This is a genomic window from Staphylococcus pseudintermedius, assembly GCF_034042775.1.
In the GTDB taxonomy this organism is placed as follows: domain Bacteria; phylum Bacillota; class Bacilli; order Staphylococcales; family Staphylococcaceae; genus Staphylococcus; species Staphylococcus pseudintermedius.
Window position 1 is genome coordinate 977649 of record NZ_CP120150.1, and the last position, 115343, is coordinate 1092991.

The following is a 115343-nucleotide window of genomic DNA, read 5'->3' on the forward strand; positions in this document are numbered from 1 at the left end:
AATCATTTTTTGAACAAACAGAGGGTCAATATTTTTTACTGACAAAGTTTGGGTCTAAAAATCATACGTCCCAAGATTTTTCGGATGTTGATCAAAATTATTACTTTATTTTTGGTAAAGAAACAACTGGATTACCAGACTGGGTGAAGGATAAGTATGATAATACAGCGTTACGCATTCCAATGAACGAAAATGTACGTGCACTGAATTTATCTAATACTGCAGCAATTCTAGTTTATGAGGCGTTAAGACAACAAAATTATCCAAATCTACAATAGATAGGGATGAATTTCATAGCATGGTTCATAGTTTGAGGTTGGGACAAGAACAAATGTGTAAAAAAAGGTTATAATAACGATAACGGAGACCCTTCCGAATGTTCCTCATTTTTTAATGTTTTAATTGATGTTTAAAATGGGTATGTAATTATTAATGTAAAAGACGAGTAGGACAATAGAGGAGTGTACGATAATGGCAATGAATTTTAAAGTATTTAAAGATGCAGAAACAGCAGCAACTTTCACAGCAGATATCTTAAGAAAACAGTTAAATAACAATCCGACATCGATTGTAGGTCTTCATTTAAATCAAGAAGAAGCACCTGTATTAGATGCATTAAAAAAAGATGTCGATCGTCATAGCGTTGATTTCAGTCAAATTCATGTATTGGATTATGACGCGCAACAATCATATTATCAAGCATTAGGTGTCCCAGAAAAACAAATTCATCACGTACCAGAAGATGAAAAAGTGGAATCATTTATTAAACATCACGCAAAAACAAAAGATAATAAAGGTAAATTGACGTTACAAGTCGTGACAATCGATACAAAAGGTCAAATCGGTATACCTATGAATGACGCATTGTTACAAGCGCGTGAAATTATTGTTGTCGTGACAGGTGCAGTGAAAGCAGAACAAGTGAAGAAATTATACGAAGAAAACGGTAATACGACATTTATTCCGTCAGCATTAAAATCACATCGTATGGTAACTGTTGTCCTTGATGAAGCAGCTGCACAAGGTTTACCTGAAGATGTGCGCAATTACTTTACTTCATTGTACGCATAAGAGAAGAGGTGAAGGGCATAATGAAAGACGAACAAAAGCATTATGATAATGAAATGGTTGATAGTTTTGATGATGTTGTGGAGCTCGGTAAAGAAATGGAACAAATTTCTGAAGCGAACGATGAAGAGAAACTCAATCAAGCACATGATTCCAAAGTGCGTTCTGATAAAAATACAAAATAAAAATTAATGAGAAGACTGGTTTACCATGGAGATGGTCCAGTCTTTTTATTTTCTTTCGTGTACCTCGAGATAAATGTGATAAAATGGGAGCATGTTAAAAAATGATGAAAGGTGACATACATGAAGTTACATCAGAAATGGGTTACATTAATTATAATTTCAACAATCATCAACTTATTATCGATTAAAGCCTTTCCATTGGCGTTAGGGACGTTATATTTACCGGTATTATTTAAAATTGTACAACTTCAACTAAACTTATCCAATGGGTTAGTCGATGATGCACAATCACACGTTCAAACTTTTGTGAAAACGAATCAAAAAGGCATCGTTATTAGTGTTATTTGTTGTATCGCGATAACTGTCGCGTTGACGATTTATTTAGATGATTTTTACAATCAGTTCAGTGGCATTTTAGGTGTATTCATTCAAATCAGTCCGGTCATGATGGTAATAGGCCTAGTTTTGTATATTTTGGCAGCTATTGCAGTCGTTCAAGCTGTGAAACACAAATTTATGCATACTGAAGCGGTAAAAGTTAAAGAAACAACTTCAAATGAATAAATGATGGATTGCTTTCATTGAATTATCACTTTGTAGAGGCGATGGATGTGATGTTTCAATATGCTACTTTCACGTATTGTTGAAATAAGGTCGGGAAATTAAATTTTCTCGGCCTTTTTTATTTGGAGAAAAAACGCAATTGCACGCCAATGTTCATTGAATGGCGATTTCGTTTAATGCTATAATTTAAGTGACAAGAATATTGAAAAATCAAAGGGGAGCGAGAGATATGTCAGTAAGAATTGAACATGATACATTTGGTCAAATTGAGGTGCCTGCAGATAAATATTGGGGCGCTCAAACACAAAGAAGTAAACAAAATTTTCCAGTCGGTAAAGAAAAAATGCCGATTGAGGTGGTTTATGGTTTCGCACAATTAAAACGTGCAGCTGCATTGGCAAATAATGAATTAGGAAAGCTAAGCGATGCGAAAAAAGATGCGATTGTATATGCTTGTGATCGTATTTTAGCAGGCGAATTAGATGAACATTTTCCATTAGTTGTGTGGCAAACAGGAAGCGGTACACAAAGTAATATGAATGTGAATGAAGTTGTGAGCTATGTGGCCAATGAATACTTAAAAGAAAAGGGGAGTGACGAAACAATCCACCCGAACGATGATGTCAACAAGTCACAAAGTTCTAATGACACATTCCCGACAGCAATGCACGTTGCACTGTATCATGAAGTGGAAAAACGTTTAGAACCTGCTTTGAAAGGCTTGCGTGAAACGTTCTATAAAAAAGAAAATGAGTTTAAAGACATCATTAAAATTGGACGTACACACCTTCAAGATGCGACACCGATTACATTAGGCCAAGAAATTAGTGGTTGGCGCTATATGCTAGACGTGTGTGAAAACTTATTGGCAGAATCTAAAAAGCATATTTTAAACTTAGCTATTGGTGGCACAGCAGTCGGTACTGGCATTAATGCACACCCTGAATTTGGTACAAAAGTTGCAGGATACATTGCGGAAAATACAGGTTATCCATTTGTATCATCTGAAAATAAATTCCATGCGTTAACTGCACATGACGAAGTGGTTCAATTACATGGTTCACTCAAAGCGCTTGCGGGTGACTTAATGAAGATTGCGAATGATGTAAGATGGTTAGCGTCAGGCCCTCGTGCAGGTTTAGCTGAGATTTCTATTCCTGAAAACGAGCCAGGTTCATCGATTATGCCAGGTAAAGTGAACCCAACACAATGTGAAATGTTAACAATGGTGGCTGTACAAGTCATGGGTAACGATACGGTAGTAGGGTTCTCAAGCGCTCAAGGGAATTTCGAATTAAACGTCTTTAAGCCTGTTATTTTGCATAATACGTTACAATCTATTTATTTATTAGCAGACGGTATGGAGACATTCAATCAAAACTGCGCAGTAGGTATTGAACCTATTCCTGAAAACATTGATAACTATTTGAACCGTTCATTGATGTTAGTGACTGCACTGAATCCACATATTGGTTACGAAAAAGCAGCAGCCATTGCGAAAAAAGCACATAAAGAAGGAATAACTTTAAAAGAATCTGCAATTCAGTCAGGCTATGTGACAGAAGAACAATTTGAGGAATGGATTAAGCCAGAAAACATGGTCCACCCGAAATAGTATGGAGGCAAGTTTTAAACATGGAACGTAACGGTTTAATAGATATTGGGTCAAACACAATCCGCTTAGTGATTTTTCGATACGATCCGAAAACAGGATTAAATGAAATTCAAAACATTAAAACACCGGCACGATTAAGTCAATATTTAGATGCTGAACAGAATATGACGCAAGAAGGGATCGATGTTTTAACCACAGCACTCAGAAGTTTTAAAAAGGTAGCGACAGATTTTGAAGTAGAACATTTGTATCCGATTGCGACAGCAGCGATGCGTCAATCTAAAAACCAAAAAGAAATTTTAAAACATATTCAACAAGAACTCGACCTTGAAATTATTATGATTCCTGAAGAAGATGAAGCTTTTTATGGCTCTTATGCAGTCACGCACACGACAAGTATTCGGAATGGCATCACTGTCGATATCGGTGGGGGCTCTACAGAGTTAACACTATTTAAAGAAAAAAAGATTAAAGAAGCCATCAGTTTTCCGTTCGGTGTTGTCACTTTAACACGGATGTTCTTTGAAGGAAAAGAGCATAATGATAAAGATGCGATTAAGAAAATGGAAAAGTTTTTGAAAAGTGAATTTGGCAAAGTGTCATGGATACAAAATCAGCATATTAATTTAGTCGGTATCGGTGGTTCTGCGCGTAACTGTGCGCGTATTCATCAGTCTTTACATCAGTATCCTATCGCGGGTGTCCATGGCTATACGATGGAACAAAGTGATTTAAAAGAAGTATTTCAAATGCTTAAAAAATCTTCACGTGACACGTTAACGACTTTAGATGGATTGAGTCGTGATCGTGTAGACATCATTTTACCTGCCGTATCGGTATTTAATGTGTTATTCGATATGATTGATGCGACAGCGTTCACTTTCTCAAGAAAAGGGATACGTGAAGGTTTCATTATGAATCAAATTGCTAAAAAGTATCCAAAAGAATTTAATAAAACCAATGTTCTGCAAGATGCGTTACGTCATTTAGCCAATGAGTATAAAATCGAGGAAAGTGGCGCCAATCAACGTGTGAAACTAGCCGAATCGCTCTTAGAACAGTTGACGAAAGAGAAAAAGCTTAAAATTGATGAAGATTTAAAGCAAGTTTTTCTTGAAGCGGCGTATATTTATTATTTAGGTCGATTTATTGATTCCGATTCGAGTTCACAACATACGTATTACATTATCGCAAATTCAGGGATTAACGGCTTATCACATAAAGAGCGTGTGCGATTGGCATTACTCGCAAGCTTTAAAAATAAAACGTTACTCAAATTGTATAGTGAAGAGACAAATTGGTTTTCTGATGATGAACTATCAGACATTCAAGCATTAGGGGGCATTATTAAGTTTGTAAACGCATTAAATATCTCTAATACGAACAGTGTCCAAGACGTGAAATTACAGTCAACAAAAGAAGGTTACGACTTGTTTGTCAATGATCAAGGTGAATCGATTGCCGAATCTTATCAATCTAATCGACAAAAGAAACATATCGAAAAAGTACTTAAAACAAAGGTTAATATTATTTTTACAAATGCTTAAATTATAGCCCATTCATTTTATGTTACGCTAAATAGGGACTTGCGCTATGTTTTGTAAAATATTAATGGGGTGACAATGAAAGTGACTATTGAAAAAGGAAGTTTGGACCTGAACCATCCAGATTATTATAACAATCGTGAAGTCAGCTGGTTAGACTTCAATTATAGAGTATTGCAAGAAGCCTGTGACGACCAAAACCCATTACTCGAGCAACTTAAGTTTATTGCGATTGGGAGCGCAAATTTAGATGAATTTTTTATGGTGCGTGTGGCAGGATTAAAAGACCAAGTCAAAATGGGATTTAATAAGCCTGAGAATAAAGCGCAATTAACGCCGCAACAACAGTTAAAGGCAATTGAACAGAAAAATCGTCAAAACGTTGCCTTTCAATACCAACGTTTCAATACTTTAGTTGAAACTTTGAAAACATATGATGTGTATTTATGCAAACCGGATGTTTTAAATGAAGATATGCGGAAGCAACTTGAACAAATCTTCTTAAATGATATTTTGCCGACATTAACACCGTTGGGCATTGATGCATATCGACCATTTCCAAAACTAAACAATAAAACATTAAATATTTTTGTCGATATTGATACTGGTGATGAAATTAATTCAGCAATCGTTCAAATCCCCACACTATTAAATCGTTTTATTACAATTAATGAAGGCAATCGTCAATATATTATTTTAATCGAGGATATGATTTCTTTTTTCATGGGTTATCTTTTCAAAGGATATGAAATTCTGAATACGTATACATTTAGAATTACAAGAAATGCCGATTTAACGATTCATGAAGATGGTGCCGAAGATTTGTTGATTGAAATTGAACGCTTTTTAAAAGAGCGTAAAAGTGGTGCAGCGGTGAGGTTAGAAATTGATCATCGTGAACAACAAGAGATGCAAATAGATTGGTTGATTGATACGTTAGAATTAGAACCTCAAGATGTGTATTATACGAATGGCCCACTTGATTTAACGATGGTATTTGAATTGGTGGATCATTTATCACATAAATTAAAGGACTTGAAATACGAGCGCTATACACCACAAGTGCCGCAATCTTTAGGCAATGACAATGTGTATGATTTGGCGTTGAAACGTGATATTTTCTTCCATCATCCGTATGAATCCTTTGATCCGATTGTTGACTTTATAACGGAAGCATCTGAGGACCCCGACACATTGGCAATTAAACAAACGTTATACCGTGTCAGCAGTGATTCACCGATTATTGAAGCACTTAAAAATGCTGCTGAAAATGGTAAACAAGTCACGGTATTAGTGGAATTAAAAGCGCGTTTCGATGAGGAAAATAATGTGCATTGGGCAAAAATGTTGGAAGAAGCGGGTTGTCACGTCATGTATGGTATGACGCATTTGAAAACCCACAGTAAAATTACATTGGTCGTCAAACGTGTCAATGGTAAACTCGTTCCTTTTGTGCATTTAGGTACAGGAAATTACAACGATAAAACGGCCAAATTGTATACAGATATGGGAATTATTACAACAAATCGAGAAATTGGAGAAGATGCGATGAATTTCTTCAATTATTTGAGTGGTTATTCCATGAAGCCGGATTATCAACAGTTAATCGTGGCACCATACGAAATACGTGACTTATTTATTGAACGTATTGATGAAGAAATCGAAAGCCATCGTCAACACGGAAACGGTAAAATGATGATGAAAATGAATTCATTGACGGATAAAGCATTAATTAAAAAATTGTATGAAGCGTCACAAGCAGGTGTACAAGTGAAATTAATTATTCGTGGGATTTGTTGTTTGAAACCGGGCATTCCTGGTATTAGCGATAATATTGAAGTCGTGAGTATCGTCGGACGTTTGTTAGAACATTCACGTATTTATTACTTCTATAACAATGGCAAAGAGAAAATATATCTATCTTCTGCAGATATGATGACGCGAAATATGATAAAACGTGTTGAAATTTTATTCCCAATTTTGGATAAACGCATTGCGAGACGATTGGTAGATTTTATGCACTTACAACTTTCTGACAATCAAAAAGGTCGTTATCAAGATGCTTCGGGTGTGTATCATTACGTTAAAAATGAGTTAGCACCGATCAACTCACAAGAATATTTAATGCGTGAAGCACAAGAATATGGGTTAGCATTGTCCAAGCAAAATATGATTGAGACAGGACAACCCGTACGCGCAAAAAGGAATTGGATGGACCGTGTGAAAGGGCATCTGAAGCGTAAATAATGAAGCGTATAAAAAAGGGGGGCTTGGACATGGTGTTGTCTAAGCCCTCAAATCTGCCTGTAATTAATTATTGTTTAATATCATCAATCGTCACAGAAATCGGTTGTTGCGTGATCGGATGCGTCATTTCAATTTGATAACTTTCAAGCTGTAATTGACGTAATTTCGAATCACTATATAATGGATCCCCCAGTACAGGATAACCAATTTCAGCGAGATGCACACGAATTTGGTGTGTACGACCAGTATCTAACTTTAACATCACTTCACAAACACCTTCTTCAATCATTTCAGAAGACAAAATATGTGTCACTGCACGTTGACCGGTAGGAGAGACACGACGTTTATTCGGATGGAATTTATCCTTGCCAATTGGTAAATCAATCGTTTGTGGCTTAATTGGCAATAAACTTTTCACTTGTGCTTTATAAATACGATGAATGTCATTATTTTCCAACATACGATCTAATATTTTTTTGATGATCGGATGCTTCGCCACAATAAGTAAGCCGACTGTCTCTTGGTCAAGACGATGAATAGGCTCAACATAAGGGTGGTTCAACGTATAAATGACATGGTTCATTAACGTATTACTTTCTTTTAAATCATTCGGATGTGTTTTCACGCCTTTCGGTTTGTAGACAATCGCTAAAAAGTCGTCTTCATAAGCGATTTGCGCATAACGATAGCTCGGTAAATATTGGCTTTTCGCGTCTTCATCAGGAATGTATATTTCGTCACCTGTATGGACGATAGTTTGTAAATTTGCAGCTTCATTATTCACTGTGATAGATTTTGACATATTCAATGTATGCAACTCTTTTTTGGGCAATTGTAATGTTTTAAATATGTCACGAATGGATTGTCCATTAAATGTATCGGCAACTTTAAATTTCATAAAATCCTCCTTAATTTCCTTTATCATAACACAAAACGAATCGTGATTGATGGTTTTATTCATTGAAACAACGTGTATAATAAAGTTAAATGTACATCCATGCACGAATAAAAATTGGATGATTGATGTGTAGCAAAGAGTGGAGTGACAATAATGGAAAAACCAACAAGATTGGCGTTATTAAAGGAAATTGCCGAATTCCTTAACGAAGAAACTGAATTACAATCCATGCTCGACGGTGCGTTAGACTCTTTAATTAAGGGAAGCGATTTTACAACAGGGTGGATATTTTTCATTGATGAAGAAGGCCACCATACATTAGAGTCACAGCACTCATTACCTTCAGCTTTAACCAATCGCCAATGCCATTATATGAAAGAAGGGACATGTTGGTGTGTCCAAGCATACCATAACCATAAATTGACCAAAGCCTCTAATATCATTAACTGTTCGCGCATTAATTTAGCCAGTAGAGAATTTGTGACAGAAACTGAAGATATTACCCATCATGCGACAGTACCTTTACGCTCTGGTAATGAACAATTTGGACTGTTAAATGTCGCGACGCCGTTTACGACGCATTACTCGGATGAAGACCTCGAATTGTTAGAATCTGTTGCATTTCAAATCGGTTCTGCGATAAAACGGATTGACTTGAACAATCAAGAGAAAGAAGCGGCACGAATTAATGAACGTAACCGCTTAGCTCGAGATTTACACGATTCGGTTAATCAAATGTTGTTTTCTTTAAAATTAACGGCACATGCGGCAGGTCAAATGACGCAAGAGGAAACGTCAAAACGTGCATTTATGCAGATAGAGCAAACGAGTCAAAACGCTGTGAATGAAATGCGTGCGTTAATTTGGCAGTTAAAACCGGTAGGCCTCGAAAAAGGGCTTGTTCATGCATTAAAAAATTACGCAAGTCTTATAGGTCTAGATATTGATGTGACGGTCAAAGGACTCATTGACTTAGAAAATAAAATTGAGACCCATCTGTACCGTGTCATGCAAGAAGCAATGAATAATACGAAAAAGCATGCGCAAACGAACCATATGGATATTGTGTTGAACCAAACAGACGACTATCTGATTGTTGAATTGAAGGATAACGGTATAGGATTTGACGTGACTCAAGTTGATTCGGCCGAAAAACACGGATTGTCGAATATGCGACAACGGATTAAATTTTTAAAAGGAACAATAAAAATGGCAAGTGATCAAGGAACAAAAATTACAATACAACTACCACTTCAACAGCCCAGGGAGGGACAATAATGCCTAAAATTGCACTTGTGGATGATCATTTTATAGTAAGGCAAGGCTTAGAATTTTTACTTTCGACACAACCACAGATAGAAGTTGTAGGAAGCTTTGGGGAAGGTCAAGCACTATTAGATGCTTTAGCAACCGATCAAATCGAACCAGAACTTATCCTTGTTGATTTGGTTATGCCTGAAATGAATGGGATTACATTAATTCAAAAATTGAAAGAACAACATGCAGGTATTAAAATATTAGTGCTTACAAGTTATGTAGATGAAGAGCATGTCATGTCAGCGATGCAAGCAGGTGCAGACGGTTATGAAATGAAGGATGTCGATCCGGAAGCATTAATGACCTCTATTGAAACGGTTTTACAAGGAGATAAAGTGATTCATAAGGATGCGCAACAGGTGATGGATACAGTCATAACGAAGCCGCATATGCTCAATAAATTGTCCAAACGGGAAACAGAAGTGCTGAAAGAAATGGCGAAAGGGAAGACGAATAAAGAAATTGCTGAAACATTGTTCGTATCGGAAAAGACGATTAAAACGCATGTGAGTCACATTTTCTCTAAATTGGAAGTGACCGATCGTACACAAGCCGCGATTTATGCCATGGAGAATCATTTGATTTAATTTGAAAGCATTAAATTATAAACAGGAGTATGGATAATCATCGTCCAATCTCCTGTTTTTTTGCATACTTATTCAACATTAGTGATTAAATAAGGTTCAATATGTACAATCGTTTCAACTTCACCTAGCCGTGCCTGTAATTTTGATTCAATATGATCAGATATCTCATGACTTTCGATGACATTTAATTTGGGGTTGACAGCTATAGTGACGTCGATAAATGAAATAACACCGTGACTTCTCGCTTTAATATCACGAATCTCTTTAATACCAGGAACAGATGAAATAATTTGTTGTATTTGTGTAAGCTCTTCCTCGTCATACCCATCAGTAAGTGTAACGGCCGTCTCTTTAAAAATATCAATACTTGCTTTCATAATGAGCAAACCAATCACAATGGCTGCAATAGTATCGAGCATCGGCACGCCCATATAAACGCCTAAAACGCCGATCACTGTACCAATCGACACAAGCGCATCCGAAAGGTTATCATAACTCGCTGCTCTTAAAGCACTGCTATTCACTTTTTTAGAAAGGTTACGATTGAAAATAAATACAGCAAACATAACAATACTTGAAATCATACCGACAATAATAGCAGATTGGTTTGGCTGAACGAATTCGCCTTGGTAAAAATGCTTCACGCCTGTAATAATCACTTGAATACTGACCGCAAACATAATGAATGAAGCAATGAGTGATGCGATAAATTCAGAACGATAATGCCCATAAGGATGATTGTTATCCACAGGTTTCATAGAGATTTGAAGTGCAATGAGTATGGCAATCGAACTAATGACATCTGTTGCATTGTTAATTCCGTCTGCCACTAGACCTTGACTGCTCGCCAACCATCCGTATGCAATTTTTAATAATGTTAAAAATGTATAAGTAATGATGCTTAGTGTTGCGCCTTTTTTAGCTTGAGAAATTTTATATTCTAATTGCAACGAAAACACCTCTTAAATGAATTGATAAGGTTTTGAGACTGTGATTATCTAACCTTTTTATAATAAAATACGTTTAGCTATACTATTATCCTACGAAAACGAATATAAATCTAGTTATAACTATAAAAATAAAGATTGCAAAATTGTTAATTTTCAGACTATAATGTTGTTATAACATTAAAGGGGATAGTCAGTATGAAATTTAAAGGGTTAACAGTGAAAATTATTATAGCATTAATCTTAGGGATTGCGTTAGGTTCGATTTTCAATTTCTATGTCGAATCTAAATTTGTTGGATTTATCGATCAATATGTTTTTAATGTCATTGGTCAAATCTTCTTAAATCTAATCTTTATGCTCGTAGTACCGGTTGTATTCGTGTCGATTGTACTCGGTGTAATTGGTGTTGGTGATCCAAAATTATTAGGCGGCATTGGCTTAAAAACACTCGTCTTTTTCTTATCGACAACAGCGATTGCGATAACGTTAGCGATGTGTTTAGCATTAATCGTTAAACCAGGTGCTGGCCATTCAGACTTATTAAAATCAGAAGAAGTTACCACATATCAAAAGAAATTAGATGATCAAAAGGCAACTGGGGCTTCTCCAATCAACCAGACATTTGATCAAACTTTAATTAATTTCTTTCCAAAAAACGCGATTCAATCAATGACAACAGGAAATATGCTTCAGATTATTACATTTGCGATTTTCGTCGGTATCGGTATTATGATGGTAGGCGAACGAGGAAGGATTGTACATCAATTTTTCGAACAGTTTAATGAAGTCCTGATGTATATTATATCAATGGTAATGAATGTATTTGCGCCAATCGGTACATTTGGACTTGTCGCACATGCATTTACAGGCGCAGGCTTTGGTGCAATCAGACAACTTGGTTTATACTTTATTGTTGTATTAGCCGCACTCTTTATTCATTTCTTTGTCGTCTATGGCGGTGCAGTGAAGTTTTTAGCGGGTCGTAGCCCAATTGAATTTTTCAAAGGTTTCTTCCCAGCGATTACAGTTGGTTTCGGGGGCTCAAGTTCTAACGCTGCACTTCCGGTTTCAATGGAATGTACGAAAAAAATGGGTGTCAAACCAGAAATTGCATCTTTCGTTCAACCTTTAGGGGCAACAATTAATATGGATGGTACTGCAATCATGCAAGGTGTCGCTACAATTTTCATTGCGCAATTATCTGGTGCGGATTTAACAGTTCTACAGCTCATTACCGTTGTCGCTGTAGCTGTTATTGCTTCTGTCGGAACAGCAGGCGTCCCTGGTGTAGGACTGATCATGTTGGCGATGGTATTAACTGCAGTCGATTTAAATCCAGCCGCTATTGGTATTATCTTAGGAATCGACCGTTTGTTAGATATGACACGTACAGCAGTAAACATTACTGGTGATGCCGCATGTGCATTGATTCTATCCGAACGTGAAGGACGAAAATTAAAAGGGAATATGCACGTAAAATAAAGTTAATAGTTGGCATTAGAATGTACTTTAGTAAAATTAAAAATGAATAAAAAGAGAGGACCCTATATACGACAAATAGTATGTAGGGTTCTTAATCCATTAAATTAAAAAGTGGCCTTGTCTATATTCTTTGATAAACAAACATAGCGATAATAGTTGGTTTTGGTGGCTCAAGTTCAAACGAAGTGCTCCCTGTTTCAATGGAAATTACGAAAAAATAGGTGTTAAACCAGAAATTACATCTTTCGTTCAACCTTTAGCCGCAACGATAAAGAGGTTTTACAATAAATAAGATTGCATAGTTTATTTTAACGAGGAAAATATTTTTGATATTGTAACAATGATTAGAAGTAAACGTGGTCAAACAATCCTATTAAAGAATACATCTGATTTTGATATTTACTTTGAAGAGAAGTTGTTGAGAACTCACATGGTTAAAAACTAGCTGAAAAAGAGAAAAATTTAATTGTAACTATTTTTTAGTACATGAGGCTAGGAGGAATTAAATTGAAAAAAATATATAGAAAACATCAATTTAAACATTATAAACTTAACCTGTATTTTGTATGCTTTAAAATTTAAAATACAGCAATATAATTTTGGTTTTTGCATTTGTGACTCTTGTTAGAATAAAGTAATCTGATTGATAAAGTTTTCAAATGCTTGCTTTTCTACAATTAGCTTATTGATAATCCAGAATCTAAGTTAACGTATATCCAAAGCTCATCAGTTTCATAATCAACGACTGCTACATGGAACGAATACTATAAGTTTTTTAGAAAATCAACGCCGAAGTCAAAAACAACTAATCTTGTTCCAGCTTTTTTATTTTCAAATTCAAGTATAGCGTCCAAATAATAAATCTTACTGTCTTCATCATTTTCTATTCTTTTAAGTTTTAAGGTTAATGGAGTATTACTTTATTCATAAGAAGAATCTTGTAGTTTTATATTTTTTGAAATCAAGTTAATGTCCCTTTCTCAACACTTTTTCTTAATTATCATAAGAGTGTTTGTCGTATGCGCACTAAATTTTCAATAACAAGGATGATGATTTGTGTTATAATATAATTCTTGAACTCATATTTACGGTACAAGACTGTTTAGTTAATCATGTTCATCTATCGTACAGGGATATACATATGAGTCATTGAAATCTAATAAAAATACATAAAACTATTTTAATATAGATTTGATTGTCTTATTAAAATAACATTGGTTATTGTAAATTGCGTTTAAGAAAAGAATTCAATGTGAGATAAAGTATTCTTGATTTTCAAAGCTTTATGGCGCATGGAAAGTCATTGATTTACAGTTTAAGCATTCTAATAAAATAAGTTGAATTTTTGTGACAATTGCGCATTTTCCAGGTTAGAGATTGTTTTTAAAAATGCCACTTTTCATTTGTCGCATTTTGTATTAATATGTAATTTGTGTTTCAAGAATTGTGTAGAATTGCAATGCTTGTGTGCGGATAAATTTTTATTTAAGAAAGGTAGTCATAATAAATGGATAGACAAAGTTTTACTGAATTAATTCAAAGCAAGTTCAAGATGGTACGTATTGAGGCAGGTTATACACAAGATACGATGGCTCAAACAATCGGCCTATCTAAAAAAACATTAGTACAAATTGAAAAAGAGCGTGTGTTACCAAATTGGACAACATGTGTATCTATTTGTGCATTATTTAGAGATTCTGAAGTATTGAACGGTACTTTCGGTTGCGATCCTTTAGAAATCGTTCAAACTATTTCAAGAAATCAAGCAGCTTACCCGAGATATTCAACAGTAAGTGATATTTATTGGGATACGCTTGCAAGCAAAAATGGTTACATCTTGCAATCAAACAAAGTCAGCGAACTTTACCGTATTCTAGATGCGGATAAACAACCGATTTTTGCATCACCAAAATTGAGAGAAGCAGAAACTTACTTCCAACGCAACGTGAAAGAAGAGCTTATTCGTGCATAATTTAAAATAAATGATAGAATGTGGGAGCATCAACAAACGAAATGTTGCGTGCTCCTTTTTTATAGGGAAATTGATGTTTAACACAGTAGTTTTTCGGTCATAAGGTTACATATGTATTTGACTGAGAATACAACATTACGTTTGTTTGTTAAACATGAGCAAGAATGAATGGATCGCTCTATTCATGTTTGATTCCAGTTGAAATTTAGAGGAGAGATGTAAATATGCAAGCGATTTTAGTCGTATTGTTTATGATCGTGATTGGCGCTGTGATTGGTGGTGTCACGAATATGATTGCTGTCAAAATGCTATTCCATCCATTTAAATCTTATTACATTTTTGGTAAGCGTGTACCTTTCACTCCGGGACTGATTCCGAAAAGAAGAGGAGAAATTGCTGAAAAAATCGGACAAGTTGTGGAAGACCATTTATTAACTGAGTCTTTAATGAGAGAAAAGTTAGAAACGCCGGATATGAGAGCGACTGTGCATCGTGCCGTTTCACAACAGGTGGCAGCATTAGAGGAAAATCATATGACGATGCAATCTTTGGTGGAGCGATTTGATATTGATGTCGTGAAGGATGGCGAAAGCTTTGTTGAACGTTATACGAAACAAAAGTTAAACGAGAAATATCAATTGCATCAAACAGATAAAATTGCAGAACTGATACCTGCCAAAGTGATGGCTGAGATAGATCATAAAGTGAGCACATTAGATACTTTGTTACTCGAAAGAGCACGTATTTATTTAGAATCTGACAAAGGTTATGACGATATTCTAGAAATGTTAGAGACGTTCTTTGTTGAAAAAGGAAAAATTGTGTCAATGCTTCAAATGTTTATGACTAAAGAAGCGATAGCAGAAAGGATTCAGAGAGAATTAATTCGTTTGACGACACATTCTAAGGCGCGAGGTATTCTGTCAGCACAAATTCACGCAGAATATGAAAAATTAAAGCATGCTACGTTACAAGATTGGATTAAACCAGAACAAATGGCTGATATTGAAGCACAAGTGAGTGCATTGGTATTAAAACAAATAGATCTAAAACAACGTGCGCATATGCCGCTTAAATCGCTTGTACCCCACTTATTTGAAATGTTACATGATAGAGGTATCGATCGCATTACAGACTTGATTCTCGATACATTAGCGCAACGTTTATCAACCATTTTGAAACAAGTGAATATTCGCGGCTTAATTGAAGAGCAAATCAATCGTTTTGACCTCGATTATATTGAACGTTTAATTTTTGAAATTGCGAATAAGGAATTAAAATTAATTATGTTGCTCGGCTTTATTTTGGGAGGAATTATCGGATTTTTCCAAGGATTAATAGCAATCTTTGTATAACACTATAAAATGTGGTATCGTAAGCTAGGAACGAGGTTGAAAGAGACAGAATTCAATCTTAAAATACACAACTCAAGGAGAGATTAAAATGGCTGTAAATTTATATGATTACGCAAACAAATTAGAGCAAGCTTTACGTGAAAGTGACGAGTACAATGCAATTAAAGATGCATACGCTAAAGTAGAGGCTGATGAAAATTCTAAAAAATTATTTGATGCGTTCCGTGAAACACAAATGAACTTCCAACAAAAACAAATGCAAGGTGAAGAAATTAGCGAAGAAGATTTACAAAAAGCGCAAGAACAAGCGCAACAAATTGAAAAAGACAGCAATATTTCTGAGTTAATGAATGCTGAGCAAAAAATGAGTCAAGTATTCCAAGAAATCAACCAAATTATCGTTAAACCTTTAGACGAAATTTACGCAGACTAATAAAGATAAACGATTGAACTAACGAGTTTGAGATGCGATGTCTCAAACTCGTTTTTTTAGTTAATAGCTCTTGTAATGGCTTACTCATGCTTTTTATCTCACTGATCGTCAAGTCAATTTTACGGTAAAAAAAATTAACCATTTCAATAATACTTAAATGAGACGCACTTTAATTAACGAAAATATGATAAAATAAATGAATACGAAACATGCATACATAGATGAAATTTGATGATAAAAGGAGAATGCTTGAATGGTTAAGTTTTTGCATTGTGCAGATTTGCATCTCGATAGTCCATTTGCATCCAAGCGCTATTTAAATCCGACAATTTTGAAGGATGTTGAAAATAGTGCTTACAAAAGTTTTGAAAACATTATTGACCTTGCATTGAGAGAAGAGGTCGATTTTGTCATAATTAGTGGAGATTTATTTGACCAACACAATCGTACTTTAAAGGCGGAAGTGTTTTTAAAATCTCAATTTGAACGTTTGCAGAAAGAACAAATTTTTGTCTACATTGTACATGGGAATCATGATCCTTTATCGGATGAAATTAAAACGAAATGGCCTGAGAATGTGACTGTATTTTCAAATCAGGTCGAAACATATCAAGCGATTACGAAAACGGGAGAAACAGTGCATCTTCATGGCTTCAGCTATGAAAAACGTGAAAGTTACGAAAATAAAATAGATGCTTATCCGACGAATGAAAATCGTAATGTTGTACATATTGGCGTATTGCACGGGACTTATAGTAAATCTGAAGCTTCGGATCGTTACACAGAGTTTCGATTGGAAGATTTAAACGCGAAATTATACCATTATTGGGCTTTGGGTCACATTCATTTGAGACAACAACTGAGTGATATGCCTGAAATTCATTATCCTGGCAATATTCAAGGCCGTCATTTTAAAGAACAAGGTGAAAAAGGTTGTTTAATTGTTGAAGGTGATCACGTTGCGTTAAAGACACGCTTTGTGCCGACACAATTCATCCGTTTTGAATCAGCAACGTTAGAGACGGAAGATATTAGCCAACAAGCGTTATTCGAACTGATTCAAGACTTTAAAGCACGTGTCAGACATCAAGGTCGTGCATTTTATCGATTACAGTTGAATATACGCGGCGATGAAATGATTTCACCACAAGTTTTAGAACAATTGAAAGTATTGTCCACAGAATATGAAGAAAATGAACGCCACTTTGTCTTAATTGATGAATGGGACATCCGTTATATTGATATTCGTCAAAAATCTATTATTCAAGAGTTTCCTGCAGAATTACTTGAGCAAGATGATGTGTATGAGCGTGCAGTGAAAGATTTGTATATGAATCCGAAAGCCTCAAAATATTTGGAGAGCTATCAACAACATGATCGTAAAGCGTTGGTTGCACGTGCAGAAGCCATCATTGAAGCTGAGTTAAAGGGGGGCAATTAACCGATGAAAATTAAATCAGTTGAAATTTATGGTTATGGTCAATTTGTCCAACGAAAAGTGGAATTTGATCAATATTTTACTGAGATTTTTGGACAAAATGAAGCAGGTAAATCGACACTTCAAGCGTTTATACATTCGATTTTATTTGGCTTCCCGACGAAAAAGGAAAACGAACCACGTCTTGAACCACGTATGGGCAATCATTACGGTGGTCGTGTGACATTGATTTTAGATGACGGTATGGAAGTGGATGTCGAACGTGTCAAAGGGAGTGCCCAAGGGGATGTCAAAGTTTACATGCCCAATGGATCGATTAAAGATGAAGCGTGGTTAAAAGCACAGTTAAATTACATCAATAAAAAGACGTATCAAGCGATTTTTTCTTTCAACGTGCTTGGCCTTCAAGACATTCATAAGCATATGAGTGAAGTACAATTACAAAACTTTTTAATGCAAGCAGGTGCGCTCGGTTCTACAGAATTTATCGGTATGCGTGAACTGATCAATCAAAAGAAGCAAGAACTTTATAAAAAGTCAGGTCAAAATCCTGAAATCAACCGTAAAATTGAAGAAGTTCGCAACTTGGAATATCAAATCCGTGAAGAATCAGCCAAAATGGAATCGTATCAACGTTTGACGGAAGAACATGAAAAAGCGTCACGACGTCTTGACACATTAAAGCAAAACCTGAGCCAATTAACAGCACTGTTTGAAGAAAAGCAAAAAGAAGTGGCTTTAATCGATCAAGTTCAAGAATGGAAAGGGTTAGAAGCGGATTTAAATATTGAACCGTTAGAGTTTCCAGAAAAAGGGATTGATCGTTATGAATTGGCGAAAGTTCAAGTGGATCATCTCGAACGTGACATTGGTTTACGTGTTGAAAAGCAACAACAATTGCAAAATGAGAATTCACAGTTGTATGTGCCTGAAAAATCACTTTATCAAAACTTTGAATCTATCGCGAAACAAGAAGACCGAGTGAAACAGCAAGACATGGAATTGAAACAGAATGAGCGAGAATTCAATCAACATGAGATGGAAATTAAAAGTTTGAAGTCTCATATCGGCTGGAAAGAGGTACATGATGATGTCGATTCGAGCGAAGCACAAAAAAGCTTTGCGAGTGAGACGTTAAAGCAAAAGCAAGAGCATCTACAAACGATTCAACAATTGAAAAAGACGCAAGATGACTATCAAATTGAAACGGTGTCTTTTGAGGAAGAATTGGAACATTTAAGTAGTCAGTTGGTTGATGATGAAAACTTCGAAAAGAAAAAAGTCTATGATCAACGATTGTTAGAATTAAAAGAAAAGCGCAATCTGTTTGATAAGATGAAGACTTCTTTTGAACAAGAAGCAGAACAAAAGGCACAGCAACAACGTCGTGTTAGAGGGGCATCATTCTTCCTTGCGATCATCTCTATTGCGTTTGCCATCTGGATGTTCGTCACAGAAGCGATGGTGGCAGGTATTGTGTTAACTGTCATGGCCATTGTGTTTATCATTGGGATGACATTATTCCGTTCTAAACCAGTCGGATATGATACGCAATTTTCTGAAGAACTTGCCCAACTCGAACAAGAAGTCGAACAGTTAGAAGCGGAATATGATTTAGACTTTGATTTATCGACACAATATCAGTTGCGTGATCAAATTGCGCAACGTCAACAACAATTGGCAATTTTAAAAACAAAAACGCAACATGCAAAGACACAATATGAAGATACACAGATGGCATGGGCAGATGCGACGAGCAAGTTACAACAATTGAAAGCATCACTTCACTTGTCTGAAAACTTGTCAGATGAACTGCTCGTCGATGCGATACAGACAATTCAAATGATCAAAGACCATCAACAATATATTGAAAAGTTGCATGAAGCCTACTTAAAATTAAGTGAATCATTAGAATCATTTTATACTGAAGTGTATGACAAAATTGGTTCAGTATTTCAAGAGATTGATAGAAACACTCTGTTCCATGATGTGCGAGAATGGTTAAAAACAACGAGTCGAGATATGACGCGTCATGAACATAATACGGAACAATTAAACTTGTTAGAAAATGAGCTGAAACATTTGAAGCATCGTTTAAATGAAAATCATCAAGAAATTCAAACATTATTCGGTGCGATTGGCGCGTTAGATGAGGAAAGTTATTACAAACATCACGAACGCTATCAACGCTACCATGAACGTTTAGCACGTTTTAATGACCTAACACACTTCCTGGATAACCAGAACTACGGCTATGAAAAGAGTTCTAAATTAAGTGAGAAAACAACAGCTCAACTTGATGAAGAATATCAAAAGTTGTCTGAACAAATTGATACTTACAATGAGCGCTTTTTGGAATCACAAAGCGAAGTGAGCGACTTATTAGCGCAAATGAACCATATGGAAACGGATGATACTTTGAGACATTTACGCCATCAATATCAACTTTTAAGAAATCAATTGAATGAAAGTGCTGAAGATTGGGCGGCGTTAAGCTATCTCGAAGCATTAGTAGATGAACATATTAAACAAATTAAAGATAAACGATTGCCGCAAGTTGTAAATATTGCAACAGATATTTATAATGATTTAACGAGTGGTCAATATGTACAAGTAACTTATGCGAATGAGCAAGTGATGGTGCGTCACCAAGATGGCCAAATGTACCATCCCATTGAATTAAGCCAGTCGACAAAAGAGTTGCTTTACATTGCACTCCGCTTAAGCCTGATTCATACATTAAAGCCGTACTATTCGTTACCGATTATTATCGATGACGCTTTTGTACACTTTGATGCTGAACGCAGAGCGCAAATGATGAAATATTTAAGGGGCATGTCTGAAGAGTATCAAATTCTTTACTTTACATGTTCGCGTGATACCAATATTCCAGCAAAACAGCTTGTCACGCTAAATAAGATAGATAAATAGAATGGGAAGGCGTTAAAAATGAGAAATATTGAAAAGCTACAACCTGGAGACACGGTGGATCACTTTTTTCTCATCCATCGTGCGACTCAAGGCGTAACTGCGCAAGGTAAAGATTATATGACGCTTCACTTACAAGATAAAAGTGGAGAAGTAGAAGCGAAAGTTTGGACCATTACAAAAGAAGGTATGAACCAATTGAAGCCTGAACGTATTGTGCACATTAAAGGCGATATGATCAATTACCGTGGTCGCAAACAAATGAAAGTGAATCAATTTCGAGTTGCGACTGAAGAAGACGGGTTACGTACACAAGATTTTATCGATGGGGCACCGATGTCTCCTGAAGAAATCAAGGATGCGATGCAAGATTACATTTTCGAAATTGACAATGCACCGCTACAACGTGTAACGCGTTATTTATTGAATAAACATGAAGAGAGTTATTTCGTGTATCCAGCCGCAAGTACACATCACCACAACTTTGTCAGTGGTTTAAGTTATCACGTATTGACAATGTTAGAAATTGCTCGTCAATTATGTATCATTTATCCAGAATTGAACAAAAGTTTATTGTACAGCGGTATTATTTTACATGACATGGGTAAGGTGAGAGAACTGTCTGGTCCGATTGCGACATCATACACATTGGAAGGGAATTTACTCGGTCATATTTCAATCGCGAGTGATGAAGTGGCAGATGCAGCGCGTGAGTTGAATGTAGATGGGGAAGAGATTTTGTTACTCCGTCATCTCATTTTGTCACATCATGGTAAATTGGAATATGGCTCACCGAAATTACCTTATGTGAAAGAAGCGGAAATTTTAAACTTTATTGATAACATTGATGCACGTATGAATATGTTTGAAAAAGCGTTTAAGAAGATTGATAAAGGTCAATTTACAGAGCGCATTTTCGGTTTAGAAGGACGTCAATTTTATAAGCCTGAAAAGTTGGATTAATCAATGAATGTTTTGAAACATTTATGTATGGTGTTTCAATAACATTGCACTCGATTCTCGTTTGATTCGTTGTTTTTCCAAAGTAAAATCATGTGATAAAGCGATTTTCGGGTGAAAGTAACGCAAGTAAGTGTAAAGGGCATCAAAAAGGTGCGGGAACTGAAAGAGTTGTCCCGCACCTTTCCTTTTTTGACATTTGTTTCTCGCAATTACATGCCTAGTTGACCGTCTTGTGATGATTGTTTTTTCAACGCATCTGGATTTAAAATATTATCCTCGATGGCTTTCTTCACATCACGATCTTTATAATCAACGTTATATTCGTCAAGTAAATCTTTATAAGCATCTGTTAAGATTTTAGGGTCTTCTTGTAATTTGTTTTGAATAATTTTTTCTTTTAGTTTAGATTTCTCTTTATCAAAATCATCTTCTTTATCTGCACGAATGATATGGTAACCATATTCCGTTTTAACGACATCTGAGATTTGGCCTTCTTTCAATTTGAACAGTGCTTCTTCAAACGGTTTAACCATTTGTCCTTTAATGACATAACCTAAGCTACCATTTTTATCTTTTGTTGAATCCATTGACTCTTCTTTTGCGATTTTGTCGAAGTCTTTAGGATTTTTATCGAGTTTCTCTTTAATTTCATCAATTTTCTTCTTAGCATCTTTGTCAGATAAGCCTTCTTTATCGTCTTTATCTTGTTTCACTTTAATTAAAATATGAGAGGCTTTTTTCGTACTTTCTTTAATCTCTTTATCTGAAACTTTAACTTTTTCATTTAATAACTCTTTTTGGTAACTCACCAATTTACGTTGTTCTTTATAGTCGTCAATGGTCATGCCTTGTTGTTTCAATAAACTTTCAAATTGTTTTTTACCACCATATTTTTCAATTTCTTCGTCAGTTTCTTTATCGATTTGTTTTTGATCGACCTTATCGCCATATTTTTTCTCTAAAATTTTATTCAATAATACTTTAAATGATTGGCTAGCGATTTGTTCATTGCCAATTTCTTTTAAAACGTCTTCAACTTTTACGTCTCCTGCTTTAGAAGAAATTAAAGTTTGATCTTTTGAAGTTGGGGCATCATTTCCACATGCTCCGAGTAATACTGCACTTGCTGTTATAGGAATAAATAATCTTTGTATGCCTTTCTTCATCTTTTGAGCTCCTTTATATGTAATTAACACACATAAATATTACCATAATGTCTTGCAGTAACCAACGAAGAAGGGTATAAATACGACTAAAAGCTGAGCATGTGTCCACATTTATAACATTTTTAATGAATAATTATGTTATTACATGCTAATGATAGTGTAGGATCCACACCTTTTCTCAAATTATGAGGATTGTGCATGTGTTGATTTGCGTTGTTCTGTCAATAATAATGATACTGAAAAGCTTGCAAGTAGTAAAAATGCTGCAAGATAGAAACTGATTGCCTTGGAACCAGTCACATCTGTTAAATATCCCGTGATATAAGATGCGAGAATGGAGGTAGTCAAACCGATAAAGTTGTAAGCACTAAATGATGTCCCTAATGCATTCTTAAGTGCATTATCTACTTACGACTGCTATTAACCCCGGGTTAGTATTCATCTTTCTAACAATACCATAACCTATTAAGGCAATGCAGAGAATCGCTAAATTGTAAAAAATACTGTAGATGAAGTAAAAAGAAATGTAAGAGGTAACATGATGATCAATATCGGTTTATGCGTCATTTTTTAATCTTTTTAGCCAAATTTTGATATGACAGTATACAGCAAATTAGGGGGGGACATATTCATTGACGCAACATAAAAAAAGACTGATACATTTCAAAAGTGAAAATGTATCAGCTCATATTAATATGCTTTGAATGTTCATTGTGTACTAACAATAGGAAACCGTTTTGATGTTCTTCGACGTAATGCCCTTGACGAACTGAAAGGATTACTTTTAAGTAGAGTATGTCCATTACAGAATAACCAGCATTCAAAGCTAATAAAAACATAAAGTAATGACCATACTCAGGGTTTGCGCGTGCTACAAGGATACAAATGATGGTAATCACAATCAGTGGCATGATGAGACATATACAAAAATAAGACTTGCGTATGGGACGGTCAAGATAAATATTGTATAGTGGTAGCCAAGATTGACGTATTAACTTGTGAGCTTTTAAATATTTCAAGTAAGGTAGTACCGTCAGAATATGAATAAGTTTGTGAACGGGATATAAAAATAACATTAAGACAATAAACAATAGAAAGTTTTGATCTGTGAATGGTACATCAGAATAATAATGAAACATTTCAAAACTAACAAAAAATGTGATAACAACCGTTACAAAACTTATAAAAGCAATACGAGGTAAACCAAATCTTGAATGTACATCAATTGAACGCAAACAGTTTAACATTTACAAGCTCCTTTGCTATCAGTAATATAACGTATTATCTACCTCAAATTACTGTTCGTCAAGCAAATTTTCTCGAATATGACTTTGACATAAATTCACGTCATTAATAAAGTCTTTACCGTGCAATTTAGCAACGAGATAATGGACATCACTAAAGCTCGGAAGGTGGAACATTTCAGTTTGGAAATCTTTTGAAGCATTGTAGATTTTATTTTGTGTTTCATCATATTGTTCGAAAATTTCATCTACTAAAGCTTTACCTTTATCCGTTAAAGTAATGTACGTGTTCCTCTTATCATTGTGATCTTTTTCCATGTTAAGCAATGCTTGTTGTTCTAGGCGTTTGGCAAAATTGTATGCAGTTGAAACGTGCATCACACCGTATTTAGAAATATCTGAAATAGTTGCGCGACCAAAAGCGTAAAGTGTTAATAAAATCAGATGTTCATTCATGGCGATACCCGATTTTTTTAACCAACGCTGCCAATCACTTTCGGCATTTTTCCATAGAACTTTAGATAACATGGCAATTTTATGTGTGTAAAGCATTCCCTCAATTTGTGCTTGTCTGTCATTCATAATGCTAGACTCCTTTCTTAGACTATAAAAAAGCATGATACCGTATTGTACCATGCTTTAACGTCATTATATCGAATAATGGTCCTTCAAACACTAAAAAATTATTTTTTGGTTGGAAAATTTGTCATTTCTTCGCCACGATTTTGTAGATTTTCAATATGTGATTGAAGTTGTTTAATATTTGGATTGATGTCAGCTTTAAACTCACCAATCATTGTTTTCACTTCATCACCAATTGAGCCAGCAAAACTTTGGCTTTCATTTTTAATTTGAGCGATATAACGTTTAATATCATGGATACTATTTTTCATCGTATCGACTTCAAGTTCAAGTTCTGTCTTAGGTCGTGCCGCTTTTGGATTGGCGATACGTGTTTGACCATCTCTCGCAACTAAAGCCACACCTAAACCTGTTGCCACACCAGCAACAACGCCTAATGTCATTCGAACGATTTTCATAATTTTCCTCCTCGGACAATTTTCTTTTATATATACCCATTTGTTTATAAAATATGCGGTTTCAGTATAATTTAATCTTATTCGATGTTTGAAGCAATTTGAGCAGCAATCTCTGCCTTTTGAGCATCATCAATTCGAGATTCATTTGTTTCCCAATGATAACCGAAACCATCAATGTCATTTTTATAACGCGGAATTAAATGAAAATGAATATGGAAAACAGATTGTGATGCATATTCACCATTGTTTTGAATGATGTTCAAGCCGTCTGGGTTAAATGTCTTCTTAATTGCATTCGCCACAACCGGCAATGCTTCTCCGATATGTTTCATCGTTTCAGCATCTGTTTCATAAATGTTTGGTGACGGCGTTTTAGGAATGAGTAATGTATGGCCTTTAGAAACTTGAGAAATATCTAAAAATGCATAGACATAATCATTTTCGTAAACTTTAAAACTTGGAATGTCGCCGTCAATAATCTTTGAGAATATCGTTTCAGTCATATAGATTCCCTCATTTCTTCATTTAGTTTTATTATAGCACGTGTGACTGTTCATGTAACGATATTATCAAATGTCTATTAAATAGCAATAGCAACCGTATTTTTGATACAATAACAATTATGGAGGTGCAGATCAATGACTGTACAAATTAAAAATTTAACAGGCGGCTATGGTAAAAAGCCTATCATTAAAAATATAAATTTTGAACTCACAGATGGAGAAATTGTTGGTTTAATCGGCTTAAATGGTGCGGGTAAAAGTACAACAATTAAACATATTTTAGGATTGTTGACGCCGACTGAAGGTGACATGTCGATTTCAGGCATTAATATTAAAGAGGATATACATGCCTATCGACAACATTTATCCTATATTCCAGAAGCACCTGTCATTTATGATGCACTGACGTTAAAAGAACACATTGAAATGACAGCGATGGCGTATAGTATTGACTATGATACAGCGATGGCGCGCGCATTACCTTTATTGAAGACATTTCGTTTAGAAGACCAATTACATATTTTTCCGAGTCACTTTTCAAAAGGGATGAAGCAAAAAGTAATGATTATTTGCGCGTTTATTGTAGAACCGGATTTTTACATTATAGACGAGCCATTTTTAGGTCTTGATCCGATTGGCATACAGTCGATGCTTGATTTGATGGCGTCTAAAAAAGAAGAAGGCCGCACAGTGTTGATGAGTACACATATTTTAGCGACTGCTGAGCGCTATTGTGATCGTTTTATTATATTAGATCAAGGTGAAATCGTCGCGATGGGGAATTTGGAAGCGTTACGTCACCAAACAGCAATGCCACATGCGACGTTGGATGAAATTTACATTCATGTGACTAAAGGAGCACAATCCTCATGAAAACGGCGAGACAACTTTTTCGAGAGCGTTTAAATGCTGAGCGAAAGGAAAAAAATTACTACAACAAATTTATTTTCAACGGCCATTTTTCAGTGTTTCTCGTCATATTATTAGGTGCATTTATATTGGGTTATAGTCAATGGTTAAAAAATGTACCTGAAGGCATCAATTACGCGCTGTGGGTATCCATGGTGTTGTCTATTACATCCATCTTCCCATTAAAAACTTTGTTGGAAGATGCTGACCGTTTATTTTTACTACCATTCGAACGTCAAATGAAAGCGTATATGTGTGATAGTATTATATTTAGCTATTTATCAAGATTGCCACTACAAATTTTAATGCTGATCGTGTTTTATCCACTCATACACACAGTTTATCCTGAACGTATGGCCGCATTCATTGTGACGAGTGTGTTAGCCATCATTTTACCGTTAGTAGGTTTATGCTTAAAGTGGGAATGGTACCGCTACAGACTTGAAAATTGGTCTATTCAACTCGTGCTTTTCATTTTCAATCTTGGTGGCTACTATGTCATGTTGGAAACTTCTCACTTATCAGCTATCATTGCTGTCGTGGGTATCATCGCTTTATGTGTATTGCTGAACAGATTGAATGTGAATCAGCTGTTTCCATGGGAGTCCATGATTAAACACGCGCATCAACATCGCATTAACTATTACAAATTTGTGAACATGTTTACTGATGTTAAAGGAATGCAAGAACAAGCAGTTCGTCGTCGTTATCTTGATTTCTTGTTAAAAACACCAAAACCATTTGACTCGACACAACTCTATCCATTTTTATTTAAGCGTAACTTTTTACGTGGTAAAGACGCATTAAACATGACATTGCGTTTAGTGGTGATTTGTGCATTCATCATGATTTGGTTAAATCATCCATGGGTGAATGCGGTCATTGGAAGTTTGGCGATGTATATTATCGTGTTACAAATGTCCCAATTTTATACTCAAGAGGCGTATAGTTTATGGCCGCAAGTTTGGCCAGTGTCAGAATTGTATGTGATAGAAGGCTATCGAAAGTTTTTACAACAAACCGTACTGATCATAGGAATCTTATTCAGTATCGTTTATGTGTTACTCCATGTGGCACAGTTTTATTTCATCATCTTCTTTTTTATCGTCGGTTATTTCACTATCCGCAGTACAATCAAGAAATTGAAATATCAAGAAAGTTTATTGAAAGATTAAGAAACAGGCTGGGGCGACTTCCAGCCTGTTTTTTCATTCCTCTTCTGAAATTGGATAAAAGAATTGTTCTAAGTATGAAGCGTGTGCACTTGATGATCCTGCAAGTGGTCGCACAGCTTCTTTAGAAAAATGTTCACGGAATGCAGAAGATTTTTTGTAATCTTCATAGGCTTTACGTGATGAAAATCCTAAAAATACTTTATAAATATTGCTTTGTAAAGGTTTTAATAATCGGTAAGTATTGAAACCATCATATTCGTCTAAATGAGGAAGGTAACTCTCTAGTTTCTTTTCCAACTGATATTTATGATCTTCAGTCGTCGGTATTGATATTAATGCATGAAAATCATCACTTGAAATTGAACCAAAGCGAGTTAAGACGCGAAATTTTTTAGGTTGTTGAAAAATAGTCTCGTCGTCTGTCTCCTCAATCATGACAGATTGGTCGTTTCCAGAAAAAATAAATAAGTCATGGTTTTCGTTGTTGAGTTGGATTTGATTTAAATATCCGTAAGTACCATATGTGATATAAAATTTCATGGTGTTCTCCTCCTTGTTTTCATTCATTATAAGTTTTTCTCGCTTAAATCACCACTAAAATATACTTAATTCTCACTTAAATTAAGTGACTATTTTTGTACGATTAATTCATGTCGCACGATTGATAAAATACCCGCTAAATATGCATCGATTAAGATATGAAAACTATTTCAAAATAAAAAAGTTTCATGGTTGAAATCACTTAGTTAAATGTACATTTTAAATTTTTATGACATTTGAGCCAGATACTGATGTTAGAGGGGCTTGATATGATATATTAATGAAGAATGACGTTGTTTAAGGAGGAACATATGGGTACGACAAAAAACGATACAATTTTGCGTGCGATTAAAGGAGAAGTAGTCTCTCATACCCCTGTATGGTTTATGAGGCAGGCAGGACGTTCACAACCAGAATATCGCAAATTAAAAGAAAAATACTCACTATTCGACATTACACATCAACCAGAATTATGTGCTTATGTCACTGCATTACCGGTTGAACAATACGACACAGATGCAGCAGTATTATATAAAGATATTATGACACCATTAAAATCAATCGGTGTAGATGTTGATATTAAATCTGGCATTGGACCCGTCATTGCTAATCCGATTCGACAAATGTCTGATGTGGAAGCATTAGGTCAAATCGATCCAGAGCGCGATGTCCCTTATGTTTTAGACACAATCAAATTATTGACTGAAGAAAAATTAAATGTCCCATTGATTGGCTTTACAGGTGCACCATTTACTTTAGCCAGTTACATGATTGAAGGTGGCCCATCTAAAAACTATAATCAGACGAAAGCACTGATGTATAGTGATGAAGCGACATGGTTTAAATTAATGGACGTGTTGACAGACATGTCGATTCGATACGTTGGTGCTCAAGTGAAAGCAGGTGCACAGCTCATTCAAGTGTTTGATTCATGGGTAGGGGCTTTGAATCAACCGGACTATGATTACTATATTAAGCCATGTATGGAAAAATTGATCACAGGGATTAAAGCATACAACGTCCCTGTCATAATGTTTGGTGTGGGGGCAAGCCATTTAATAGAGTCATGGAATGCTTTACCTATCGATGTCTTAGGGCTAGATTGGCGTACATCGATTAATGAAGCACGTGCCAAAGGGGTTTCAAAAGCATTACAAGGCAATTTAGACCCAAGCATTTTATTGGCACCGTGGGAAGTGATTGAAGCACGCTTGAAACCGATTTTAGATCAAGGGGTGGCTCACGGACGACACATTTTCAATTTAGGTCACGGGGTCTTTCCTGAAGTGAAACCGGAAACGTTAAAACACGTGGCTCAATTTGTACATGACTATACAAAACGTTAAGTTGCAAGAATCGAGTATATAAAGGACGGATTAAAAGATGAAAAAACAAATAGGATTATTAGTGATGGCATACGGGACACCTTACCAAAAGAGTGACATCGAACCATATTATACCGATATTAGACACGGTAGAAAGCCATCCGAAGAAGAGTTGAATGATCTCATTTCACGCTATGAGGCGATTGGGGGGCTTTCGCCGTTAGCAGGAACGACTGAACGTCAAGCTGATGCAATTCAGAAGGCGCTAAATGAGACTTATGAAGATGTTGAATTCAAGTTGTATATCGGATTAAAACATATTCACCCATTTATTGAAGATGCTGTGACACAAATGAATGAAGATGGTATTAAAGAAGCAGTAACAGTCGTTTTAGCACCGCATTTTTCTAATTTCTCAATAGCTTCATATAATCGTCGTGCTAAAGACAAAGCCGACACGTTTGGCATTCAGTTGCATCATGTTCAACATTATTATCAACAGCAACAATTTATCGATTACTGGACGATGCGTGTGAATGAAACTTTAGAAAATATTCCACAAGAAGAACACGCAAAAACTGTCCTCGTCGTATCAGCACACAGCTTGCCTGAAAAAATGATTAAAGAAAGTAATGATCCATATCCATTTGAATTAGAAGACACAGCGCGTTTAATTCAAGAACAGTCAGCAATTGAACATGTTGCAGTGGGTTGGCAATCAGAGGGCAACACAGGTACACCGTGGTTAGGGCCTGATGTTCAAGATTTAACACGTGACTTATTCGAACAAGAAGGGTATCAACATTTCATTTATACACCAGTTGGTTTTGTTGCAGAACATTTAGAAGTGTTATACGACAATGATTACGAATGTAAAGTGGTTTGTGATGCAGTCGGCGCAACATATCATCGCCCACCTATGCCTGACACACATCCATTGTTTATCGGTGCAATTGTGAGCGAAATTACAAAAATTTTCCCGAAAGCGTGAGAAACATGACAAATGTAGCAATCATTGGTGCGGGTATTACAGGTTTATCAAGTGCATACTTTATTAAACAAAAGTATCCGCATGTGAATGTAACGATTTATGAAGCAACAGATCGACCTGGTGGCAAAATTAAAACGGTACACCATGATGGCTATACGATTGAACTTGGCCCCGAATCTTATTTAGGTCGCAAAACGATTATGACTGAAGTGGCTAAAGCAGTAGGGATGACAGATGATGATATCGTGACAAATGAAACGGGTCAATCGTATATTTTTGCCAATGATACATTATATCCGATTCCAGGCGGCGCAATTTTAGGTGTACCGACTGACATTAAACCATTTATGTCAACAAAACTCATCTCAATGAAAGGGAAATTGCGCGCATTAAAAGATTTGACGATTAAACCGATTGAGATGGAAAATGAAGACATGTCGGTAGGTGAATTTTTTAGGACACGTCTCGGTGACGAAGTACTTGAAAATTTAATTGAACCGTTACTGAGTGGTATTTATGGTACAGACATTGATGTGTTGAGTTTAATGAGTACGTTTCCGAACTTCAAAGCATTAGAGGAAGAGCACGGTAGTATCATTAAAGGGATGCAACATGTCAAAAAAGAGCGTCAACAACAAGCACAACATAATCAACAAGGCCCACAAGGACAATTTAAGCAATTCAGACATGGTTTGAATGACTTTGTGAACAAACTTGAACAATGGCTTAAAGCGCATGATGTGACATTTCATTATGAAACGCCCGTGCATGATTTAATTGGCACACAAAAGGGGTATTACGTTGAGTTAAATGACGAATCGCGTTCATTTTATGATGGTGTCATTGTCGCAACGCCACATCAAGTGTTTAGAGAGTGGTTTAGCACTGATCCGATGTTTGATTATTTTTCGAAACTAGAAGCATCATCTGTCGCTACGATTGTCTTTGCATTTGATGAAGCAAATATTGAAAATACGTCTGATGGTACAGGATTTGTGGTTGCGAGAACGAGTGCGACGGATATTACTGCGTGTACGTGGACAACCAAAAAATGGCCACATACGACACCAGAAGGCAAAGTCCTCATTCGTGCATATATCGGCAAACAAGGTGATAACATCGTTAATGAAAAGACAGATGAAGAACTGGTAGCAATCGCTAAAAATGACTTACAACAAATGATGACATTTCACGGCGAACCTGACTTTACAATCGTAAATAAAATGCCGTATGCGAGTCCTCAATATCACGTCGGTCATATTGCTCGAATTAAAGCGATACAACAACATATTTGTGACAATTATCAACATTTACAAATTACAGGTGCACCGTTTGAAGCGGTTGGATTGCCAGACTGTATTCGACAAGCAGAAACAGCAGTTAAACAATTGTTGTCACGAATTGGATAAATGATAAGAAAAAAGCTGCGAGATGTTGCAGCTTTTTTCATTTTCTTGCTGATTGTGACTAACCACATGATTTAATTATTTATAAAAACATTCAAAGGTCTTTCTGTGTCATTTAACTCAAATGCGAACTTAATTTGTAAAGTTTTGTGATAGCACTCTATTATTTGACGATTTTAAAAATTTATGTTTTCAAATGGATATGTTGATTTATGTTATGATAATAGTGTTGAATCTATAGAAAGAAGGCGTTTTGTATCATGACAAAGCTATATATTGTGCATGGTTACCAAGCCGATGCATCAAAGCATTGGTTTCCATGGTTAAAGCAATCACTTGAAATTGAAGGCCATGATGTAGAAGTACTCAACTTACCCAACTCGCATGAACCTCATGTCGAAGAATGGCTTACATATATGCGACAAACAATTCCAGAAGTTGATGCTGATACCATTTTCGTTGCACATAGTTTAGGTGTCATTACAACTTTGAAATTTTTAAACGATTTAGATGTGTCGAAAGTAGGTGGATTAGCTATTGTTTCAGGTTTCAAAGATAAGTTAGAAGGCATAGAAACTTTGGATGCCTTTATTGAACAAGAAATTGATTTCGACCAGCTTAAACATAAGATCATTAAACGTTTTGGGATTGCTTCTAAAACAGACGATATCGTGCCATATACGTTAACAGCTGAACTGTGTAAGGCACTTGATGCTAAATTTTATTTACAAGAAGAGGGAGGCCATTTTCTTGAAAAAGATGGCTATGATACATTTCTGTTCTTGAGAAATAAAATACTAAAGAATTTCGATTAAAATATGACAAATTCTTAAACGTATATCAATTCGCTTGCTTTTTTAGGCGAGCCTAAATATAATGTAGGTGTAGGATACAATTCTACATAATATTTGTATTCTCCTAATCATGTTTAAGATTCCATTTACTCTCAAGGTCCTCCTTTCGCCTTGAGAGTCTTTTTTTTGTTGTTTGAGTGCTGACTTTAACTTGTATAATGAAGCAAGGGAAGTTAATTCATCACTTTAAGTATGTTTTTGCCAAAAAGTATCTAAATTACACATATTTTTAATGGTAACATGTTGACGTTTTTAATGGTTAAATATATACTTAAAAAGTCCTTTACAGTTCTAATGGTTTGGCTCCTTGGTCAAGCGGTTAAGACACCGCCCTTTCACGGCGGTAACACGGGTTCGAGTCCCGTAGGAGTCATCACAATTTTTTAAATTTGAAATTTTTATTTTAAAAAAATTAAAAAATTGTTGACATTAGATTGATAGTTTGTTATGATAATTAAGTAAGTGATTTACAAATACTATTATCGCGGGATGGAGCAGTTCGGTAGCTCGTCGGGCTCATAACCCGAAGGTCGGTGGTTCAAATCCGCCTCCCGCAATTTTTATAAGTGGTCCCGTAGTGGAGCGGTTTAACACGCCTGCCTGTCACGCAGGAGATCGCGGGTTCGATTCCCGTCGGGACCGCCATTATTAAAATGGTTCAGTAGCTCAGTCGGTAGAGCAAAGGACTGAAAATCCTTGTGTCGGCGGTTCGATTCCGTCCTGAACCACTTCTTAAATCACGGCGGTTGTGGCGAAGTGGTTAACGCATCGGATTGTGGTTCCGACACTCGTGGGTTCGATTCCCATCAACCGCCTATATCGTTTATTTTTAATGCGGGTGTAGTTTAATGGCAAAACCTCAGCCTTCCAAGCTGATGTTGTGGGTTCGATTCCCATCACCCGCTCCATTGTTATTCCACAGTAGCTCAGTGGTAGAGCTATCGGCTGTTAACCGATCGGTCGTAGGTTCGAGTCCTACCTGTGGAGCCACGGCCCCTTGGTCAAGCGGTTAAGACACCGCCCTTTCACGGCGGTAACACGGGTTCGAGTCCCGTAGGGGTCATATAGTCAGAAGTGAAATATCGCTTCTGATTTTTTATATTTTATAAGGTGGAGAGTTGTCCGAGTTGGCCGAAGGAGCACGCCTGGAAAGTGTGTAGGCGCCACAAGCGTCTCGAGGGTTCGAATCCCTTGCTCTCCGTAAGGAGCCGAAAAAGTTTAAACTACTTTTTCGGCTCTCTTTTTACATATAAGCTCAAAACACTGTCATATCAAGGATTTGAGACTACTTCATTAAATACATAGAAAACAAAATTTAATTATACTTAACTTAGTTTTTAAAATTTTTGGTCACAATGTGGCTGATTGAAGGTGCCCAAAACACAAATTTAGTCACAAGATTTGAGTCGTTTAGCCACAATTGATCAATCATCTCATTTTTCTACAATATACATAAAAATAAAGCACTTAGTCCAATGAACAATATGGATTAGGTGCTTTTTTATTGGTAGACAGTGGAATTACTAATTGAGTAATAGTTTGTTATTGGCTTACTGAGCGCATTATCAATCGCTTATTTTATTTTTACATAACCGTAAACAATCAGTATTCATACCAGAAGTTATCATGTGGCAGCATGATAATTGCTTATGGCTTATCATGTAGATTTTGATTTAAATTTAATATACATAGACAAAATATTGTTGTCACTATAAAATGGGGTGGTGAGAGAGTTAGATAGATGGTGGCTATCTTAGTATAAAGTGAGGTGATGCCTATGAGTGCATCAACAAAATCTTTAGAAAGGAGAGCCTTTAATGATTAGTATTGCAGATGCACTAATGATTATGCTAGGGTTTGGTACATTTACTGTAGCCCTCATACATTTAGTTGTCTCAATCGATAAAAAATCAAAAAATAACCATCACTAGCTTTGGAGAATGTGATGGTTATTTAATAATCAAATAATAATCCACCGTCTTTTTAACGGTCTCATTAAGGCAATACACTTCATGTGTGTTACCTTTTATATTTATAAATTAACATATCAATTTCACTTTGTCTAATACATTAGATTCATCTATTGAAAACAGCTTTCTACAATATAAATAAAAAATAGAGCGCTTAGTCCAACAATAAGGAATAAGTGATTTTTTATATGAGTAACCGGATGGATGAGTAATGGTTTGTATTAAAGTTACTGGTTCATTAAAAGAATTTATGTAACGCTTGCAATTGATACAACTAATAATCATTGAAATAAAGGTATCGGTTAAATCAAAAAATGTCGAACTTGAGTGATTACTGGTTAGAGCGTGCTCAACAAGCGATACAATCTGAGACGCTTGAGGATGCAGCTAAAGTAGCTGAAATTGAGCGTATCGTTGCGATGATGATTGCGGACATCTACAAAAACTTATTAGCGTATTATGCCAAACTTGCGACGGCTGAAGGGATTGATTGGCGAGAAGCAAAGCAAATCGCGGATAAGTTTGATGTTGAAGCGTTCCAAATGCAAGCTAAGGCCTATGTAGAGAATAAAGATTTTAGTGATGAGGCGAATAAAGAGCTTAAACGCTACAATACAGCGATGTATGTAAACCGTGAGCAGTTGTTAAAGCATGAGCTCGGTTTGATTGTCACAAAAGGCTATGCAGAACAAGAGAATGTGGTGAATCATCATCTACAAGAGACTGTGACACGTACATTACGACATCAAGCGGGAATTTTAGGGGCTGATGTGCATGTGAAGACGACAGATGTGGAAGCAATTGTGTATTCTAACTTTGGCAAGCTGAATTGGTCTGAGCGACTTTGGAACAATCAAGATGAACTCAGAAAAGATGTTGAGCGGATGGCAAGCCATGTGATGTTACGTGGACGTCATCCATATGAGTTTGTGCCAGAGATACGCAAGAAACAGAAGCAGACAGTCGCTAATACGAAAAGGTTATTGATTACCGAAGCTGCACGTGTGCAAACGGAAGCGCAGAAATTGCACTATTTAGAGACGATAGGAAAAGATGCTGAATATGAGTTTGTGGCGAAACGTGATGAAAAGACATCTAAAATCTGTCGTCATTATGATAAGAAAGTGTTTAAAGTGAAAGACATGGTGCCTGGTGTCAATGCTCCGCCGATGCACCCCCATTGTCGAAGTACGACAGTACCTTATGTAGGTAACTGGCGTGACAAGTTCTTCAAAGATAGACAAGGGAAATACAGCGTTGAGTACGATAAAGTTTTACAAAAATCAGCTAAAGATGAAATGACGGATGCCCTGGATAGTGGTAGAATAAAAGTTGAATTAAACCCTAACAAACAGAATAGGCATCAGCTAGGTCATAAATTGTATGAAGATTATAAGAAAAAAAATATACAAAAAGGGCTTCCAATACCGAGTTATACAATATTGGACAATAGTGAATTGAATTCACTTGTACTACAAAAAGCTAGTAAAGGTCATTTGACAACTGATACTAATGGGAATTGGGATAACAAAGAAATTATTAACTTCGATAAAATTATCGGTAAAGCATACATTGATGGTAAATTTATCGCAACGAGATGGGGAAAGGTGCACTACTCAAAAACCGGAACCCATATTGTACCAAGATTGAAGGAGGATAAACAATGAAACTATGGACATATGTGGGGAAAAATGTATTGATAGAATTGAAGAATGGTCAACAATTTGTTGGTAAAGCTGATGATTATGACGATGAAATAGCTAATAATAGGGGAGAAGAATCTATATATTTAGATGACGGAATACAAATATACGACATATATAAAAGTCAAATTAAATCGATTGAAGTTTTAGATTAAGCACCGGATGAAGTGGTAAATCATTCATCTCGGTGCTCTTTTTATACCCAATTTTAAGCTACTGTATTGCAGTGGCTTTTTTTATTGCCCAAACCGTGCTTATGGCGTTAAAAGATGCAAGTGTAGTCCAAAACATGCAATGACATAAAACTTGCAAGAGTAGATTTAAAAGAGGTGCAAAATATGAAAGAACAATGGTTAAAGTTAAGCTTACAGTTTTTTAATGATGCAGGTACTGAGGAAGCCGTGAGTGATGAGAATGTTGAAACTGAACCGACACAAGAAGTTGAAGAACTGTCTGAGTCTCAAATGAAGTTAGTGAATGAGCGTGTGAATGAAGAAATGGCACGTCGTACGAAAGAGATGCGTCAACAGATTCAAGATGAATTGAATGAAAAGCAAAAAGAAGCTGATAAATTACGTAAGATGAATGCCGAACAAAAGCATCAATACGAGCTTGAAAAGGCTGAAAAAGAACGTGATGACTATAAACAACAACTTGAGTCATACAAGATGCGTCAAGAGGCGATGGCGATGTTTAATGATGCAGGTATGCAAGCCCCTGAATCTTTATTGAATATGGTTGTTCAGGATACAGCAGAAGCAACAAAAGAAGCTGTAGATAGCTTTGTTTCGATGGTGAATCAGGAAGTGCAGCGTCAATTAGAAAGTAAAGCGACACAAAACCATGTTGTTGGGAATCATGTGACGACACCGAATAATAATAAGAATACACCCCAAAAAGTAGAATTGAATTCTCCTTTTTAGGGCGTATTACAAAATATCACTTTGAAAATATTTGAATTATTGATATATCAACTTTAAATTATGATGGGTTTTTTTCATCAGAATGTGTTTTGATTAGTTTTACTGTATGCTGATCCCAATCAATTTCATAAAATGATGTAAATGTGGCATTGTTTTGATTTTTATAGTTTGTACCCATCCAATGAAAGCCATTCCAATAATTTGTATACTCATCCATTTCTCTTTGATACGTGACTTTAATTTTTGATGTTTTAGCGCCATTTGGTTTATGTGATAATACACTTAAAAATTCAGGATTAAAGTTACCTCTTGCTAAAAGTGGCATTTGACTCGTAGGTAAGAAGTTTTGTCCAGCGTTTAATTTACTTTGTCTACCACCTAAAAACAATTCATTTCCATATAGGTCATGGAAGCTATCTCGACCATATGGGCCCCAACCAGCATTCATGATTTTATGTGCTTCAACGCCCCAGCCAATAGTTTTATTATCTGTGTGTTTATCGATAGTTGTTCTATAACTTTCCTGTTTATAGTTTATTGTTTCTGAAAATGATTCTGAGCCGTTCAAACCGCCTGACAAACCTTTGGAGATACTAATGTCTCCTCCAAAAGAGTAGCCTAGAGTGTTTTGAACTTGAAACTCTTCATTTTGATTTTTTGGTGCATAATCAACTACGTTAACAGCACCTTTTGATTCTGCACTGATTGACACATTATACTTAGCCCCCCAATAAAAACTTGAATAGATATAGTCGTTAGGGTTAGGGCTTTTATAACCTGAGTTAATATTACCTGCAGCTTTAAGTACTAAGGTATCCTTATCATAGCTCTTATCCTTAATAAAATTAAAAGTTAAGAGTTGAGAAATATTTAACTTATCTGAATCTGCAGTAGCGGTAGTCTTATATAAAGTGATTTTATCGTCTACTTTTTTTTCAGATACAGGTGTAATTTGATTAGCGGCATAGACAGGATTAGAAAATAACATCAATGCCACGGATGTTGCAGTAGCAGCTTTGATAACTTTGCTTATTTTCATATTAATTATGCCCCTTTACTTTAATTTCGTGTGTTTTCCAGTTCACTTCATATTTAGTGACAAGATTTCGATTCATTAAAGCATTATGACGTCTTTCAGCAAATATGCCAGTTCTTGGGAAGAAAGTTGCATACGTAATGTCTAGATTTCTACCATAAGCAATTTCGAATTCACTTGTATCGCCTTTATCTTTTTCATGAGATACAGTTGCAATAAACGATGGATTAAAACCACTTTGAATTAAAGGAGGTAACTCATCATTTGGCACAAAAAAGTCTCTTGCATTTGGCCCGATAGGACTTCTTACAAATAAGTGTCTGTCATATGCTGATACTTGTCCATTTTCTGTATTAAATGAATTTGCTTTGACTTCCCATCTGATATTTTTTGAATTTTGTTGTGCGACTTCACTAATATAATTCTTTTGAGTATAGCTAATTTTCTTTGAATAATTAAATGCGCCTTTACCCCCAAGTAATGGTGCACTTTGGAAGTTACCGCCAACATTGTAACCTAATGTTTGGCTCACATCTATTGATTCAATTTTATTTTTAGGTAGATAATTAATTAAAGAGACATTAGGATCATTTGTTTTTAGAGCAATATTATATTGAAAAGGCCAAAGCATTCTTTTTGTTGATTCATATCCTTTCCCTTTAACATCAGTAAAACTTGTTCTAGATTTGATAAAACCTTGCATTTTAATAATTAATGCATCTTTGTTGTATTTAGGGTCTTTAACAAAGTCAAACTGAATGTTTTGAGTAACGCCCCATTTTCTGCTGCTTACATCCTCAGTTCTTTTAATAATTTGTGCTCCTTCGCCGATCTCTTCTATAGTGTTTGCAGCTTTGGTTTCTTCACTGTATGGGGTAATAAGTGGAAGAACTAAACTTATAGATAGTGTTGCGGCTAATAATTTATTTTTTACCATAAGAACCACTTTCTTTCTATATATACTTTTAATGCAATTTCATCATAATATATTTTTTGGGAATTTAAAATTAACTATTTATTAAAAGAGGAGTTAGCCTAACTATTTCGTAATAGAATATTCTTTGTTCATTTTTTCACATGAATCTATGTTCAACAATAAAAACAAGATTTTGAAAGGTATATCTAGATCGCGCTATTATCATCATAATGGCAAGAGAAGATGGATAGAGTAGTTGAAAAGACGAATGTAAACGAAGTAATATTAAAATAAGTTCGGGTTTTATTTAGCGTGGATTAAAATTTGTATTATTAACTATTTATTAACTTTGAATTTTTTCGTATTAAACAGTCATGTTTTTGATATGTTAATTCTTGTGTTGATAATTTTGTGTTTTTTATTAGCGAATAGTATTTTAAATAACCATTCATTCATAAAACGCCGGATATTATGATGCAGTCAAATGTGCCATGAAAAAAATTAATGTTATTAGTGATAAGGTTTTCTAAAGGGAGGTCAAAATGGTAAAAACGATTTATTTTGTAAGACATGCGACGAGGGAGCATACGGTGAAGTCTGATACGGCGCCATTATCAGAAAAAGGGCGACGAGAGGCAGAAAACCTTGTGAAGTGGTTTGAGGGGAAACATGTCGATGCCATTTATGCGAGTCCATATGCGCGTACGCTTGAAACTGTAGTACCACTTGCACGTGTGAACAATATAAATATTCAAGTAGAGGATGGTTTAAGAGAACGCGTCATCGGTGAATGGGTGGATGATTTTGATACATACGCTGCTGAACAATGGATGAATTTTGATTATCGCTTACTTGGAGGGGAGTCGTTGAAACAAGTGCAGAAACGTATCGTATCGAGTTTTCAGGACATTTTGTCACAAGAGAAAGGTGAGACCATTGTGATCAGTGGTCATGGTACGTCACTCGCTGTGCTCTTTCATACGTTGACAGATGGTACATTTGCTTATGAACAGTTCAAACAGATGACGATGCCTGATGTTTATACTTACAACGTTGATACAAAAGTTTTAAAACGCACATATTTGAACTGATGAATGCTTGAAATTGAATATTTTGATGCGCTAACAGTCCAGTGATGTACATGTTTTTTGTACATATATTGGACTTTTTCTTTTATAACAATAGGCATAAACTGAGAATAAGTAAGCGTTTACATATTTTGAAAGGAGTGCATGACTTTGAATCATATTAATGAAGTAACAAAGGAAAAGTGGATTTTGAATACTTTTCCGGAATGGGGCACTTGGCTCAACGAAGAAATAGAAAATGAGGTTGTGGAAGAAAATACTTTTGCCATGTGGTGGTTAGGTTGTACAGGTATTTGGTTGAAATCTCATGAGAACACGAATATTTTGTGCGATATGTGGTGTGGTACGGGTAAGCGTACGCAAAAAGTTGGGAAAATGAAAAAAGGGCATCAGATGCAACGAATGAGTGGTTGTCAAAATTTACAACCGAATTTACGAGCGCAGCCTTTTGTCATTGACCCGTTTGAGATTAAAGGTGTGGATGCTTTAGTGGTGACGCATATTCACTCAGATCATTTGGACATCAATACAGCGGCTGCAGTGATGCAAAATACGAATGAAGATGTCCCGTTTATTGGTCCTCAAGAAGTGGTCAACACATGGAAAAAATGGGGTGTGCCTGAAGAACGCTGTATCGTCGTTAAGCCAGGTGATTCCGTTCAAGTGAAAAGTATTGAAATTCAAGTGTTGGAAGCGTTCGACCGTACCGCACTCGTAACAGCAGATCCTTCTGTAACATTGAAAGGTAAGTTACCTGTGGATATGGACGAAATCGCGGTGAACTACTTATTCAAAACGTCTGGCGGTTCACTGTATCATGCGGGTGATTCACATTATTCGAATACATTTGCGAAACACGGCAATGAACACGATATCAATGTAGTCATCGGTGCATTTGGTGAAAATCCAAGAGGAATTACGGACAAAGTGACATCGGTGGATATGCTTAGAATGGCGGAAAGTTTAAAAGCAGATGTTGTCATTCCAGTGCATCATGACATTTGGACGAATTTCCAAGCAGATCCTAAAGAATTGTTATTACTATGGGAGTTTAAACGTAAAGTATTAAAGTATCAATTTAAGCCTTACATTTGGCAAGTTGGTGGTAAATTTGTATTCCCGAAAGATAAAGATGATTTAGAGTACCATTACCCACGTGGTTTTGATGATGTATTCTCTACAGATACTGATTTACCTTTCCCATCATTTTTATAAGCCATATGCATGATAGGAGGGAATCACATGCAAATATTTATGAATGGGTTTACGTGGTTTAGTAACAATATTTTATCTAAACCAGAGTTTTTCATAGGCATTATTGTATTTATTGGTTACGCATTATTGAAAAAGAAACTTTATGAATGTTTTGCGGGCTTTATTAAGGCAACAGTGGGTTACATGATTTTAACGGTAGGTGCAGGGGGCTTAGTTGCGACTTTCCGACCAATTCTTGCAGGGTTAGGGGAACGTTTTGGGTTGAAAGCGGCCGTTATTGATCCTTACTTTGGCTTAAATGCAGTTGATGGCGCGTTGAAGTCAATCGGTTTAACGACGTCATACACGATGCTAGCGCTATTGGTGGGCTTTTTACTCAATATCGTTGTTGTGTTGTTACGGAAATTCACTAAAATCAGAACATTATTTATTACAGGACACGTCATGGTGCAACAGGCGTCGACGGTGACTTGGATTATTTTCTTAGCATTTCCAGAGTATCGTAACTTTGTCGGTGCCATTTTAGTCGGTATTATCGTAGGGCTATATTGGGCTGTAGGTTCAAATTTAACGGTTGGTCCAACACAACGTTTAACGAATCATTCAGGATTTGCGATTGGTCACCAACAAATGTTTGCGATTTGGATCGTTGATAAAATTGCACCTAAAATCGGCAATAAAGAGAAGAACTTGGACAATATTAAACTGCCGAAATGGTTGTCTATTTTCCATGATAATATCGTTGCTACAGGGACATTGATGTTACTTTTCTTTGGTACGATTTTAGTTATTTTAGGTGAAGACTTCTTGCGTCATTTAGATCCTAAAAAGTTCCCTGAGACATTATCTTTTATGACATATGTCGTTTCAAGTTCGCTATCGTTTGCAGTATATCTTGCAATTTTAATGATGGGTGTGAGAATGTTCGTTGCCGAGTTAACGCAGTCTTTCCAAGGTATTTCAAACAAAATTTTACCTGGCTCACTGCCTGCTGTTGACTGCGCCGCATCTTATAACTTTACACCTCAAAATGCGATTTTATTTGGTTTTATTTTCGGCTCTATCGGACAATTTTTAACGATTCTCGGTTTGCTTGTGTTTCATTCACCAGTATTAATTATTACCGGATTCGTTCCTGTGTTCTTTGACAATGCCACAATTGCAGTGTTTGCGAATAAAGTCGGTGGTACACGTGCTGCTATGATTTGTTCGTTTGTTTCAGGTATTTGTCAAGTTGCGATAGGTGCCATTGCAGTGGTCATTTTCCAACTGTACAAATTTGGAGGATGGCATGGCAATATCGACTTTGAATTAATTTGGCCAGGTTTCGGTGCGTTGATGCAACATTTTGGTTTGATTGGTTACGTGGTGATTGTCGTTATTTTATTAATCATTCCACAGTTGCAATATCGTCGCGCTAAAGATAAAGCAGCATATGATACAGGATTCGAATAAGATGAAGAAATGAGGGAAATATCATGTTAAAAATTTTAGCAGCTTGCGGTAATGGTATGGGAAGTTCGATGGTCATTAAGATGAAAATTGAAAAATGTTTACGCGAATTAAACGTGAGTGATTTTGTTGTAGATTATTGCAGTGTCGGTGAAGCGAAATCTCAAGCAAGTAGTTATGATGTCGTTTTTGCGAGTAAACATTTGATTCACGAGCTAGAAGGGCGTACTTCTAGCAAATTGCTCGGTTTAGAAAATTTAATGGATGATCAAGAAATTAAAGAGAACTTAAAAACTGTCATTTAAAGGTGATGTGTGATGTTATCGTTTAAAGAAAGCTTAATTACAGAAAAATCAGTTTTGTTAAATCAACATGCAGACTCATGGGAAGAAGCTGTCCGTATTGCGGCGCGTCCATTAGTTGAAAGTGAAGCGGTAAAACCAGAATATGTTGATGCCATTATTAAAAGTACGCACCATTATGGGCCATATTACTTGTTAATGGAAGGGATGGCAATGCCGCATGCGCGTCCTGAAGATGGTGTGAACAGAAATGCCTTTTCATTAGTCACATTTGATACGCCGGTTCCATTTTCGGATGGCAAGCCTGCGCAAGTGTTTGTCGTACTAGCGGCAACCTCTGCAGAAATTCATACAAGTATTGCGATACCACAAATCGTTGCGGTTTTTGAAATCGAGAACATTATTGAAAAATTAAGTTCGGCGACTTCAGTTGAGGAGGTATTCGCCATTATTGATCAAGCTGATATGAGTCAATATATATAACATTGGAGGTTTAGCAATGGGATTACCATTATTACAAATTGCTTTAGATAATCAAAATATTCCAGATGCAATTACTACGATTCAACAACTCGGTGATGTCGTTGATGTTGTAGAAGTGGGAACAATTTTATGTTTACAAGAAGGAAAGGCTGCCATTGAAGTAATGCGTGCGCTATATCCTGATAAGTGTATACTTGCGGATACGAAATGTGCAGATGCAGGTAAAACGGTCGCACAAAACTGTAAAGATGCTGGTGCAAACTGGATGACGGTCATTTGTTCTGCAACACTACCAACTATGGTGGCTGCACGCAAAGTGATGGATGACTTACAAGTTGAACTTTATGGCGACTGGACATTTGAACAAGCACAACAATGGATGGACAATGGTATTCAACAAGTCGTCTATCATCAAAGTCGGGATGCATTGTTAGCAGGTGAAACATGGTCAAATGCAGACTTGGATAAAATTCGTCGACTGATTGAGATGGGCTTTAAAGTTTCAGTAACGGGTGGATTAGAACTCGACACGATTGAAAAATTTAAAGGCTTAGACGTGTATGCCTTTATAGCGGGGCGTAGTTTAAGAGAAGCAGAATCACCACACCAAGCGGCTTTAAATTTTAAAGCTGAAATTCAAAGGGTGTTTGGATAATGGTGTATTTAGGCATTTATGAAAAAGCATTGCCCAATCAAATCGACATTGAAGAGCAATTAAAAATGGCTGCGGATTTGGGATTTCAATTTTTGGAGTTATCCATTGATGAGACGGATCACCGGTTGGCACGTTTAGACTGGGGAGAAGATAAAATTAACAGTATTGTGAAGGCGCAACTCGACACAGGTGTTGCGATTCAAAGTATGTGTTTAAGTGGCCACCGCCGTTTTCCATTTGGTTCAGCTGATGCATCTAAGCGTGAAACAGCAATGATTATCATGAAAAAAGCCGTTCAACTCGCACATCAACTCGGCATTCGTGTGATTCAGTTAGCGGGCTATGATGTGTATTATGAGAAGAAAACAGCAACTTCAAGACGTTTGTTTATCGAAGGTGTAAGTGAAGCATTAAAAATAGCTGCGGAAAAACAAATCATACTCGCAATCGAAATTATGGACGACCCATTTATGTCGAGTCTAACGAAATACATGGCGATTAAAGACGAAATTCAACACCCGTTATTGAAAGTGTATCCAGACATCGGTAATTTGTCAGCTTGGCCTGAAAACGATGTAAGAAAAGAATTAGCATTAGCGGCGCATGAAATTGTCGCGGTACATTTGAAAGATACACGAGCAGTGACGGCAACTTACGAAGGTCAGTTTAAAAATGTCCCTTTTGGAGAAGGATGTGTTGATTTTGTGAATGCATTTCGTGAGTTAGAGGCTATCGATTATCACGGACCATTTTTAATTGAAATGTGGTCAGAAAATGCTGCCGATCCACGAGCAGAAATTCAAAAAGCTAAAACCTTTATTATGGAACAATTAAAAGAGAGTGGTGCATATCAACATGAATGATGCAATTATCAAACAACATGTTTATGAAGCGAATATGCAATTACCTAAAAATAATTTGGTAAAATTGACATGGGGAAATGTGAGTGTGATTGACCGTGACAAAGGCATCATCTGTATTAAACCGAGTGGTGTGCCGTATTCTAAAATGAGACCTGAAGATATGGTGATAACAGATTTAGACGGGAAACCTTTTGATAATCAATTAAAGCCGTCGTCAGATTTGGCAACACATGTCTACTTATATCAACATATGGATAATGTTCAAAGTATCGTCCACACCCATTCGTTACATGCCGTAGCTTATGCCCAAGCAGGTCGTGATATTCCTGCATATGGCACGACACACGCAGATACGTTTTATGGGCCGGTACCGTGTACGAGAAGTTTGACTGAAGCAGAAGTAGCGACGGATTATGAGTTGAATACAGGCAAAGTCATCGTAGAAACATTTGAACAAAGACAAATTGATCCCGCCGCGATTCCAGCAGTGATTGTGAATCAACATGGTCCATTTATCTTTGGTAAATCTTTAAAGAAAGCAGTAGAACATACGATTATTTTAGAAGAAGTTGCTGAAATGGCAATGAAGTCTGAATTGTTGAAGCAAGATATGAATGAAATAGATAGATTTCTATTAGACAAACATTATTTTAGAAAGCATGGTGCTACTGCTTATTACGGTCAATAAAACACGTAAGTCATTCCTTTTCTCATATAAAGTCTGATGATATTGAAGGAAGTGTGATTTCTGATGGTTGATTTCGATAAAAAATTGTTGTGCTTTTTAGATTACTTTAAAAAGCGACAAAAGTTTAAAAGTGTGAGTCAAACTGCGAAGGCCATTGGTGTATCGCGACGTATGATTTATTACTATATTAACAAATTGAACGACATTTTAAAGCTGTCAGACATGTCTCCGATATCAAAAGATGACGAAGGTTACTTTTATATTGAACCGTTGCAGTCTACGGTGATTGAAACATATTTTCATCATAAAGCATCCACGACGAATTACATTTTTAAGAGGGATGAACGTATTATTTTGATAGCATCCGCCATTTTGTTAAGTCAAAAAGTGCTCAGAGTGAAAACCTTTGAAGACTATTTTGATGTGAGTAAAAATACCGTCATTAGCGATTTGAATGAAGTGAAAAAGTGGTTGGCTCGCTATCAAATCCCTCTTTTAAATGATAAAAAACAAGGCTATTACGTTGATACAGCTGTGAATTTTGAACGCAATGTCATTTATGAAATGATTAAAATGATCGAAATTGAAGATTATCATGCATTATTTGAAAATATGCTGACCTTTAATCAAGAAGCGTGTCTCATTCATCAATATCAGTCATTTGAATATGAGTTTTATCGTGCTTTTGATCAGTATGAACATATGTTACATAAAAAGATATCGCTATCGAATAAACGGATTTTATGTCGATGTTTGTTTGTAACCCTCATTTTTCACTCAGAGCGACCGATTGCATTGGAAATTCATCAACGTCAAATGATTGAGAAACGTTTAGAATATTATATTAGCCAACAGTTAGTCGAAAAATTAAAGACTCATATGCCGTCGATAGTGACTGAGGTTCATTTTATAGCGATCCAACTGCTTTGTATTAGTAAAGATTATGATTTTTATTATGATAGTGAAAGTTTTAAAGATTTGATGTGCATTAGTGAGATGTTTATTGATGCCTTTGAACGTCAAACAGCAATTCATTTTAACGATAGAGCTGTATTTGTCGAGCTGATTCAAACGTTAGTAAAGGTCGTGTATTATCGACAGTTTTTTGGTTATGCAGATCGTTGTAATGTGACTGGGGAAATGGATAAAGATATTAACAATTGGTCAAAATTAACTGCGCAAATTATGGAACAACTTTCGCAAACACAGCAGTTTCAACAAAAATTTAGAAGACCTTTAAGTGTGTCAGATTTATCAGAGTTTGCTTATGCGATTCAATCCTTATATGTTGAACATCAAACACCCGAACATCATATGGACATTGTAGTGGTGACGAATATTTCAAAAGTGGAACAACGTATTTTGTATACGAAATTAAATGACTTGTTGCCTATCGGTCACTTTCACGGGCCATATTCTGAACGAGAAGCGACGTTGTTGTCTCAAAACTTTGACTTATGTATTACGACATCTACGTATTACAATCACCCGAATTGCCAAACGATACATATCCATAAATATTTGACTTTGAAAGATTATGAGACACTTTATCAATTGAAACAATATCGCTTGTCTTTGCAACAACGTAAATCCGAGATATTTCAGATTATTGATAATGAACAATTGTCGAAAGAGGAAAAATTTAAATATATCGAACAGTTATACGAAACGAAAATGCGATTGCAAAAGGAAATGTAGTGATTACGTTGAACAACTGTATGATTTTGATTCTTATTGTGAACAACGACTTTACTCAAGTGGTGAAGCATCGTTGTTTTTTTGTCAATTTGATCATTCAATTTTATACGATGCAAGTTTATAAGATAAGGTCTATAATAGATATAATGAATCTTTGTTTTTGGGGGGACACATATGGAACACTGGCTCGTTCAACAAGCCAAACAGCATCCAAACAAGATCGCAATCCAGACGATGAATGAAACAATCACATTTCAATCGTTATTGGACCGAGCAATGTTAAAAGGCGCACAACTCAAACAGTTACAACGTACGCGCCTCGGTTTATATTTAGATAATTCATTGGAAGCAGCAATTTTAATTCACGGTGCATGGTTGTATGACATCGAAATCGCACTCATCAATAATCGCTTAACGCCATTTGAAATTGATCGTCAAATGGTGTCGATTGATGTCGATTTAATTGTGAGTACAGCAACGCCACAAACATTCAATACATCAACCCGTGTCATACAATCTGATGATCTTGAAATGCCATCAACAGACTTAAATATGGCAGTAGATACATTTGAATTTCATCCACAAAAGATTGCTTCGATTATGTTTACATCTGGGACGACTGGCCCGCAAAAAGCAGTACCGCAGACGTTTGAAAACCATCGTATGAGCGCGGCGTCATGTCGGGAAAGTTTAGGTTTCGCTTATGATTCCAAATGGCTAGCAGTCTTGCCGATTTATCATATTTCAGGGTTAAGTATTTTATTGAGAAGCGTTCAATATGGATTTACAGTCTTTTTACTCGAAAAATTCAATACGAAAACTGTGGTGGAACTGTTTCAAACTGAAGGGATTACCCACGTATCGTTAGTCCCAATTACGTTAATGCGTCTGATGGAACAAGGTTTGGATCAACCTTACCATTTAGAAAAAGTTCTGTTAGGTGGCGCAAAGCTCGACGGGCAGTTTATTCGTCAAGCGTTAGACCGACAATTACCTATTTATAATTCGTTCGGGATGACGGAAACGTGTTCACAATTTTTAACTGCTGATCCGACGATGTTACAACGCAATCCGAATACAGTAGGTCATGCCAGTTCGGATATTGCACTTAAAGTTGTTTCACCAGATGCCAATGGTCACGGCGAACTCTATGTTAAAGGGGGCAACGTGATGCAAGGTTATTTGTATCCTGAAAATATGAACCATGTGTTTGATGAAGAGGGCTATTTCAAAACTGGGGATATTGCGAGTGTCGATGAACATGGAGACGTTGTGATTTATGACCGTCGTAAAGATTTAATTATTAGTGGCGGAGAGAATATTTATCCTTATGAAATTGAGTCTGTCGCAAAATCACATCCGTTCATTGCTGATGCGATGTGTACAAGTATCACGGACTCGGCATGGGGGCAACGTCCGATTTTATACGTTGTCGCAAAGCAATGGGTGTCAGATATGGAAGCGTTTCTTGAAGCTCGTTTAGCGAAATATAAATTACCTGTGCATATTTATTTTGTGAGGGCCTTACCTTATACAAGTACTGGAAAACTTCAAAGACGGATATTAAATGAGGGATGACCATGGAATTAACTGACATGCAATTTTATCTTTATGAACCGTCATTTATCCATCCGATTCGTACGCCGAAAGTGACAATGACACATCGAAAAACATTGTTTGTGAAATGGACGGATGAAAAGCAGCAATCATGGTTTGGGGAGTGTAATGCGTTCGACACAGCTTGGTATTATCACGAGACGATAAACAATGTGATGCATGTCTTAAAGGTGTGGTTTGAAGGTGTACGTGGCCTTGATCTAGTGTCATTTGAAGAGGCGAAACAGTGTGCGGCAACGTTAAATCCATACCCAGCTGCTCGTGCCACAGTGATGATGGCGTTGTACCAAATGTTTCACAGCCTCGAATCATTTCACGTGCCAATGACGCTGACGATTAATGGTGACTTTACGGAACGCTTGATGCGACTCGATGGTGTAGGCCGGATTAAAATTAAATGGACATCACAAATGATAGAACAAGTGAAAATGTTAGCGACGATGTATCCGGATATTCCGATTTCAACCGATGCGAATCAAACGTTAACAGCGACAGATACCAAAATGTTAGAGCGATTAAAACCGTATCTTGCGTTTATTGAAGAGCCATTTGAAACATTGGATGTCGAAGCGGATTATACTGGTTTTCCATCGATTGCACTCGATGAACAGGCGACGTGTCTTACAACAATCGAACAGCTCACCCAAAACCCGCATATCAAAACCGTCGTACTCAAACCATTTCGTTTAGGTGGGATAGATCGTGTGTTAGAAGCAATGCAAGTGTTGCAAAGCAAAGGGATTCATGTCGTTATTGGCGGAATGTATGAATGTGGGTTAAGTCGATATTTTACAGCTTGGCTTAGTCAATGGGGCGATTATGCAGGAGATGTGACCCCGGAAGGATTTTACTTTGAACGAGATGTGACAAACAATGTAGGACGGTTGCACGACGGACAGTTATATTTCGAACCGCCCGTAGTGAATCAGTCTTTATTATTACCGCTATGATGATGAGATGATTTTTTTAATGGTACAGGATCAAAGCCACCTTTATGAAACGGATGACATTTTAAAATGCGTTTCAAACCGAGCCAACTTCCTTTAAGTGCACCGTGAACTTGTATCGCTTCTAATGTATAATTGGAACATGTTGGATAAAAACGACACGAAGGCGGTGTCAGTGGCGAAATGAAACGCTGATAAAAACGGATAGCGTAAATAAACAGTGTTTTCATAGTCGAATCCTCCTTCAATCAATCATATTGTAACACAGAAAGAAAGGGCGTATGGGGCGTGAAGTTTACAGATGAAAATCAGCAAACTGTCATTTTAACGTTTAAAAATGATGCTGATGAAAAAGATGGGGGTCATGTGCTAGCGTTACCCATTTATGAACAACAATTGGTATTAACACACCATCAACAACGCGGCATTGAATTTCCAGGCGGTAAACGTGAAGTAGGAGAATCAAGTATAGAAGCATTAACGCGAGAGTTGTATGAAGAAACAGGCGCTATAGCTGAACATATTTATTATATTGCACAGTATGAAGTCCAGGGCGAACAGGATTGTTTTAAAAAGGATGTTTATGTCGTCATCGTTAATGCGATAGATCGCAATGTACACTATCATGAAACGATGGGTCCAATTTTAACGCATTCGATAGAGGCGATAGATGAAGCGGATAAAAGTTATTTATTAAAGGATCCTGCTATTTTACAATGTGTTGAAAGGATGAGCGTACTTGGCTTTTATCAAGAATAAAACAATGCCAGTCTTTTTAGAAAGTCACAAAGTAGAAGAATGGACGTATGAGGTCAATGGGCTACATGTGAAAGGATTAAATGTTGCACCGCATCAGCCTGTGAAACGCATTGTCATTTATTTACGTGGCGGCAAAGGCCAAGTCGGTCGTGTGCGTCTTGCGAGATTGTTGCAATTTATTACACTGGATACATTAGTGTTTGCGCCGTATTATCGTGGTAATAACGGGAGTGAAGGCAACGATGATTTTGCAGGTGCAGATTTGGCGGATGTTACGGTCGCAGCAGACATGTTAAAAGCACGTTATCCCCAAGCTTCATTACATCTGGTCGGCTTTTCACGTGGCGGTATCCAAGGATTATTAACGTTTCAAACAGTTGAAGCAGACAGTTACATCATTTGGGGTGGAGTGACAGATTTACATTTGATGTATGAAGAGCGTGTGGATTTACGGGGGATGCTCCGAAGAATGATTGGCCACCCTAAAAAAGATATCGCGGCTTACGAGTCACGAAATGCATTGAAAGACATATATGCGGGTGTACCACCGATATTGATCATTCATGGTGGCAAAGATGTACAAGTGGGCATTCATCAAGCGTACTTTTTAGAACAGCATCTGAAAAATGTCGGTGCACGGTTTGACACTTTATATCAAATGGATGAAGGGCATGTCCCGCGTCCACCTGCCATGAAACACGTGTTAGCGCGCATTCAACAATGGATGACGGACATCGAAACTGGCACGAAATTTTAAATACTATCACGTCATGTGTATGTCACGAAATGAACGTTAGAAATGTACGCTCATTTTGAAAAGGCATACGCATGACGTTTTTATTTTGTGCTCAAAGATTAAAAAGTTTGAGTGCCCACATTAAATTAAGATGCATGAATGATAACAGCATTGGCATTTTTTAGTAATATTATAAGTAAGGTTACAATTACGACTTTTTGGTACTTTTGTTGATTCTAGAGTTATTTGAGTAGACTGCTATCATTTGAGGTAACAAAAAGAAGTTTTTGTAATATTCTAGGTCACGTCAGTGTTTCATAAGAATATATAGGTACGATCAGTTTAAACCTAATAAAAAGTAGTGTCATCTCTTGTCGAACAAAAAATAGACACTACTTTGTTAATATAATGCGATGGATTAACCTTTAAATCCACCGGCTGCTTCTAATTGTTGTGCATCTTCGCCAAATTTTTTGAAGTTTTCTTTAAAGCGACTGACAAGGTTTTGTGCTTGTTCTTCGTATGCAGTTGGGTCTGTCCATGCATTTTTAGGTTGTAAAATCGTTGTTGGGACATCTTCAATTTTAGTTGGAATCGATAAACCAAAAATGTCATCTTTTTCAAATGTAGCTGTTTTTAATTTACCGTTAATCGCGTCATTTACCATTTTACGAGTGTATTTTAATTGGATACGGTTACCGACACCATATTGTCCACCTGTCCAACCTGTGTTGACAAGGTAAACATCTACGTCGTGTTTGTCGATTAAGTCACCCAACAATTCAGCGTAGACTTCTGCACGTAACGGTAAGAATGGTGCGCCAAAACATGTTGAGAATGATGGTTGTGGCTCTGTTATACCACGTTCTGTACCTGCTAACTTAGATGTGAAACCACTTAAAAAATGATACATCGCTTGATCTTTATCTAATTTCGAAATCGGTGGCAGGACGCCGAACGCATCAGCTGTTAAGAAAATAATCGTATTTGGATGTGATGCTTTGGAAGGTAACACAATGTTATCGATATAGTTGATAGGATATGCGGCACGCGTATTTTCAGTATATTTGTTGTCATCAAAATCAATGTAACCCTGTTCATCAACGACTAAGTTTTCTAACACTGTTCCGTAACGGATGGCTTCAAAAATTTGTGGCTCTTTTTCTGCAGAGAGATTGATGGCTTTCGCATAGCAACCGCCTTCAATATTAAAGACACCATTTTCATTCCAACCGTGCTCATCATCACCAATCAATTTACGATTCGGGTCTGCTGAAAGTGTTGTTTTTCCTGTACCAGAAAGACCAAAGAATAATGCGACGTCACCTTTATCACCTACATTGGCAGAGCAGTGCATACTCATAATACCTTGTTGTGGCAATAAATAGTTCATAATGGAGAACACAGATTTTTTCATTTCCCCAGCGTATTCTGTACCACCGATTAAAATGATTTTATGTTTGAATGAAATGATGACAAATGTTTCAGAACGCGTGCCATCCACTTCAGGATTTGCTTTAAAGCGTGGTGCAGAAATAATCGTGAAGTCTGCTTTAATTTTTGCTGCTTCTTCTTTTGAAGTGGGCTTAATAAATAAGTTTTGAGCAAATAGATTATGCCATGCAAATTCGTTGATAACTGTGAGTTTCAGTTGTGATTCTTGGTCGCTACCTGCATAACCATTGAATACGAACAACTCATCTCTTTCATCTAAGTACTCCACAACTTTTTCATAAAGATTCAAGAATTTTTCTTCTGAAATCGGTTGGTTGATAGAACCCCAATCGATGTCGTCTTTAACTTGTGGATTGTCAACAATGAATTTATCTTTTGGAGAACGTCCCGTATACTCCCCAGTTTTCGCGTTGATTGCACCTAATTCTGTCAGTTCGGCTTCATTTCTCTTTAAAATTTTGTTGTACAATTCAGTCGTTGTGAGTTGAAAATGTGAACTCGGCTTGTTAGCTACTGTTTCAATCGCATGTTTGTCGAATGACATGATAATATCCCTCCAAAGTAATTTCGGCAATGTAAGCCTTTACAATTCAAGAGTATAACATATTCGTTAAATAATCCCTACTCAATTAAGAAAAAAATTAAGATAAAATAAAGAAAGTAAAGTAATGTTACACCAAAGTAGAAAAACAAATGCAAAGGATAAAGGTGCTTCAAACATCATTTTGAAAAGCCCAGTAAGATGAAATTGACATCGGTAATAAAGTTTTGTAATATGATTTTAACGGATTCTCTTATCCTGAGTGGTGGAGGGACATGGACCCAATGAAACCCAGCAACCTCTTTTAACGAAGAAAGGTGCCAAACCGTTTGCAGACACAATACTAGTCTGAACGATAAGAGCGAATGGACGTTAGAGCCTTCACTCTATTTTATAGTGTTGAAAGGCTCTTTTTTATTGAGCTCAGATAGAGAATGTTCGTAATACATACAAAAAGGAGTTTATTATGACTTATAACAGACGTTTATTCACTTCAGAATCAGTTACTGAAGGGCATCCAGACAAAATTGCCGACCAAATTTCAGACGCAATTTTAGATGAAATTTTAAAAGGAGACCCCAATGCGCGTGTAGCTTGTGAGACGACGGTAACGACAGGGATGGCTTTAATCGTTGGTGAAATCACGACGTCAACTTATGTAGATATTCCAAAAGTCGTTCGTGAAACTGTCAAAGAAATTGGTTATACACGTGCGAAATATGGTTATGATTACAAAACGATGTCAGTGTTAACAGCGATTGATGAACAATCACCTGACATTGCACAAGGGGTGGACCGTGCTCTAGAATACCGTGAAGCAGGAAACGAAGAAGTATTAAACACAGGTGCCGGTGACCAAGGCTTAATGTTTGGTTTCGCGACGAATGAAACAGATACATTCATGCCATTACCGATTGACTTGTCACATAAATTGTCAAAACGTTTATCAGAAGTACGTAAAAACGGTACTTTAGATTATTTGCGTCCAGATGGTAAAGTTCAAGTTACAGTGGAATATGATGAAAATGATCAACCGAAACGTATTGACACGATTGTGATTTCAACACAGCATCACGAAGAAATTGAACTAGAAAAAATCCAAAATGATATTAAAGCATGCGTCATTTATCCAACTGTAGATGAACAATTATTAGATGAAGAAACAAAATTTTTCATCAACCCTACAGGCCGTTTCGTTATCGGTGGACCACAAGGTGACGCAGGTTTGACAGGACGTAAAATTATTGTTGATACTTATGGCGGTTATGCACGTCACGGCGGTGGTGCATTTTCTGGTAAGGATCCGACAAAAGTAGACCGTTCAGCTGCGTATGCGGCACGTTATGTGGCTAAAAATATTGTAGCAGCTCAGTTCGCTGATAAATGCGAAGTCCAATTGGCATATGCAATTGGGGTAGCACAACCTGTTTCGATTGCTATTGATACATTTGGTACTGGTAATGTAAGCGAAAATATATTAATCGAAGCGGTAAGACAAAACTTTGATTTACGCCCAGCAGGTATTATTCAAATGTTAGATTTACAAAAGCCGATTTATAAACAAACTGCGGCGTACGGTCACTTCGGTCGTAACGATGTGCAATTGCCATGGGAACGTACAGATAAAGTTGAAGTTTTACAAGAAACAGTGAATACATTAAAATAAAATTCTTGATGATAACTATCGCTAATTTTATAGTTATTTAATATAATAGAAATAACTGTAGAAAAGTGATAAAGGAAGGTATTGCTCATGACACAATTTGGTCCAATGGAAATCGGCCTCATTGCTGCGATTGTTGTAGCAGCATTATTCTTTATTTTGTTTTTAGTGGCATTGAAAAGCAAGAAGAAGGCGAAAGAAACTTATGCGAATCAATATCAAACAAAACAAGAGAAATTAACACACGAACATCAAGAAGAACTTGAAAAAGTCCGCATCGACAAGAAAAAAGCTGAAACACGTCATAAAGAAGAATACGAAACAATGGTATCTTCTAAAAACAGAGAAATCGATGCACTGAAACTGTTCTCTAAAAATCATAGTGAATATGTGACTGATATGCGTTTGCTTACCATTCGTGAGCGTTTAGTCAAAGAAAAGAGAATCCGTCCAGAAGATATGCATATCATGGCGAATATCTTTTTACCAACAAATGATTTAGAAGACATTACACGTGTCAGTCATCTTGTTTTAACACGCACAGGCCTTTATGTAATTGATTCAGAATTGTTAAAAGGCCATGTTTATCAAGGTATCAGTCAACAGCAGTTTTCTGATAATCCAATGATGGAACAAGTTTTTAAGACATTGGACTTAAGCCCAAAAACACCACAAACCGTTGTGTTAGATCAAAGCGACGCGTCTCACAATGCATTGTCAATTGTTGATTACACAGACCGTTTAGCGCATGTGGAAGCTTTAGCTGTGAAGTTACAACACGAGCTGGATTTGAAATATACACCAACACCGATTTTATATTTCAATCCGCGTCATGAAGATGATGTCACAATTTCAAATTATGCGTCACAAGGTGTTACAAAAGTATTAGTAGGTCCGGAACAGTTGAATGAATTTTTCAATCGTTTTGTGTTCCATGGACGTATTCAGTATGATGTGAACGATTTACAAAATATTATGGACGAAATTGAATCATTTAATTAAATATAATTAGGGCTGGGGTGTGATCTCCGGCTCTTTTTGTGTTGTTGAGGCGGGTGATATTCTATATTTTAGGTTGTATTGATTGCGCAATGACGTCACGATTCGATACGATAAGGTTAGATTACAAAGGAGCGATGACATATGAAACATGTAACATTTTATAATGGCAATCAAATGCCGCAAGTGGGTTTAGGTGTCTTTCGAGTTGAAAACAATGATACTGCAAAAGAAGCGGTTAAACATGCGATTAAAAGTGGCTATCGTAGTATTGATACTGCGATGATTTATCAAAATGAAGAAAAAGTGGGCGAGGGGATTCGCGAAGCTTTAGCGGAAACGGATTTAACGCGCGAAGATCTGTTTATTACGTCAAAATTATGGTTATCTGATTATGGTCGTGAAAATGTTGCAGCGGCATATCAGGCTTCATTAGAGCGCCTAGGACTCGACTACTTAGATTTGTATTTAGTGCATTGGCCAGGCTTAGATGAAGATGTCATGATTGATACGTGGAGAGGGATGGAAGAGCTATATCACGATCAAAAAGTGAAAAATATCGGTGTAAGTAACTTTAATGTGGAACATTTGGATAAGTTATTAGCAACTTCGCGGATTAAACCGGTCATTAACCAAGTGGAATTCCATCCATATTTAACGCAAAAACGTTTACGCGTGTATTTAGAAGCGCAAAATATCCATATGGAATCTTGGTCACCACTAATGAACGCACAAATTTTAGAAGATGATACTGTGAAGCAAGTGGCTGCTGAAGTTGGCAAGTCACCAGCACAAGTGATTATTCGTTGGAACTTGCAACATGGGGTTGTCACAATTCCTAAGTCAATCACACCAAGTCGTATTGAAGAGAATTTAAACGTATTTGACTTTGAATTATCGCTTGGTCAAATGGAAGTTTTAGATGGATTGAATGAAGATCGTCGTATTGGACCTGATCCATTACATTTTGATGGTAAGTAATTGTCAACGTTTATGTAAATATAGATTTTTGATACATTAAAGGAGCTAAGGAAACGTAATGTCCTAGCTCCTTTAACTTTTATACATAAGATTTTAAGTTGCTACAACTGCATGCCGATGAAACATAGTACAAAACAGCCGATATATTGGCATGTGCTATACCAAATGAATCGGCCCCACGTTTTGGAATGCAACATTTGAAATAGTTCCAAAGTTAATGTTGAAAATGTTGTAAAACCACCGAGTAAACCTGTGATGATTAACAGCTTTAATTCAGGTGATAACAATGTAAAGTGGTTGAAATAACCAATACAAAACGAACCGATAAGATTAACGATTAACGTCGCGATAGGAAATGATATGTTCATATAACGTGATGTTATCGCACTGATGAAGCCACGTAATACAGCTCCGATGCCACCGCCTAATGCCACGAATAACATGGTCATGCATGCACACCCCCTAATTTGTAGCCTAAGTAACAACAGATGAGGCCGCCACAATAGCTACACAATCCATATATGACTAAATTGAACCAGTCTAACTGTTGTGCCAGTGTGACAAGTTCTAATTGAAAAGTGGAAAATGTCGTTAATGCACCTAAAAATCCTGTTGTGAGTCCTAGTTTAAGTTTCGGATAGCTTGAATTCCAATGATGAAGGCGTACTGTGAAATAACCCATTAAAAAGGCACCTAACAAATTTGCAATGAAGGTGCCTATCGGTAAATGATATCCAATTGTTATGAAGCTCGTTTGCCATCTCAATAGTGCACCTATGCAGCCACCTAAAAAGATTAAAATATACTTCAAAATATCACCATTTCTCTTCAAATTTCTTAATTTTAAATGATGCCAAATGTGTAAAGTGAAGCAAGTAGATGGACCACTAATACAATGAGTAGTAATAATGGTTGTATTTTCGAGGCTTTATGAATCCAATTGCGACGCTCTGGTAAATGTTTAATAGATTTGTCGGCAAAACGAATGGCGATCAACAATATTAAACAATTAACGACACTACATACAAAAATGAGTTTAATAATAGATGTGAAGTGTGCGTTAAGTAATGGATTAAGCGTATTAAAATAGAGACTGATTAACATTAACAACACGGATAAGTAAAAGTATTTCTTAGATTTAGACATCATATGCCTCCTTTTCATATCGCTTGTTATCATATCATATTTTTGAATTCATTTACATCTGGTTAAAAATTTTGTAAGCGTAAAAATGGCATTGAGGACATAAAAAATGTTATAACGTTAATATGATAAAAATATCAAGGAGGCATAATTAAATGGCTGATTTAAAAGTACGCGTATTTGCTGATGGTGCAGACATCGAACAAATGAAGAAAGCATATCAAAATAAAGAGGTAGACGGTTTTACTACAAACCCAAGCTTAATGGCGAAAGCAGGCGTAAAAGATTACATTGAATTTGCTAAAGAAGCAGTTGAAGCGATTCCTGATGCTTCTATCTCATTCGAAGTGTTCGGTGACGACATGGAAACAATGGAAAAAGAAGCTGAAATCATCCAACAATTTGGTGAGAACATCTTCGTTAAAATCCCCGTTGTGAACACTAAAGGGGAGTCTATGATTCCACTTATCAAAAGCTTATCAGCTAAAGGCGTAAAACTTAACGTTACAGCTGTATACACAATTGAACAAGTTAAAGAAATCACTGAGGCTGTAACTGCTGGTGTTGAAACATACGTATCAGTATTCGCAGGTCGTATTGCTGACACAGGTGTAGACCCAATGCCATTAATGAAAGAATCAGTTGAAGTGACTCACAGCAAGGAAGGCGTGCAACTTTTATGGGCAAGCTGTCGTGAATTATTCAACGTCATCCAAGCTGATGAAATTGGTGCAGACATCATTACTTGTCCTTCAGATGTTGTTAAAAAAGTATCAAACATCGGTCGTGACATCAATGAATTATCAGTAGACACAGTTCAAGGTTTCGCTAAAGACATCAAATCTTCAGGTCTTAGCATTTTATAATTTGACAACGACATCATTTACAAAAAGCACATGTGCGTGGGCTGAAATCGAGTCAATGATAGATTTCAAAACCCGCACGCATGTGCTTTTTTGAGTTGAATGGCGCTTGCAATACATCTCAATTTTAGCTATGCTTTGTTAAGTAAAAGACATAAAGGAGTCTAATATGCGAAAAGACGTATTTGAGTATAAAGTGAAGAAAGAGTTATGGTATCTCAATCGCCGCGAAAAAAATGCGCTAACACAATATTTTGAAAAGCATCGTGTTGAAACTATCCAACAACAATTTTCGACACCACGCCGTTTTGTAAATGATTATTTGCAACATGAAGTTTTTGGGACACGTATTGTTTCATCGGGTCATTTAGTTACATCATTGGTTGGCTTACTTGTTTCGAATATTTTGTTGCTCGGTTTATTTATTACTGGCTTGCTACTGAGTTTAAGTGCGGTGAATTACTTTATCCAACCTCAAGTGACATTATCTGTAGGTACCGTGATCGCTGTTTTATTCGGTGCGATTGTATTAATGATTGGGACGGTTTATTTGATGAAACGTGTCAACGCATTTTTCACCAAAAGATTGTTGTTGTATAAATTTAATAAAGTGAATTAAAGTTACATTAGTGCTGTGAGTAAATAAGCGTCTTTCCATTTTCGAACGAATTGATTTAAAGGCATTGGGACAATGAGTGACAAGTTGTTGTTAAAATGAATGCGTGTATTTTGCTGATGTGACGAAGCGGCGATAACGTGTGTGACATTAATATAATATTGAATGGCTGCGCGTTGTGATTGAAGTGGACAAAGTATCAGTGATTTGCTCAAAAATATCGGGATCATTTGATGTACTTTCAACGTCTCGCTCGCAATTTTTTGTTGCGTACGTACATCTCTTTGAAATTGATAAGCCAGTTGGTCAATATACTGTTTCATCGACATTTGGCTTCGTTGTTCATGCGTGAGATGTTGAATAACCAATTGATGCCCTATTGATTCTGACGATTTAATATAAAGTATGTTTTCGTATTGTGGTTGTGTGACAGTCATGGCTAAAATCCTTTCTTTAAATCATCTTGTGTCAATACTTGTTTGATATGACGGAAGGTGGCAATTTTATATTTACGAACCGTGGTAGCTGATACTTGCATCAGCTGTTGAATCTCTTTTTGCTGATAACCTTGCAAATAAAAGCGAAACCAAGTGCGATGTGTCGGTTTTAAAGTTCGTATGATATCTTCAAGCATCAAATTCAAATGTGATGTCGACATGTCTTTCAGTTGATTGGCTGATGTATCCAGTGGTGTTGTTGTCAACGGTGTATGTGCCGAGCGTAATAAATCGATTAAATAATATTTCAGTTGATAATTGATATACGTTTTAAAAGACTGATTAAAAGTCGCATCATATTTCATTGAAAGTTCCCATAACCGTATCGACAACAATTGGAAGTATTCATCATAATTATACGAAATTTGATACTGATGTAGTAAAAAATGTATGAATTTATAGTATTGAGCATAAAGTGTATCAAAAATGATATCAATCACTCCTTTTCTAATTTGACCGGTCAATGGAGTTATACCATAGCGAAATGATTGTGACATTTTACTTTTTGTGCTATTTTATGTTTAATACAAGAATGAGACACTGTTTTATCGCTATTTTTTTAATGAAACGGTGTATAAGGACGCAATTAAGACATTTCGACCATTACAAATGTATAGAGGAGGATATTATGGATTACGAACATTTAAATTTAGAGCATTTCTTTGCGCGTAATGACGATTTGGACATCATTAGAGATCGTTCAGAGTTCGTTATGATTAATAATATGACAAAAGAAATGATGTATCGTGACGGTGATGTAGAAGGAACGATTAACCTTGCACGCTATTACTATAAAAATCGTTCTCAAGCAGCAAGTTTCATTATGATGGATTACCACCGTGAAGAAAAATAGTAATGGATTAGTTTACATATTCATTACTATTTTTTTATGAATTTGTAACAAGAGATGAAACCAATTGTACAGAGTCGTGTAAGGTGGTAAAATTTGAAGTCAAGCGAGTAAATTTAATTTATGTAACAATATGAAACATTCTGAAGAGGTGTGTTTATGAGAAAGCACAAGAAAGGTTCCATCCTTGCTGTCCTTGCATCTTTAATGATTGCTGCAGCTGCAGGTTTTTTCTTTTTCAAGATGATTGAAGATCAAATATTCTTTAAAAGTGTTGACCAAGTTGAACGTGTTGAAAAGTTAGATGTGACGTTAAAACAAGCATCTGAAAAGCAAATTGATAACTACACAAGCCAGCAAGTTTCAAATAAAGACCATACCAATTGGCGTGACGCTTCAGATTCTGAAATTCGTCAAGCGATGGATAGTTCATCTTTTATGGATGACAAGCGGCAGAAATATCAATTTTTAGAATTGTCAAAGTATCAAGGTATTGATAAAAACAGAATTAAACGGATGTTACGAGATCATCCGACATTGTTAGCACATACGGATGATTTTGTGAATGCGGCGAAAGCCAAACAAGTTAATGAAGTGTATTTGATTTCACATGCGCTTTTAGAGACAGGCTCAGTCGTTTCTGAATTGTCGAATGGTGTGGAAATTGACGGGAAAAAATATTATAACTTTTATGGTGTCGGTGCATTAGATGAAGCGCCTGTTAAAACCGGTGCAGAATATGCGAAGAAAAAGGGTTGGGATACACCAGAAAAAGCCATTAATGGTGGTGCAGCGTTTATTCACGACCACTACTTATCTAACCCAAATCAAAACACATTATATAGTATGCGTTGGAATCCTAAAAATCCTGGTGAACACCAATATGCTACAGACATTAACTGGGCTAAAAGTAATGCGGTGATTATGGCGGATTTCTATAAAGATATGAAAACGGAAGGTAAATATTTTAACTGGTACGTATACAAAGATGATAAAAAGCATCAAGATGGTCATAACTATTAAATCCATTTTGATTAATATTGAACGAAAAGGTTGAGTTGTCACGGTATTCATGTGAACGACTCAACCTTTTTTATTGCTGCATAAATACGAGATTACTCAGCTTTATTGTTACGACCGAGTACAAAAAATAAGATGACTGTTGAAATAATCACTTTGACAATCATTTTTAACATAGTACGCACTCCTTTATGTCTCAAGTGTACTATGCGTGTGAATTGTAATCAAAGTAAATGTGTGACGTTTACGATTCTTACTGCTCAAATTTTGTACATCATTAATGACTCGAACAGGACCAATACGATAGTAAAATGTAAAATGATTAATTAATAGGTATCATTCAGGGTATAATAGAGAAGCAATGTACAAATTAGAGTAAGGATGGTGCAAAATGAGAGTAGCCATTGTTGGAATGGGAACAGCAGGTGTGAGCGTTTTGCGACAGCTCGTAAAATATAAGCAATTTAAGAAGATTGAAGTAGATTTATATGATAATGCTTATAACATGGGGCAAGGAGAACCTTTTCAAAATGATAGTGAAGATTTTTTGATTAATGTGCCTGTTGATCATTTATCATTAAACGTCGATAACATTCTAGAATTTAGAGAATGGTATAACGAACAAGATACGTTTGATTACGGTGATGCGGATTATTTGCCGAGATACGTATTTGGTCACTATATGAAAAGTTATTTAGAACAATTTGACACAACATTTGAAAATGTCAATGTCATCAAACAAGAAGTGACGCATATGTATATTGAAGAGCAAGAAAGTGAAATTACTCCTAAACGTATTGTCGTATGTACAGGGAACGATGTCGATTCGTGTCAAAAATATGATTATGTGTTCTTTACGACTGGTACGATGTCTTACAACGATCCATTTGATTTAAAAGGACTAAAAGGGTACATTCATTCACCTTATCCTGCTAATCAAACGTTAGCTGAAGTAGATGATGACGATGCTGTGGCGATTATTGGGACAGGATTAGCAAGTTTAGATGTTGTACGTCACGCATTAAGTCATCATCAGCGTAAACCGATTGTGATGGCGAGTCGTAGTGGTAAATTACCGAGTGTGCGTGGAACGATGCAGGATATTACCTTTCAATTTTTAACATTGGAAAATTTTGATGCGCTGAAGGCAGAAAACATGGGCGTCGTTCCATTAGAAGACGCTGTAGCATTGTTTAAAAAAGAATTTGAAGTACGAGATATACCATTAGAAAAATTATTGAAACGTCGTAAATATGATGCGATTCGTGACTTGAATTATGATTTGAATCATCCAGAAGAAGTCGGTGCATTACAAAGTATGTTTGAAACGTTAAAAGAAAATATGAATTGGATTTGGAATAGTTTAAGTCGTGAAGACCAAGAACAATTTATCAACAAATACCACCGCTACATGAAAGAGAATACAAATCCAATGCCTAGAGAAACAGCACAATTGTTGGTGGAAGAAATCAAAGCTGGCCATTTACAAGTGTTGTCTGGTTTGGAGCATGTGCGTCAATTTTACGGTAAATACCGTTTGCGCTTTAAAAATGTTCATGAAGAAATGAAAATGGATGTAGTCATTAATGCGACGGGTCCGAAAAAACATTTGAGTCAATTAGATGATGACGATGCATTACTTCTAGATGTGGCGAATCGTCAAATCGTCCAGGCACATCCTCTTGGTGGGATCCAAATCGTGCCATCAACGAATGAAGTCATTAGTCCGTTATATGGTACACTCAACAACATGCGTGCAATTGGACAAATGACAAACGGTGTTAACTTTGAACGTAATGGCGTGAGCATGATTATTCAACAGGCAGTCAGTGCGGTAGAAAACTTATATGACACCTATAAAGCAAAAAAGGCTCTAGAAAAAGAAGCGCGCAAACAACAAAAGAAAGCGGAAGAAAAAGCAAAAAAGAAAAAAACGAAGAAGAAAAAGAAGAAAAAATAAAGACGCTGTTTTAGGGCGGAGAGAGCTTTAATGTTGTGATAAATCATTATATTATTAATTGGTGATGCTGAAGATTTGATGTTTAATCAATTGTAAATTTTAAAAAGATACGCTAATATAGACGCATGGACTTTTGATAGGTCCATGTGTATCTTTTATTCTCAATACAATTTCATATATTCTTTCGGGGCTGGGTGAAATTCCCAACCGGCAGTAAAATATAAGCCTGCGACCCGTATCATTGATTTGATATGGCTGATCTAGTGAGAATCTAGAGCCGACAGTTAAAGTCTGGATGGGAGGAAGAATAGTGACGACATTTTTTCACATACAATATGTGAGTTTATTTGTCGTATCCAAATTTTGAATGAAAAAGAATCAATGTGTTTTGATCACTTTTCATACATCCTACCACTCGAAGTCGACAATCGAGTGGTTTTTTATTGAGGTGAAAGTATGAACCATTATTTAGACTATGCGATACAATTGGCAGAAATGACACAAGGCCAAACTGGAACGAATCCAGCAGTAGGAGCCGTCATTGTGAAACATGGGCGTATCATCGGTTTTGGTGCACATTTAAAAAAAGGTGAACGCCATGCTGAAATTCAAGCGATTGATATGGCCGGTGCTAAACACGTTAAAGGTGCTACGATTTACGTCTCCCTTGAACCGTGTTCACACTACGGCAGTACACCTCCATGTGCACAACGTATCATTGACACTGGTATAGCGAAAGTCGTTTATGCTGCCAAAGATACCACATTACAAGAAACAAGCCATGACGTGATGGTGCAACATGGTATTGAGGTGGAATATCGTCCACATCCACGTGCCGAGCAATTGTATGCCGCTTTTTATCGCAGTAAAGAAGGTGCTGTTCCCATTGTGACAGTTAAGGTGAGCGCCAGTATAGATGGTAAACAAGCGACGGATCATTTTGAAAGTCAATGGATTACTTCTAAACAAGTAAAGGCAGATGTTTTCCAATTGAGACATTCTCATGATGCGATAATAACTGGAAATGGCACGCTAACACATGATAATCCAAGTTTAACGACACGCGTGGAAGATGGACATCATCCAGCGAAAGTGATTTTATCGCGCTCCGGCAAAATCAACTGGGATGCACAACTTTTCCAAGATCATGTGACACCGATTTATATTTATACTGAAAATCAAGCACTCACTTCATCATTCGACCATGTTGAAATAATTCAGCAAACCGACATTCAAATTGAAGATGTGCTCAAAGATTTATATCAAAAAGGTTATGGTCATGTCCTTGTCGAAGCAGGCCCTAATGTAACTTCACAATTTTTAGCGTCTCGTTTGGTGACGCACTTCATCCTATATTTAGCCCCGAAAATCATAGGTGGTCAAGGTGTGAATCAATTTTATCAAACTCCATTGGTGACCCCTTTAAACCAACTTCCACAATTTGAAATTGTACAAACTGACATAATAGATACCGATTTGAAACTCCGAATGCAAAGGAAGTGACGACATGTTCACAGGTATCGTTGAAGAGGTCGGTACAGTTCAACATATTCAAAAACGTAACCCTACAACAGCACTGACAATTCAATGTAAAAAAATATTAGACGATATGCATATAGGCGACTCGATTAGTGTGAATGGTACATGTCTGACTGTGACGCGCTTTGATCAATATAGCTTTACAGTCGATGTCATTCACGGAACTGAAAATAAAACCTATTTAGCAGATTTAAAAACGAATGATACCGTTAATTTAGAACGTGCATTATTAGCTACTGGGAGGTTAGGTGGCCATTTTGTACAAGGTCACGTCGACGGTAAAGGCGTGATTCAACACATTCAAACATCCCAAAATGAATGGATTTATACAATTAAAGCTGAACCGTGTCTAATCGATCAAATGATTCCACAAGGGTCGATTGCTGTTGATGGTATCAGTCTAACGGTTTTTAAAAAATTTAGAGATTGTTTTGATATTCATTTAATTCCAGAAACACGTAAAGCAACCATTCTTGCTGAGAAAAAACAAGGTGATCCGGTGCATTTAGAAACAGATATGCTCTTTAAATATGTCCAAGCCATCACAAAGGAAAAATCACAGCTGTCAGTAGAAGAATTATTGAATGCAGGTTTTTAAGGAGGGGCGTTACATGCAATTAGACAAAATTGAAGAAGCGTTAGAAGCATTGAAACAAGGCGGCACGATTATTGTCGTTGATGATGAAGATCGCGAAAATGAAGGTGATCTTGTTGCAATTACAGAGTGGATGGATGAAAACACAATTAATTTTATGGCGACCCACGGGAGAGGCCTCATTTGTACACCAATTACAGCAGAGATTGCCCAACAAGCGGGACTTGATAATATGGTCGAACACAATCGCGATCCCCACGGTACGGCATTTACACAAAGTATTGACCATGTGCAATCAACAACAGGAATTAGTGCTTTTGAAAGAACAGTAACAGCGAGAGCACTGATAGATGAAAAAATGACTGCTGAAACATTTCATCAACCTGGTCATATCTTTCCGTTAATCGCTAAAAAGCATGGGGTCCTCGAACGTCGGGGGCACACTGAAGCGACAATCGATTTGGCGAAGTTAACAGGGGCACGTCCAGCCGGTGTGATATGTGAAATTATGAATGATGACGGGACGATGGCCAAAGGAGAACAATTAGAGCGGTTTAAAGCGCAACACAACTTGAAAATGATTTCGATTGAAGATATTGTTGCATATATTAAATCACAACGTACATTGATTTCAGTGGAAGCGAAAATTAAATTACCAACCCAATTTGGTGAATTTGACATGTATGGTTTTACTTCAAATATTGACGGAGAAGAACATTTAGCGCTCGTCAAAGGTGACATTCAACCCACGATGAATGTCCGCGTCCATTCCGCTTGTGCGACAGGTGATATATTTCATAGTGAAAGATGTGACTGTGGTCAACAGTTAGAGGCGTCAATGGCGTATATCCAACAACACGGTGGCATGTTGCTCTATTTGCCTCAAGAAGGGCGTGGCATTGGTTTAATGAATAAACTAAAAGCTTACGAATTAATTGAACAAGGCTATGATACCGTTTCAGCGAATGAAGCACTTGGATTTGAGCCGGATTTACGTGATTATGACATTGCAGCGCAAATTTTAAAGTATTTTAATATTACAACGGTTAATCTATTGAGCAATAACCCTGAAAAATTATTAGGATTACAGCGCTATGGTATTCAAATTGGTAAACGTATCCCAGTCATCACTGAAACGAATGTGCACAACCATGATTATATGCAAGTGAAAAAATTACAAATGGGTCATTTAATATAAATAGAGGAGGAAGTATGATGAAATTCGAAGGTCAATTAAATGGTAAAGGTTTAAAAATTGGAGTTGTGGTGAGTCGTTTTAATGATTTAATTACAGGACGTTTATTAGATGGGGCTCAAGATGCATTGAGAAGACATCAAGTGGCAGAAGATAGTATAGATGTCGCTTACGTACCAGGCGCCTTTGAACTTCCAATCGTCGCTAAAAAAATGGCACAAACAGGCAAATATGATGCTGTCGTAACATTAGGATGTGTCATTCGTGGTGCAACATCGCATTATGATTATGTCTGTAATGAAGCGGCTAAAGGGATTGCGAAAGCGAGTGATGATACGGGCGTACCAGTTATTTTTGGTGTATTGACGACTGAAAATATTGAACAAGCGATTGAGCGCGCAGGTACAAAAGCAGGCAATAAAGGTGCAGAATCTGCAGTCGGTGCTATTGAAATGGCGAACTTACTTCGACAAATGAACGCTTAATCGACATCAAATACGTGTATTTAAAATAGGTGAGTAGCATCTTTGTCGTTACACCCAAGATAAAAAGACAAGGACTGGGACATAATATCCCAGTCCCTGCTTTCTATTTATGTGCTGATACCCTTTAAGGTTTACGCTTCAAAATTTTAAATAACGCAAGTGTGCCTAACGTGGCACCTGCAACAGAAATTAACGCTTTTGGTTTCACAAACTCTTTAAGCGCTAGTGTGATATTTTGAGGTCTTTCTGCTAAACGCCGCATGAAATAACCGAACCAATCATCACCAAATGGGACATAAATCGTAAAGTTGTAACCTTCATTTGCAATTTCTTCAGCGAGTTCGGATCTAAAGCCATAAAGCATTTGGAACTCAAATTTTGATTTATCGATATCATGTTTTTTAATAAATTCTTTCACATGATTAATGATGCGATGATCATGTGTTGCAATCGACGTAAAGTTTTTCGCAGTCAATAAACGTTTTTCAATTAAGCGAATATAATTTTCATCGATTTCTTCTTTTGCTTGATATGCAATGTATGGTGATTCTTTGTAAGCCCCTTTAACGAGTCGTAAGCGTAAGTCTGGATATTTATCAATCAATACGTCTGCTTTGAATAGATAAGCTTGAATGACGGTACCCACATTGTTAAACTCAGGCTTTAAACGGTCTAATGTTTGTGTAATATCGAATAAGCTATCATATTTTTCCGTGTCAATGTTGATATGCATATGATCGTATTCTTGCGCTTTAGAAACGATTTGATGAATGTTACGATATGCAAGTGCACGGTCAAATTCACTACCGAGTTGACTCAGTTTGACAGACATGTGTGCGTCTAATTGATGTTTATGAATCGCTTCCATCACTTTTAATATATTATTTTTCGCTTCAATAGCATCTCGTTCGTTATTCACAAATTCACCGAGATTATCTACTGTAGCTGAAATATTTTTCTCATTCAGTCGTTTAATTGTTTTAATCACATCATCAATTGTATTCCCCGCGACTACTCTGTTTGCCCCTAATGAAGGCCCAATGATTTTCGCTGCTGAATTTAAAAATGCATTATTAGACAATGCGATAAAAAAGTGTTTGACTAAGGCCATGCTGAATTCCTCCCATTATGTTTCTGATGTAATATCAGTGTATCATGAAGAGATAAGGGAAGAAAACGTTTTCATGTAAAAAGGTGCGAATTTTACAAAGTTGAGTGGTGACGGCATAATTAAATGTAAAAAAGGTTATAAAAAGAGTATTCATTATATATGGATTAATGGTGTGCTTCTATCGTAATTGGCTCTTGAGCGATCGCTGTGATGAGTGGTGTACATAAAAATAGGACGATGCAAAACAAACATTTATAAACGAGCTTCATTATGAACTCCTTTAATCTGACTTTGTTTATTTTCAATATAGCACGTTTATGTCAAGCTATGATGAAATCATTGTGAAGTTCCTCTAAACATCATAAAGGACTGTCATGAATATTAACATTGTGTAAATGATTGATCTGAATCTTTACGATATCTTTAAATAGCAGACAAGTGAATCGTGATAAAATAAAGTGAAAACGATTTGAGGGAGATAGGTAATGTTTAGAGATATGGCATTCTACATTTTTGGGACGCAGTTAGATACATTTGTGCAGTATTTTATATTTGAACTGATTATATTGGTCGTTATCGGTTTAATATTAGGTTTTTTAACAAAGAAAATTTGGCCAGTTATCGTAGTCATTGTAGGTTTGAATGTGATCGACGTCGGCATTTTAGCACAATTCAATGTAAGCCAAGGTGAGGGCACTTTCTTTGGACAATTGATGTTACTCTTAGTGGCAAAATTTTTCCCTACATTTTATGAAATTTTACTAACCGTACTATTATTACGTGTCGATTGGATGCGTAAAATATTTAAACTTGTATAAAATAAATGCAACACGTGAAAAGGTTGTGGCACTCGGTCATGAAGGATTCACGTGTATTTTTATGTTTTTAGTCGCGATGAGTAGGGAAGTCACGCTATAATAGATGTTATAATACATAGAATTAAAGGAAGGATAATGTAGTATGTGGAAATGGGAAACTGAAGGTGAGGCTAAAGGGGTCATCGTCATTGTACATAACATGTTAGAACATACAGGACGTTATGCTTATGTTATTACACATTTAAAACGCAATGGCTACCATGTTATTATGGGTGATTTGCCAGGACAAGGCCAAACTTCACGTATGAACAAAGGGCAAATCCAAAGCTTTGAAGTCTACCAAGAGCGTGTGTTGGAATGGGTAGAAATTGCTGAAGAATATCATTTGCCTATTTTTATGATTGGTGTCGGATTAGGTGGTTTGATTTGTTTAAATTTATTAGAAAAAGTGCAATTGGATATCGAAGGTTTAATCTTACTTTCGCCACTACTCGCATTTCAAAAACATTATAAAACTCGTAAAAATATTTTAGCATCCAACATTGGCGACATTTCAAAAGGCACAAAGTTTGATATAGGCATTGAAGCTGAGGTACTGACACACAATCCAGAAGTCCAAGAAGAAACACGAAATGACCCGATGATGTTAAAAAAAGTGAGTTATCATTGGTATAAAGAAGTTGTACGTACCATGAAAGACACAGCCGACCATCTTCATAAATTAACGGCAAAACCGATGTGTGTCATGTATGGAACGGCTGATCAGATTTCTGATACTGAAGTGACGCACCAATTATTGCACTCATTGAATTTAGATGAAGTTTATTTTAAAGCGTGGCCACTTCTTGCACATGAGATTCATAATGAACCCGAACGTGAAGCTGTCATGCGTTATATTTTAAGCTTTTTAAACAATCGGGTGTATGCGGCAGGCTATTTAGTTGAAGATGAAAATAGTCTTAAATAAGTTAAAAATATACAAAAAGTATAGGATAAATGATTAATTTTCGTTTGTCCTAAAATTTTATCATTGAAAGAATATGGAAAACGTGTTAAGTTATATATGTGAAAAGAATCACAAGTAATAAATAGTGAACAAATTTGGCATAGTTAGGAGAGTGTTTTTCATGAAGACAAAAGGTAATAAAGTAGTATTAGTAGGTAATGGTGCAGTGGGTGCAAGCTATGCCTTTACAATGATGAGTCAAGGTGTAGCAGATGAACTGGTTATTATTGATATCAATAAAGATAAAGTGCTTGGAGATGTATTAGATTTAAACCATGGTGCACCGTATGCAGATTCCCCAGTTAAAGTCGTAGCAGGTGAATACTCTGACTGTGGTGATGCAGATTTAGTTGTGATTTGTGCAGGCGCGCCTCAAAAAGTTGGCGAAACACGTTTAGACTTAGTAGAAAAAAATGCAAAAATTTATAAAGATATTGTGACTTCAATTATGGATAGCGGTTTCGATGGTATTTTCTTAATCGCAGCCAATCCAGTAGATATTTTAACTTACGTTACTTTAAAATACTCAGGCTTACCAAAACACAAAGTTATCGGTTCAGGAACAATTTTAGATACAGCACGTTTCAGACATTTAATTAGTGAAGCCTTCGATGTAGCACCTGCAAGTATTCATGGTTATATCATTGGTGAACACGGTGATTCTGAAGTGCCAGTATGGTCTGGCGCAACAATTGCAGGTGTTTCAATTTATGAACAATTGAAAAACGACCCTGAAAAATCACATTTAATTGAAGATATTTATGTGAATACTCGTGATGCAGCTTATGACATCATTAAAGCAAAAGGTGCAACATACTACGGTGTGGCAATGGGATTAATGCATATTTCAAAAGCCATCTTAAAAAATCAAAACATCGTATTAACAGTGTCTAGTTACTTAGAAGGTGAATACGGTCATGAAGGTGTGTACACTGGCGTGCCGACAGTGATCAATGGTGATGGTGCTTCACGTGTCATTGAAACACCATTAAATGACGATGAAAAAGAAAAATTTGCTAAATCTGTTAAAATTTTAAAAGATATGCAAGATTCTATTTCTCACCTTTTCTAATGAAAAATAATAAATAAATAGAGTTTTAAATGGTCCTATCTCTTTTTGTAGAGTGTAGGGCCGTTTTTTGCTGTTAAAAATGCTCACCTTTTTTAAAATATGCATTCTTTCTTTTATTTCAAAGTCAGTCATATACAATCAAATAGGGTAAAAACTTAAGAATGCGATTTTAAAATGACAAATTATTACTAAAATATTAAATATGATTAGATTTCTATTTTGTGGGTACAAATAAACGATAGGTAGAAAAGAATGGGGGTTTATTATGACTGAAAAAAATAATTATAAAGTGAGCGATATCATGCGCCTGGACCAACTGCAAAAAGAAGTTGAAGCCATTTTTGAAGAAATTGAGGGAAAATATCGTTTATCGAAAGAAGAGTTTTTGATTTTACTGACACTTTGGAATCAAGGTTCTATGACGTTAAAAGAAATGGATGACTACGTGAAAGTTAAGACTTATAAGCGTACAAGAACGTACAACAATTTGGTAGAAATGAAATGGATTGTTAAAGAGCGTCCGACAAACGATGAAAGAACCGTTATTATTCATTTTAATGAGGATAAAGAAGCGGACAAGCAAGACTTAATTAATTTTACATGTATGGAAATCGAAAAAAGAGATGCACATTTGAGAACATTATTAAATGACATTGTCAACGGCTGTGATATTTAAAGACCAATGCGACTCTCATTTGATATCAAGATTTAATCCACCCATTCTGAAAAAGCTAAAAAGAATTGAAGAGCTACAAAAGCCCGCAATTCTTGGCATCACCAAAGACGACATTGAATTAAAAAGAGAGTGCAAATGAAAATAAATTATTCATACTACCTATTATAAAACCAACGCTTCCCTAATGAGGATTGTCGTTGGTTTTTCTCGTAGTGAGCGATGAACGTAAATTTGAAATCAATACAAAAGCTTTAATTCACCGCATTCACATCTCTCTTAGTATTTTGAAAGAAGTAATATAGCAATGAATTTTTAAATTTACTTGAAGTAGGATATAAGAATGAAAACGATACGCCCACCTTTTGAAACGCATGACCAGATAGCTAAATATTGAGTGCTAAATCAAAAGGATTGGGGTATCGTTTTCCAATTTAAAATCTACAAAACTGAAACAAACTTAAAAATCTACACATCTTTTACAACGCTTTAACCTCATTTGACACTACGCTCTTTTTTCAATCGCAATCACATATGGTGGTCGATTTTGTTGATTAATAAACTCATACTTCAAAACATGAGCACGTTGTTGATCAAACGCTGCCAAATGCTTCATCAAAGTCATGCTTTCTTCCTTGCCTTCTTCATGACCAGGATAAACGACTAAAACGATGATGCCTTCTGGTTGTAATATATCAAAAATCGTCTGAACAGCAGCAAGTGTAGTCGTTGATTGTGTGACGATAGATTTGTCGCCTTTCGGTAAATAACCTAAATTAAAAATGGCAGCATGTACTTGAGTGAGATGTTCGTCTCTAATATATTGTGTAATCCATTCGTGCCCTGTATGAAAAAGAGAAACATTGTTGTAATCGTGAACACGTTGTTTTGTATTTTCAATGGCTTCTTGTTGGATGTCACAGCCATAAACATGACCATGAGGGACGAGGTCTGCTAAAAATTTTGTATCATGACCGTTACCACATGTTGCATCAATGACGACACTTTCTGATGTAGTATGGCTTCGAATTAATGATTTGGCAAAAGGTAAAATACGTTCGACTATCATATGTGCACCTGAGAACTATAAGATGCGCCTTGAACAGTTCCACGACGTTCAAGTTCTGCGTCAATCTCGTTTAATACTTCCCATTTATTGACACTCCACATGGGACCGACCATTAAATCAATAGGACCATCACCTGTAATACGGTGGACGATCATTTCTGGTGGCAATTGTTCGAGTTGATCACAGACGAGTTGAATGTACTGTTCTTTCGTCATAAATTCAAGTAAACCTTTATCATATTGTTTCATCATAGGTGTACCTTTTAATAGATGTAACAAATGAATTTTAATTCCTTGGACATCCATTTGAGCAACCGCTTTTGCAGTCTCTATCATCATGTCATAATCTTCACCAGGCAAGCCATTAATAATGTGTGAACATACTTTAATGTTGTGACGGCGTAATTTTGCGACGCCTTCGTAATAACAATCCATATCATGTGCACGGTTGATTAAGTCCGATGTTTCTTGATGAATGGTCTGTAAACCTAACTCTACCCATAAATATGTACGTTCATTTAATTCGGCGAGGTAGTCCACGACGTCATCTGGTAAACAATCTGGACGTGTCCCGATAGATAATCCGACAACACCCGGTTCTTTTAATGCAGCTTCAAATTTTTCTCGCAATACAGCAACGGGCGCATGTGTATTGGTAAAGGCTTGGAAATATGCAATGTATTGACCTTCGTGCCATTTCTCGTGCATTTTATTTTTAATCTCTTTAAATTGTACTTCGATAGCATCAGCACGGTTACCCGCAAAGTCACCACTCCCTGCTGCTGAACAAAAAGTACAACCGCCGTGCGCAACTGTACCGTCTCTATTAGGGCAATCAAAACCACCATCTAAAGCAACTTTAAATATTTTTTGTCCAAATTTATTTTTTAGATGATAATTTAAAGTATGATATCGTTTCTTCTCAAAAGCATATGGGAAATAAGTGCCCATCACAATCTTCCTTTCAACTTTCTATGTTTAAACTGTTTTTATCATATCGTATTCGCCATTTTTCTTAAACAGTATTTGAAGATTTTAACATATTTTCATTATAACGTGTTATAGTGTGTGCTAGAGACAAAAAGGAGTGAAACATCAGTGAATATGCCTAAAGAAATATGGTGGCTCGTCATTGGGATGGCGATTAATATCACAGGTGCGAGTTTTTTATGGCCGTTGAATACGATCTATATGAATGAGGAACTCGACAAATCATTAAGTACTGCTGGGCTCGTACTGATGGTCAATTCATTTGGAATGATTGTAGGAAATTTACTTGGTGGGACATTGTTCGATAAACTTGGAGGATATCGGACAATTATGTTAGGCACGATTGTGAGTTTGTGCGCTACCATTTTATTAAATTTCTTCCACGGTTGGCCTTGGTATGCGATTTGGCTCATTATGCTCGGTTTTGGCGGTGGGATGATTATCCCTGCTATTTATGCGATGGCTGGAGCAGTGTGGCCTCAAGGGGGAAGACAAACGTTTAATGCGATTTACTTAGCACAAAATATCGGTGTGGCATTAGGTGCAGCGCTAGGTGGTTTTGTTGCTGAACTAAGCTTTAATTATATTTTTATGGCGAATTTGGCGATGTATGTCATTTTCTTCTTTATCGCATTATTTCAATTTAATATGGACTATCAAGCGACGGTTAAACATCAAGAAACGTTGGAAAATGTGGCGCACATTCAAAACAAGAAACATTTCACAGCACTCATTTTATTATGTGTGATGTTTGCGCTATGTTGGATTGCATACGTTCAATGGCAAACAACTATTGCGTCATTTACACAAAGTATTGGTATTTCTATGAGTCAATATAGTTTGTTATGGACAGTGAACGGGGTGCTCATTTTAGTAGGACAACCTTTAATATTACCGATTATTCACCTCATTAAAGGGCAGCTGAAAAAGCAACTTTACTTTGGATTAGTCGTATTTATATTGTCGTTTTTCGTGACAAGTTTTGCGACATCATTTTCAATTTTTGTTGTAGGGATGGTCATTATGACATTTGCAGAAATGTTCGTTTGGCCTGCTGTACCAACGATTGCTAATAATTTAGCGCCTAAAGGTAGAGAAGGGGTCTATCAAGGCATTGTGAATTCTGCTTCAACAGTGGGGAAAGCTTTCGGTCCATTAGTTGGCGGGATACTCGTCGATGTGTTCAATATGCAAATCATGTTTTTATCAATGATAGGTTTACTCGTCATCGCTATGGCATTCCTTACGATTTATGATAGAAAAGTTGATCCGAAAACGTTATATCGTTAATCACAGTAAATGACACTTGCATCTTCGTACCAAATTGCATAATATAGTAGATGATTACGAATTAAGCATGTGGTCGTACTGGACTGGAGTAGTAACTTAAAAGGGTTTCCACAGAGAGTTAGTGGTGGTGCGAACTAACGAAAAACTTTAAGTGAACTTGCCAATAAATAATGAAAAATAAATGACATCTCTTACTATTTAAAATGAAGTGCACTTCTAGGAGTGAATGAGGGTGGTACCGCGGCAAAAGTCGTCCCTTAGCATATATGAATAGTTTGAGGTGTCTTTTTATGAATGAGGAGGATTTAATTGTGAGTTACAATCATCAAGAAGTCGAAAAAAAGTGGCAAACGTATTGGCTAGAGAACAAAACGTTTAAAACAGAAGATAATATCGGGCAGAAGAAATTTTATGCATTAGATATGTTCCCTTATCCATCAGGTGCAGGGCTACATGTGGGGCATCCAGAAGGCTATACAGCAACTGACATATTGTCACGTTATAAGCGTATGCAAGGTTACAATGTATTACATCCAATGGGGTGGGACGCGTTTGGTTTACCTGCTGAACAGTATGCACTTGATACTGGAAACGACCCAGCCGAATTTACAAAACGTAACATTCAAACATTTAAGCGTCAAATTCAAGAGCTTGGTTTTAGTTATGACTGGGATCGTGAAGTCAGTACGACAGACCCTGATTATTATAAATGGACACAATGGATTTTTATTCAACTTTATAAAAAGGGATTAGCGTATATTGATGAAATTCCGGTAAACTGGTGTGAAGCGTTAGGCACAGTACTATCTAATGAAGAAGTGGTCGATGGTGTATCAGAACGTGGGGGCTACCCAGTGGTGCGACGCCCGATGAAACAATGGGTATTGAAAATCACAGAATATGCGGATCGTTTACTTGAAGACTTAGATACACTTGATTGGCCTGAATCGATTAAAGATATGCAACGTAACTGGATTGGTCGTTCTGAAGGGGCGAAAGTGAACTTTAAAGTCGAAAATATCAACACACCGATTGAAGTATTTACAACACGTCCAGATACGATTTACGGTGCAACATTTTTAGTGTTAAGTCCTGAACATACTTTAGTGAATCGTATTACGACACCACAACAATATGAAAAAGTGAAACATTATCAAGATGAAGCGGCGAAAAAATCTGACTTAGAACGTACAGATCTTGCAAAAGAAAAAACAGGTGTCTTCACAGGGGCTTATGCGATTCATCCGTTTACAGGAAAGCAAGTGCCTATTTGGATTGCTGATTATGTGTTAGCCTCATATGGGACAGGGGCTGTGATGGCTGTTCCAGCACATGATGAAAGAGACTACGAATTTGCGACAACATTTGATTTACCAGTTGTGACAGTTATTGAAAACGATGCAGAGACACCTTATTACACTGGTGACGGTGCACACGTTCAGTCTGGTGAATTAGACGGTCTGAACAATGAGGCGGCGATTGCAAAAGCGATTGAACTATTAGAAGCAAAAGGCCTTGGAGAAAAGAAAGTGAATTATAAACTCCGTGACTGGTTATTTAGTCGTCAACGATACTGGGGTGAGCCGATTCCGATTATTCATTGGGAAGATGGCTCAATGACAACGGTACCGGAAAACGAATTACCTTTATTACTACCTAAAACGGATGAAATCAAGCCTTCAGGTACAGGTGAATCACCACTTGCGAATATTGATGATTTTGTGAATGTCGTTGATCCTGAAACCGGTATGAAAGGGCGTCGTGAAACAAACACAATGCCACAATGGGCGGGTAGCTGTTGGTATTACTTACGCTATATCGACCCTAAAAATGATCAAATGTTAGCCGACCCTGAAAAGCTTAAACATTGGTTGCCTGTTGACCTTTATATCGGTGGCGTTGAACATGCTGTATTACACTTATTATATGCACGTTTTTGGCATAAAGTGCTTTATGATCTTGGCATTGTTCCTACGTCTGAGCCTTTCCAAAAATTATTCAACCAAGGTATGATTTTAGGTGAAGGTAACGAAAAAATGAGCAAATCAAAAGGTAATGTGGTGAATCCAGACGATATCGTTCGTTCACATGGTGCAGACACTTTACGTTTATATGAAATGTTTATGGGGCCATTAGAAGCTTCAATTGCGTGGAGTGAAAATGGTTTAGATGGTTCACGTCGCTTCTTAGATCGTGTATGGCGCTTATTTGTCACTGAAGACAGTCAACTCACGGATAAAGTGATTGAAGGTGACACACCAGCATTACAAACGGTTTACCATCAAACAGTTAAAAAGGTCACTGAAGACTTCGAATCATTAAGTTTTAATACGGCAATTAGTCAATTGATGGTCTTTATTAATGAATGTTATAAGGCTGACAACATTTCTAAAGCTTATGCAGAAGGTTTTGTGAAAATGCTAGCCCCTATTGCACCGCATGTCGGTGAGGAATTATGGTCTATTTTAGGACATGATACAACGATTACTTACCAACCATGGCCAAGTTTCGATCCATCGCTATTAGAAGAAGATGTGGTTGAAATTGTCGTTCAAGTGAATGGTAAAGTTCGTGCTAAAATCGAAATTCCTAAAGATATGAGTAAAGCAGATATGGAAGCGACAGCGTTAGCCAATGACAACATTAAAGCTGCAGTTGAGGGCAAAGATGTTAAGAAAGTTATTGCAGTTCCACAAAAATTGGTGAATATTGTCGCGAAATAAAGAAGAATGAGGGAGCGTAGAGGATAATGAAAGAAATTACTACAGATGAATTAAAAGAGATTGTTTTAAGTTCAGAACCAGTAAATATTGTCGATGTACGCGAAGATGAAGAAGTGGCAATGGGAATGATTCCTAATGCTGAACATATTCCGATGAATGACATTCCGGATCATGTGGATGATTTCAAAAAGGATACGACGTACTACATTGTTTGTGCTGGCGGTGTGAGAAGTGCGAAAGTGGTTGCGTTTTTGAATGATCACGGGATTGATGCGGTGAATGTTGAAGGTGGTATGCGTGCTTGGGGGGAAGAAGGATTAGAGTTTAAGCGTATTTAGAATATGATGATGCACTGTTATTGTTGTGTGGGAGACCATGCGATAATAGCAGTGTTTTTGTGTTGTTGTTTGGTGAACATTTCGATTACATTTGAGTGTGTTTGTAGGTTGTTGAACATTTCGAAAAGTTTAGTTTAATATTTCTTGATTGCAGCACTTGCCTTCCCTTTCCTAGGGGCTGATCCTTCAACTAAATTCGGCTGGATTAAAGCATACACTTGATGGAGGCCGAATTGGATTTTGGGAGCAGTACAGAAATCTCATGTACAACAAAGATTTCGTCGTACTGCCCCCGCAAGGCTGACTCGACTTCTCACCGACAAAAGCATTGAGAAGTCAGATAGCTACTGCGTTAAAAAGTAGCCACTCTCATAATTCAATGATTTGATTTTGCTTTCAACTTTCCTCTCAGGAGTCTTGCACGGTCTTGCAATATGTAGGGGGGTGGGGGGGACAAACAACAACACAAACTATCAAAAGCCACCACTCACCTTAACATAGCTCTTTGTACGCGTTGAGACGGCCAAATGCGGAGATTAATGATGTTAACATTTGAATGGATACAGCAATCAAAACCCCCAGCTCGTTATCAATTTGAGATGGGGGAATGTTGTGTGGCAGGGTTAATTTTTATTCTACAAAGCCAGCGAAGTAACCTGCGACGTAACCCGTAACAAGGGCGCTCGTAATGTTGTAACCGCCCGTATATCCATGAATATCCAATACTTCACCGCATAAATATAGGCCAGGTGTGATTTTAGATTCCATAGTCGTGGGTACGATTTCTTTGATGGAAACGCCGCCGCCGGTTACGAAAGCTTTTTCTAACGGTAATGTGCCGTAGACTTCGAAAGTAAATGCTTTGAATTGATGTGCGAGTGTGCTAAGTTGTTGCGCGCTGATATGATGGTATGTCGTTTCAAACGGAATACCGGCGCTATCAATGATCAGTGTTAAGTAGCGTTCTTCAATCAACCCTTTGAGTGCATTTTTAATATGCTTATCGGGTTGTGATTTGAGCTGCTTCGTGATTTTTTGTTTAAGTGCTTCTTCATTGATTTCAGGAAAGGCATCAATTTGCATTTGAATGTTTTGTTGCTTCTGACTTTTTTGCTCGTGATAAATAAACTGACTACATCTCAGTGCGGCAGGGCCACTAATACCGAAATGTGTAAAGAGCATGTCCATTTGATGAGTAATGCGTTTTTTGCCATTTTTCTTTAAGACAGATAGACCGACGTTTTTTAGACTCAACCCTTTAAGTGATTGGTTTTTAATAAATGGTGCGTTTGATTTAATCGGAACTTCTGTAGGGAAAAGTTCTGTAATGTGATGACCTAGTGATTGTGCAAAGCGATAGCCATCGCCTGTTGACCCAGTTTGGGGTACACTTGTGCCACCAGTCGCAACAATGACTGTTTTTGCTTTATACGTATCACCATCTTGAAGTTGGACTTGGAAATGGTCTGAATCCACTTTTTTCACGTCCACTACAGTTTGTTCTTCTTTGACTGTAACCTTATTTTGTTTCAATTCACGAATCAATGCATCGAGTACATCTTGTGACTGATTTGATACAGGGAACATACGACCATGGTCTTCCTCTTTTAATGCAACACCACGCGATTCAAAAAATTCGATAATAGATTGGTTATCGAAAATTGAAAAAGGACTGTATAAGAATTTTCCATTTCCAGGAATGTGTTGAATAATTTCAGCATAGGGCAAGTTGTTCGTCACATTGCAACGACCCCCGCCGGATATTTTTAATTTTCGTCCTAAACCTTTCTTTTTTTCTAACAGGAGTACGGGTTGCCCGTTTTGACTTGATGAAATGGCAGCCATTAATCCGCTCGGCCCGCCACCGATCACAATTGTTTGATACATTTTATAAAAACCCCTTAAAATTGATATTTTGATTTTAACATATTCTCAATCAGTGTATAATATCCGTATTGTGTTATAATTAAATCTTGAAAAAATGTAGAGTAGGTAGGTTATCTATGAGTGAAAACAAGGAATTAGTAAGGGGAACATTTTTACTAACTTTAAGTATTTTAATTACAAAAGTTTTAGGCATTATTTACGTTATCCCGTTTTACCAAATCATAGGCGGTGCAGATAATCTTGCACCTTTTAACTATGCTTATGGACCTTACAATGTTGCGATAGCTGTTGCCACTGCAGGTGTACCTCTTGCGGCGTCGAAATACGTTGCGAAATACAATACATTAGGTGCATATCGTGTCAGTCAAAAACTGTACAAATCCAGCTTTATCGTGATGAGTATTACAGGTATATTAGGCTTTGTCATTTTATATCTCTTGTCTCCAATGATTGCGTCTGTCACGATTGCGCATAATATGGATAAAAATGCGGGTTGGACAGTCGATCAAATTACTGCTATTATTCGTACGATTAGCTTTGTCGTTATTTTTATTCCAGTGTTAGCCACTTGGCGAGGGGTCTTCCAAGGTTACAAATCGATGGGACCGACAGCATTATCCGAAGTTACAGAACAAATTGCACGTATCATTTTCATTTTAGTCGGTAGCTATCTCGTATTAAATGTCTTTGATGGCTCTGTATTATTAGCAAATGGTATCGCGACGTTCGGTGCTGCGATTGGTGCGATTGCAGGTATTTTAACACTTTGGTGGTATTGGATTAAGCGGCGTCGCGGTATACATGAAATGGTGGCTTCGGATATGACGGGGATTGATGTGTCATATTCAAAAATGTACAAAGAAATTCTCTCATACAGTATTCCATTCGTCATTGTAAGTCTTAACTTCCCATTGTTTATGATTGTGGACCAATTGACGCACAATAATGCATTATCCATTGCAGGCGTGGAAACGAGTTTACAAGGTACATTTTTTACGATGCTCAATATGACAACGAATAAAATTGTTATGATTCCAACGTCTTTAGCTGCTGGATTTGCGATTAGTTTAATTCCATTTATTACTAAAACATATGAAAAAGGCGATTATGTTGAAATGCATCGTCAAATTCGTACGTCATTAGGTGTTTTGATGTACATTACCGTGCCGGCAAGTTTAGGGATTATGGCCTTAGCTGTGCCACTTTATACGGTGTTTTATGAATACAGTATGGATGGCAGTCGTCTATTGTTCTACTATGCACCTGTCGCGATTTTGATTTCACTATTGAGTGTGACGGCATCGATGCTACAAGGGATTGATAAGCAAAAATTAACGGTGTTCGTCATTGTTGGTTCAGTCGTGTTGAAATTCATTTTAAACATGCCTTTAATTATTATGTTTGAAACAGCTGGTGCGATTTTAAGTACAGCGATTGCATTAACTTTTGCGATTGTATGTAACTTTTTCATTCTTAAAAAATATGCGCGTTTCAAATTTAACGAGACGATTATCGATGTATGTAAAATTTTATTATATAGCTTTATGATGATGATTATTGTTGAAATCATTTATTTTGGCTTTCAATTCGTGATTTCACCAGCAAGTCATGTCGGCGCATTTATTATTACAGTCATTTGTGCTATCGTCGGTGTTATTATTTATGCAGTATTAACGATGAAAACACGCTTGGCAGATAAGTTTTTAGGTGAGATTCCAAACAAAATTAGACGTAAAGTGAGCTTTTTATAATGCGTATTGATAAATTTTTAGCGCAAATGGGTGTCGGTACACGTACAGAAGTTAAAGCACTGTTGAAAAAAGGGCATGTATTGCATAATGGCGCGAAAATCAAGTCCTCTAAAACACAAATTGATCCAGAGCATGATGTGGTCGAAGTGAAGGGGCGTGTGATTGCTTACGAACCGTTTGTGTATTTGATGATGAATAAACCTCAAAACGTCATTTCTGCAACGGTAGATGATCAACATCAAACAGTGATTGACATAATTGAAGGCTACCGACATTTAGACTTATTTCCAGTAGGTCGGCTTGATAAAGATACAGAAGGGCTTTTGTTAATTACGAATGATGGTCAATTTAACCATGCGTTGATGAATCCAAATAAGCATGTATCGAAAACGTATTGGGTTAAAGCGAAGTATGCATTGAAAACAAATGATCCAAAACGTTTTGAAGAAGGTATCACATTAAAAGAGGGAAGGCTACAACCTGCACATCTTGAAATTTTGGATGATTCAATGACGGCATTCGTTACAATTCAAGAAGGGAAGTACCATCAAGTGAAGCGAATGTTTCATGCGATTGATAATGAGGTTGTCGGGTTAAAAAGAGTGTCTATTGGCGACCTCACGTTAGATTCATCACTGTCACCAGGTGCTTATCGATCTTTAACAGAGGATGAGCTAAAATTACTGAATTATCGTTAATCGGTCAAATATTTAATTGAAAGAGGTTTAACTTGCATATCTGTCGGGTAACCTTACATTAAAAGTATTTGAGGTGATTAAAGATGGCAAAATCAGGAAAACTGTTTAAAGCGATTCTTGGTATTGGAGGTGCAGTGGCAGCAGTTGTACTTTCAAATAAACAAAACCGCGAAAACTTGAAGCAAGAATATCAAAAATATAAAGAAAATCCGGAAGACTACAAAAAGCGCGCACAAGAAAAAGCAGCACAAGTGAGTGAAGCTGCAACGCAAGAATTTAATAAAGTGAAAGAGGATCCAAAAGCTTATATTAACGAAGCAAAACAAGATCCGAAATCATTTATTAATGAGAAAAAAGAACAGTTATTGAATAGCGAACAACAGGATAACTTAGATGACAGAGAAGCTTTGTTTGATGATGAAGGTGGCGGAGATTCTTCACACAATTTACATGTGGTGCGTGATAACGAACCGAACAAGTAACATTTTTAAAACCAGACGTTAAGGTGTCATGTCGATGCCCTTAGCGTCTGTTTTTTAATTTTACTGTCACAGTTTTGAGGACATTTGTAGCATTGTTATGAATTGCTATAGAACTCATGGTGCCTATGATGACTTGAGTTCTATGTAAGATGTTTTTTCATGATAATATTTTCAGTATTTCCGCGAGTGTATCGCCATTTTAAAATGAAGGACAATGTTTTATCAGAAAAATTAAAAAAGTGTGCAGAAATATTACTGTCGTTTAATGAATAATTCATGTAAAATAAGAAATACAATCATGAAAAAAAGGAAGTTGATCAGCATGTGGAGAGAAAAAGTACAAGAATATGAAACGCAAATGATCGAAGACTTAAAAGGACTTTTAGCTATTAAATCAGTCCGTAATGATACAGAAGCTACGGAAGACGCGCCAGTGGGTCCAGGTCCTAAGGCAGCACTGGAATATATGTATCAGTTAGCTGAGCGCGATGGATTTAATACATTTGATACCGATCATTTAGCTGGCCGTATCGAAATCGGTAAAGGTGAAGAACTTTTTGGTATTTTAGGTCATGTTGATGTTGTGCCAGCCGGTGACGGTTGGGATTCAGATCCATTTGACCCTGTTGAGACGGACGACCGTATTATTGCGCGTGGAACACTTGATGACAAAGGGCCTACTATTGCGGCTTATTATGCAGTAAAAATTCTTAATGATATGAATGTCGATTGGAAAAAGAGAATACATATTATTATCGGAACAGACGAAGAGTCTGAATGGAAATGTACAGAACGTTATTTCAAAACTGAAGAAATGCCGACGATTGGTATTGCACCTGATGCAGAATTCCCACTCATTCACGGTGAAAAAGGGATTACGACATTTACGATTAAACAGCAAACTTTAACGTTAGATGACGATGAACCTGAAATCGAATTGAAGCAGTTCGCTTCCGGTGAACGTTTCAACATGGTACCAGACGTTGCCAATGCAGATATTTTAGTAAAAGAAAATATGACGGATACGATTCAACGTTTTGAAGCATTTTTATCAGAACATCAATTAGAAGGCCACCACGAAATTGATAGTGGCATTTTGAAATTAACTGTTTTTGGTAAAGCTGTACACGGCATGGATCCATCTATTGGTGTGAATGCTGGTTTATATTTAATTCATTTCTTAAACACGTTGAATTTAAATCAATCTGCGCAATCATGGACAGCTTTTGGAGAAAAATACTTATTTGATTCTCACTTTGGTGAAAAAATGGGTATGAAGTTCCATTCAGATTCGATGGGTGATTTAACAACAAATATCGGTGTTATTCGCTATGACTTAGATGAAGGAGGTTCGTTCGGCATTAATTTACGTTATCCAGAAGGTTTTGATTTTGACCGTGCCATCAGCGACTTTACTGCCGAGATTCAAGCATTAGGCTTTGACATTGAAGGTCTTAAAGTACAAACACCTCATTTTGTGAACCCTGAAGATCCATTTGTGCAAAAATTACTCACAGCTTATCGCAACCAAACAGGAGACATGCGCCCATCATTTACGATTGGCGGAGGGACGTATGCCCGTAATTTAGATAAAGGTGTCGCGTTCGGTGCGATGTTTGAGGACTCAGAAGATTTAATGCATCAAAAAAATGAATACATCACGAAAAAACAACTATTTAACGCAACGAGCATCTATTTAGAAGCGATTTATGCGGTTTGTGTGGAGGGATAATCTATGACAAAAGTATTGATTAATGAAAGTTTTGTAGAAGAAAGCGAGGCTAAAGTCGCTTTTAATGACCGTGGATACAATTTTGGAGACGGTATTTACGAATACGTTCGCATTTATGACAACAAATTATTTACTGCTAAAGAACATTTCGAACGTTTATTACGCAGTGCGAGTGAAATCGGTTTAGAATTAAATTATACAGTGGAATCATTGACTGAACTTGTTCGTGAACTCGCACAAGTGAATAATGTGACAAATGGTGGGGTCTATATGCAAGTGACACGTGGTGCTGCACCACGTGACCATGCTTTTCCAACGCCATCAGTAGAACCTGTATTAACAGCTTTCGTAAAATCATACGATCGTCCGTTTAAAGCGCTTGAAGAGGGTGTCTCAGTCGTTACTACGGATGATATTCGCTGGTTACGTTGCGATATTAAAAGTTTAAACTTATTAGGTAACGTATTGGCGAAAGAATATGCGACAAAATACAATGCGACTGAAGCGATTCAACATCGTGATGGTACAGTGACAGAGGGTGCTTCAAGTAATGTTTATGCGATTAAAGATGGCGTTGTATACACACATCCGGCGAACAATTTAATTTTAAAAGGGATTACACGTCAGGTGATTAAATGGATTTGTGATGATGAGCAAATTACCTTTAAAGATGAAGCATTCTCATTAGCATTTTTGAAAGACGCTGATGAAGTAATCATTTCAAGTACGTCTGCCGAAGTGATGCCTGTCGTTAAAATCGATGGTGAAGTGGTTAATGACGGTGAAGTGGGTCCGATTACAAGACGTCTACAAGAAGGTTTTGAAAGATATATTCATTCACATTCACACTAAGTAGGCTGATTTGACAGTATTATGAAGAGTTTGTGAAACTTTCAAAACGGATAAAGGTAAAAAGTCACATTTTGTGTTTCATTTTTGGTTGAAAAAAAGGCTCAATAATTATAAAATCTTAAATGAGTGCAAAACATGAACGTGAATTTAAAATCATTGAAAAAATGATTTAAATATGGCTCTTGAAAAAATTTCTTGAGCCTTTTCTATTTGAAAGTGAGGTGAACGAGTTGTGGAGCAGTTTTATCAGTTAGGATGGACGCTTGACTCGGCTGGTGGTGCGTCTGGTGAAGCTTATATGGCTGAACAAGATGGTCAAAAGTTGTTTCTGAAACGTAATTCCAATCCATTTATTGCTGCATTATCAGCAGAAGGCATCGTGCCTAAATTGGTTTGGACAAAACGTATCGAAACAGGCGAAGTGGTAACAGCCCAACATTGGAAAAATGGGCGTGAACTAGAATCGCAAGAAATGGCCCAAAATCGTGTGGCGCATTTGTTGAAAAAAATTCATCAGTCAAAACCATTGTTAACGATGTTGAAGCGTATGGAGATGGCGCCTATCACACCTGAAATTATGTTGCATAAAATTAACGCCTCTTTGTCTCGTGATGTGTTAACGCATCATATCGTGAGAAAGGCTTTAACGTATTTGGAAGACCATATGCCGGAGTTTGATCCACGTTTTTATACGGTAGTTCACGGGGATGTCAATCATAATAACTGGCTTTTATCAGATAAAGATGAACTCTTTCTCGTCGATTGGGAGGGTGCGATGATTGCTGACCCTGCCATTGATATCGGTATGCTGCTCTACAACTACGTGCCTGAAGCGCAATGGTCGAGTTGGTTTGACACATATGAAGTGAAAGAAACGATGAATTTAAAAAAACGTATGAAATGGTATACGGTGATTCAGTCTATTGGTATGATTCAGTGGAACGAAGAACATAAACGTTATAAAGATATGAATACTTGGCTCAAATTCTTAAATGAAGTCATGAAGAGTAATGTATTTATTTAGGGAGTATGAATAATCATGAGAATGCGAAATAAACCGTGGGCTGAGTCTTACTTAACTGAGCATAACGATATTGTGGATTTAGAAGCCGTGCATGCCCATCAAGTGAGTGAGTGGTTCGAACGACAACAGCCGATTCACATAGAAGTCGGTTCTGGCATGGGCAAGTTTATTACGACCTTAGCTCAGCAAAATCCACATATTAACTATGTTGCCATTGAAAGAGATAAAAATGTGATGATTCGTGTGTTGGATAAAGTACGCGAACATAACTTAACGAATATTAAATTATTATGTAACGATGCGGTCATTTTAACAGACTATTTTCGTCAAGGCGAAGTGGACCGAATTTATTTAAACTTTTCTGATCCATGGCCGAAAAAACGGCACGCCAAACGTCGATTAACTTACCGTAGCTTTTTAGCGCTCTATCAACAAATCCTTCGTGAAGATGGTGAGCTTCATTTTAAAACAGATAATCGCGGATTGTTTGCATATAGTCTTGAGAGTATGTCTCAATTCGGCATGTATTTTACAAAAATTAACTTGAACCTCCATCAAGAAGACGAAGGGGATAATATTCCGACTGAGTATGAACATAAATTTGCCGAAAAAGGTTCGCGTATTTATCGAATGGAAGCAAAATTTCATTCTAAACAGACAACCGAATAATTTATAAAAGCAATGTGTGTGACTCCAAATCGCCCGCATTGCTTTTTTGATTTGGATGGGACATAAAAATTTTGATGCTATTGATGCAATTTTTTGTATCTCATTTTCTGACATTTTCCATCTACTTTAAAATTACTAATGAATCATAAATCTATGAATAGATTGAAACTCAAACGTTTCTATGTCCCAACCTCACGAGTGTTGAGAGTTGAAACCGGACTATGCTTTCGTTGATAATGGAAATGCGTAAAATGAAATTGAGGTGTTCGATATGCAATTAGGCAAGTTACAAATTGATCCACTAAACGGAGGATTCACACAGATGGACGGTGGGGCGATTTTTGGTGTCGTTCCTAAACCATTATGGGAACGTGAATATCCAGTGAATGATAAGAACCAAGTCCCATTAACGACTTCCCCCATACTGATTCGAACTGAAGATAAAAATATTTTAATAGACACTGGGATTGGTAAAGGAAAATTAACCGAGAAGCAGTTGCGTAATTATGGTGTACGCTATGAATCGGATATTGATGCATCACTCGCACAATTCTCACTAACATGTGAGGATATCGATATTGTGTTAATGACGCATATGCATTTTGATCATGCGACAGGGTTAACAGATGCGAACGGTCAAGCGCAATTTCCTAATGCGTGGCACTATGTTCAACAAGATGAATGGTATGAATTTATTGCACCTAATATTAGAAGTCAAGCGACGTATTGGCCTATAAATAGAGGAACCTATGAAGCGAATTTGATTTTATTTGAAGATACTATTGAGCCTTATCCGGGAATTAAAATGAAACATACCGGTGGTCATAGTTTTGGTCATGCTGTCATCGAGATAGAAAGTGAAGGTGAAAAAGCTGTGCATATGGCGGATATTTTAAGTACGACTGCACATCGCAATCCATTATGGGTCTCTGCTTACGATGATTATCCTATGCAATCTATTCGTGAAAAAGAGCGACTCACACGTTACTATGTCGCACATCAATATTGGTTTCTGTTTTATCATGATGTTCAACATTTTGCGGCGAAATTGAGCAAAGACTTAAAAAGTGTCGAAGCGTCAATTTTACGTGAGCATGTTGATTAAAAAGAAAGTGAACCAACATACCACAATAAATGTGACTATGCTGGTTCACCTTTGAGATGAGCAACGTTAGATTTCTATAATATCAATGATTTGGCCATTATATGCATCTGCAATAAATTCATAGTTAAATGTTTTTCCGTGTCGCTCAGCAGTGATGCCGCCTTTATAAACCTCATATTCAATACCGAATTTACGATATGTCGTTGGTTCATACAAAATATAAGAGCCTGTGACATGTCTGAAATAGCCCTTCACAGATTGGATGACTTTATCTGCTGATATGTATTTTTGCTTGTTCATATTCAGCGCGTAAAAATAACTTCCTGCTAAAAGGCTAAGGATTAAAATGGGAATCAATAAAGGCCAGTTTTTTTTCGATATCATTTTCTACATCTCCTTATTGAAGACTTAATTATAGTTTACCACAATAAAGATGATATACTAAGTAAAGAGAATAAAAATTCAGAGGAGTGTGTGTCATGTCGAATCATACAATAGATAAAATCAAAACATTAACGGAAATGCATGGTGCTCCTAACTTTGAACAGCATGTCCGTGAGTATATGAAAAAAATGATGGCACCTTACGTAGATACGTTTGTAGATGATCGTATGGGTGGTTTTTATGGTGTAAAAAGAAGTGGTAAACCGAATGCAAAACGTGTCATGGTGGCGGCACATATGGACGAAATCGGCTTTATGATTACTGAGGTGACACCACAAGGCTTTATTAAATTTACTGCACTTGGAGGCGTTGCAAACGATATTTGGCAAGGTCAACGCTTGAAAATTATGACGCAACAAGGTGAAGAAATTATTGGTGTTGTTGCGAATATCCCAAAACATTTTAGAAGTGGTCAGGAACAAGCGCCACGTATTGAAGACTTGCTCTTGGATATCGGAGAAAGTGATGCTGACGCTGTATATAACAGAGGTATTCAAATTGGAGATGCGATCGTACCTTATACAGAACTATTGCAATTGTCCGAATATCGCTATGCTGCGAAGGCTTGGGATAATCGTTATGGTTGCGTCATTGCGTTAGAATTGTTAGAACAGTTAAAAGATGTGACACTAGACTTTGATTTGTACGTCGGTGCGAATGTTCAGGAAGAAGTTGGTCTCCGTGGTGCAGAAGTGGCAGCACGTTTAGTGGATCCGGATGTAGCATTCGTTGTGGACTGCTCCCCTGCAAATGACATGAAAGGTCGACAAGGTTTATCCGGTGTGCTCGGAGAAGGAGCATTATTACGTATTAAAGATGGAACGATGTTGTTAAAACCGGCATTTAAAACATTTTTACAAGATGTTGCGTTACGTCATGATGTTATGTATCAACATTACATTTCACCCGGCGGTACTGATGGTGGTGCAATTCATAAAGCGAATATCGGTGTCCCTACAGCTGTTATCGGTGTATGTGCACGCTATATTCACAGTACGGATGCCGTATTTGATATTCGAGATTATCAAGCTGCAAAAACGTGGTTAACGGCATCGATTCAAACATTAAATCTTGAAACGATAGAACAATTACAATACCAATAGGAGTGACGAAGATGATTCAATTAGAAAGCGAACAACAATTTAAAGACTTTGCTAACGACAATACTGTATTTTTATTTAGCGCAAATTGGTGTGGTGACTGTCGTGTCATTGAACCAGGATTACCAGAGTTAGAAGAGAAATATGCACAGTTTAAATTCGTGAAAGTCGACCGCGATGAATTTATCGATTTAGCGATTGAACATGATATTATGGGCATTCCAAGCTTCCTCGTATATCAAAATGGACAACAAGTCGGTTCATACATTGGTAAAGAAAGAAAAACAATTGAACAGATTGACACATTTCTCAGTCAATTTTAATGAGATTTTAACCCTTAGGACATGGTTTTTTTCTAGTCCTAAGGGTATATTTATTGTAAACTAATATAAGGCGTGTAATTAGGAGTGAAAACATGAATGTCTTTAAAATGAGAGACTTAATCAAATCGCGATTAACACATTTAGAAGTGGATTATCAATTTAATCGCGACGAAGAATCATTAAGAATTTATCGACAAGATAATCATAAAGGGATCACTGTTAAACTTTCTCCAGTTGTTGCCAAATATAATAAAGGACAGGAAAAGATTGTTGATGAGATTATTTATTATGTAGAAGAAACGATTCAACAAATGAAAGATGAATCACATAAAACATTAGATGAAATTCGTGTCATGCCTGTGATTCGTGCGACAAGTTTTGATCAACAGACGAAAGAAGGGAAGGCATTTATTACTGAACCTCATACCGCTGAAACACGCGTGTATTATGCACTCGATCTCGGAAAGTCATATCGTTTGATTGATGAAGATTTAATGCAGTCTTTAAATTTGTCCCAGCAACAACTTAAAGAAATGGCGATGTTTAATGTTAGAAAATTAAACAATTCATTTACGACTGATGAGGTCAAAGGGAACATTTTTTATTTTATTAATAAAAATGATGGCTATGATGCAAGTCGAATTATGAATGCAAAATTATTAGCTGAATTTGAAGAACGGTGTGAAGGGGAAATGCTTGTTGCGGTTCCTCATCAAGATGTGTTGCTGATTGCAGATATTCGTAATAAAACAGGTTACGATATTATGGCACACATGACGATGGATTTTTTCGCAAAAGGGCTTGTACCAATTACATCACTTTCTTTTGCCTATGAGAACGGTCATTTTGAACCGATATTTATTTTAGGTAAAAATAATAAACAAAAACCGAATGAAAATCCTAACGTTGTTCATCATCTACGAGCAACGAAAGATATTAACAATAACAATGAGGAGTAATGAAGATGAATTTGTTTTTTAATCCAACTGGTGTAGGAAATGTGGCATTTTTACAACTTGAACAAGGTGAAGGGCCATTTGAATATGAACGTCACGGTGATGTCGTCGCTATTAAAGACAATCAAAAAATTGTAGGTTTTAATTTATTTGAAGCGACAAATCATTTGAATATTGAGGGCATCGGGCATATTAAATTGACGGAGACGTTGCTTACAGAAATTCAAAAGATGATTGATCATACGGACCTTGATTATCAAATTGAGGTAGACTTGTCACCAAAATTTGTAGTAGGTTATGTTCAATCGAAAGAAAAACACCCGAATGCTGACAAATTAAGCATTGTTCAAGTAGATGTTGGTACTGAAACATTACAAATTGTTTGTGGTGCACCTAATATTGATCAAGGTCAAAAGGTCGTTGTCGCAAAAGTAGGTGCGGTAATGCCAAGTGGAATGATCATTAAAGATGCTGAATTAAGAGGTGTACCTTCAAGTGGAATGGTATGTTCAATGAAAGAGTTGAATTTACCGAATGCACCACAAGAGAAAGGCATTATGGTATTAGATGCTCATTATCAAGTAGGTCAACCATTTTTTGATGAATAGAGGAAGGTTGTGAAATTAAATGAGCTGGTTTGATCAATTATTTGGTGAGAATGATAAAGACCAATCGTCACAACGTTCAACACGAAGAAGAAAAAGTGAAGCAACGCGCGAAGAAAAACATGCGTCTTTCGTTCAACAAAGTCAAGATGTTTATCAACGCCCTCGTGGGAAGTTTCGTTTTCCGATTGAGATGCATGACGAAGTGGTTGAACGTCACCATCAACAAGCAGACACGACGCAAACACAAGATGTGACCATGCATACACAACTACACGAGCGACGTCCTTCCTTTACTGTTGATCGTCAACATCGTCGACATCGTGGTGTACAACAAGCGCGTTGCTATGAACAACAGCAAACACGTGGTTCAAATTCAACGCATAGTAATTCTCATCAGAACGACTATACATTCGCTGCACAATCTTCACAACATTCAAAAAAAACAAAACGTCATCGTGATGATATTGTTGCTAAGCCGAATTATCATCAAAAACCATTCCAAGCGAGTGAAGTACCGTCAGCTATTTTTGGTACGAAACAACCAAAAAAAATTGAAAACAGTGGATTGAATCAACCACCTGGAGCACGTAAAGCTATGCCTCAGTTGCAAAAGAATGAACGTGTAGTCCAAGAAGCAACACAACAAGCAGAGTCAACAACAACGAGACAAAACCGAACAACTGAACGTTCTGGGACATCAAAATCACCAACACGCCGTCATAACACAATTCATATCGAAAATATTTATGCTTCTCAAATTGTAGAAGAGATACGTCGAGAACGTGAAAAGAAAATGTTGCAGAAGAAAAACTTCAAAGAGGCGCTTAAAAAGAAACGGGAATCTTATGAACAACATGCAAATCCCGATATTCAAAAAGCGATTGATGAAATGTATTCTGCACAAGCACGTCAATTGTTAGGTGACCAGTATACTGAATCGACTGATGAAACCATCTCTGAGGATTTACTCAACGAAGAGACAGTAGATGCAACAACTGAACAAAATAAGGATGCCACTACATTGACGTCTAACTTCGAATATGAAGAGGTAGATTTATCGGAAGTTGAGTCAGAAAATCATGATGAGAGTGACTCGTCAACGAATGAAGAGATTGCTGAAAATGAATTAGATATTGAAGCGCTGTCGTTTGAAGATGAATCGGGTATATCTCAAGTGGAAGATGCACAACAACATCGAGATACTCATGCGCACACAACAACATCGGATGAAACCACAGCGAACAAAGTTGAAACTGACGCTTCGGATATTGAGTTTGAAGTCGTTGAAGTTGATGATGATAACGCACTTGATGATATAATCACTGATGAAACGGATGGTGAACGTATTGACAGTGAAATTGAAAGCGACTCAGTAGATGTAGACATAGAAGATGAGGACGTAAACGAACAACAAGGACAACAGGTTGGCTCCATGCCGAAACTTGAACCTGAGTTGAAGCCAGAACTTGTACAATCTAATGAAGCGCTTGAGAAGTCTGTTGAAAAGGTGACGCCACAACAGAATGATACGGTAACAGCGGAACAACTGTCTGAGGCGACTGAAGTATCCCAACAGACTGAACAACCGAAGCCGTATAAAGTACCGATTCGAAAAGGTAGCAAACCGTTTAACGTCGTCATGACACCTTCAGATAAAAAGAGACTGATGTCACGTCAACAACAGGCGAAAAAAGAGGAAGCAACTGAGCAACCAGTGCGTCCTGTACAACCAGTTGAACAACAACCATCATCTCAATTGACAACGCAACATGTACATAACGAAACGCACACGAGAGACAGTCAGCAGCCCCAGTCACAACAAGAGGTGAAAACGATTCGCCGTGGTCCAAACTTGAAGTTACCGAGCCTTGATTTGCTCGAAGCACCTGAAGAACAAGAACAAGATGAAAATTGGATTGCTGAGAAAAAAGAAGAGTTGAACAACGCATTTTACTACTTTAATGTACCTGCAGAAGTCGTAAATGTTGTCGAAGGACCAAGTGTGACGCGTTTTGAATTGTCGGTGGAACGTGGCGTCAAAGTTTCGCGCATTACTGCATTGCAAGACGATATTAAGATGGCACTGGCAGCAAAAGATATTCGTATAGAAGCACCGATTCCAGGTACAAGTTTAGTCGGAATTGAAGTGCCAAATCCACATACCACAAAAGTGAATATTAGTTCTATTTTAAGTCATCCGGCGTTCAAAAATGCAGAATCTAAACTGACAGTGGCGATGGGGAATCGTATTAATAATGAACCATTGTTGATGGATATTGCAAAAACACCGCATGCCTTAATTGCAGGTGCGACAGGTTCAGGAAAATCTGTATCGATAAACAGTATTTTAATTTCCTTATTGTATCGCAATCATCCAGAAGAGCTGAGACTGTTACTTATTGACCCTAAAATGGTAGAGCTTGCACCGTATAATGGCTTGCCACATTTGGTTGCGCCTGTCATTACTGATGTGAAAGCTGCAACTCAAAGTTTGAAATGGGCTGTCGATGAAATGGAACGTCGTTTTAAATTGTTTGCACATCATCACGTTCGTAACATTTCTGCATTTAATAACAAAGTAAATTATGATCAACGTATTCCAAAAATTGTCATCGTGATTGATGAATTGGCTGACCTGATGATGATGGCACCGCAAGATGTCGAACAATCTATTGCGCGATTAGCTCAAAAGGCACGTGCTTGTGGGATTCATATGCTAGTTGCGACTCAACGTCCATCAGTGAACGTCATCACAGGATTAATTAAAGCAAATATTCCAACTCGTATTGCATTTATGGTATCATCTAGTGTGGACTCTAGAACAATACTAGATAGTGGCGGTGCTGAACGTTTACTTGGTTATGGCGATATGCTGTATTTAGGAAGTGGTATGAACAAACCGATTAGGGTACAAGGCACGTTTGTATCAGATGAAGAAATTGATCAAGTTGTAGAATTCATACGTGCGCAACGCGAGCCAGAATACTTATTCCAAGAAAAAGAGTTGTTAGAAAAAAATGATGCACCGAGCAGAGATGAACTCTTTGATGAAGTGTGCCAATTTATGGTGAGAGAACAGCACATTTCAACGTCATTAATTCAACGCCATTTCCAAATCGGTTATAACCGTGCAGCACGCATTATTGATCAACTTGAACAATTGGGTTATATCTCAGGGGCAAATGGTTCTAAACCACGTGATGTTTATTTGACAGAGTCGGAATTAAGTGAGCTTTAATGGAAATAGAGAAAGGAGCGATGACACAATGACACGATACCATTTTGTTGGTATTAAAGGTGCTGGTATGAGCTCATTAGCACAGATTATTTATGATCTTGGTTATGAGGTCCAAGGATCAGACATCGATCAGTACGTTTTTACTGAAATTGCATTAAAAAATAAAGGCATTCAAATTTTACCTTTTGATGCGGATAATATTAAAGAAGGGCTAACGATCATTCAAGGTAATGCCTTTAAAGATACCCATGAAGAAATCGCTCGCGCACATGAACTCGGATTAAAAGTTATTCGCTATCATGACTTTTTAAGTGAAGTGATTAATGAATATGTTTCTGTGGCAGTGACAGGTGCTCACGGTAAAACATCTACAACGGGGCTACTTTCTCATGTCATGAATGGGGATAAAAAGACATCCTTTTTAATTGGCGATGGGACTGGCATGGGCTTGCCGCAAAGTGAATATTTTGCATTTGAAGCGTGTGAGTATCGACGTCACTTTTTAAGCTATTCACCGGATTATGCCATCATTACGAACATTGATTTCGACCATCCAGACTACTTTAAAGATGTAGATGATGTCATCAATGCATTCCAAGGTATGGCGAAAAATGTTAAAAAAGCGATTATTGCATGGGGCGATGATCCATACGTTAAAAATATTGAAGTAGATATTCCAGTCTATTACTATGGTTTCGATACGTCGATGGATGTTTATGCACAAAATATTGAAGTGACAGGTAGCGGTACAGAATTTGATGTTTATGTTAAAGGTGAATTCTATGGCCATTTTGTTTCACCGCAATATGGGGATCACAATATTTTGAATGCATTAGCGGTATTAACGATTAGTTATCTTGAAAACTTAAATCTTGATAACATTAAAGAAGCATTAATCACTTTTGGTGGCGTGAAACGTCGCTTTAATGAAACATTTGCTCAAAATCAAGTGTTGGTTGATGATTATGCACACCATCCGAGAGAAATTAGTGCTACAATTGAAACAGCTAGAAAAAAATATCCAAATAAAGAAGTAGTGGCTATTTTCCAACCACATACTTTCTCAAGAACGAAAGCATTTTTACAAGAGTTTGCAGATGTGTTAAACCTTGCTGATCAAACGTATCTCTGTGATATATTTGGTTCAATTCGTGAAAATCAAGGCGAGTTGTCTATTAATGATTTATTAAAATTAGTCGATGGCGCGCATTTGATTGATGAAAATAGTGTGGAACAACTGCAAAAACATGACAATGCTGTACTTTTATTCATGGGTGCGGGAGATATTCAAAAAATTCTTAAAGCATACATGGAAAAAATTGGTGTTGAACAGCAGTTTTAATGTTTGAGTTCGCATAGGTTGGGTATTTAATTAAAATAAATAGCATATTATTTTAAGTCAATTAGGAGGCGTTTAGGAATGGAATGGATTTTACCTATCGCGGGAATCATCGCAGCAATTGCTTTTCTTATTTTAGCAATCGGTATCGTTGCTGTATTGGTTTCTGTTAAAAAGAACTTGGATCATGTGGCTAAAACACTTGATGGTGTGGAAGGTCAGATTCAAGGGATTACACGTGAGTCAACAGACTTGTTACACAAAGCGAATCGTTTAACTGAAGACGTTCAAGACAAAGCCAATCGCTTAAACTCTGTTGTAGATGCGGTTAAAGGTATTGGTGATTCAGTACAAACATTAAATGGTTCTGTTGATCGAGTAACACACTCAATCACGCATAACATTTCTCAAAATGAAGACAAAATTTCACAAGTTGTTCAATGGTCAAACGTTGCAATGGAAATCGCTGACAAATGGCAAAATAGAAAAAGCCGTCGCGGTAGTGCAGCATACAAAACGAACAACGTAGCAGCTGATGCAAGTCGTAATGGTCAATCTTTATCTAATGAAGAATTAGTAAACAACCAATATGAAAACAAAAACATTAACGATTTCGCAACAAATCCGAGTGATGTAAACACAAAATACACAACATTGAATGACACAGATTCAAAATAAGTGTTGTCATGTTAAATAAGCTTTAAACAGAATGCACTTAAATGAGTTTTCATACTTGATTTAAGTGCATTTATTATAGGAGGCGCAAATAGAAGATGGAAAAATATAACCGTGATTTATATACGAAAGGTTTAGAAAGCTATGAAGTTCCCCAGTACGAACCAGGATATAAGCCTTTAGACTTTGTATTTGGCTTTGTTGCTGGCGCTGTTTTAGGAAGTGCACTAGGATTAATTTTAAAACCAGGTTCTGCACAACAACGACGTAAAAGTTCACAACAAACAGTAAATGCTGAGCCATCTTCTGCACTTAAGGAAGAAGCAATCCGTAAAGCAGAAGCATTAAAAGCACAAGCGCGCCGTGTTAGAGAAGAATCAAAAACATCAACGGGCGAAGCGACAGCTGATGAATTGTCAGCACAACAACGTGCCATTCGTAATGAAGTGGACTCAGATCGATTAGAAGGTCAAACACCACGTGAACCATCGACTTCAGAAACAACAGTTGCGACATCAACGACAGAAGCTGTAACGGCAACAGGTTTGGCTCAAGCTGCAAATCAAAGACAATCTCAAAAGCAACAAGAGACTGAAGTATCAGCGTTATCAACGCCATCAACAGAAAATAGTACAGTAGCTGCACAACAACGTGCGATTCAAAGCGAAGTGGATTCAGACCGTTTGCAAGATACGTCTGTACGTGGCAAAGATGCAAATGTAAAAGTGAATGATAAAGGTGAATCTGAAGCGCAGTCAACTCAAGACAGTACAGTAAAAGCTCAACAGCGCGCCATTCGTAGTGAAGTCGATTCGGACCGTTTACAAGACAAAGGTCAAAGTACGAATGCACAAGTGAACGATCAAGGAAAAACAGTCGACGCTGTAAAAGCAGACCCAACTGCAGCAGTACCAAAAAATTCCCACAGTCAAGCGACATTTGAGAACGGTGTAATTACACACGATCGTCAAGGTGCGACAACAGAAAAAACTACGTCACAACAAGGTGCTACAAAAATTGCAAACGAACAACCAACAGTTGGCAAAACTAAAGCATCGGCTTCAACGTCAAAATCAAACAGCACTTCAACTGCCAAAAAAGCAACGTCATCTAAGAAAACAAATGGTAGTAAAAAAGTAACGGAAAAAGCTAAAAAAACAAATCAAAAAGTAGAAAAGCATACATTTAACGATTAATCATGAAGTGTATGATAAAATGATAACTTAATATCTCATTGAGCTTGTGAGCGATATATGATCTCATAAGCTCAACTTTTTACTATTTTTAGTTATCTTAATTTTCAAAATACATAATATGAGAATTAAACAACAAAGTTTCTGTTCATTGACATATGACAATGGATACTTTACATTTTATAACATACTAGAAAAATATTTTAACCAAATTAAGCGTAAAAGGTTGAAAATGCTACATATTATTGTTAGTATACTCAATATCTACTTTTAAATTTTACTGCTTTAAAGCAAGTTAGAAAAATGGTTGGGGTGAAAAATGATGACAAGTAAATTAGAAACGTACAGAAAACAGATTGAAGACATTAATGATCAAATTTTGGACTTATTATCAAAACGAGGCGAGTTAGCACAAAAAATCGGTGAGGAAAAACGCAAACAAAGCACTGTAATTTATGATCCTCAACGTGAAAAAGAAATGCTCAACACGCTGATTGATAAAAACCAGGGCCCATTTAATGATAATGTAATTAAACAACTGTTTAAAGAAATTTTTAAAGCCTCAACAGATTTACAAAAATCAGATAATGAAAAACATTTGTATGTCTCACGTAAGTTAAAACCTGAGGATACGATTGTACATTTTGATAATGGTGGTATTATTGGTGAAGGCCAAAAATCGTTTGTCTTCGGTCCATGTTCGGTTGAATCTTATGACCAAATCGATGCAGTGGCTAAAGACTTGAAAGCGAAAGGCGAAAAATTTATCCGTGGCGGCGCATTCAAACCGCGTACATCACCGTATGACTTCCAGGGCCTCGGTGAAGAAGGATTAAAAATACTTAAACAAATGAAAGATAAATATGACCTTAATGTTGTCAGTGAAATTGTTCATCCAAACGATTTTGAGCTTGCTGATCAATACTTGGATGTTTTCCAAATTGGTGCGCGTAACATGCAAAACTTCGAATTATTAAAAGAAGCAGGTCGTACACGTAAACCAATTTTATTAAAACGAGGTTTATCTGCAACGATTGAAGAGTTTGTATACGCTGCAGAATACATTGCATCAGAAGGAAACCAAAATATTATTTTATGTGAACGTGGTATTCGAACATACGAAAAAGCAACACGTAACACATTAGATATTTCAGCAGTGCCAATCTTGAAACAAGGTACGCATTTACCAGTCATGGTTGATGTGACGCACAGCACAGGTCGCAAAGACATTATGTTACCAGCAGCGAAAGCAGCACTTGCAGTAGGGGCTGACGGCGTAATGGCAGAAGTACATCCAGAACCTGCAGTTGCTTTAAGTGATAGTGGTCAACAAATGGACTTAAACGAGTTCAATGAATTCTACAATGTGATCAAACCTTTAGCTGATATGTACAATGAGAAAAAATTGAAATAATAGGTTGATTGAAAAAAGGGCAAAATCCTACAATGTGCGTAGGAGCTTGTCCTTTTTATTTGTCTATTGATATGTATAAAAGAAATCGTGACATTTGATTAAGTGCTTTAAATTAAAGTTTTTCTATGTGTAAAATTGCAGTGATATGATTTCCAATCGTACGACCTTCTGTTTACAAACATCATACCATCAAATATGGATATCATTCGTATCCTCACAGTGCATGATTTATCATTATTTTTGTTATAAAAAATGAATTTGCTAAAAATAAAGCTTGATATAAATTTGACAAATCAATGACAAGAAAGCGTTTTAGATGTTTTGATCATTGAAATTATGATACACTTTGAAAATGACATGAAAACTTATTATAATACTAAATAAAGCGTTTTCTAGGAGGAACGATTATGACTGTAACCATTTATGATGTGGCGAGAGAAGCAAGAGTATCTATGGCGACGGTATCACGTGTAGTGAATGGTAATCAAAACGTGAAACCCGAAACAAGAGATAAAGTGAATGAAGTAATCAAACGTTTAAACTATCGTCCAAATGCTGTAGCAAGAGGGTTAGCAAGTAAAAAAACAACGACAGTAGGTGTGATTATACCGGATATTTCTAACATCTACTACTCACAATTAGCACGAGGATTAGAAGATATTGCGACGATGTATAAATATCATACAATTATTTCTAATTCAGATGATGACCCTGAGAAAGAAAAAGAAATCTTTAACAATTTATTAAGTAAACAAGTGGATGGTATCATTTTCCTTGGTGGTACTCTGACAGATGAGATTAAAGAACAAATTAGCCGTGCATCTATTCCAGTTGTCGTATCAGGAACAAATGGTAAAGACGACGGTATTGCATCGGTTAACATTGATTTCGTGCAAGCAAGTAAAGAAGTGACAGCGCAATTAGTTAAAACCGGTTCTAAAAAGTTTGCTTTCGTTGGTGGTGGCTATTCTAAAAAGGCTCAAGAGGATGTCTATGAAGGCCTTAAAGAAGTGTTAGAACAACATCAGCTCGCGGTTGATGAACATTTACTATACGTTGGTAATGAAACGTATACAGATGGGTTACGTGCATATGAAAAGTTAAGTCATTATCAACCAGATGCGGTATTATCTATTAGTGACGAACAAGCCATTGGTATTGTTCACGGTGCGTTAGATCATGGGTTGGAAGTACCGAAAGACATTCAAGTGGTGAGCTTCAACAACACACGTTTAGTTGAAATGGTGAGACCACAATTATCAAGTGTTATCCAACCTTTATATGATATCGGAGCGGTAGGTATGCGTCTCTTAACAAAATATATGAACAATGAAGATATCGAGAATCCAAATGTAATTTTGCCACATAAAATTCAATACCGTGGCACAACACGTTAATCATGAATTAAACGACAAATATGAAAAAAGGCTAAGATAACATGATTGTCTCAGCCTTTTTTCATGGTTATAAATAGTGCCCCCATGTCAGTGATGTTGTTTCAATGACTTATTCCCTTTAAAACCAACTTAATATATTTTCAGCAACTTGGTTATTTTGTTTTGCAATTTCTGGACGTCGAGGTATGTCTTGATAATCATCATACTGTTCTTCCCAATATTCAGGGATAGGAACTGGGCTATAATGACGCCATTTGTTCAACCAGTCTTCAGGTAAGCGACCATGTAGTCGAGGTTGGTGGATTAAGCTAAGGTAAATATGGCTCCATGCTCTTGGGACAACACGCCAAATGTTGTAACCTCCGCCACCTAACATGATTTGCTTGCCACCACAATATTTTTCAGCAACTTCTGTAATGATGTAAGGAATTTGATAAAGTGTATTTAGATCACAACTCATATGGGTTAATGGGTCTAAGTAATGAATATCTGAACCATTCACACTGACAATAAAATCAGGTTGAAATGATTCAGCGACTTGATTCAATGTCTTTTTAAAAACTTCTAAAAATGAGTCATGTTCTGTATACGGTTCGAGTGGAACATTGATTGAATAACCAAAGCCTTGGTCTGTGCCTCTCTCTGTGTAATGACCAGAACCTGGAAATAAAAATTTACCTGTTTCATGAATGGAATAGTTCATTACTTGGTTGGATGCATAGAACGTCCATTGCACGCCGTCACCGTGATGGGCATCTGTATCGATATAAAGTACGCGCTGTTGATATTTTTCATTTAAATATTTAATATAAATCGCTGCATCATTGTAGACACAAAAGCCACTCGCGCGTCCTTCATGTGCATGGTGTAAACCGCCAGCTAAATGACAGCCATTGCGAAACTTGCCTTCCATAATGGCATCAACTAAATTTAAGCCACCGCCGATAATGGTCGCAGTACTCCGATGAATGCGAGAAAAGACATGTGTATCTTCATCATCTAAGCCGTATTTTTGTTGTTCATCAGGAGTGAGTAGATTTTTTTCACCACGCATCACTGCTTGAATGTAATCATATTTGTGAACCATCGCAATTTCATCAATAGTGGCTTGTCTTGGTGTAATAATTTGTGATTCAGATAAATATCCTGTCGATAGCAAGAGTTCTGTCGTTAGTTTAACCCGCATTTGATTAAATGGATGTTTATTATGGAAGCGATAACGCAGTAAGGCATCAGAATAAACATACCCCGTTTCTTGTTGTGAATGATTTGGCATATCACATCCCCCCTTAGAAAAAGAAACGATTCATAAACCTAATATCATCAAAAGCTTCCATTTGGTCGACTGTGATGTTCTTGCCAATACGTGCCATTAAACAGTTAGCAGGGTGACTTGTAATTTCAGGGTCGTCAGTCGCAAATACTTCTAAGCCACCATTCGACATCATCCGCTGCATTAATTTTTTGTATTCAAAAACGTCTAATTTTGAGTTTTTCAAATCCCAATGCCAATAATACTCTGTCGTAATGATAATATAATCTTCTAATTCAGGACTCCGTGTGCTTACTTTTAACAACATGCGTCCCAAACCTAATCCACGATACGCTAAACTGATTTCAATCGCACCGAGTTCTAACAAATAGGGAAGTTGACCTTCAGACCACCTCTCCATAGGGTCCGGATATAAATACGTCACGTAACCGATGATGTGATTTTCTTTTCGAATGATATAAATGCGCCCCTCATCTAACGTACTGATATCCTGTATCGCCTCAAATTGCTCGATAGGAATTCGAAATGCGTCAAGACCCTCGTCAAAAGAATAAGTTTGTAATTGTGTTTTAGAAACTGGGCCTTCAATGATAAAAGTTTGACCATCAACTGTATAGCTTTCATGTTCATAGGTTTTAATATGTTTCATGGGCACATCTCCTTTCTTACATATTGCACTATCGTTATTATATGACAACGCTTACTTAATTTCACCTTAAATTCTGAATAAGTACAATTTTTTGAAAACAATACGCGTATAGGGTATAATGATATTAGTTTTGAAAGCGATTACATAATGCAAGGGGGTTCTTGTGATGAAAGTCGAAGTTTACAAAGGGGAGCAAGGCAACTTCAATTTAACTAATTATCAAGCAACATATGATCAGTTTGATTGGAAAGAGGTAGAGAAAGTATTTTCTTGGAACGAAACTGGAAAAATCAACATGGCATATGAATGTATCGATCGTCATGTCAATGAAGGAAAAGCAGATAAAATTGCTTTAAATTATAAAGATAATCGACGAAAAGAAAGCTATACATTTAAAGATTTACAAGAAAAATCGAACCAAGCTGCCAATGTGTTGAAAAATAAGGCGAATGTACAAAAAGGGGATCGTGTCTTCATTTTTATGCCTCGTACACCAGAACTTTATTTTGCATTTTTTGGCATCTTAAAATTGGGCGGTATTGTAGGTCCTTTATTTGAAGCATTTATGGAAAAGGCAGTGAAAGACCGTTTGGAAAATAGTGATGCGAAAGTCATTATTACGACAAATAGTTTATTATCGCGTATTCCCCAAGAGCAACTGCCAAATTTAGAAACGATTGTTATTGTCGATGATGAAGTTGATGTGAAATATGTAGACTTTAATAAAGCATTGGCAACCGCATCGACAGCGTTTAATATAGAATGGTTAGACCGTGAAGATGGCTTGATTTTACATTATACATCTGGTTCAACAGGTCAGCCAAAAGGGGTATTGCATGTTCAAGAAGCAATGTTGTTGCATTACATTTCGGGTAAATACGTACTCGATTTTCAAGAAGATGACGTGTATTGGTGTACTGCTGACCCAGGTTGGGTGACAGGCACATCTTATGGCATTTTCTCACCATGGCTGCACGGTGTAACGAACTGTATCGCTGGAGGTCGTTTTTCACCAGAGAATTGGTACGCAATGATTGAAGACTTTAAAGTCACGATTTGGTATACTGCACCGACAGCGTTACGTATGCTCATGAGTGCAGGTGATGACTTAGTCGAAAAGTATGATTTATCGTCTGTACGTAGCATTTTATCTGTTGGGGAGCCCCTCAATCCAGAAGTCATCAAATGGGCGAAAAAGGTCTATGGTAAACGTGTACTAGATACGTGGTGGATGACTGAAACTGGGGGACATATGATTGTGAATTACTTGGCAGAAGATATTAAGCTCGGTTCAATGGGTAAACCGCTGCCTGGTATTGAAGCGGCAATTATCGATAATGAAGGTAACGTTTTACCACCGAATCGCATGGGTAACTTAGCGGTTAAAAAAGGTTGGCCTTCTATGATGCGTCAAGTTTGGAAAAATCCTGAAAAGTATCAATCATACTTTATTGGTGATTGGTATGTATCTGGTGACTCTGCTTACCAAGATGAAGATGGTTATTTCTGGTTCCAAGGTCGAGTCGATGATGTGATTATGACTGCTGGTGAACGTGTCGGTCCATTTGAAGTAGAATCTAAATTAGTGGAACATGAAGCAGTGGCAGAAGCGGGTGTCATTGGTAAACCTGATCCAGTGCGTGGTGAAATCATTAAAGCATTCGTCGCATTACGTCAAGGGTATGAACCTTCTGATGACTTAAAAGAAGATATTCGTAAATTTGTTAAAGAAGGGTTAGCTGCTCATGCTGCACCGAGAGAAATTGAATTTAAAGATAAATTACCGAAAACACGTTCAGGTAAAATTATGCGCCGTGTGTTAAAGGCATGGGAGCTCGATTTACCGACTGGTGATTTAAGTACAATGGAAGATTAAGACAAAACAACTATGAAAGGGCTTGGACTATTTTGATGTCTAGGCCTTTTTAAATTTTAAAAGAGCAATCACCAATCACGTAAGAAGGTGTCATCGGTATACAACGTAGCTTTATATGTTACACATGTCGTTGTTTAATAATGACGCAAATCGATCGTTTGAAAGAAGCGTTAAATTAAAAAGAAGTCTCCCTGTTTTTGTTCGACAATCACCCCATTGTTCGTTATGATAAAAATTGAAAGAACTTGATATACTTTATTTGTATGCGTTTACATAACGCCATTATTTCTCAAATTGATTAAGGGGTTGAATAATGTGAGTCATTTATCAGATTTAGAAATTGCAAATCAATCAACATTAAGACCAATTAAGGAGATTGCTGAAAAAGCAGGTATTTCCGAAGAAGCGCTCGAACAATATGGACACTACAAAGCAAAAATTGATATTTCCAAAATTCAAACTCAAAATGGAAAAGGGAAAGTCGTTCTTGTGACAGCGATGAGCCCAACACCTGCTGGAGAAGGGAAATCAACAGTGACAGTCGGCTTAGCTGATGCATTCCAACACATCAATCAAAACGTGATGGTCGCTTTACGTGAGCCAGCACTTGGACCAACGTTTGGTATTAAAGGTGGCGCTACGGGCGGTGGATACGCACAAGTGCTCCCAATGGAAGATATTAACTTGCACTTTAATGGTGATTTCCATGCAATTACAACAGCGAATAATGCACTCTCAGCTTTTATAGATAACCATATTCATCAAGGTAACGAACTCGGTATTGATCAGCGTCGTATTGAGTGGAAACGTGTGTTAGATATGAACGACCGTGCTTTGCGTCAAGTGATCGTCGGTATTGGTGGTCCTACACAAGGGGTCCCTCGAGAAGATGGTTTCAATATTACTGTAGCTTCAGAAATTATGGCGATTCTTTGTTTAAGTACAGGTATCAAAGATCTTAAAGAAAGTATTTCGAAAATTACGATTGGTTATACACGTGACCGTCAACCTGTCACTGTTAAAGATTTAGGTGTAGAAGGCGCGTTAGCTATGATTTTAAAAGATGCGATTAAACCGAACCTTGTACAAACCATCGAAGGGACACCTGCATTGATTCACGGTGGACCTTTTGCGAACATTGCGCACGGCTGTAACTCAATTATCGCAACAGAAACAGCACGTGATTTGGCAGATATCGTCGTGACAGAGGCTGGTTTTGGTTCTGATTTAGGGGCTGAAAAATTCTTGAATATTAAATCACGTAAAGCCAATTTTGAACCAGATGCAGTCGTGATTGTTGCAACGATTCGTGCGCTTAAAATGCATGGGGGCGTCGCTAAAGATCAGCTAAAAGAAGAAAATGTCGTTGCACTTAAAGCAGGGATTAAAAACTTAGAACGTCACGTTGAAAATATTCGCAAATTCGGTGTTGAACCTGTTGTTGCACTCAATGCATTTATTCATGATACGGATGCTGAATTTGAATTCGTACAACAATGGGCAAAAGAGAATGGTGTACGTTTATCGTTAACAGAAGTATGGGAAAAAGGTGGTAAGGGGGGGACGGATTTAGCAGAAAAAGTGCTTGAAGTCATCCGCGAACCGAAACAATTCAAACGCCTATATGAACTCGAAATGCCGCTTGAAGAAAAAATCGAAAAAATTGTTAAAGAGATTTACGGTGGTTCTAAAGTTACGTTTACATCAAAAGCACAAAAACAATTGGCGCAGTTTAAAGCGAACGGTTGGGATCATTATCCAGTATGTATGGCAAAAACGCAATATTCATTCTCGGATGATCAAACACAACTCGGTGCACCATCTGATTTTGAAATTACGATTCGTGAACTCGAAGCTAAAACAGGTGCGGGCTTTATCGTTGCGTTAACAGGTGCCATTATGACAATGCCAGGATTACCGAAAAAACCAGCAGCACTAAAAATGGACGTAACAGAAGACGGCCATGCGATAGGATTATTCTAATTCTTAACGTGAATGAAGTGAATGTCAAACGAAAGGTCTAGGTTATATTTCAACCTAGACCTTTTCTTTAATGGTTATTCATCATACAAATGTGTATAAATATCGTAATGGACTGCTTTGTCATATGCATCTTTAGAAATCATCTGTTCTACTAACATCCGCTTCAAAACGTAATGTTGACGATGGATTGAAGAAATGACGTCATCTTCATGTTTAAGTGAACCGTCATGATTGAATGGTGTATAGGCGTAGGGACTTTGCAATAATCCTATCAAATAAGCCGATTCAGCTAAGTTCAATGTTTTAGGAGGTTTGCCGAATAAACCGTATGACGCTGAAGTGATTCCTGTCACATTTTGGCCGTTCGTGTCGAGTCCAAAAGGCACAAGATTCAAATACGTATAAATGATTTCATCTTTCGTTAAAATGTGTTCAATTCTCATCGCATACATAATCTCTTTTGCTTTACGATCATATGTCCGTTCTTTTGTGAGGACTTGGTTTTTAATCAGTTGTTGTGTAATCGTACTGCCACCTGTTGGGAATTGGGTATCAAAAATATCTTGGAACATCGCTCTTAATATCGCTTTTGGTAATACACCATGATGCACATAAAAATCAGCGTCTTCTGAAGCAACTAATGCTTTTGTCACATAGGGCGAGACTTCTGCAGGTCCTGCGATTAAGCTCGGTTCTTGTTCGTTATAGAGTGCAATGTAATCTGTGTTGTCAGGTTGGTCGTTATCAAGTTCTGGGAGGCGTGTGACTTGTTGGACTAGGTCATGATCATTCAGTGATTTTGAATCTGACACAATACTTGCAAAATAGCCGAGTAATAAGCCGCACACAAAAATTAAACCGATGAGCATGAAAAGAACGAACGAGATGATGAATTGTTTCGTTTTTCGCATGTAAAAGTCATAGCGAGCGAATGAAGTATGCGTTGTTAAATCACGTTGTTCTTTTGTCTTCATCAGTCACAAGCCTCCTTTTATTTTTATCAACAGTATATCATATTTAAAAATGTGAGTAGAAATAGATTGACATTTGATGATTGACTTTAAAATTATAAATCTATATAATGAATAGCAATCACATTAAGCATTGAAATCGAGGACAAGTAATAAATTTGTAGATTTTAAGAGAGTCAGTGGTCGCTGTGAACTGATAATCGCATATTTATGAATACACCTCAGCTACAGATTTCAACGTTAGCAATGAACGTATCATTGTAAGAGTTCCAAGTATGGTGGTACCGTGCAAATTGCGCCCTTACGTCGATGTAAGTGGTGTTTTTTTATTTTTAAGGAGGTTATTTTATGGCAAATGCATTGTTAGAAGAATTAAGTTGGAGAGGTCTCGTTTATCAACAAACAGATGAAGAGGGCATAGAAACACTTTTAAATAAAGAAGAAGTGAAAATTTATTGTGGCGCAGATCCAACTGCTGATAGTTTGCATATCGGGCATTTATTACCTTATTTAACATTGCGTCGTTTTCAAGAAGCTGGTCATCGTCCGATTGTGTTAGTGGGTGGCGGTACAGGTATGATTGGTGATCCGTCTGGTAAATCTGAAGAGCGTGTACTCCAAACAGAAGCGCAAGTTGATAAAAACGTTCGCGGCATTCAACAGCAAATGGAGCAACTGTTTGATTTCAATGTTGAAAATGGTCCGATTTTAGTTAACAACTATGATTGGTTGAGCCAAATTTCATTAATCGAATTTTTACGTGATTACGGTAAACATGTCGGTGTAAATTACATGCTCGGTAAAGATTCAATTCAATCACGTCTTGAAAATGGTATTTCATACACTGAATTTACGTATACCATTTTGCAAGCGATCGACTTTGGTCATTTGAATCGCGTACATGACTGTAAACTTCAAATTGGTGGATCAGATCAATGGGGTAACATTACGAGTGGTATCGAATTAATGCGTCGTATGTACGGTGTGACGGATGTTTATGGGTTTACGATTCCATTAGTGACAAAAGCTGACGGTAAAAAGTTCGGGAAATCTGAATCTGGTACGATTTGGTTAGACCCTGAAAAAACAAGCCCATACGAATTTTATCAATTTTGGATTAATACTAGTGACGATGATGTGATCAAGTTCTTAAAATACTTTACATTTTTATCTAAAACAGACATTGAAGCTTTAGAAAAATCTGTTGTAGAAGAACCCCATTTAAGAAAAGCACAAACGACACTTGCTGAAGAGGTGACACGTTTCATTCACGGTAACGACGCGCTAGCCGAAGCACAACGTATTTCACAAGCCTTATTCAAAGGTGACTTGAAATCATTATCAGCGGAAGAGATTAAAGCAGGTTTCAAAGACGTCCCTCAAGTGACATTATCCAATGAGACGACAAATATAGTGGACGCGTTAGTGGAAACAAAAATTTCTTCTTCAAAACGTCAAGCGCGTGAAGATATTACGAACGGTGCGATTTATATTAATGGTGAACGTCAACAAGACTTAGCGTATACATTATCAAGCGATGACCGTTATGATGATACATTTACGATTATTCGTCGTGGGAAGAAAAAATATTTTATGGTGAATTATCAATAATAGATAAGATAAAGGCTGGGAAGCTTTCAATTGCGTCCCAGCCTTTATACCTTTTATGAAGATGAATTTGATTCTGTTAATGTAACATCAACATCTTTTGTTTTACCATTGCGGTTGACTTTGAGTGTAATATGATCACCAGGTTTTTTATCTTTGTAGAGATAAGATCTTAAATCTGTATCATTTTCGACTTTATGGCCGTCTATGGAAACGATGATGTCGCCTTTTTCAATATCAATGCCACGTCTTTGTACTTGAGCAACATACACACCAGAATCTACGCCACTATTTGTTTTATATTGTTCTGGAATATCCGCAACATTAATCATGCCGATACCGATAGAAGGACGTTTGACTTCACCGTGTTTCACGAGTTCACCAATAATCAATTTCACTTCATTACTTGGAATCGCAAACCCAATACCTTCAACTTGTGGTGCTGCAATTTTCATTGAGTTAATACCGACAAGGTTACCATCAATATCAACTAATGCACCGCCTGAGTTACCAGGGTTAATCGCTGCATCTGTTTGAAGCACTGTCACTTTGTTTGCACCTGCAGACGTATCCGCTTCAATTGTTCGTTCACTTGCAGAAATAATACCTGAAGTCACGGTATTCGCAAATTCGAGTCCAAGTGGATTACCCATCGCGAAAACAGAATCGCCTGTTTTAACTTTTGATGAATCGCCAAATGTGATGGCTTTAATATCGTCTCTGTCTTTAATTTTAAGTACTGCAATATCTGTCAATGGGTCTGTACCGACAAGTTTCGCATCGACTTGTTTAGAATTGTGTAAATGAACTTTAATTGAAGAAGCACCTTCAATAACATGGTTGTTTGTAACTATAAAGGCATCGCCATTATTTTTTTCATAAACGACACCCGAACCGATACCTGTGGGTTCAGCTTTAGCAGATTTGCCTTGTAATAAATCACCTAAATTTTGGGCGCGTTGTTCGTTGATGACACCTACAATGGCGGGTGCTTGGTCATTGATCATCTCGTGCACTGATTTGTATTTATGACTTTTGCCATCAAGCGAATTACCACCTTTTTGATCACTTGCTACTTTGACATCCGAGCCATTTTGATTGCCCCAAGGAAAGATGTTTGAAAAGCCGCCCGTAGCCCCGACTACAATGAGCGCACCTAAAATACCAGCAAGTAGTGAAACGAGAATCACTTTAAGCCATGGGAAATGAGGTTGCCTTGGAGGGGGTGACGTACGATAAGATGAAGCACGTTGACCATCATCTATCTGTTTGTTTTGATGCATTTCTTGTTGTTCTTTAGGTTGTTGTTCATTATCGTTTTCTCGCATAAAATTCCTCCTTTAATCATATTATGATAAATTTTTCAACGATTTACCAGTAGGATACTATCCAACTTTAGACCGATTTTAGAGAATGCTTGTTGAAAAGGTATGGAGATGATAGAATTTAAAGGATTAATCTAAAGTAAAAGCAGGTGTGAACATGTTATATCATATTATCGGCAAGATCTTTGAGCTTATCGTAGTGAAAGTTTTGAAAAATTTAGAAGTGATAGGGCGAGAACATCAACCTAAGACGAATCGTTATGTCGTGACGTGTAATCATGAAAGTTATAACGAAATCATATTGTTAGGTGTATCATTATTGCCAAATCAAATTCACTACATGGCAAAGCAAGAGTTATTTAAAAACAAATATTTTGGCGGATTATTAACACGATTAAATGCCTTTCCAGTAAATCGTGAAAATCCTGGGCCAAGTACTTTGAAAACACCGGTAAAATTATTAAGAGACAATAAAATTGTAGGTATTTTTCCACAAGGGCATCGTACGACAGGAGAAACACCTTTAAAACGTGGTGCTGCGACGATTGCGATTTTAGCGAAACAACCGATTTTACCAGCTGCCTATGTTGGTCCAACGAAATTGCTCGGTTTATTTACTGGCAAAGCTTACATTAAGTTTGGCGAACCGATTGATACGACAGATCTTCCAAAAGATTTAAATCGCCAAGAGAAAGTGGATTATGTGACGCAGCAAATCAGTGCGCGTACGAAACAGTTGCAAGACGAATTAAATGTTTATGTAAGAAATAAATAAGATGATAAAGCGATATGAGTTATGATGACTTGTATCGCTATTTTTATTTTTCAATGTCATATCAAATTGGATAGTGTGGGTGTTTCTCATGAATGATTGTACCATAACAAGATGGAAATTCTTGGTGTATAAAATCATGTTTACGCATCTTGAGTCATTCATGTTATAATGTTTTTATCTGAATTTTCTGCAATGGAGGGTCTAAGTATGACGAAAGCGATACTTTTTGACGTGGATGGCGTGTTTTTAGATGAATCACGTTGTTTTGACGTTTCAGCTTTAACGGTGTACGAATTGTTATATAGTACGGATTATTTGGGATTAAAGTCACATATAGATTTGTCACAGTTGACGGACGTAGAAATCACTGACATTCGTGCAACATTATTTAAAAACGATGTGATTTTAAACCGGTTAAAATCTATGGGGATAAATTCGAACTGGGATATGTTATTTGTAGTGTTTTCGGTGCATTTTATTGAATGTTTAAAACAGATATCACATGAGGCACGCATAGATTTTTTAAATTCTGTACAATTCGATGAGACGACTTTGCGGAAAGTTGGTCAACAACTTACAAATAGCATTATCAATTATGAACGACCGCTTCAATTTATTGAAAATGGTTCAGAAGGACGTTCACAAATTTATCAATCACTACAAAGTTACGCGATGACAGAACTTAATGTTGAGGAAGCAACACTTTTTGATATTAATAGTCCGTTATGGCAGTTAGCACAAGAAATTTATCAAGAGTGGTATCTAGGGACAGCACTTTATGAAGAAGTTGAACAAAAAGTAGCGAAAACCGATTATAAGCGCGGATACATTTATCATGAAATCGCATTGGCACCGATAGAGGATATCAAACAGTTGTTAACAAATTTAAAAGCGGCAGGTTACCAATTGGCTATCGCGACAGGGCGACCACGAACAGAAACGCTTGTGCCTTTTGAAACATTGGATTTATTGTCCTATTTTGATGACGCGTTTATTGTTTCAGCGAGTGAAGTGTTAGAGGTGGAAACACGATATCCGGAGTTAAAACCACTCGGAAAGCCGAACCCATTTAGTTATATTGCAGCATTCAATGGTAATCAAAAACAAGACTATTACGATTATGCTACGAACCAAACGAATCGAATGGATCCTGAGAAAGTCACGATTGTCGGCGATTCACTTGCGGATTTGTTCAGTGCGCAAACAGTTAATGCACAATTTATCGGGACATTGACGGGCTTGAAAGGGAAGTCCGCTGAAGCAGAATTAAGGGCACACGGAGCGGAAATCATCGTCGATAATGTGTTAGACATTCAAAAAGTCTTATTATAATGATAACGAAGAGGCTGGGAACACAATTTTCCCAGCCTCTACTCATGAAATTTATGATTCATCTAGTGTGACTTGTAAAACGCTTTGGAAGCCGTCGATTTTTAATAATGCTTCACGAACAGTTTCGTTAATCGGATGGTCGATAGATAAGATCATCATCGCATCGCCACCAATTTGAGAACGACCTAAATGCATAGAAGCAATGTTGACACCGTGCTCACCTAAAATTTGTCCTGTTTTACCGACAATGCCAGGGCGGTCAAAATGATGGATAACGAGCTGATAATGTTCCGGTTTAAAGTCAACAGGATAGTCATTAATCCGTACTATGCGAGGACCAAAACCATTTAATACCGTTGCACCAATCTTCACCACATCTCCTTTATTGATGAGTTCTAGCTCGATATAATTACTGAATCCTTTTTTCTTTTTCGTTTTTTCAATCGTATACGTCACATTTTGTTCATTTAATAACACGAGCGCATTAATTAAGTTCACGTGATCGCCCATATCTTGTTCGAGTACACCTTTAACGAGTGTCCGCGTGATGAGACTTGTATCATCTAACGCGATGTCGCCCGCATATGTAATCTTAAGCGTACGAGGGGCTTTTGGAAGGAGTTGAATGCCGACTTTACCTGTCGTTTTAGCCAAATCGACAAAAGGTTTAAGCTCTTCATCTTCATTGAATACACCACTTGGCGCATTGACTGCGTTGGCGACATTTTCATGTTTAATAATGTCGATAATTTCCTGTGCAACAGACACCGCTACTTTTTCTTGTGCCTCAAGTGTAGACGCGCCTAAATGAGGTGTGACAATGATTTTTGGGTGTTTCGTTACCGGTGAATCAATTGCAGGTTCGTTTTCAAAGACATCCAATGCAGCACCGGCAATTTTGTTTTGATCTAACGCATCAATTAATGCATTTTCTTCAATGATACCGCCACGTGCTACGTTAATAATCTGCAAGTTCGGCTTGGCTTGATTGAAAAAGTTGGCATTAACGATCCCTTTTGTTTTTTCTGTAAGCGGTGTATGCACGGTCACAAAGTCTGCTTGTTGTGCGATTTCATCTACTGTTGCTCTCGTAAATTCTAACTCTTTCGCTTTTTCCTCACTTAAATAAGGATCATAGGCTAGAACGCGCATCCCAAAGCTTTGTAAACGTTTTGCGACACCTGTACCGATACGACCGGTACCAATGACACCGAGCGTTTTTTGATACAATTCAGTCCCACGAAATGTTTTACGATCCCATTCACCATGACTAAGTGAAGCGTGGGCTTGTGGAATATTCCGTGCCATACTTAAAATCATAGCGACAGAATGTTCTGTAGCAGAAATCGTATTGCCATCAGGTGCATTAATGACGATAATACCTTCTTTTGTCGCAGTTTCCGTATCGATATTGTCGACACCG

General features: G+C 36.9%; 109 protein-coding genes, 9 tRNA genes, 2 riboswitches and 1 other annotated feature (2 of these 121 cut by a window edge). Of the genes, 90 read left to right on the forward strand and 28 right to left on the reverse strand.

Going from position 1 to position 115343, the window contains the following annotated elements:
- The 7 genes from trmL to P3U61_RS04615 all read left to right on the forward strand — a co-directional run.
- Positions 1 to 278, forward strand: the 3' portion of a protein-coding gene (trmL, locus tag P3U61_RS04585) for a tRNA (uridine(34)/cytosine(34)/5-carboxymethylaminomethyluridine(34)-2'-O)-methyltransferase TrmL (RefSeq protein WP_014613530.1). It extends 193 nt beyond the left edge of the window; 278 of the gene's 471 nt are visible here — the last part of the coding sequence; its start codon lies off the left edge, out of view; its stop codon occupies positions 276 to 278.
- Between the two features lie 193 nt (positions 279 to 471).
- Positions 472 to 1071 (forward strand): 6-phosphogluconolactonase, encoded by a 600-nt coding sequence (locus P3U61_RS04590; protein WP_199569197.1) that lies wholly within the window; start codon positions 472 to 474, stop codon positions 1069 to 1071.
- A gap of 20 nt (positions 1072 to 1091) precedes the next feature.
- On the forward strand, positions 1092 to 1253 hold the full coding sequence (locus P3U61_RS04595) for an SAS053 family DNA gyrase inhibitor (RefSeq protein WP_180291797.1): 162 nt from the start codon (positions 1092 to 1094) through the stop codon (positions 1251 to 1253).
- Positions 1254 to 1373: 120 nt separating this feature from the next.
- Positions 1374 to 1817, forward strand: a complete 444-nt coding sequence (locus P3U61_RS04600; protein ID WP_014613533.1) for a hypothetical protein — start codon at positions 1374 to 1376, stop codon at positions 1815 to 1817.
- 229 nt (positions 1818 to 2046) lie between these two features.
- Entirely contained in the window at positions 2047 to 3432 is a 1386-nt protein-coding gene (gene fumC / locus P3U61_RS04605; RefSeq protein WP_014613534.1) for a class II fumarate hydratase, read from the forward strand.
- A gap of 20 nt (positions 3433 to 3452) precedes the next feature.
- Positions 3453 to 4979, forward strand: coding sequence for an exopolyphosphatase (ppx, locus tag P3U61_RS04610; RefSeq protein ID WP_014613535.1), 1527 nt, complete (start codon positions 3453 to 3455; stop codon positions 4977 to 4979).
- An 81-nt stretch (positions 4980 to 5060) separates the two neighbouring features.
- Complete coding sequence (locus P3U61_RS04615; RefSeq protein ID WP_370498991.1) at positions 5061 to 7223, forward strand: RNA degradosome polyphosphate kinase; 2163 nt, start codon at positions 5061 to 5063, stop codon at positions 7221 to 7223.
- 67 nt (positions 7224 to 7290) lie between these two features.
- Here the strand turns inward: P3U61_RS04615 and P3U61_RS04620 are convergent, their stop codons facing one another.
- A complete protein-coding gene (locus tag P3U61_RS04620; RefSeq protein WP_214562996.1) occupies positions 7291 to 8121 on the reverse strand; it encodes an RluA family pseudouridine synthase in 831 nt (276 codons plus the stop codon).
- Between the two features lie 153 nt (positions 8122 to 8274).
- On the opposite strand from P3U61_RS04620, the gene P3U61_RS04625 reads away from it, so the two are divergent.
- Together P3U61_RS04625 and P3U61_RS04630 are read left to right on the forward strand one after the other, a co-directional pair.
- Positions 8275 to 9399 carry a GAF domain-containing sensor histidine kinase gene (locus tag P3U61_RS04625; RefSeq protein WP_015729365.1) on the forward strand — a complete coding sequence of 375 codons (1125 nt, stop codon included), beginning with the start codon at positions 8275 to 8277 and terminating at the stop codon, positions 9397 to 9399.
- Positions 9399 to 10025, forward strand: coding sequence for a response regulator (locus P3U61_RS04630; RefSeq protein WP_015729364.1), 627 nt, complete (start codon positions 9399 to 9401; stop codon positions 10023 to 10025). Before P3U61_RS04625 ends, P3U61_RS04630 begins: the two co-directional genes overlap by 1 nt.
- A gap of 68 nt (positions 10026 to 10093) precedes the next feature.
- Here the strand turns inward: P3U61_RS04630 and P3U61_RS04635 are convergent, their stop codons facing one another.
- Entirely contained in the window at positions 10094 to 10975 is an 882-nt protein-coding gene (locus P3U61_RS04635) for a cation diffusion facilitator family transporter (RefSeq protein ID WP_015729363.1), read from the reverse strand.
- 195 nt (positions 10976 to 11170) lie between these two features.
- Here P3U61_RS04635 and P3U61_RS04640 point away from each other — a divergent pair, with 195 nt between their 5' ends.
- The 7 genes from P3U61_RS04640 to yhaM all read left to right on the forward strand — a co-directional run bounded on the left by P3U61_RS04640 (position 11171) and on the right by yhaM (position 21546).
- The gene (locus tag P3U61_RS04640) at positions 11171 to 12457 is read left to right on the forward strand and encodes a dicarboxylate/amino acid:cation symporter (RefSeq protein ID WP_110179250.1); all 1287 of its coding nucleotides are present in this window, start codon (positions 11171 to 11173) and stop codon (positions 12455 to 12457) included.
- A 1507-nt stretch (positions 12458 to 13964) separates the two neighbouring features.
- Positions 13965 to 14429 (forward strand): XRE family transcriptional regulator XdrA, encoded by a 465-nt coding sequence (xdrA, locus tag P3U61_RS04645; protein ID WP_014613542.1) that lies wholly within the window; start codon positions 13965 to 13967, stop codon positions 14427 to 14429.
- Positions 14430 to 14653: 224 nt separating this feature from the next.
- Complete coding sequence (locus P3U61_RS04650; RefSeq protein ID WP_037542694.1) at positions 14654 to 15784, forward strand: DUF445 domain-containing protein; 1131 nt, start codon at positions 14654 to 14656, stop codon at positions 15782 to 15784.
- 88 nt (positions 15785 to 15872) lie between these two features.
- On the forward strand, positions 15873 to 16217 hold the full coding sequence (locus P3U61_RS04655; protein WP_014613544.1) for a YlbF/YmcA family competence regulator: 345 nt from the start codon (positions 15873 to 15875) through the stop codon (positions 16215 to 16217).
- A gap of 253 nt (positions 16218 to 16470) precedes the next feature.
- Positions 16471 to 17658 carry a metallophosphoesterase family protein gene (locus tag P3U61_RS04660; RefSeq protein WP_014613545.1) on the forward strand — a complete coding sequence of 396 codons (1188 nt, stop codon included), beginning with the start codon at positions 16471 to 16473 and terminating at the stop codon, positions 17656 to 17658.
- Between the two features lie 3 nt (positions 17659 to 17661).
- On the forward strand, positions 17662 to 20586 hold the full coding sequence (locus P3U61_RS04665; RefSeq protein ID WP_110179249.1) for an AAA family ATPase: 2925 nt from the start codon (positions 17662 to 17664) through the stop codon (positions 20584 to 20586).
- A gap of 18 nt (positions 20587 to 20604) precedes the next feature.
- Entirely contained in the window at positions 20605 to 21546 is a 942-nt protein-coding gene (gene yhaM, locus P3U61_RS04670) for a 3'-5' exoribonuclease YhaM (RefSeq protein WP_014613547.1), read from the forward strand.
- A 209-nt stretch (positions 21547 to 21755) separates the two neighbouring features.
- Here yhaM and P3U61_RS04675 read toward each other — a convergent pair whose 3' ends face one another.
- From P3U61_RS04675 to P3U61_RS04700, 6 genes are all read right to left on the reverse strand, one after another.
- A complete protein-coding gene (locus P3U61_RS04675; RefSeq protein WP_014613548.1) occupies positions 21756 to 22712 on the reverse strand; it encodes a peptidylprolyl isomerase in 957 nt (318 codons plus the stop codon).
- A gap of 183 nt (positions 22713 to 22895) precedes the next feature.
- Positions 22896 to 23060 carry a hypothetical protein gene (locus P3U61_RS04680; RefSeq protein ID WP_228064273.1) on the reverse strand — a complete coding sequence of 55 codons (165 nt, stop codon included), beginning with the start codon at positions 23058 to 23060 and terminating at the stop codon, positions 22896 to 22898.
- 332 nt (positions 23061 to 23392) lie between these two features.
- Entirely contained in the window at positions 23393 to 23959 is a 567-nt protein-coding gene (locus P3U61_RS04685; RefSeq protein ID WP_015729361.1) for a DUF3267 domain-containing protein, read from the reverse strand.
- Between the two features lie 48 nt (positions 23960 to 24007).
- On the reverse strand, positions 24008 to 24538 hold the full coding sequence (locus tag P3U61_RS04690) for an HTH-type transcriptional regulator Hpr (protein ID WP_014613551.1): 531 nt from the start codon (positions 24536 to 24538) through the stop codon (positions 24008 to 24010).
- Between the two features lie 101 nt (positions 24539 to 24639).
- Positions 24640 to 24996, reverse strand: coding sequence for a YtxH domain-containing protein (locus P3U61_RS04695; protein ID WP_014613552.1), 357 nt, complete (start codon positions 24994 to 24996; stop codon positions 24640 to 24642).
- Between the two features lie 77 nt (positions 24997 to 25073).
- Positions 25074 to 25499, reverse strand: a complete 426-nt coding sequence (locus tag P3U61_RS04700) for an HIT family protein (RefSeq protein WP_063279146.1) — start codon at positions 25497 to 25499, stop codon at positions 25074 to 25076.
- A gap of 135 nt (positions 25500 to 25634) precedes the next feature.
- Here P3U61_RS04700 and ecsA point away from each other — a divergent pair, with 135 nt between their 5' ends.
- Both ecsA and ecsB read left to right on the forward strand, forming a co-directional pair.
- Positions 25635 to 26372 (forward strand): ABC transporter ATP-binding protein EcsA, encoded by a 738-nt coding sequence (gene ecsA, locus P3U61_RS04705; protein WP_014613554.1) that lies wholly within the window; start codon positions 25635 to 25637, stop codon positions 26370 to 26372.
- Positions 26369 to 27583 carry an ABC transporter permease EcsB gene (gene ecsB, locus P3U61_RS04710; RefSeq protein WP_099986734.1) on the forward strand — a complete coding sequence of 405 codons (1215 nt, stop codon included), beginning with the start codon at positions 26369 to 26371 and terminating at the stop codon, positions 27581 to 27583. Before ecsA ends, ecsB begins: the two co-directional genes overlap by 4 nt.
- A gap of 33 nt (positions 27584 to 27616) precedes the next feature.
- Here ecsB and P3U61_RS04715 read toward each other — a convergent pair whose 3' ends face one another.
- On the reverse strand, positions 27617 to 28123 hold the full coding sequence (locus P3U61_RS04715) for an antibiotic biosynthesis monooxygenase (RefSeq protein WP_015729357.1): 507 nt from the start codon (positions 28121 to 28123) through the stop codon (positions 27617 to 27619).
- 311 nt (positions 28124 to 28434) lie between these two features.
- On the opposite strand from P3U61_RS04715, the gene hemE reads away from it, so the two are divergent.
- The 17 genes from hemE (at position 28435) to P3U61_RS04800 (ending at position 37295) form a co-directional block, all read left to right on the forward strand.
- Entirely contained in the window at positions 28435 to 29469 is a 1035-nt protein-coding gene (gene hemE, locus P3U61_RS04720) for a uroporphyrinogen decarboxylase (protein ID WP_014613558.1), read from the forward strand.
- Between the two features lie 37 nt (positions 29470 to 29506).
- Complete coding sequence (gene hemH / locus P3U61_RS04725; protein WP_014613559.1) at positions 29507 to 30439, forward strand: ferrochelatase; 933 nt, start codon at positions 29507 to 29509, stop codon at positions 30437 to 30439.
- 5 nt (positions 30440 to 30444) lie between these two features.
- The gene (gene hemY / locus P3U61_RS04730) at positions 30445 to 31848 is read left to right on the forward strand and encodes a protoporphyrinogen oxidase (RefSeq protein WP_014613560.1); all 1404 of its coding nucleotides are present in this window, start codon (positions 30445 to 30447) and stop codon (positions 31846 to 31848) included.
- A 257-nt stretch (positions 31849 to 32105) separates the two neighbouring features.
- On the forward strand, positions 32106 to 32660 hold the full coding sequence (locus P3U61_RS04735) for an RBBP9/YdeN family alpha/beta hydrolase (RefSeq protein WP_015729355.1): 555 nt from the start codon (positions 32106 to 32108) through the stop codon (positions 32658 to 32660).
- 340 nt (positions 32661 to 33000) lie between these two features.
- Positions 33001 to 33072, forward strand: a tRNA-Glu gene (locus P3U61_RS04740).
- 110 nt (positions 33073 to 33182) lie between these two features.
- Positions 33183 to 33256 (forward strand) — tRNA-Met (locus P3U61_RS04745).
- Positions 33257 to 33267: 11 nt separating this feature from the next.
- A tRNA-Asp gene (locus tag P3U61_RS04750) sits at positions 33268 to 33344 on the forward strand.
- 10 nt (positions 33345 to 33354) lie between these two features.
- Positions 33355 to 33427: transfer RNA gene (locus P3U61_RS04755), tRNA-Phe, on the forward strand.
- Positions 33428 to 33441: 14 nt separating this feature from the next.
- A tRNA-His gene (locus tag P3U61_RS04760) sits at positions 33442 to 33514 on the forward strand.
- 19 nt (positions 33515 to 33533) lie between these two features.
- Positions 33534 to 33607, forward strand: a tRNA-Gly gene (locus tag P3U61_RS04765).
- A gap of 7 nt (positions 33608 to 33614) precedes the next feature.
- Positions 33615 to 33689: transfer RNA gene (locus P3U61_RS04770), tRNA-Asn, on the forward strand.
- Between the two features lies 1 nt (position 33690).
- A tRNA-Glu gene (locus tag P3U61_RS04775) sits at positions 33691 to 33762 on the forward strand.
- Positions 33763 to 33811: 49 nt separating this feature from the next.
- A tRNA-Ser gene (locus tag P3U61_RS04780) sits at positions 33812 to 33900 on the forward strand.
- A gap of 616 nt (positions 33901 to 34516) precedes the next feature.
- Positions 34517 to 34630 carry a putative holin-like toxin gene (locus tag P3U61_RS04785; protein WP_014613562.1) on the forward strand — a complete coding sequence of 38 codons (114 nt, stop codon included), beginning with the start codon at positions 34517 to 34519 and terminating at the stop codon, positions 34628 to 34630.
- A gap of 353 nt (positions 34631 to 34983) precedes the next feature.
- The gene (locus P3U61_RS04790; RefSeq protein ID WP_199597024.1) at positions 34984 to 36336 is read left to right on the forward strand and encodes a polymorphic toxin type 50 domain-containing protein; all 1353 of its coding nucleotides are present in this window, start codon (positions 34984 to 34986) and stop codon (positions 36334 to 36336) included.
- Complete coding sequence (locus P3U61_RS04795; RefSeq protein ID WP_063284424.1) at positions 36333 to 36527, forward strand: hypothetical protein; 195 nt, start codon at positions 36333 to 36335, stop codon at positions 36525 to 36527. Before P3U61_RS04790 ends, P3U61_RS04795 begins: the two co-directional genes overlap by 4 nt.
- Before the next feature lie 183 nt (positions 36528 to 36710).
- On the forward strand, positions 36711 to 37295 hold the full coding sequence (locus P3U61_RS04800) for a DUF4355 domain-containing protein (RefSeq protein ID WP_199569198.1): 585 nt from the start codon (positions 36711 to 36713) through the stop codon (positions 37293 to 37295).
- A gap of 58 nt (positions 37296 to 37353) precedes the next feature.
- Here P3U61_RS04800 and P3U61_RS04805 read toward each other — a convergent pair whose 3' ends face one another.
- The gene (locus P3U61_RS04805) at positions 37354 to 38334 is read right to left on the reverse strand and encodes a leukocidin/hemolysin toxin family protein (RefSeq protein ID WP_014613567.1); all 981 of its coding nucleotides are present in this window, start codon (positions 38332 to 38334) and stop codon (positions 37354 to 37356) included.
- A gap of 1 nt (position 38335) precedes the next feature.
- Entirely contained in the window at positions 38336 to 39268 is a 933-nt protein-coding gene (locus tag P3U61_RS04810) for a leukocidin/hemolysin toxin family protein (protein ID WP_110179310.1), read from the reverse strand.
- Positions 39269 to 39789: 521 nt separating this feature from the next.
- Between P3U61_RS04810 and P3U61_RS04815 the strand changes: the two genes are divergently transcribed.
- The 11 genes from P3U61_RS04815 to menC all read left to right on the forward strand — a co-directional run bounded on the left by P3U61_RS04815 (position 39790) and on the right by menC (position 50258).
- Positions 39790 to 40338 carry a histidine phosphatase family protein gene (locus tag P3U61_RS04815; RefSeq protein WP_065354152.1) on the forward strand — a complete coding sequence of 183 codons (549 nt, stop codon included), beginning with the start codon at positions 39790 to 39792 and terminating at the stop codon, positions 40336 to 40338.
- A gap of 141 nt (positions 40339 to 40479) precedes the next feature.
- Positions 40480 to 41550 carry an L-ascorbate 6-phosphate lactonase gene (gene ulaG, locus P3U61_RS04820; protein ID WP_096548051.1) on the forward strand — a complete coding sequence of 357 codons (1071 nt, stop codon included), beginning with the start codon at positions 40480 to 40482 and terminating at the stop codon, positions 41548 to 41550.
- A gap of 27 nt (positions 41551 to 41577) precedes the next feature.
- The gene (locus tag P3U61_RS04825) at positions 41578 to 43005 is read left to right on the forward strand and encodes a PTS ascorbate transporter subunit IIC (protein WP_110179311.1); all 1428 of its coding nucleotides are present in this window, start codon (positions 41578 to 41580) and stop codon (positions 43003 to 43005) included.
- Positions 43006 to 43028: 23 nt separating this feature from the next.
- Positions 43029 to 43307: a PTS sugar transporter subunit IIB gene (locus P3U61_RS04830; RefSeq protein WP_014613572.1), complete on the forward strand. Its 279-nt coding sequence runs from the start codon at positions 43029 to 43031 to the stop codon at positions 43305 to 43307.
- A gap of 12 nt (positions 43308 to 43319) precedes the next feature.
- Complete coding sequence (locus P3U61_RS04835; RefSeq protein WP_014613573.1) at positions 43320 to 43787, forward strand: PTS sugar transporter subunit IIA; 468 nt, start codon at positions 43320 to 43322, stop codon at positions 43785 to 43787.
- A 16-nt stretch (positions 43788 to 43803) separates the two neighbouring features.
- Positions 43804 to 44442 (forward strand): 3-keto-L-gulonate-6-phosphate decarboxylase UlaD, encoded by a 639-nt coding sequence (locus P3U61_RS04840; RefSeq protein ID WP_063284452.1) that lies wholly within the window; start codon positions 43804 to 43806, stop codon positions 44440 to 44442.
- Positions 44442 to 45305: an L-ribulose-5-phosphate 3-epimerase gene (locus P3U61_RS04845; protein ID WP_014613575.1), complete on the forward strand. Its 864-nt coding sequence runs from the start codon at positions 44442 to 44444 to the stop codon at positions 45303 to 45305. Before P3U61_RS04840 ends, P3U61_RS04845 begins: the two co-directional genes overlap by 1 nt.
- On the forward strand, positions 45298 to 45993 hold the full coding sequence (locus tag P3U61_RS04850; RefSeq protein ID WP_099986619.1) for an L-ribulose-5-phosphate 4-epimerase: 696 nt from the start codon (positions 45298 to 45300) through the stop codon (positions 45991 to 45993). The genes P3U61_RS04845 and P3U61_RS04850 overlap by 8 nt, the downstream gene beginning before the upstream one ends.
- 63 nt (positions 45994 to 46056) lie before the next feature.
- Positions 46057 to 47691 (forward strand): BglG family transcription antiterminator, encoded by a 1635-nt coding sequence (locus P3U61_RS04855; RefSeq protein ID WP_063284451.1) that lies wholly within the window; start codon positions 46057 to 46059, stop codon positions 47689 to 47691.
- 174 nt (positions 47692 to 47865) lie between these two features.
- Complete coding sequence (menE, locus tag P3U61_RS04860) at positions 47866 to 49269, forward strand: o-succinylbenzoate--CoA ligase (protein WP_014613578.1); 1404 nt, start codon at positions 47866 to 47868, stop codon at positions 49267 to 49269.
- 2 nt (positions 49270 to 49271) lie between these two features.
- Positions 49272 to 50258 (forward strand): o-succinylbenzoate synthase, encoded by a 987-nt coding sequence (gene menC, locus P3U61_RS04865; protein WP_110179312.1) that lies wholly within the window; start codon positions 49272 to 49274, stop codon positions 50256 to 50258.
- Here menC and yidD read toward each other — a convergent pair.
- On the reverse strand, positions 50234 to 50485 hold the full coding sequence (gene yidD, locus P3U61_RS04870; RefSeq protein ID WP_014613580.1) for a membrane protein insertion efficiency factor YidD: 252 nt from the start codon (positions 50483 to 50485) through the stop codon (positions 50234 to 50236). The two genes, menC and yidD, sit on opposite strands and share 25 nt — an antisense overlap.
- A gap of 58 nt (positions 50486 to 50543) precedes the next feature.
- Here yidD and ytkD point away from each other — a divergent pair, with 58 nt between their 5' ends.
- The gene (gene ytkD, locus P3U61_RS04875) at positions 50544 to 51014 is read left to right on the forward strand and encodes an RNA deprotection pyrophosphohydrolase (protein WP_014613581.1); all 471 of its coding nucleotides are present in this window, start codon (positions 50544 to 50546) and stop codon (positions 51012 to 51014) included.
- On the forward strand, positions 50995 to 51771 hold the full coding sequence (locus P3U61_RS04880) for an alpha/beta hydrolase family protein (protein WP_041613219.1): 777 nt from the start codon (positions 50995 to 50997) through the stop codon (positions 51769 to 51771). The genes ytkD and P3U61_RS04880 overlap by 20 nt, the downstream gene beginning before the upstream one ends.
- A gap of 397 nt (positions 51772 to 52168) precedes the next feature.
- On the opposite strand, the gene pckA is transcribed toward P3U61_RS04880, so the two are convergent.
- Positions 52169 to 53749 carry a phosphoenolpyruvate carboxykinase (ATP) gene (pckA, locus tag P3U61_RS04885; RefSeq protein WP_014613583.1) on the reverse strand — a complete coding sequence of 527 codons (1581 nt, stop codon included), beginning with the start codon at positions 53747 to 53749 and terminating at the stop codon, positions 52169 to 52171.
- A 247-nt stretch (positions 53750 to 53996) separates the two neighbouring features.
- Positions 53997 to 54108: riboswitch (SAM riboswitch) on the forward strand.
- A 104-nt stretch (positions 54109 to 54212) separates the two neighbouring features.
- Here pckA and metK point away from each other — a divergent pair.
- The 3 genes from metK (at position 54213) to P3U61_RS04900 (ending at position 57389) form a co-directional block, all read left to right on the forward strand.
- Positions 54213 to 55412 (forward strand): methionine adenosyltransferase, encoded by a 1200-nt coding sequence (metK, locus tag P3U61_RS04890; protein WP_020219664.1) that lies wholly within the window; start codon positions 54213 to 54215, stop codon positions 55410 to 55412.
- 87 nt (positions 55413 to 55499) lie between these two features.
- Positions 55500 to 56411 carry an NERD domain-containing protein gene (locus P3U61_RS04895; protein ID WP_014613585.1) on the forward strand — a complete coding sequence of 304 codons (912 nt, stop codon included), beginning with the start codon at positions 55500 to 55502 and terminating at the stop codon, positions 56409 to 56411.
- A gap of 141 nt (positions 56412 to 56552) precedes the next feature.
- Positions 56553 to 57389: an aldo/keto reductase gene (locus P3U61_RS04900; RefSeq protein WP_063284448.1), complete on the forward strand. Its 837-nt coding sequence runs from the start codon at positions 56553 to 56555 to the stop codon at positions 57387 to 57389.
- Between the two features lie 101 nt (positions 57390 to 57490).
- Here the strand turns inward: P3U61_RS04900 and crcB (P3U61_RS04905) are convergent, their stop codons facing one another.
- From crcB (P3U61_RS04905) to P3U61_RS04915, 3 genes are read right to left on the reverse strand one after another with little or no spacing between them, the layout of a single operon-like run.
- Positions 57491 to 57838, reverse strand: coding sequence for a fluoride efflux transporter CrcB (gene crcB / locus P3U61_RS04905; protein ID WP_014613587.1), 348 nt, complete (start codon positions 57836 to 57838; stop codon positions 57491 to 57493).
- The gene (gene crcB, locus P3U61_RS04910) at positions 57835 to 58200 is read right to left on the reverse strand and encodes a fluoride efflux transporter CrcB (RefSeq protein WP_014613588.1); all 366 of its coding nucleotides are present in this window, start codon (positions 58198 to 58200) and stop codon (positions 57835 to 57837) included. Before crcB (P3U61_RS04910) ends, crcB (P3U61_RS04905) begins: the two co-directional genes overlap by 4 nt.
- Before the next feature lie 32 nt (positions 58201 to 58232).
- The gene (locus P3U61_RS04915) at positions 58233 to 58535 is read right to left on the reverse strand and encodes a hypothetical protein (RefSeq protein ID WP_014613589.1); all 303 of its coding nucleotides are present in this window, start codon (positions 58533 to 58535) and stop codon (positions 58233 to 58235) included.
- 152 nt (positions 58536 to 58687) lie between these two features.
- Between P3U61_RS04915 and P3U61_RS04920 the strand changes: the two genes are divergently transcribed.
- Both P3U61_RS04920 and P3U61_RS04925 read left to right on the forward strand, forming a co-directional pair.
- A complete protein-coding gene (locus P3U61_RS04920) occupies positions 58688 to 59398 on the forward strand; it encodes a transaldolase (protein WP_014613590.1) in 711 nt (236 codons plus the stop codon).
- A gap of 166 nt (positions 59399 to 59564) precedes the next feature.
- Positions 59565 to 60014 (forward strand): hypothetical protein, encoded by a 450-nt coding sequence (locus P3U61_RS04925; RefSeq protein ID WP_014613591.1) that lies wholly within the window; start codon positions 59565 to 59567, stop codon positions 60012 to 60014.
- 2 nt (positions 60015 to 60016) lie between these two features.
- On the opposite strand, the gene P3U61_RS04930 is transcribed toward P3U61_RS04925, so the two are convergent.
- Positions 60017 to 60448, reverse strand: a complete 432-nt coding sequence (locus tag P3U61_RS04930; protein WP_014613592.1) for a competence protein ComK — start codon at positions 60446 to 60448, stop codon at positions 60017 to 60019.
- A gap of 2 nt (positions 60449 to 60450) precedes the next feature.
- The gene (locus P3U61_RS04935) at positions 60451 to 61005 is read right to left on the reverse strand and encodes a sigma-70 family RNA polymerase sigma factor (protein WP_172426177.1); all 555 of its coding nucleotides are present in this window, start codon (positions 61003 to 61005) and stop codon (positions 60451 to 60453) included.
- 131 nt (positions 61006 to 61136) lie between these two features.
- Between P3U61_RS04935 and P3U61_RS04940 the strand changes: the two genes are divergently transcribed.
- The 7 genes from P3U61_RS04940 (at position 61137) to ribH (ending at position 68152) form a co-directional block, all read left to right on the forward strand.
- Positions 61137 to 61361 (forward strand): hypothetical protein, encoded by a 225-nt coding sequence (locus P3U61_RS04940; RefSeq protein WP_014613594.1) that lies wholly within the window; start codon positions 61137 to 61139, stop codon positions 61359 to 61361.
- A gap of 156 nt (positions 61362 to 61517) precedes the next feature.
- Positions 61518 to 62381: a peptidoglycan release complex glucosaminidase SagB gene (locus P3U61_RS04945; RefSeq protein ID WP_014613595.1), complete on the forward strand. Its 864-nt coding sequence runs from the start codon at positions 61518 to 61520 to the stop codon at positions 62379 to 62381.
- Positions 62382 to 62769: 388 nt separating this feature from the next.
- Positions 62770 to 64338, forward strand: a complete 1569-nt coding sequence (locus P3U61_RS04950; protein WP_063284446.1) for an FAD/NAD(P)-binding protein — start codon at positions 62770 to 62772, stop codon at positions 64336 to 64338.
- Positions 64339 to 64514: 176 nt separating this feature from the next.
- Positions 64515 to 64649, forward strand: a riboswitch (FMN riboswitch).
- Between the two features lie 145 nt (positions 64650 to 64794).
- The gene (gene ribD, locus P3U61_RS04955) at positions 64795 to 65841 is read left to right on the forward strand and encodes a bifunctional diaminohydroxyphosphoribosylaminopyrimidine deaminase/5-amino-6-(5-phosphoribosylamino)uracil reductase RibD (RefSeq protein WP_014613597.1); all 1047 of its coding nucleotides are present in this window, start codon (positions 64795 to 64797) and stop codon (positions 65839 to 65841) included.
- Between the two features lie 4 nt (positions 65842 to 65845).
- Complete coding sequence (locus P3U61_RS04960) at positions 65846 to 66475, forward strand: riboflavin synthase (protein ID WP_096533966.1); 630 nt, start codon at positions 65846 to 65848, stop codon at positions 66473 to 66475.
- Between the two features lie 13 nt (positions 66476 to 66488).
- The gene (gene ribB / locus P3U61_RS04965) at positions 66489 to 67670 is read left to right on the forward strand and encodes a 3,4-dihydroxy-2-butanone-4-phosphate synthase (protein ID WP_110160359.1); all 1182 of its coding nucleotides are present in this window, start codon (positions 66489 to 66491) and stop codon (positions 67668 to 67670) included.
- 17 nt (positions 67671 to 67687) lie between these two features.
- On the forward strand, positions 67688 to 68152 hold the full coding sequence (gene ribH / locus P3U61_RS04970) for a 6,7-dimethyl-8-ribityllumazine synthase (RefSeq protein ID WP_031253731.1): 465 nt from the start codon (positions 67688 to 67690) through the stop codon (positions 68150 to 68152).
- 124 nt (positions 68153 to 68276) lie between these two features.
- Here the strand turns inward: ribH and P3U61_RS04975 are convergent, their stop codons facing one another.
- Entirely contained in the window at positions 68277 to 69263 is a 987-nt protein-coding gene (locus tag P3U61_RS04975; protein WP_096536547.1) for a proline dehydrogenase family protein, read from the reverse strand.
- A 485-nt stretch (positions 69264 to 69748) separates the two neighbouring features.
- Between P3U61_RS04975 and P3U61_RS04980 the strand changes: the two genes are divergently transcribed.
- From P3U61_RS04980 to P3U61_RS04995, 4 genes are all read left to right on the forward strand, one after another.
- Positions 69749 to 70081, forward strand: a complete 333-nt coding sequence (locus P3U61_RS04980) for a hypothetical protein (protein WP_014613603.1) — start codon at positions 69749 to 69751, stop codon at positions 70079 to 70081.
- A 142-nt stretch (positions 70082 to 70223) separates the two neighbouring features.
- Positions 70224 to 71048: an alpha/beta hydrolase gene (locus P3U61_RS04985; protein ID WP_323695720.1), complete on the forward strand. Its 825-nt coding sequence runs from the start codon at positions 70224 to 70226 to the stop codon at positions 71046 to 71048.
- A gap of 160 nt (positions 71049 to 71208) precedes the next feature.
- A complete protein-coding gene (locus P3U61_RS04990; RefSeq protein WP_014613605.1) occupies positions 71209 to 72159 on the forward strand; it encodes an L-lactate dehydrogenase in 951 nt (316 codons plus the stop codon).
- A 265-nt stretch (positions 72160 to 72424) separates the two neighbouring features.
- Positions 72425 to 72835, forward strand: a complete 411-nt coding sequence (locus P3U61_RS04995) for a transcriptional regulator, SarA/Rot family (protein ID WP_065520454.1) — start codon at positions 72425 to 72427, stop codon at positions 72833 to 72835.
- 502 nt (positions 72836 to 73337) lie between these two features.
- Here P3U61_RS04995 and P3U61_RS05000 read toward each other — a convergent pair.
- On the reverse strand, positions 73338 to 73901 hold the full coding sequence (locus P3U61_RS05000) for a tRNA 5-(aminomethyl)-2-thiouridylate-methyltransferase MnmM (protein ID WP_014613607.1): 564 nt from the start codon (positions 73899 to 73901) through the stop codon (positions 73338 to 73340).
- Positions 73898 to 74851, reverse strand: coding sequence for a tRNA modification radical SAM protein MnmL/YtqA (locus tag P3U61_RS05005; RefSeq protein WP_014613608.1), 954 nt, complete (start codon positions 74849 to 74851; stop codon positions 73898 to 73900). The genes P3U61_RS05000 and P3U61_RS05005 overlap by 4 nt, the downstream gene beginning before the upstream one ends.
- A gap of 147 nt (positions 74852 to 74998) precedes the next feature.
- Between P3U61_RS05005 and P3U61_RS05010 the strand changes: the two genes are divergently transcribed.
- From P3U61_RS05010 to P3U61_RS05020, 3 genes are all read left to right on the forward strand, one after another.
- Positions 74999 to 76180 (forward strand): MDR family MFS transporter, encoded by a 1182-nt coding sequence (locus P3U61_RS05010; RefSeq protein ID WP_015729341.1) that lies wholly within the window; start codon positions 74999 to 75001, stop codon positions 76178 to 76180.
- A gap of 69 nt (positions 76181 to 76249) precedes the next feature.
- Positions 76250 to 76441 (forward strand) — a binding site (T-box leader).
- Between the two features lie 47 nt (positions 76442 to 76488).
- Complete coding sequence (leuS, locus tag P3U61_RS05015) at positions 76489 to 78903, forward strand: leucine--tRNA ligase (protein ID WP_181137779.1); 2415 nt, start codon at positions 76489 to 76491, stop codon at positions 78901 to 78903.
- 26 nt (positions 78904 to 78929) lie between these two features.
- Positions 78930 to 79241, forward strand: coding sequence for a rhodanese-like domain-containing protein (locus tag P3U61_RS05020; RefSeq protein WP_015729339.1), 312 nt, complete (start codon positions 78930 to 78932; stop codon positions 79239 to 79241).
- A 630-nt stretch (positions 79242 to 79871) separates the two neighbouring features.
- On the opposite strand, the gene P3U61_RS05025 is transcribed toward P3U61_RS05020, so the two are convergent.
- The gene (locus P3U61_RS05025; protein WP_110160868.1) at positions 79872 to 81128 is read right to left on the reverse strand and encodes a BaiN/RdsA family NAD(P)/FAD-dependent oxidoreductase; all 1257 of its coding nucleotides are present in this window, start codon (positions 81126 to 81128) and stop codon (positions 79872 to 79874) included.
- Between the two features lie 116 nt (positions 81129 to 81244).
- On the opposite strand from P3U61_RS05025, the gene P3U61_RS05030 reads away from it, so the two are divergent.
- The 8 genes from P3U61_RS05030 to P3U61_RS05065 all read left to right on the forward strand — a co-directional run bounded on the left by P3U61_RS05030 (position 81245) and on the right by P3U61_RS05065 (position 89441).
- Positions 81245 to 82879 (forward strand): putative polysaccharide biosynthesis protein, encoded by a 1635-nt coding sequence (locus P3U61_RS05030; protein WP_063278941.1) that lies wholly within the window; start codon positions 81245 to 81247, stop codon positions 82877 to 82879.
- Positions 82879 to 83577 (forward strand): pseudouridine synthase, encoded by a 699-nt coding sequence (locus P3U61_RS05035; RefSeq protein WP_014613614.1) that lies wholly within the window; start codon positions 82879 to 82881, stop codon positions 83575 to 83577. The genes P3U61_RS05030 and P3U61_RS05035 overlap by 1 nt, the downstream gene beginning before the upstream one ends.
- 83 nt (positions 83578 to 83660) lie before the next feature.
- Positions 83661 to 84059 carry a YtxH domain-containing protein gene (locus P3U61_RS05040; RefSeq protein ID WP_014613615.1) on the forward strand — a complete coding sequence of 133 codons (399 nt, stop codon included), beginning with the start codon at positions 83661 to 83663 and terminating at the stop codon, positions 84057 to 84059.
- Between the two features lie 322 nt (positions 84060 to 84381).
- Positions 84382 to 85791, forward strand: a complete 1410-nt coding sequence (gene pepV / locus P3U61_RS05045) for a dipeptidase PepV (RefSeq protein ID WP_014613617.1) — start codon at positions 84382 to 84384, stop codon at positions 85789 to 85791.
- A gap of 3 nt (positions 85792 to 85794) precedes the next feature.
- Positions 85795 to 86643, forward strand: coding sequence for a D-amino-acid transaminase (gene dat, locus P3U61_RS05050; RefSeq protein WP_014613618.1), 849 nt, complete (start codon positions 85795 to 85797; stop codon positions 86641 to 86643).
- 232 nt (positions 86644 to 86875) lie between these two features.
- The gene (locus P3U61_RS05055; RefSeq protein ID WP_014613619.1) at positions 86876 to 87667 is read left to right on the forward strand and encodes a phosphotransferase family protein; all 792 of its coding nucleotides are present in this window, start codon (positions 86876 to 86878) and stop codon (positions 87665 to 87667) included.
- 15 nt (positions 87668 to 87682) lie between these two features.
- Positions 87683 to 88336, forward strand: a complete 654-nt coding sequence (trmB, locus tag P3U61_RS05060) for a tRNA (guanosine(46)-N7)-methyltransferase TrmB (protein WP_015729335.1) — start codon at positions 87683 to 87685, stop codon at positions 88334 to 88336.
- A gap of 271 nt (positions 88337 to 88607) precedes the next feature.
- Positions 88608 to 89441, forward strand: a complete 834-nt coding sequence (locus tag P3U61_RS05065) for a YtnP family quorum-quenching lactonase (protein WP_014613621.1) — start codon at positions 88608 to 88610, stop codon at positions 89439 to 89441.
- 66 nt (positions 89442 to 89507) lie between these two features.
- Here P3U61_RS05065 and P3U61_RS05070 read toward each other — a convergent pair whose 3' ends face one another.
- The gene (locus P3U61_RS05070) at positions 89508 to 89825 is read right to left on the reverse strand and encodes a hypothetical protein (RefSeq protein ID WP_014613622.1); all 318 of its coding nucleotides are present in this window, start codon (positions 89823 to 89825) and stop codon (positions 89508 to 89510) included.
- 95 nt (positions 89826 to 89920) lie between these two features.
- Here P3U61_RS05070 and P3U61_RS05075 point away from each other — a divergent pair, with 95 nt between their 5' ends.
- From P3U61_RS05075 to ccpA, 10 genes are all read left to right on the forward strand, one after another.
- Positions 89921 to 90988: a M42 family metallopeptidase gene (locus tag P3U61_RS05075; RefSeq protein ID WP_070407624.1), complete on the forward strand. Its 1068-nt coding sequence runs from the start codon at positions 89921 to 89923 to the stop codon at positions 90986 to 90988.
- An 11-nt stretch (positions 90989 to 90999) separates the two neighbouring features.
- Positions 91000 to 91308: a thioredoxin family protein gene (locus tag P3U61_RS05080; RefSeq protein ID WP_014613624.1), complete on the forward strand. Its 309-nt coding sequence runs from the start codon at positions 91000 to 91002 to the stop codon at positions 91306 to 91308.
- Between the two features lie 92 nt (positions 91309 to 91400).
- Positions 91401 to 92267, forward strand: coding sequence for a DUF1444 domain-containing protein (locus P3U61_RS05085; protein ID WP_014613625.1), 867 nt, complete (start codon positions 91401 to 91403; stop codon positions 92265 to 92267).
- Positions 92268 to 92272: 5 nt separating this feature from the next.
- Complete coding sequence (ytpR, locus tag P3U61_RS05090; protein WP_020219650.1) at positions 92273 to 92872, forward strand: YtpR family tRNA-binding protein; 600 nt, start codon at positions 92273 to 92275, stop codon at positions 92870 to 92872.
- 19 nt (positions 92873 to 92891) lie between these two features.
- The gene (locus P3U61_RS05095; protein ID WP_114281595.1) at positions 92892 to 96110 is read left to right on the forward strand and encodes a DNA translocase FtsK; all 3219 of its coding nucleotides are present in this window, start codon (positions 92892 to 92894) and stop codon (positions 96108 to 96110) included.
- 28 nt (positions 96111 to 96138) lie between these two features.
- Positions 96139 to 97452: a UDP-N-acetylmuramate--L-alanine ligase gene (murC, locus tag P3U61_RS05100; protein ID WP_014613628.1), complete on the forward strand. Its 1314-nt coding sequence runs from the start codon at positions 96139 to 96141 to the stop codon at positions 97450 to 97452.
- A 78-nt stretch (positions 97453 to 97530) separates the two neighbouring features.
- Positions 97531 to 98127, forward strand: coding sequence for a DUF948 domain-containing protein (locus P3U61_RS05105; protein ID WP_096536537.1), 597 nt, complete (start codon positions 97531 to 97533; stop codon positions 98125 to 98127).
- A gap of 95 nt (positions 98128 to 98222) precedes the next feature.
- Positions 98223 to 99320, forward strand: a complete 1098-nt coding sequence (locus tag P3U61_RS05110; RefSeq protein ID WP_199613466.1) for a hypothetical protein — start codon at positions 98223 to 98225, stop codon at positions 99318 to 99320.
- A 319-nt stretch (positions 99321 to 99639) separates the two neighbouring features.
- Positions 99640 to 100731: a bifunctional 3-deoxy-7-phosphoheptulonate synthase/chorismate mutase gene (locus P3U61_RS05115; protein WP_014613631.1), complete on the forward strand. Its 1092-nt coding sequence runs from the start codon at positions 99640 to 99642 to the stop codon at positions 100729 to 100731.
- A gap of 407 nt (positions 100732 to 101138) precedes the next feature.
- Positions 101139 to 102128, forward strand: coding sequence for a catabolite control protein A (gene ccpA, locus P3U61_RS05120; RefSeq protein WP_014613632.1), 990 nt, complete (start codon positions 101139 to 101141; stop codon positions 102126 to 102128).
- A gap of 118 nt (positions 102129 to 102246) precedes the next feature.
- Here ccpA and P3U61_RS05125 read toward each other — a convergent pair whose 3' ends face one another.
- Together P3U61_RS05125 and P3U61_RS05130 are read right to left on the reverse strand one after the other, a co-directional pair.
- Positions 102247 to 103404: an acetoin utilization protein AcuC gene (locus P3U61_RS05125; protein ID WP_014613633.1), complete on the reverse strand. Its 1158-nt coding sequence runs from the start codon at positions 103402 to 103404 to the stop codon at positions 102247 to 102249.
- A gap of 13 nt (positions 103405 to 103417) precedes the next feature.
- The gene (locus tag P3U61_RS05130; RefSeq protein WP_015729326.1) at positions 103418 to 104050 is read right to left on the reverse strand and encodes a GNAT family N-acetyltransferase; all 633 of its coding nucleotides are present in this window, start codon (positions 104048 to 104050) and stop codon (positions 103418 to 103420) included.
- A gap of 166 nt (positions 104051 to 104216) precedes the next feature.
- Between P3U61_RS05130 and acsA the strand changes: the two genes are divergently transcribed.
- Positions 104217 to 105926, forward strand: coding sequence for an acetate--CoA ligase (gene acsA / locus P3U61_RS05135; protein WP_014613635.1), 1710 nt, complete (start codon positions 104217 to 104219; stop codon positions 105924 to 105926).
- Positions 105927 to 106241: 315 nt separating this feature from the next.
- A complete protein-coding gene (locus P3U61_RS05140) occupies positions 106242 to 107909 on the forward strand; it encodes a formate--tetrahydrofolate ligase (RefSeq protein ID WP_015729324.1) in 1668 nt (555 codons plus the stop codon).
- A 74-nt stretch (positions 107910 to 107983) separates the two neighbouring features.
- Here P3U61_RS05140 and P3U61_RS05145 read toward each other — a convergent pair whose 3' ends face one another.
- Positions 107984 to 108883 (reverse strand): biosynthetic peptidoglycan transglycosylase, encoded by a 900-nt coding sequence (locus P3U61_RS05145; protein ID WP_100006687.1) that lies wholly within the window; start codon positions 108881 to 108883, stop codon positions 107984 to 107986.
- 345 nt (positions 108884 to 109228) lie between these two features.
- Here P3U61_RS05145 and tyrS point away from each other — a divergent pair, with 345 nt between their 5' ends.
- Positions 109229 to 110491, forward strand: coding sequence for a tyrosine--tRNA ligase (gene tyrS / locus P3U61_RS05150; protein ID WP_014613638.1), 1263 nt, complete (start codon positions 109229 to 109231; stop codon positions 110489 to 110491).
- A 53-nt stretch (positions 110492 to 110544) separates the two neighbouring features.
- On the opposite strand, the gene P3U61_RS05155 is transcribed toward tyrS, so the two are convergent.
- Positions 110545 to 111816, reverse strand: coding sequence for a S1C family serine protease (locus P3U61_RS05155; RefSeq protein WP_020219646.1), 1272 nt, complete (start codon positions 111814 to 111816; stop codon positions 110545 to 110547).
- A 154-nt stretch (positions 111817 to 111970) separates the two neighbouring features.
- Between P3U61_RS05155 and P3U61_RS05160 the strand changes: the two genes are divergently transcribed.
- Both P3U61_RS05160 and P3U61_RS05165 read left to right on the forward strand, forming a co-directional pair.
- Positions 111971 to 112588, forward strand: a complete 618-nt coding sequence (locus P3U61_RS05160) for a lysophospholipid acyltransferase family protein (RefSeq protein ID WP_100006685.1) — start codon at positions 111971 to 111973, stop codon at positions 112586 to 112588.
- Between the two features lie 207 nt (positions 112589 to 112795).
- Positions 112796 to 113920, forward strand: coding sequence for an HAD family hydrolase (locus P3U61_RS05165; RefSeq protein ID WP_100006684.1), 1125 nt, complete (start codon positions 112796 to 112798; stop codon positions 113918 to 113920).
- Between the two features lie 51 nt (positions 113921 to 113971).
- Here the strand turns inward: P3U61_RS05165 and serA are convergent, their stop codons facing one another.
- Positions 113972 to 115343 carry the 3' portion of a phosphoglycerate dehydrogenase gene (gene serA / locus P3U61_RS05170; protein ID WP_014613642.1) on the reverse strand. 224 nt of this gene lie beyond the right edge of the window, so only the last 1372 of its 1596 coding nucleotides appear in the window; its start codon lies beyond the right edge, outside the window; it ends in the stop codon at positions 113972 to 113974.

What these genes read in the sequence shown, in the direction of transcription:
- P3U61_RS04590 (WP_199569197.1), top strand. Translation starts at nt 472, where the DNA reads ATGGCAATGAATTTTAAAGTATTTAAAGATGCAGAAACAGCAGCAACT.
- P3U61_RS04595 (WP_180291797.1), top strand. Translation starts at nt 1,092, where the DNA reads ATGAAAGACGAACAAAAGCATTATGATAATGAAATGGTTGATAGTTTT.
- P3U61_RS04600 (WP_014613533.1), top strand. Translation starts at nt 1,374, where the DNA reads ATGAAGTTACATCAGAAATGGGTTACATTAATTATAATTTCAACAATC.
- fumC (WP_014613534.1), top strand. Translation starts at nt 2,047, where the DNA reads ATGTCAGTAAGAATTGAACATGATACATTTGGTCAAATTGAGGTGCCT.
- ppx (WP_014613535.1), top strand. Translation starts at nt 3,453, where the DNA reads ATGGAACGTAACGGTTTAATAGATATTGGGTCAAACACAATCCGCTTA.
- P3U61_RS04620 (WP_214562996.1), bottom strand. Translation starts at nt 8,121, where the DNA reads ATGAAATTTAAAGTTGCCGATACATTTAATGGACAATCCATTCGTGAC.
- P3U61_RS04625 (WP_015729365.1), top strand. Translation starts at nt 8,275, where the DNA reads ATGGAAAAACCAACAAGATTGGCGTTATTAAAGGAAATTGCCGAATTC.
- P3U61_RS04630 (WP_015729364.1), top strand. Translation starts at nt 9,399, where the DNA reads ATGCCTAAAATTGCACTTGTGGATGATCATTTTATAGTAAGGCAAGGC.
- P3U61_RS04640 (WP_110179250.1), top strand. Translation starts at nt 11,171, where the DNA reads ATGAAATTTAAAGGGTTAACAGTGAAAATTATTATAGCATTAATCTTA.
- xdrA (WP_014613542.1), top strand. Translation starts at nt 13,965, where the DNA reads ATGGATAGACAAAGTTTTACTGAATTAATTCAAAGCAAGTTCAAGATG.
- P3U61_RS04650 (WP_037542694.1), top strand. Translation starts at nt 14,654, where the DNA reads ATGCAAGCGATTTTAGTCGTATTGTTTATGATCGTGATTGGCGCTGTG.
- P3U61_RS04655 (WP_014613544.1), top strand. Translation starts at nt 15,873, where the DNA reads ATGGCTGTAAATTTATATGATTACGCAAACAAATTAGAGCAAGCTTTA.
- P3U61_RS04660 (WP_014613545.1), top strand. Translation starts at nt 16,471, where the DNA reads ATGGTTAAGTTTTTGCATTGTGCAGATTTGCATCTCGATAGTCCATTT.
- P3U61_RS04665 (WP_110179249.1), top strand. Translation starts at nt 17,662, where the DNA reads ATGAAAATTAAATCAGTTGAAATTTATGGTTATGGTCAATTTGTCCAA.
- yhaM (WP_014613547.1), top strand. Translation starts at nt 20,605, where the DNA reads ATGAGAAATATTGAAAAGCTACAACCTGGAGACACGGTGGATCACTTT.
- P3U61_RS04675 (WP_014613548.1), bottom strand. Translation starts at nt 22,712, where the DNA reads ATGAAGAAAGGCATACAAAGATTATTTATTCCTATAACAGCAAGTGCA.
- P3U61_RS04685 (WP_015729361.1), bottom strand. Translation starts at nt 23,959, where the DNA reads ATGTTAAACTGTTTGCGTTCAATTGATGTACATTCAAGATTTGGTTTA.
- P3U61_RS04690 (WP_014613551.1), bottom strand. Translation starts at nt 24,538, where the DNA reads ATGAATGACAGACAAGCACAAATTGAGGGAATGCTTTACACACATAAA.
- P3U61_RS04695 (WP_014613552.1), bottom strand. Translation starts at nt 24,996, where the DNA reads ATGAAAATCGTTCGAATGACATTAGGCGTTGTTGCTGGTGTGGCAACA.
- P3U61_RS04700 (WP_063279146.1), bottom strand. Translation starts at nt 25,499, where the DNA reads ATGACTGAAACGATATTCTCAAAGATTATTGACGGCGACATTCCAAGT.
- ecsA (WP_014613554.1), top strand. Translation starts at nt 25,635, where the DNA reads ATGACTGTACAAATTAAAAATTTAACAGGCGGCTATGGTAAAAAGCCT.
- ecsB (WP_099986734.1), top strand. Translation starts at nt 26,369, where the DNA reads ATGAAAACGGCGAGACAACTTTTTCGAGAGCGTTTAAATGCTGAGCGA.
- P3U61_RS04715 (WP_015729357.1), bottom strand. Translation starts at nt 28,123, where the DNA reads ATGAAATTTTATATCACATATGGTACTTACGGATATTTAAATCAAATC.
- hemE (WP_014613558.1), top strand. Translation starts at nt 28,435, where the DNA reads ATGGGTACGACAAAAAACGATACAATTTTGCGTGCGATTAAAGGAGAA.
- hemH (WP_014613559.1), top strand. Translation starts at nt 29,507, where the DNA reads ATGAAAAAACAAATAGGATTATTAGTGATGGCATACGGGACACCTTAC.
- hemY (WP_014613560.1), top strand. Translation starts at nt 30,445, where the DNA reads ATGACAAATGTAGCAATCATTGGTGCGGGTATTACAGGTTTATCAAGT.
- P3U61_RS04735 (WP_015729355.1), top strand. Translation starts at nt 32,106, where the DNA reads ATGACAAAGCTATATATTGTGCATGGTTACCAAGCCGATGCATCAAAG.
- P3U61_RS04785 (WP_014613562.1), top strand. Translation starts at nt 34,517, where the DNA reads ATGATTAGTATTGCAGATGCACTAATGATTATGCTAGGGTTTGGTACA.
- P3U61_RS04790 (WP_199597024.1), top strand. Translation starts at nt 34,984, where the DNA reads ATGTCGAACTTGAGTGATTACTGGTTAGAGCGTGCTCAACAAGCGATA.
- P3U61_RS04795 (WP_063284424.1), top strand. Translation starts at nt 36,333, where the DNA reads ATGAAACTATGGACATATGTGGGGAAAAATGTATTGATAGAATTGAAG.
- P3U61_RS04800 (WP_199569198.1), top strand. Translation starts at nt 36,711, where the DNA reads ATGAAAGAACAATGGTTAAAGTTAAGCTTACAGTTTTTTAATGATGCA.
- P3U61_RS04805 (WP_014613567.1), bottom strand. Translation starts at nt 38,334, where the DNA reads ATGAAAATAAGCAAAGTTATCAAAGCTGCTACTGCAACATCCGTGGCA.
- P3U61_RS04810 (WP_110179310.1), bottom strand. Translation starts at nt 39,268, where the DNA reads ATGGTAAAAAATAAATTATTAGCCGCAACACTATCTATAAGTTTAGTT.
- P3U61_RS04815 (WP_065354152.1), top strand. Translation starts at nt 39,790, where the DNA reads ATGGTAAAAACGATTTATTTTGTAAGACATGCGACGAGGGAGCATACG.
- ulaG (WP_096548051.1), top strand. Translation starts at nt 40,480, where the DNA reads ATGACTTTGAATCATATTAATGAAGTAACAAAGGAAAAGTGGATTTTG.
- P3U61_RS04825 (WP_110179311.1), top strand. Translation starts at nt 41,578, where the DNA reads ATGCAAATATTTATGAATGGGTTTACGTGGTTTAGTAACAATATTTTA.
- P3U61_RS04830 (WP_014613572.1), top strand. Translation starts at nt 43,029, where the DNA reads ATGTTAAAAATTTTAGCAGCTTGCGGTAATGGTATGGGAAGTTCGATG.
- P3U61_RS04835 (WP_014613573.1), top strand. Translation starts at nt 43,320, where the DNA reads ATGTTATCGTTTAAAGAAAGCTTAATTACAGAAAAATCAGTTTTGTTA.
- P3U61_RS04840 (WP_063284452.1), top strand. Translation starts at nt 43,804, where the DNA reads ATGGGATTACCATTATTACAAATTGCTTTAGATAATCAAAATATTCCA.
- P3U61_RS04845 (WP_014613575.1), top strand. Translation starts at nt 44,442, where the DNA reads ATGGTGTATTTAGGCATTTATGAAAAAGCATTGCCCAATCAAATCGAC.
- P3U61_RS04850 (WP_099986619.1), top strand. Translation starts at nt 45,298, where the DNA reads ATGAATGATGCAATTATCAAACAACATGTTTATGAAGCGAATATGCAA.
- P3U61_RS04855 (WP_063284451.1), top strand. Translation starts at nt 46,057, where the DNA reads ATGGTTGATTTCGATAAAAAATTGTTGTGCTTTTTAGATTACTTTAAA.
- menE (WP_014613578.1), top strand. Translation starts at nt 47,866, where the DNA reads ATGGAACACTGGCTCGTTCAACAAGCCAAACAGCATCCAAACAAGATC.
- menC (WP_110179312.1), top strand. Translation starts at nt 49,272, where the DNA reads ATGGAATTAACTGACATGCAATTTTATCTTTATGAACCGTCATTTATC.
- yidD (WP_014613580.1), bottom strand. Translation starts at nt 50,485, where the DNA reads ATGAAAACACTGTTTATTTACGCTATCCGTTTTTATCAGCGTTTCATT.
- pckA (WP_014613583.1), bottom strand. Translation starts at nt 53,749, where the DNA reads ATGTCATTCGACAAACATGCGATTGAAACAGTAGCTAACAAGCCGAGT.
- metK (WP_020219664.1), top strand. Translation starts at nt 54,213, where the DNA reads ATGACTTATAACAGACGTTTATTCACTTCAGAATCAGTTACTGAAGGG.
- P3U61_RS04895 (WP_014613585.1), top strand. Translation starts at nt 55,500, where the DNA reads ATGACACAATTTGGTCCAATGGAAATCGGCCTCATTGCTGCGATTGTT.
- P3U61_RS04900 (WP_063284448.1), top strand. Translation starts at nt 56,553, where the DNA reads ATGAAACATGTAACATTTTATAATGGCAATCAAATGCCGCAAGTGGGT.
- crcB (WP_014613587.1), bottom strand. Translation starts at nt 57,838, where the DNA reads ATGACCATGTTATTCGTGGCATTAGGCGGTGGCATCGGAGCTGTATTA.
- P3U61_RS04915 (WP_014613589.1), bottom strand. Translation starts at nt 58,535, where the DNA reads ATGTCTAAATCTAAGAAATACTTTTACTTATCCGTGTTGTTAATGTTA.
- P3U61_RS04920 (WP_014613590.1), top strand. Translation starts at nt 58,688, where the DNA reads ATGGCTGATTTAAAAGTACGCGTATTTGCTGATGGTGCAGACATCGAA.
- P3U61_RS04925 (WP_014613591.1), top strand. Translation starts at nt 59,565, where the DNA reads ATGCGAAAAGACGTATTTGAGTATAAAGTGAAGAAAGAGTTATGGTAT.
- P3U61_RS04930 (WP_014613592.1), bottom strand. Translation starts at nt 60,448, where the DNA reads ATGACTGTCACACAACCACAATACGAAAACATACTTTATATTAAATCG.
- P3U61_RS04935 (WP_172426177.1), bottom strand. Translation starts at nt 61,005, where the DNA reads ATGTCACAATCATTTCGCTATGGTATAACTCCATTGACCGGTCAAATT.
- P3U61_RS04940 (WP_014613594.1), top strand. Translation starts at nt 61,137, where the DNA reads ATGGATTACGAACATTTAAATTTAGAGCATTTCTTTGCGCGTAATGAC.
- P3U61_RS04945 (WP_014613595.1), top strand. Translation starts at nt 61,518, where the DNA reads ATGAGAAAGCACAAGAAAGGTTCCATCCTTGCTGTCCTTGCATCTTTA.
- P3U61_RS04950 (WP_063284446.1), top strand. Translation starts at nt 62,770, where the DNA reads ATGAGAGTAGCCATTGTTGGAATGGGAACAGCAGGTGTGAGCGTTTTG.
- ribD (WP_014613597.1), top strand. Translation starts at nt 64,795, where the DNA reads ATGAACCATTATTTAGACTATGCGATACAATTGGCAGAAATGACACAA.
- P3U61_RS04960 (WP_096533966.1), top strand. Translation starts at nt 65,846, where the DNA reads ATGTTCACAGGTATCGTTGAAGAGGTCGGTACAGTTCAACATATTCAA.
- ribB (WP_110160359.1), top strand. Translation starts at nt 66,489, where the DNA reads ATGCAATTAGACAAAATTGAAGAAGCGTTAGAAGCATTGAAACAAGGC.
- ribH (WP_031253731.1), top strand. Translation starts at nt 67,688, where the DNA reads ATGAAATTCGAAGGTCAATTAAATGGTAAAGGTTTAAAAATTGGAGTT.
- P3U61_RS04975 (WP_096536547.1), bottom strand. Translation starts at nt 69,263, where the DNA reads ATGGCCTTAGTCAAACACTTTTTTATCGCATTGTCTAATAATGCATTT.
- P3U61_RS04980 (WP_014613603.1), top strand. Translation starts at nt 69,749, where the DNA reads ATGTTTAGAGATATGGCATTCTACATTTTTGGGACGCAGTTAGATACA.
- P3U61_RS04985 (WP_323695720.1), top strand. Translation starts at nt 70,224, where the DNA reads ATGTGGAAATGGGAAACTGAAGGTGAGGCTAAAGGGGTCATCGTCATT.
- P3U61_RS04990 (WP_014613605.1), top strand. Translation starts at nt 71,209, where the DNA reads ATGAAGACAAAAGGTAATAAAGTAGTATTAGTAGGTAATGGTGCAGTG.
- P3U61_RS04995 (WP_065520454.1), top strand. Translation starts at nt 72,425, where the DNA reads ATGACTGAAAAAAATAATTATAAAGTGAGCGATATCATGCGCCTGGAC.
- P3U61_RS05000 (WP_014613607.1), bottom strand. Translation starts at nt 73,901, where the DNA reads ATGATAGTCGAACGTATTTTACCTTTTGCCAAATCATTAATTCGAAGC.
- P3U61_RS05005 (WP_014613608.1), bottom strand. Translation starts at nt 74,851, where the DNA reads ATGGGCACTTATTTCCCATATGCTTTTGAGAAGAAACGATATCATACT.
- P3U61_RS05020 (WP_015729339.1), top strand. Translation starts at nt 78,930, where the DNA reads ATGAAAGAAATTACTACAGATGAATTAAAAGAGATTGTTTTAAGTTCA.
- P3U61_RS05025 (WP_110160868.1), bottom strand. Translation starts at nt 81,128, where the DNA reads ATGTATCAAACAATTGTGATCGGTGGCGGGCCGAGCGGATTAATGGCT.
- P3U61_RS05030 (WP_063278941.1), top strand. Translation starts at nt 81,245, where the DNA reads ATGAGTGAAAACAAGGAATTAGTAAGGGGAACATTTTTACTAACTTTA.
- P3U61_RS05035 (WP_014613614.1), top strand. Translation starts at nt 82,879, where the DNA reads ATGCGTATTGATAAATTTTTAGCGCAAATGGGTGTCGGTACACGTACA.
- P3U61_RS05040 (WP_014613615.1), top strand. Translation starts at nt 83,661, where the DNA reads ATGGCAAAATCAGGAAAACTGTTTAAAGCGATTCTTGGTATTGGAGGT.
- pepV (WP_014613617.1), top strand. Translation starts at nt 84,382, where the DNA reads ATGTGGAGAGAAAAAGTACAAGAATATGAAACGCAAATGATCGAAGAC.
- dat (WP_014613618.1), top strand. Translation starts at nt 85,795, where the DNA reads ATGACAAAAGTATTGATTAATGAAAGTTTTGTAGAAGAAAGCGAGGCT.
- trmB (WP_015729335.1), top strand. Translation starts at nt 87,683, where the DNA reads ATGAGAATGCGAAATAAACCGTGGGCTGAGTCTTACTTAACTGAGCAT.
- P3U61_RS05065 (WP_014613621.1), top strand. Translation starts at nt 88,608, where the DNA reads ATGCAATTAGGCAAGTTACAAATTGATCCACTAAACGGAGGATTCACA.
- P3U61_RS05070 (WP_014613622.1), bottom strand. Translation starts at nt 89,825, where the DNA reads ATGATATCGAAAAAAAACTGGCCTTTATTGATTCCCATTTTAATCCTT.
- P3U61_RS05075 (WP_070407624.1), top strand. Translation starts at nt 89,921, where the DNA reads ATGTCGAATCATACAATAGATAAAATCAAAACATTAACGGAAATGCAT.
- P3U61_RS05080 (WP_014613624.1), top strand. Translation starts at nt 91,000, where the DNA reads ATGATTCAATTAGAAAGCGAACAACAATTTAAAGACTTTGCTAACGAC.
- P3U61_RS05085 (WP_014613625.1), top strand. Translation starts at nt 91,401, where the DNA reads ATGAATGTCTTTAAAATGAGAGACTTAATCAAATCGCGATTAACACAT.
- ytpR (WP_020219650.1), top strand. Translation starts at nt 92,273, where the DNA reads ATGAATTTGTTTTTTAATCCAACTGGTGTAGGAAATGTGGCATTTTTA.
- P3U61_RS05095 (WP_114281595.1), top strand. Translation starts at nt 92,892, where the DNA reads ATGAGCTGGTTTGATCAATTATTTGGTGAGAATGATAAAGACCAATCG.
- murC (WP_014613628.1), top strand. Translation starts at nt 96,139, where the DNA reads ATGACACGATACCATTTTGTTGGTATTAAAGGTGCTGGTATGAGCTCA.
- P3U61_RS05105 (WP_096536537.1), top strand. Translation starts at nt 97,531, where the DNA reads ATGGAATGGATTTTACCTATCGCGGGAATCATCGCAGCAATTGCTTTT.
- P3U61_RS05110 (WP_199613466.1), top strand. Translation starts at nt 98,223, where the DNA reads ATGGAAAAATATAACCGTGATTTATATACGAAAGGTTTAGAAAGCTAT.
- P3U61_RS05115 (WP_014613631.1), top strand. Translation starts at nt 99,640, where the DNA reads ATGACAAGTAAATTAGAAACGTACAGAAAACAGATTGAAGACATTAAT.
- ccpA (WP_014613632.1), top strand. Translation starts at nt 101,139, where the DNA reads ATGACTGTAACCATTTATGATGTGGCGAGAGAAGCAAGAGTATCTATG.
- P3U61_RS05125 (WP_014613633.1), bottom strand. Translation starts at nt 103,404, where the DNA reads ATGCCAAATCATTCACAACAAGAAACGGGGTATGTTTATTCTGATGCC.
- P3U61_RS05130 (WP_015729326.1), bottom strand. Translation starts at nt 104,050, where the DNA reads ATGAAACATATTAAAACCTATGAACATGAAAGCTATACAGTTGATGGT.
- acsA (WP_014613635.1), top strand. Translation starts at nt 104,217, where the DNA reads ATGAAAGTCGAAGTTTACAAAGGGGAGCAAGGCAACTTCAATTTAACT.
- P3U61_RS05145 (WP_100006687.1), bottom strand. Translation starts at nt 108,883, where the DNA reads ATGAAGACAAAAGAACAACGTGATTTAACAACGCATACTTCATTCGCT.
- tyrS (WP_014613638.1), top strand. Translation starts at nt 109,229, where the DNA reads ATGGCAAATGCATTGTTAGAAGAATTAAGTTGGAGAGGTCTCGTTTAT.
- P3U61_RS05155 (WP_020219646.1), bottom strand. Translation starts at nt 111,816, where the DNA reads ATGCGAGAAAACGATAATGAACAACAACCTAAAGAACAACAAGAAATG.
- P3U61_RS05160 (WP_100006685.1), top strand. Translation starts at nt 111,971, where the DNA reads ATGTTATATCATATTATCGGCAAGATCTTTGAGCTTATCGTAGTGAAA.
- P3U61_RS05165 (WP_100006684.1), top strand. Translation starts at nt 112,796, where the DNA reads ATGACGAAAGCGATACTTTTTGACGTGGATGGCGTGTTTTTAGATGAA.